Source organism: Micromonospora sp. NPDC047707 (assembly GCF_040704235.1).
GTDB lineage: Bacteria > Actinomycetota > Actinomycetes > Mycobacteriales > Micromonosporaceae > Micromonospora.
Genome location: NZ_JBEYSU010000011.1, coordinates 56,434 through 163,853, shown reverse-complemented (window position 1 = coordinate 163,853; position 107,420 = coordinate 56,434). Strand labels below are relative to the sequence as shown.

Annotated in this window: 134 protein-coding genes, 1 tRNA gene and 2 pseudogenes (2 of these 137 only partly in view); 43 read left to right on the top strand and 94 right to left on the bottom strand. The window is 73.2% G+C overall.

Annotation, left to right across the window (positions count from 1 at the left end; all coding sequences use genetic code 11):
- Nucleotides 1-1,428 carry the 3' portion of a glycoside hydrolase family 6 protein gene (locus AB0873_RS15495; RefSeq protein WP_366600391.1) on the top strand. 366 nt of this gene lie to the left of the window's left edge, so the window shows 1,428 of its 1,794 coding nt (coding positions 367-1,794); its start codon lies off the left edge, out of view; its stop codon occupies nt 1,426-1,428.
- Nucleotides 1,429-1,576: 148 nt separating this feature from the next.
- Here the strand turns inward: AB0873_RS15495 and AB0873_RS15490 are convergent, their stop codons facing one another.
- The 5 genes and pseudogenes from AB0873_RS15490 to AB0873_RS15470 all read right to left on the bottom strand — a co-directional run bounded on the left by AB0873_RS15490 (nt 1,577) and on the right by AB0873_RS15470 (nt 5,021).
- Nucleotides 1,577-1,960 carry a hypothetical protein gene (locus AB0873_RS15490; protein WP_366600389.1) on the bottom strand — a complete coding sequence of 128 codons (384 nt, stop codon included), beginning with the start codon at nt 1,958-1,960 and terminating at the stop codon, nt 1,577-1,579.
- 673 nt (nt 1,961-2,633) lie between these two features.
- Nucleotides 2,634-2,897: pseudogene (locus tag AB0873_RS15485) on the bottom strand (hypothetical protein); the annotation flags it as partial.
- Between the two features lie 259 nt (nt 2,898-3,156).
- On the bottom strand, nt 3,157-3,807 hold the full coding sequence (locus tag AB0873_RS15480) for a hypothetical protein (protein ID WP_366600387.1): 651 nt from the start codon (nt 3,805-3,807) through the stop codon (nt 3,157-3,159).
- Between the two features lie 241 nt (nt 3,808-4,048).
- Nucleotides 4,049-4,237, bottom strand: coding sequence for a DUF397 domain-containing protein (locus tag AB0873_RS15475; RefSeq protein WP_366600385.1), 189 nt, complete (start codon nt 4,235-4,237; stop codon nt 4,049-4,051).
- On the bottom strand, nt 4,224-5,021 hold the full coding sequence (locus AB0873_RS15470; RefSeq protein WP_366600383.1) for a helix-turn-helix transcriptional regulator: 798 nt from the start codon (nt 5,019-5,021) through the stop codon (nt 4,224-4,226). The genes AB0873_RS15475 and AB0873_RS15470 overlap by 14 nt, the downstream gene beginning before the upstream one ends.
- Before the next feature lie 400 nt (nt 5,022-5,421).
- Between AB0873_RS15470 and AB0873_RS15465 the strand changes: the two genes are divergently transcribed.
- The 8 genes from AB0873_RS15465 (at nt 5,422) to AB0873_RS15430 (ending at nt 14,678) form a co-directional block, all read left to right on the top strand.
- A complete protein-coding gene (locus tag AB0873_RS15465; protein WP_366600382.1) occupies nt 5,422-5,748 on the top strand; it encodes a hypothetical protein in 327 nt (108 codons plus the stop codon).
- 269 nt (nt 5,749-6,017) lie between these two features.
- A complete protein-coding gene (locus AB0873_RS15460; RefSeq protein ID WP_366600380.1) occupies nt 6,018-8,519 on the top strand; it encodes a nitrate- and nitrite sensing domain-containing protein in 2,502 nt (833 codons plus the stop codon).
- Complete coding sequence (locus AB0873_RS15455) at nt 8,516-8,941, top strand: roadblock/LC7 domain-containing protein (RefSeq protein ID WP_196255846.1); 426 nt, start codon at nt 8,516-8,518, stop codon at nt 8,939-8,941. Before AB0873_RS15460 ends, AB0873_RS15455 begins: the two co-directional genes overlap by 4 nt.
- Nucleotides 8,931-9,317 carry a DUF742 domain-containing protein gene (locus AB0873_RS15450; RefSeq protein WP_366600378.1) on the top strand — a complete coding sequence of 129 codons (387 nt, stop codon included), beginning with the start codon at nt 8,931-8,933 and terminating at the stop codon, nt 9,315-9,317. Before AB0873_RS15455 ends, AB0873_RS15450 begins: the two co-directional genes overlap by 11 nt.
- Nucleotides 9,298-9,900, top strand: a complete 603-nt coding sequence (locus AB0873_RS15445) for an ATP/GTP-binding protein (protein WP_155330567.1) — start codon at nt 9,298-9,300, stop codon at nt 9,898-9,900. The genes AB0873_RS15450 and AB0873_RS15445 overlap by 20 nt, the downstream gene beginning before the upstream one ends.
- Nucleotides 9,901-10,045: 145 nt before the next feature.
- On the top strand, nt 10,046-11,083 hold the full coding sequence (locus AB0873_RS15440) for a lactonase family protein (RefSeq protein ID WP_366600376.1): 1,038 nt from the start codon (nt 10,046-10,048) through the stop codon (nt 11,081-11,083).
- A 134-nt stretch (nt 11,084-11,217) separates the two neighbouring features.
- The gene (locus AB0873_RS15435) at nt 11,218-12,978 is read left to right on the top strand and encodes a substrate-binding domain-containing protein (protein ID WP_366600375.1); all 1,761 of its coding nucleotides are present in this window, start codon (nt 11,218-11,220) and stop codon (nt 12,976-12,978) included.
- Between the two features lie 215 nt (nt 12,979-13,193).
- Nucleotides 13,194-14,678: a sugar transferase gene (locus AB0873_RS15430; protein WP_366600373.1), complete on the top strand. Its 1,485-nt coding sequence runs from the start codon at nt 13,194-13,196 to the stop codon at nt 14,676-14,678.
- A gap of 5 nt (nt 14,679-14,683) precedes the next feature.
- Here AB0873_RS15430 and AB0873_RS15425 read toward each other — a convergent pair whose 3' ends face one another.
- Nucleotides 14,684-15,814 carry a PP2C family protein-serine/threonine phosphatase gene (locus AB0873_RS15425; RefSeq protein WP_366600372.1) on the bottom strand — a complete coding sequence of 377 codons (1,131 nt, stop codon included), beginning with the start codon at nt 15,812-15,814 and terminating at the stop codon, nt 14,684-14,686.
- Between the two features lie 98 nt (nt 15,815-15,912).
- On the opposite strand from AB0873_RS15425, the gene AB0873_RS15420 reads away from it, so the two are divergent.
- Nucleotides 15,913-16,434, top strand: a complete 522-nt coding sequence (locus AB0873_RS15420; RefSeq protein ID WP_366600370.1) for a MarR family transcriptional regulator — start codon at nt 15,913-15,915, stop codon at nt 16,432-16,434.
- A gap of 93 nt (nt 16,435-16,527) precedes the next feature.
- On the opposite strand, the gene AB0873_RS15415 is transcribed toward AB0873_RS15420, so the two are convergent.
- Entirely contained in the window at nt 16,528-18,174 is a 1,647-nt protein-coding gene (locus AB0873_RS15415) for a PP2C family protein-serine/threonine phosphatase (RefSeq protein WP_366600369.1), read from the bottom strand.
- A gap of 195 nt (nt 18,175-18,369) precedes the next feature.
- Nucleotides 18,370-19,611, bottom strand: coding sequence for an ROK family protein (locus AB0873_RS15410; RefSeq protein WP_366600368.1), 1,242 nt, complete (start codon nt 19,609-19,611; stop codon nt 18,370-18,372).
- 75 nt (nt 19,612-19,686) lie between these two features.
- On the opposite strand from AB0873_RS15410, the gene xylA reads away from it, so the two are divergent.
- From xylA to AB0873_RS15395, 3 genes are all read left to right on the top strand, one after another.
- Complete coding sequence (xylA, locus tag AB0873_RS15405) at nt 19,687-20,874, top strand: xylose isomerase (RefSeq protein WP_155330574.1); 1,188 nt, start codon at nt 19,687-19,689, stop codon at nt 20,872-20,874.
- The gene (gene xylB, locus AB0873_RS15400; RefSeq protein ID WP_366600367.1) at nt 20,874-22,349 is read left to right on the top strand and encodes a xylulokinase; all 1,476 of its coding nucleotides are present in this window, start codon (nt 20,874-20,876) and stop codon (nt 22,347-22,349) included. Before xylA ends, xylB begins: the two co-directional genes overlap by 1 nt.
- 108 nt (nt 22,350-22,457) lie before the next feature.
- Complete coding sequence (locus AB0873_RS15395) at nt 22,458-23,882, top strand: MFS transporter (protein WP_366600365.1); 1,425 nt, start codon at nt 22,458-22,460, stop codon at nt 23,880-23,882.
- A 54-nt stretch (nt 23,883-23,936) separates the two neighbouring features.
- On the opposite strand, the gene AB0873_RS15390 is transcribed toward AB0873_RS15395, so the two are convergent.
- The 9 genes from AB0873_RS15390 to AB0873_RS15350 all read right to left on the bottom strand — a co-directional run bounded on the left by AB0873_RS15390 (nt 23,937) and on the right by AB0873_RS15350 (nt 31,841).
- On the bottom strand, nt 23,937-25,700 hold the full coding sequence (locus AB0873_RS15390) for an alpha-amylase family glycosyl hydrolase (protein WP_366600364.1): 1,764 nt from the start codon (nt 25,698-25,700) through the stop codon (nt 23,937-23,939).
- Nucleotides 25,701-25,865: 165 nt separating this feature from the next.
- A complete protein-coding gene (locus AB0873_RS15385; protein WP_366600363.1) occupies nt 25,866-26,780 on the bottom strand; it encodes a carbohydrate ABC transporter permease in 915 nt (304 codons plus the stop codon).
- Complete coding sequence (locus AB0873_RS15380; RefSeq protein WP_366600410.1) at nt 26,777-27,718, bottom strand: sugar ABC transporter permease; 942 nt, start codon at nt 27,716-27,718, stop codon at nt 26,777-26,779. Before AB0873_RS15380 ends, AB0873_RS15385 begins: the two co-directional genes overlap by 4 nt.
- Nucleotides 27,719-27,818: 100 nt before the next feature.
- Nucleotides 27,819-29,171: an ABC transporter substrate-binding protein gene (locus AB0873_RS15375; protein WP_155330580.1), complete on the bottom strand. Its 1,353-nt coding sequence runs from the start codon at nt 29,169-29,171 to the stop codon at nt 27,819-27,821.
- Nucleotides 29,172-29,402: 231 nt separating this feature from the next.
- Nucleotides 29,403-29,897, bottom strand: coding sequence for a TspO/MBR family protein (locus tag AB0873_RS15370; RefSeq protein WP_366600362.1), 495 nt, complete (start codon nt 29,895-29,897; stop codon nt 29,403-29,405).
- Between the two features lie 166 nt (nt 29,898-30,063).
- Entirely contained in the window at nt 30,064-30,207 is a 144-nt protein-coding gene (locus tag AB0873_RS15365; RefSeq protein WP_168215290.1) for a GPGG-motif small membrane protein, read from the bottom strand.
- A gap of 2 nt (nt 30,208-30,209) precedes the next feature.
- On the bottom strand, nt 30,210-30,974 hold the full coding sequence (locus AB0873_RS15360; protein WP_366600360.1) for a metallophosphoesterase: 765 nt from the start codon (nt 30,972-30,974) through the stop codon (nt 30,210-30,212).
- 10 nt (nt 30,975-30,984) lie between these two features.
- Complete coding sequence (locus tag AB0873_RS15355) at nt 30,985-31,260, bottom strand: hypothetical protein (protein ID WP_155330583.1); 276 nt, start codon at nt 31,258-31,260, stop codon at nt 30,985-30,987.
- Nucleotides 31,257-31,841 (bottom strand): nucleotidyltransferase, encoded by a 585-nt coding sequence (locus tag AB0873_RS15350; RefSeq protein WP_366600358.1) that lies wholly within the window; start codon nt 31,839-31,841, stop codon nt 31,257-31,259. Before AB0873_RS15350 ends, AB0873_RS15355 begins: the two co-directional genes overlap by 4 nt.
- 157 nt (nt 31,842-31,998) lie before the next feature.
- Here AB0873_RS15350 and AB0873_RS15345 point away from each other — a divergent pair, with 157 nt between their 5' ends.
- Nucleotides 31,999-32,715 carry a dTMP kinase gene (locus AB0873_RS15345; RefSeq protein WP_155330585.1) on the top strand — a complete coding sequence of 239 codons (717 nt, stop codon included), beginning with the start codon at nt 31,999-32,001 and terminating at the stop codon, nt 32,713-32,715.
- Nucleotides 32,716-32,722: 7 nt separating this feature from the next.
- Here AB0873_RS15345 and AB0873_RS15340 read toward each other — a convergent pair whose 3' ends face one another.
- Nucleotides 32,723-33,415 carry an SDR family NAD(P)-dependent oxidoreductase gene (locus tag AB0873_RS15340; RefSeq protein WP_366600356.1) on the bottom strand — a complete coding sequence of 231 codons (693 nt, stop codon included), beginning with the start codon at nt 33,413-33,415 and terminating at the stop codon, nt 32,723-32,725.
- A gap of 333 nt (nt 33,416-33,748) precedes the next feature.
- On the opposite strand from AB0873_RS15340, the gene AB0873_RS15335 reads away from it, so the two are divergent.
- The 3 genes from AB0873_RS15335 (at nt 33,749) to AB0873_RS15325 (ending at nt 37,011) form a co-directional block, all read left to right on the top strand.
- Complete coding sequence (locus tag AB0873_RS15335) at nt 33,749-34,663, top strand: MurR/RpiR family transcriptional regulator (protein ID WP_155330587.1); 915 nt, start codon at nt 33,749-33,751, stop codon at nt 34,661-34,663.
- Nucleotides 34,660-35,604 carry an N-acetylmuramic acid 6-phosphate etherase gene (gene murQ, locus AB0873_RS15330; protein WP_366600354.1) on the top strand — a complete coding sequence of 315 codons (945 nt, stop codon included), beginning with the start codon at nt 34,660-34,662 and terminating at the stop codon, nt 35,602-35,604. Before AB0873_RS15335 ends, murQ begins: the two co-directional genes overlap by 4 nt.
- A gap of 417 nt (nt 35,605-36,021) precedes the next feature.
- Nucleotides 36,022-37,011 carry a sigma-70 family RNA polymerase sigma factor gene (locus tag AB0873_RS15325; protein WP_366600352.1) on the top strand — a complete coding sequence of 330 codons (990 nt, stop codon included), beginning with the start codon at nt 36,022-36,024 and terminating at the stop codon, nt 37,009-37,011.
- 125 nt (nt 37,012-37,136) lie between these two features.
- On the opposite strand, the gene AB0873_RS15320 is transcribed toward AB0873_RS15325, so the two are convergent.
- The gene (locus tag AB0873_RS15320; protein WP_366600409.1) at nt 37,137-38,108 is read right to left on the bottom strand and encodes an NlpC/P60 family protein; all 972 of its coding nucleotides are present in this window, start codon (nt 38,106-38,108) and stop codon (nt 37,137-37,139) included.
- A gap of 486 nt (nt 38,109-38,594) precedes the next feature.
- Between AB0873_RS15320 and AB0873_RS15315 the strand changes: the two genes are divergently transcribed.
- Nucleotides 38,595-39,122, top strand: coding sequence for a DUF6232 family protein (locus AB0873_RS15315; RefSeq protein WP_366600350.1), 528 nt, complete (start codon nt 38,595-38,597; stop codon nt 39,120-39,122).
- A gap of 6 nt (nt 39,123-39,128) precedes the next feature.
- Here AB0873_RS15315 and AB0873_RS15310 read toward each other — a convergent pair whose 3' ends face one another.
- Nucleotides 39,129-39,467, bottom strand: a complete 339-nt coding sequence (locus AB0873_RS15310; RefSeq protein WP_155330590.1) for a DUF3817 domain-containing protein — start codon at nt 39,465-39,467, stop codon at nt 39,129-39,131.
- A 25-nt stretch (nt 39,468-39,492) separates the two neighbouring features.
- Nucleotides 39,493-39,918, bottom strand: coding sequence for a hypothetical protein (locus tag AB0873_RS15305; RefSeq protein WP_366600348.1), 426 nt, complete (start codon nt 39,916-39,918; stop codon nt 39,493-39,495).
- 123 nt (nt 39,919-40,041) lie between these two features.
- Here AB0873_RS15305 and AB0873_RS15300 point away from each other — a divergent pair, with 123 nt between their 5' ends.
- Genes AB0873_RS15300 through AB0873_RS15290 form a run of 3 tightly spaced genes read left to right on the top strand, consistent with a single transcriptional unit; the run spans nt 40,042 to nt 41,247 of the window.
- On the top strand, nt 40,042-40,362 hold the full coding sequence (locus AB0873_RS15300; protein WP_155330592.1) for a DUF6158 family protein: 321 nt from the start codon (nt 40,042-40,044) through the stop codon (nt 40,360-40,362).
- Nucleotides 40,362-40,682, top strand: coding sequence for a hypothetical protein (locus AB0873_RS15295; RefSeq protein WP_155330593.1), 321 nt, complete (start codon nt 40,362-40,364; stop codon nt 40,680-40,682). Before AB0873_RS15300 ends, AB0873_RS15295 begins: the two co-directional genes overlap by 1 nt.
- Nucleotides 40,683-40,716: 34 nt before the next feature.
- Nucleotides 40,717-41,247 carry a DUF1360 domain-containing protein gene (locus tag AB0873_RS15290; RefSeq protein WP_366600346.1) on the top strand — a complete coding sequence of 177 codons (531 nt, stop codon included), beginning with the start codon at nt 40,717-40,719 and terminating at the stop codon, nt 41,245-41,247.
- Nucleotides 41,248-41,301: 54 nt separating this feature from the next.
- On the opposite strand, the gene AB0873_RS15285 is transcribed toward AB0873_RS15290, so the two are convergent.
- The 3 genes from AB0873_RS15285 to AB0873_RS15275 all read right to left on the bottom strand — a co-directional run bounded on the left by AB0873_RS15285 (nt 41,302) and on the right by AB0873_RS15275 (nt 43,056).
- The gene (locus AB0873_RS15285; protein ID WP_366600344.1) at nt 41,302-41,499 is read right to left on the bottom strand and encodes a hypothetical protein; all 198 of its coding nucleotides are present in this window, start codon (nt 41,497-41,499) and stop codon (nt 41,302-41,304) included.
- Nucleotides 41,500-41,570: 71 nt separating this feature from the next.
- Nucleotides 41,571-41,807 carry a hypothetical protein gene (locus AB0873_RS15280; protein WP_366600342.1) on the bottom strand — a complete coding sequence of 79 codons (237 nt, stop codon included), beginning with the start codon at nt 41,805-41,807 and terminating at the stop codon, nt 41,571-41,573.
- Nucleotides 41,808-41,958: 151 nt separating this feature from the next.
- Nucleotides 41,959-43,056 carry a 3-deoxy-7-phosphoheptulonate synthase gene (locus AB0873_RS15275; RefSeq protein ID WP_366600340.1) on the bottom strand — a complete coding sequence of 366 codons (1,098 nt, stop codon included), beginning with the start codon at nt 43,054-43,056 and terminating at the stop codon, nt 41,959-41,961.
- 304 nt (nt 43,057-43,360) lie between these two features.
- On the opposite strand from AB0873_RS15275, the gene AB0873_RS15270 reads away from it, so the two are divergent.
- A complete protein-coding gene (locus AB0873_RS15270) occupies nt 43,361-44,515 on the top strand; it encodes an alkaline phosphatase PhoX (RefSeq protein WP_366600338.1) in 1,155 nt (384 codons plus the stop codon).
- Between the two features lie 95 nt (nt 44,516-44,610).
- The gene (locus AB0873_RS15265; protein ID WP_366600336.1) at nt 44,611-44,826 is read left to right on the top strand and encodes a hypothetical protein; all 216 of its coding nucleotides are present in this window, start codon (nt 44,611-44,613) and stop codon (nt 44,824-44,826) included.
- On the opposite strand, the gene AB0873_RS15260 is transcribed toward AB0873_RS15265, so the two are convergent.
- A complete protein-coding gene (locus AB0873_RS15260; protein WP_366600334.1) occupies nt 44,801-45,544 on the bottom strand; it encodes a phosphodiesterase in 744 nt (247 codons plus the stop codon). The two genes, AB0873_RS15265 and AB0873_RS15260, sit on opposite strands and share 26 nt — an antisense overlap.
- A 164-nt stretch (nt 45,545-45,708) precedes the next feature.
- Here AB0873_RS15260 and AB0873_RS15255 point away from each other — a divergent pair, with 164 nt between their 5' ends.
- The 3 genes from AB0873_RS15255 (at nt 45,709) to AB0873_RS15245 (ending at nt 49,805) form a co-directional block, all read left to right on the top strand.
- Entirely contained in the window at nt 45,709-47,001 is a 1,293-nt protein-coding gene (locus AB0873_RS15255; protein WP_366600332.1) for a pitrilysin family protein, read from the top strand.
- Nucleotides 46,998-48,344, top strand: a complete 1,347-nt coding sequence (locus AB0873_RS15250) for a pitrilysin family protein (RefSeq protein WP_366600330.1) — start codon at nt 46,998-47,000, stop codon at nt 48,342-48,344. Before AB0873_RS15255 ends, AB0873_RS15250 begins: the two co-directional genes overlap by 4 nt.
- A 435-nt stretch (nt 48,345-48,779) precedes the next feature.
- Entirely contained in the window at nt 48,780-49,805 is a 1,026-nt protein-coding gene (locus AB0873_RS15245) for an aspartate-semialdehyde dehydrogenase (RefSeq protein WP_366600328.1), read from the top strand.
- Here AB0873_RS15245 and AB0873_RS15240 read toward each other — a convergent pair.
- Genes AB0873_RS15240 through AB0873_RS15230 form a run of 3 tightly spaced genes read right to left on the bottom strand, consistent with a single transcriptional unit; the run spans nt 49,802 to nt 50,842 of the window.
- The gene (locus AB0873_RS15240; protein ID WP_366600326.1) at nt 49,802-50,242 is read right to left on the bottom strand and encodes a VOC family protein; all 441 of its coding nucleotides are present in this window, start codon (nt 50,240-50,242) and stop codon (nt 49,802-49,804) included. The two genes, AB0873_RS15245 and AB0873_RS15240, sit on opposite strands and share 4 nt — an antisense overlap.
- A gap of 46 nt (nt 50,243-50,288) precedes the next feature.
- On the bottom strand, nt 50,289-50,513 hold the full coding sequence (locus AB0873_RS15235; RefSeq protein ID WP_366600324.1) for a hypothetical protein: 225 nt from the start codon (nt 50,511-50,513) through the stop codon (nt 50,289-50,291).
- Nucleotides 50,477-50,842, bottom strand: a complete 366-nt coding sequence (locus AB0873_RS15230) for a DUF6597 domain-containing transcriptional factor (RefSeq protein WP_366600322.1) — start codon at nt 50,840-50,842, stop codon at nt 50,477-50,479. The genes AB0873_RS15235 and AB0873_RS15230 overlap by 37 nt, the downstream gene beginning before the upstream one ends.
- A gap of 53 nt (nt 50,843-50,895) precedes the next feature.
- On the opposite strand from AB0873_RS15230, the gene AB0873_RS15225 reads away from it, so the two are divergent.
- Together AB0873_RS15225 and AB0873_RS15220 are read left to right on the top strand one after the other, a co-directional pair.
- A complete protein-coding gene (locus AB0873_RS15225; protein WP_155330606.1) occupies nt 50,896-51,366 on the top strand; it encodes a PPOX class F420-dependent oxidoreductase in 471 nt (156 codons plus the stop codon).
- 75 nt (nt 51,367-51,441) lie between these two features.
- On the top strand, nt 51,442-51,858 hold the full coding sequence (locus AB0873_RS15220) for a CBS domain-containing protein (RefSeq protein ID WP_155330607.1): 417 nt from the start codon (nt 51,442-51,444) through the stop codon (nt 51,856-51,858).
- 143 nt (nt 51,859-52,001) lie between these two features.
- Here AB0873_RS15220 and AB0873_RS15215 read toward each other — a convergent pair whose 3' ends face one another.
- Nucleotides 52,002-52,640, bottom strand: coding sequence for a crosslink repair DNA glycosylase YcaQ family protein (locus AB0873_RS15215; RefSeq protein WP_366600320.1), 639 nt, complete (start codon nt 52,638-52,640; stop codon nt 52,002-52,004).
- A gap of 186 nt (nt 52,641-52,826) precedes the next feature.
- Here AB0873_RS15215 and AB0873_RS15210 point away from each other — a divergent pair, with 186 nt between their 5' ends.
- From AB0873_RS15210 to AB0873_RS15190, 5 genes are all read left to right on the top strand, one after another.
- On the top strand, nt 52,827-53,198 hold the full coding sequence (locus tag AB0873_RS15210; protein WP_155330609.1) for an SCP2 sterol-binding domain-containing protein: 372 nt from the start codon (nt 52,827-52,829) through the stop codon (nt 53,196-53,198).
- The gene (locus tag AB0873_RS15205; RefSeq protein WP_366600318.1) at nt 53,198-55,258 is read left to right on the top strand and encodes a glycogen debranching N-terminal domain-containing protein; all 2,061 of its coding nucleotides are present in this window, start codon (nt 53,198-53,200) and stop codon (nt 55,256-55,258) included. The genes AB0873_RS15210 and AB0873_RS15205 overlap by 1 nt, the downstream gene beginning before the upstream one ends.
- 118 nt (nt 55,259-55,376) lie before the next feature.
- Nucleotides 55,377-56,105: a 1-acyl-sn-glycerol-3-phosphate acyltransferase gene (locus tag AB0873_RS15200; protein WP_155330611.1), complete on the top strand. Its 729-nt coding sequence runs from the start codon at nt 55,377-55,379 to the stop codon at nt 56,103-56,105.
- Between the two features lie 129 nt (nt 56,106-56,234).
- Entirely contained in the window at nt 56,235-56,903 is a 669-nt protein-coding gene (locus AB0873_RS15195) for an isochorismatase family protein (protein WP_366600316.1), read from the top strand.
- A gap of 4 nt (nt 56,904-56,907) precedes the next feature.
- Nucleotides 56,908-57,888, top strand: a complete 981-nt coding sequence (locus tag AB0873_RS15190) for a DJ-1/PfpI family protein (protein ID WP_155330613.1) — start codon at nt 56,908-56,910, stop codon at nt 57,886-57,888.
- Here the strand turns inward: AB0873_RS15190 and AB0873_RS15185 are convergent.
- The 6 genes and pseudogenes from AB0873_RS15185 to AB0873_RS15160 all read right to left on the bottom strand — a co-directional run bounded on the left by AB0873_RS15185 (nt 57,770) and on the right by AB0873_RS15160 (nt 63,046).
- Complete coding sequence (locus tag AB0873_RS15185; RefSeq protein ID WP_366600408.1) at nt 57,770-58,492, bottom strand: hypothetical protein; 723 nt, start codon at nt 58,490-58,492, stop codon at nt 57,770-57,772. The genes AB0873_RS15190 and AB0873_RS15185 overlap by 119 nt on opposite strands.
- Before the next feature lie 98 nt (nt 58,493-58,590).
- The gene (locus AB0873_RS15180) at nt 58,591-59,304 is read right to left on the bottom strand and encodes a response regulator transcription factor (protein WP_155330614.1); all 714 of its coding nucleotides are present in this window, start codon (nt 59,302-59,304) and stop codon (nt 58,591-58,593) included.
- Nucleotides 59,277-60,449 (bottom strand): hypothetical protein, encoded by a 1,173-nt coding sequence (locus tag AB0873_RS15175; protein ID WP_366600407.1) that lies wholly within the window; start codon nt 60,447-60,449, stop codon nt 59,277-59,279. Before AB0873_RS15175 ends, AB0873_RS15180 begins: the two co-directional genes overlap by 28 nt.
- 33 nt (nt 60,450-60,482) lie before the next feature.
- A pseudogene (locus AB0873_RS15170) lies at nt 60,483-61,706 on the bottom strand (ATP-binding protein); the annotation flags it as partial.
- A gap of 118 nt (nt 61,707-61,824) precedes the next feature.
- On the bottom strand, nt 61,825-62,217 hold the full coding sequence (locus AB0873_RS15165; protein WP_366600314.1) for a VOC family protein: 393 nt from the start codon (nt 62,215-62,217) through the stop codon (nt 61,825-61,827).
- A gap of 7 nt (nt 62,218-62,224) precedes the next feature.
- Nucleotides 62,225-63,046 carry a class I SAM-dependent methyltransferase gene (locus AB0873_RS15160; protein WP_366600312.1) on the bottom strand — a complete coding sequence of 274 codons (822 nt, stop codon included), beginning with the start codon at nt 63,044-63,046 and terminating at the stop codon, nt 62,225-62,227.
- Nucleotides 63,047-63,557: 511 nt separating this feature from the next.
- Between AB0873_RS15160 and AB0873_RS15155 the strand changes: the two genes are divergently transcribed.
- The 3 genes from AB0873_RS15155 to AB0873_RS15145 all read left to right on the top strand — a co-directional run bounded on the left by AB0873_RS15155 (nt 63,558) and on the right by AB0873_RS15145 (nt 65,591).
- Complete coding sequence (locus AB0873_RS15155) at nt 63,558-63,851, top strand: DUF664 domain-containing protein (RefSeq protein WP_366600310.1); 294 nt, start codon at nt 63,558-63,560, stop codon at nt 63,849-63,851.
- A 60-nt stretch (nt 63,852-63,911) separates the two neighbouring features.
- On the top strand, nt 63,912-64,472 hold the full coding sequence (locus AB0873_RS15150; RefSeq protein ID WP_366600308.1) for an isochorismatase family protein: 561 nt from the start codon (nt 63,912-63,914) through the stop codon (nt 64,470-64,472).
- Between the two features lie 624 nt (nt 64,473-65,096).
- Nucleotides 65,097-65,591: an FxLYD domain-containing protein gene (locus AB0873_RS15145; protein ID WP_366600307.1), complete on the top strand. Its 495-nt coding sequence runs from the start codon at nt 65,097-65,099 to the stop codon at nt 65,589-65,591.
- Nucleotides 65,592-65,790: 199 nt separating this feature from the next.
- Here AB0873_RS15145 and AB0873_RS15140 read toward each other — a convergent pair whose 3' ends face one another.
- A complete protein-coding gene (locus AB0873_RS15140) occupies nt 65,791-66,630 on the bottom strand; it encodes a glutamate ABC transporter substrate-binding protein (RefSeq protein ID WP_366600305.1) in 840 nt (279 codons plus the stop codon).
- A 227-nt stretch (nt 66,631-66,857) separates the two neighbouring features.
- Here AB0873_RS15140 and AB0873_RS15135 point away from each other — a divergent pair, with 227 nt between their 5' ends.
- Nucleotides 66,858-68,495: a hypothetical protein gene (locus AB0873_RS15135; protein ID WP_366600304.1), complete on the top strand. Its 1,638-nt coding sequence runs from the start codon at nt 66,858-66,860 to the stop codon at nt 68,493-68,495.
- A gap of 38 nt (nt 68,496-68,533) precedes the next feature.
- Here AB0873_RS15135 and AB0873_RS15130 read toward each other — a convergent pair.
- Nucleotides 68,534-68,606, bottom strand: a tRNA-Arg gene (locus tag AB0873_RS15130).
- A 166-nt stretch (nt 68,607-68,772) separates the two neighbouring features.
- Here AB0873_RS15130 and AB0873_RS15125 point away from each other — a divergent pair.
- Nucleotides 68,773-69,456: a hypothetical protein gene (locus AB0873_RS15125; protein ID WP_366600303.1), complete on the top strand. Its 684-nt coding sequence runs from the start codon at nt 68,773-68,775 to the stop codon at nt 69,454-69,456.
- Between the two features lie 7 nt (nt 69,457-69,463).
- On the opposite strand, the gene AB0873_RS15120 is transcribed toward AB0873_RS15125, so the two are convergent.
- The 5 genes from AB0873_RS15120 to AB0873_RS15100 form a co-directional block, all read right to left on the bottom strand.
- Nucleotides 69,464-70,507 carry an alpha/beta hydrolase gene (locus AB0873_RS15120; protein WP_366600302.1) on the bottom strand — a complete coding sequence of 348 codons (1,044 nt, stop codon included), beginning with the start codon at nt 70,505-70,507 and terminating at the stop codon, nt 69,464-69,466.
- A 74-nt stretch (nt 70,508-70,581) separates the two neighbouring features.
- Nucleotides 70,582-71,001, bottom strand: a complete 420-nt coding sequence (locus AB0873_RS15115) for an HPF/RaiA family ribosome-associated protein (RefSeq protein WP_366600301.1) — start codon at nt 70,999-71,001, stop codon at nt 70,582-70,584.
- Between the two features lie 359 nt (nt 71,002-71,360).
- Complete coding sequence (locus AB0873_RS15110) at nt 71,361-71,816, bottom strand: hypothetical protein (protein WP_366600300.1); 456 nt, start codon at nt 71,814-71,816, stop codon at nt 71,361-71,363.
- Between the two features lie 391 nt (nt 71,817-72,207).
- Nucleotides 72,208-72,612 (bottom strand): GntR family transcriptional regulator, encoded by a 405-nt coding sequence (locus AB0873_RS15105; RefSeq protein WP_366600299.1) that lies wholly within the window; start codon nt 72,610-72,612, stop codon nt 72,208-72,210.
- A 62-nt stretch (nt 72,613-72,674) separates the two neighbouring features.
- Complete coding sequence (locus AB0873_RS15100) at nt 72,675-72,899, bottom strand: winged helix-turn-helix domain-containing protein (RefSeq protein WP_366600298.1); 225 nt, start codon at nt 72,897-72,899, stop codon at nt 72,675-72,677.
- A 466-nt stretch (nt 72,900-73,365) separates the two neighbouring features.
- Between AB0873_RS15100 and AB0873_RS15095 the strand changes: the two genes are divergently transcribed.
- From AB0873_RS15095 to AB0873_RS15085, 3 genes are all read left to right on the top strand, one after another.
- Entirely contained in the window at nt 73,366-73,647 is a 282-nt protein-coding gene (locus tag AB0873_RS15095; RefSeq protein ID WP_366600297.1) for a hypothetical protein, read from the top strand.
- Nucleotides 73,644-73,970 (top strand): hypothetical protein, encoded by a 327-nt coding sequence (locus tag AB0873_RS15090; protein ID WP_366600296.1) that lies wholly within the window; start codon nt 73,644-73,646, stop codon nt 73,968-73,970. Before AB0873_RS15095 ends, AB0873_RS15090 begins: the two co-directional genes overlap by 4 nt.
- 228 nt (nt 73,971-74,198) lie before the next feature.
- Nucleotides 74,199-74,636 (top strand): hypothetical protein, encoded by a 438-nt coding sequence (locus AB0873_RS15085; RefSeq protein ID WP_366600295.1) that lies wholly within the window; start codon nt 74,199-74,201, stop codon nt 74,634-74,636.
- Nucleotides 74,637-74,732: 96 nt separating this feature from the next.
- Here the strand turns inward: AB0873_RS15085 and AB0873_RS15080 are convergent, their stop codons facing one another.
- From AB0873_RS15080 to AB0873_RS15070, 3 genes are all read right to left on the bottom strand, one after another.
- Nucleotides 74,733-75,191: a hypothetical protein gene (locus AB0873_RS15080; RefSeq protein ID WP_366600294.1), complete on the bottom strand. Its 459-nt coding sequence runs from the start codon at nt 75,189-75,191 to the stop codon at nt 74,733-74,735.
- Nucleotides 75,192-75,276: 85 nt separating this feature from the next.
- Nucleotides 75,277-75,477: a hypothetical protein gene (locus tag AB0873_RS15075; protein WP_366600293.1), complete on the bottom strand. Its 201-nt coding sequence runs from the start codon at nt 75,475-75,477 to the stop codon at nt 75,277-75,279.
- A gap of 150 nt (nt 75,478-75,627) precedes the next feature.
- Nucleotides 75,628-76,056 carry a hypothetical protein gene (locus AB0873_RS15070; protein ID WP_366600292.1) on the bottom strand — a complete coding sequence of 143 codons (429 nt, stop codon included), beginning with the start codon at nt 76,054-76,056 and terminating at the stop codon, nt 75,628-75,630.
- 32 nt (nt 76,057-76,088) lie between these two features.
- On the opposite strand from AB0873_RS15070, the gene AB0873_RS15065 reads away from it, so the two are divergent.
- Entirely contained in the window at nt 76,089-76,415 is a 327-nt protein-coding gene (locus AB0873_RS15065; RefSeq protein ID WP_366600291.1) for a hypothetical protein, read from the top strand.
- Between the two features lie 7 nt (nt 76,416-76,422).
- Here AB0873_RS15065 and AB0873_RS15060 read toward each other — a convergent pair whose 3' ends face one another.
- From AB0873_RS15060 to AB0873_RS15020, 9 genes are all read right to left on the bottom strand, one after another.
- Nucleotides 76,423-76,926: a hypothetical protein gene (locus AB0873_RS15060; protein WP_366600290.1), complete on the bottom strand. Its 504-nt coding sequence runs from the start codon at nt 76,924-76,926 to the stop codon at nt 76,423-76,425.
- Nucleotides 76,927-76,928: 2 nt separating this feature from the next.
- Nucleotides 76,929-77,765 carry a hypothetical protein gene (locus AB0873_RS15055; protein ID WP_366600289.1) on the bottom strand — a complete coding sequence of 279 codons (837 nt, stop codon included), beginning with the start codon at nt 77,763-77,765 and terminating at the stop codon, nt 76,929-76,931.
- A gap of 1 nt (nt 77,766) precedes the next feature.
- Nucleotides 77,767-77,916 carry a hypothetical protein gene (locus AB0873_RS15050; RefSeq protein ID WP_366600288.1) on the bottom strand — a complete coding sequence of 50 codons (150 nt, stop codon included), beginning with the start codon at nt 77,914-77,916 and terminating at the stop codon, nt 77,767-77,769.
- An 87-nt stretch (nt 77,917-78,003) separates the two neighbouring features.
- Nucleotides 78,004-79,149 carry a hypothetical protein gene (locus tag AB0873_RS15045; protein ID WP_366600287.1) on the bottom strand — a complete coding sequence of 382 codons (1,146 nt, stop codon included), beginning with the start codon at nt 79,147-79,149 and terminating at the stop codon, nt 78,004-78,006.
- A gap of 16 nt (nt 79,150-79,165) precedes the next feature.
- Nucleotides 79,166-80,092 carry a hypothetical protein gene (locus AB0873_RS15040; RefSeq protein WP_366600286.1) on the bottom strand — a complete coding sequence of 309 codons (927 nt, stop codon included), beginning with the start codon at nt 80,090-80,092 and terminating at the stop codon, nt 79,166-79,168.
- Nucleotides 80,093-80,097: 5 nt separating this feature from the next.
- Entirely contained in the window at nt 80,098-81,276 is a 1,179-nt protein-coding gene (locus tag AB0873_RS15035) for a siphovirus ReqiPepy6 Gp37-like family protein (RefSeq protein WP_366600284.1), read from the bottom strand.
- A 3-nt stretch (nt 81,277-81,279) separates the two neighbouring features.
- Nucleotides 81,280-82,194 carry a hypothetical protein gene (locus tag AB0873_RS15030; protein ID WP_366600283.1) on the bottom strand — a complete coding sequence of 305 codons (915 nt, stop codon included), beginning with the start codon at nt 82,192-82,194 and terminating at the stop codon, nt 81,280-81,282.
- A 1-nt stretch (nt 82,195) separates the two neighbouring features.
- Nucleotides 82,196-84,853 carry a phage tail tape measure protein gene (locus AB0873_RS15025; protein WP_366600282.1) on the bottom strand — a complete coding sequence of 886 codons (2,658 nt, stop codon included), beginning with the start codon at nt 84,851-84,853 and terminating at the stop codon, nt 82,196-82,198.
- An 85-nt stretch (nt 84,854-84,938) separates the two neighbouring features.
- Nucleotides 84,939-85,103 (bottom strand): hypothetical protein, encoded by a 165-nt coding sequence (locus AB0873_RS15020; RefSeq protein WP_366600280.1) that lies wholly within the window; start codon nt 85,101-85,103, stop codon nt 84,939-84,941.
- Nucleotides 85,104-85,106: 3 nt separating this feature from the next.
- Between AB0873_RS15020 and AB0873_RS15015 the strand changes: the two genes are divergently transcribed.
- The gene (locus AB0873_RS15015; protein ID WP_366600279.1) at nt 85,107-85,250 is read left to right on the top strand and encodes a hypothetical protein; all 144 of its coding nucleotides are present in this window, start codon (nt 85,107-85,109) and stop codon (nt 85,248-85,250) included.
- Here the strand turns inward: AB0873_RS15015 and AB0873_RS15010 are convergent.
- From AB0873_RS15010 to AB0873_RS14815, 40 genes are all read right to left on the bottom strand, one after another.
- A complete protein-coding gene (locus AB0873_RS15010) occupies nt 85,247-85,642 on the bottom strand; it encodes a hypothetical protein (RefSeq protein ID WP_366600278.1) in 396 nt (131 codons plus the stop codon). The genes AB0873_RS15015 and AB0873_RS15010 overlap by 4 nt on opposite strands.
- 31 nt (nt 85,643-85,673) lie before the next feature.
- Nucleotides 85,674-86,180, bottom strand: a complete 507-nt coding sequence (locus tag AB0873_RS15005; protein ID WP_366600277.1) for a hypothetical protein — start codon at nt 86,178-86,180, stop codon at nt 85,674-85,676.
- Nucleotides 86,177-86,590, bottom strand: a complete 414-nt coding sequence (locus AB0873_RS15000) for a phage tail tube protein (RefSeq protein ID WP_366600275.1) — start codon at nt 86,588-86,590, stop codon at nt 86,177-86,179. The genes AB0873_RS15005 and AB0873_RS15000 overlap by 4 nt, the downstream gene beginning before the upstream one ends.
- A gap of 2 nt (nt 86,591-86,592) precedes the next feature.
- The gene (locus AB0873_RS14995) at nt 86,593-87,018 is read right to left on the bottom strand and encodes a DUF3168 domain-containing protein (protein ID WP_366600274.1); all 426 of its coding nucleotides are present in this window, start codon (nt 87,016-87,018) and stop codon (nt 86,593-86,595) included.
- A complete protein-coding gene (locus AB0873_RS14990) occupies nt 87,015-87,377 on the bottom strand; it encodes a hypothetical protein (protein ID WP_366600273.1) in 363 nt (120 codons plus the stop codon). Before AB0873_RS14990 ends, AB0873_RS14995 begins: the two co-directional genes overlap by 4 nt.
- 1 nt (nt 87,378) lies before the next feature.
- Entirely contained in the window at nt 87,379-87,723 is a 345-nt protein-coding gene (locus AB0873_RS14985; RefSeq protein WP_366600272.1) for a head-tail adaptor protein, read from the bottom strand.
- Nucleotides 87,720-88,277, bottom strand: a complete 558-nt coding sequence (locus AB0873_RS14980) for a hypothetical protein (protein ID WP_366600271.1) — start codon at nt 88,275-88,277, stop codon at nt 87,720-87,722. Before AB0873_RS14980 ends, AB0873_RS14985 begins: the two co-directional genes overlap by 4 nt.
- A 71-nt stretch (nt 88,278-88,348) precedes the next feature.
- Nucleotides 88,349-88,714 (bottom strand): hypothetical protein, encoded by a 366-nt coding sequence (locus AB0873_RS14975; RefSeq protein WP_366600270.1) that lies wholly within the window; start codon nt 88,712-88,714, stop codon nt 88,349-88,351.
- A gap of 78 nt (nt 88,715-88,792) precedes the next feature.
- Entirely contained in the window at nt 88,793-89,197 is a 405-nt protein-coding gene (locus AB0873_RS14970; RefSeq protein ID WP_366600269.1) for a hypothetical protein, read from the bottom strand.
- 22 nt (nt 89,198-89,219) lie between these two features.
- The gene (locus tag AB0873_RS14965; protein WP_366600268.1) at nt 89,220-89,522 is read right to left on the bottom strand and encodes a hypothetical protein; all 303 of its coding nucleotides are present in this window, start codon (nt 89,520-89,522) and stop codon (nt 89,220-89,222) included.
- Nucleotides 89,522-90,772 (bottom strand): phage major capsid protein, encoded by a 1,251-nt coding sequence (locus AB0873_RS14960; RefSeq protein WP_366600267.1) that lies wholly within the window; start codon nt 90,770-90,772, stop codon nt 89,522-89,524. Before AB0873_RS14960 ends, AB0873_RS14965 begins: the two co-directional genes overlap by 1 nt.
- A 135-nt stretch (nt 90,773-90,907) precedes the next feature.
- Nucleotides 90,908-91,606 carry a hypothetical protein gene (locus AB0873_RS14955; protein WP_366600266.1) on the bottom strand — a complete coding sequence of 233 codons (699 nt, stop codon included), beginning with the start codon at nt 91,604-91,606 and terminating at the stop codon, nt 90,908-90,910.
- On the bottom strand, nt 91,603-91,743 hold the full coding sequence (locus AB0873_RS14950; RefSeq protein WP_366600265.1) for a hypothetical protein: 141 nt from the start codon (nt 91,741-91,743) through the stop codon (nt 91,603-91,605). The genes AB0873_RS14955 and AB0873_RS14950 overlap by 4 nt, the downstream gene beginning before the upstream one ends.
- Entirely contained in the window at nt 91,740-93,053 is a 1,314-nt protein-coding gene (locus tag AB0873_RS14945; RefSeq protein ID WP_366600264.1) for a phage portal protein, read from the bottom strand. Before AB0873_RS14945 ends, AB0873_RS14950 begins: the two co-directional genes overlap by 4 nt.
- A gap of 2 nt (nt 93,054-93,055) precedes the next feature.
- Nucleotides 93,056-93,418: a hypothetical protein gene (locus tag AB0873_RS14940; protein ID WP_366600262.1), complete on the bottom strand. Its 363-nt coding sequence runs from the start codon at nt 93,416-93,418 to the stop codon at nt 93,056-93,058.
- Between the two features lie 23 nt (nt 93,419-93,441).
- Nucleotides 93,442-95,286 (bottom strand): terminase TerL endonuclease subunit, encoded by a 1,845-nt coding sequence (locus AB0873_RS14935; protein WP_366600261.1) that lies wholly within the window; start codon nt 95,284-95,286, stop codon nt 93,442-93,444.
- A complete protein-coding gene (locus AB0873_RS14930) occupies nt 95,255-95,767 on the bottom strand; it encodes a P27 family phage terminase small subunit (protein ID WP_366600259.1) in 513 nt (170 codons plus the stop codon). Before AB0873_RS14930 ends, AB0873_RS14935 begins: the two co-directional genes overlap by 32 nt.
- A gap of 188 nt (nt 95,768-95,955) precedes the next feature.
- A complete protein-coding gene (locus AB0873_RS14925) occupies nt 95,956-96,297 on the bottom strand; it encodes an HNH endonuclease signature motif containing protein (RefSeq protein ID WP_366600258.1) in 342 nt (113 codons plus the stop codon).
- Nucleotides 96,298-96,460: 163 nt separating this feature from the next.
- On the bottom strand, nt 96,461-96,763 hold the full coding sequence (locus tag AB0873_RS14920; RefSeq protein WP_366600257.1) for a hypothetical protein: 303 nt from the start codon (nt 96,761-96,763) through the stop codon (nt 96,461-96,463).
- Between the two features lie 4 nt (nt 96,764-96,767).
- Nucleotides 96,768-97,682 carry a hypothetical protein gene (locus tag AB0873_RS14915; RefSeq protein WP_366600255.1) on the bottom strand — a complete coding sequence of 305 codons (915 nt, stop codon included), beginning with the start codon at nt 97,680-97,682 and terminating at the stop codon, nt 96,768-96,770.
- Nucleotides 97,679-97,903 carry a hypothetical protein gene (locus AB0873_RS14910; protein WP_366600253.1) on the bottom strand — a complete coding sequence of 75 codons (225 nt, stop codon included), beginning with the start codon at nt 97,901-97,903 and terminating at the stop codon, nt 97,679-97,681. Before AB0873_RS14910 ends, AB0873_RS14915 begins: the two co-directional genes overlap by 4 nt.
- Nucleotides 97,893-99,014, bottom strand: a complete 1,122-nt coding sequence (locus tag AB0873_RS14905; RefSeq protein WP_366600251.1) for a hypothetical protein — start codon at nt 99,012-99,014, stop codon at nt 97,893-97,895. Before AB0873_RS14905 ends, AB0873_RS14910 begins: the two co-directional genes overlap by 11 nt.
- 127 nt (nt 99,015-99,141) lie before the next feature.
- The gene (locus AB0873_RS14900; protein ID WP_366600250.1) at nt 99,142-99,750 is read right to left on the bottom strand and encodes a hypothetical protein; all 609 of its coding nucleotides are present in this window, start codon (nt 99,748-99,750) and stop codon (nt 99,142-99,144) included.
- Entirely contained in the window at nt 99,740-100,066 is a 327-nt protein-coding gene (locus tag AB0873_RS14895; RefSeq protein ID WP_366600249.1) for a hypothetical protein, read from the bottom strand. The genes AB0873_RS14900 and AB0873_RS14895 overlap by 11 nt, the downstream gene beginning before the upstream one ends.
- A complete protein-coding gene (locus AB0873_RS14890; protein WP_366600248.1) occupies nt 100,063-100,434 on the bottom strand; it encodes a hypothetical protein in 372 nt (123 codons plus the stop codon). Before AB0873_RS14890 ends, AB0873_RS14895 begins: the two co-directional genes overlap by 4 nt.
- 29 nt (nt 100,435-100,463) lie before the next feature.
- The gene (locus tag AB0873_RS14885) at nt 100,464-100,688 is read right to left on the bottom strand and encodes a hypothetical protein (protein WP_366600247.1); all 225 of its coding nucleotides are present in this window, start codon (nt 100,686-100,688) and stop codon (nt 100,464-100,466) included.
- Nucleotides 100,689-100,694: 6 nt separating this feature from the next.
- Entirely contained in the window at nt 100,695-100,880 is a 186-nt protein-coding gene (locus AB0873_RS14880; protein ID WP_366600246.1) for a hypothetical protein, read from the bottom strand.
- Nucleotides 100,877-101,158, bottom strand: coding sequence for a WhiB family transcriptional regulator (locus AB0873_RS14875; protein WP_366600245.1), 282 nt, complete (start codon nt 101,156-101,158; stop codon nt 100,877-100,879). Before AB0873_RS14875 ends, AB0873_RS14880 begins: the two co-directional genes overlap by 4 nt.
- Complete coding sequence (locus AB0873_RS14870; protein WP_366600243.1) at nt 101,155-102,027, bottom strand: hypothetical protein; 873 nt, start codon at nt 102,025-102,027, stop codon at nt 101,155-101,157. Before AB0873_RS14870 ends, AB0873_RS14875 begins: the two co-directional genes overlap by 4 nt.
- Nucleotides 102,020-103,399, bottom strand: coding sequence for a helix-turn-helix domain-containing protein (locus AB0873_RS14865; RefSeq protein ID WP_366600242.1), 1,380 nt, complete (start codon nt 103,397-103,399; stop codon nt 102,020-102,022). The genes AB0873_RS14870 and AB0873_RS14865 overlap by 8 nt, the downstream gene beginning before the upstream one ends.
- A complete protein-coding gene (locus AB0873_RS14860; protein WP_366600241.1) occupies nt 103,396-103,686 on the bottom strand; it encodes a hypothetical protein in 291 nt (96 codons plus the stop codon). Before AB0873_RS14860 ends, AB0873_RS14865 begins: the two co-directional genes overlap by 4 nt.
- Nucleotides 103,683-103,937 carry a hypothetical protein gene (locus tag AB0873_RS14855; protein WP_366600240.1) on the bottom strand — a complete coding sequence of 85 codons (255 nt, stop codon included), beginning with the start codon at nt 103,935-103,937 and terminating at the stop codon, nt 103,683-103,685. The genes AB0873_RS14860 and AB0873_RS14855 overlap by 4 nt, the downstream gene beginning before the upstream one ends.
- Nucleotides 103,934-104,170, bottom strand: coding sequence for a hypothetical protein (locus tag AB0873_RS14850; RefSeq protein WP_366600239.1), 237 nt, complete (start codon nt 104,168-104,170; stop codon nt 103,934-103,936). Before AB0873_RS14850 ends, AB0873_RS14855 begins: the two co-directional genes overlap by 4 nt.
- On the bottom strand, nt 104,167-104,553 hold the full coding sequence (locus tag AB0873_RS14845) for a hypothetical protein (protein ID WP_366600238.1): 387 nt from the start codon (nt 104,551-104,553) through the stop codon (nt 104,167-104,169). Before AB0873_RS14845 ends, AB0873_RS14850 begins: the two co-directional genes overlap by 4 nt.
- Nucleotides 104,550-104,855, bottom strand: a complete 306-nt coding sequence (locus tag AB0873_RS14840; protein WP_366600237.1) for a hypothetical protein — start codon at nt 104,853-104,855, stop codon at nt 104,550-104,552. The genes AB0873_RS14845 and AB0873_RS14840 overlap by 4 nt, the downstream gene beginning before the upstream one ends.
- A complete protein-coding gene (locus AB0873_RS14835; protein ID WP_366600236.1) occupies nt 104,852-105,097 on the bottom strand; it encodes a hypothetical protein in 246 nt (81 codons plus the stop codon). The genes AB0873_RS14840 and AB0873_RS14835 overlap by 4 nt, the downstream gene beginning before the upstream one ends.
- On the bottom strand, nt 105,090-105,449 hold the full coding sequence (locus AB0873_RS14830; protein ID WP_366600235.1) for a hypothetical protein: 360 nt from the start codon (nt 105,447-105,449) through the stop codon (nt 105,090-105,092). Before AB0873_RS14830 ends, AB0873_RS14835 begins: the two co-directional genes overlap by 8 nt.
- On the bottom strand, nt 105,446-106,789 hold the full coding sequence (locus AB0873_RS14825; protein WP_366600234.1) for a hypothetical protein: 1,344 nt from the start codon (nt 106,787-106,789) through the stop codon (nt 105,446-105,448). Before AB0873_RS14825 ends, AB0873_RS14830 begins: the two co-directional genes overlap by 4 nt.
- A 1-nt stretch (nt 106,790) precedes the next feature.
- Nucleotides 106,791-107,135, bottom strand: a complete 345-nt coding sequence (locus AB0873_RS14820; RefSeq protein WP_366600232.1) for a hypothetical protein — start codon at nt 107,133-107,135, stop codon at nt 106,791-106,793.
- A gap of 123 nt (nt 107,136-107,258) precedes the next feature.
- Nucleotides 107,259-107,420, bottom strand: the 3' portion of a protein-coding gene (locus AB0873_RS14815; protein ID WP_366600230.1) for a hypothetical protein. It continues 36 nt past the right edge of the window; only the last 162 of its 198 coding nucleotides appear in the window; the start codon falls outside the window, past its right edge; it ends in the stop codon at nt 107,259-107,261.

Below are 107,420 nucleotides of genomic sequence, written 5' to 3'. Positions count from 1 at the left end.
TGGAGCGGCAGCAACCCGAAGCCGACCTCGTTCACCCTCAACGGGGTCACCTGCAACGGCGGTGGCGGACCCACCACCCCGCCGCCCACCACCCCTCCGCCGACGACCCCGCCGCCCACGACGCCGCCGCCGACCACCCCACCGCCCACGACACCGCCGCCCGGTGGTCCCCGGGTCGACAACCCGTACCTGAACGCCCGGGGGTACGTGAACCCGGAGTGGAAGGCCAAGGCCGAGTCGGTGTCCGGCGGCAACCGGGTCTCGAACAACCCGACCGCCGTCTGGCTGGACCGGATCGCCGCCATCAACGGCACCCCGGACAGCAGCTCGAACGGCGCCATGGGTGTACGGGACCACCTGGACGCGGCGCTCGCGCAGGGCGCCAACTACATCCAGTTCGTCATCTACAACCTGCCCGGCCGGGACTGCGCCGCACTGGCCTCCAACGGTGAACTGGGCCCGGACGAACTGCCGCGCTACAAGGCCGAGTACATCGACCCGATCGCCGCGATCCAGGGTGACGCGAAGTACCGGAACCTGCGGATCATCAACATCATCGAGATCGACTCGCTGCCGAACCTGGTGACCAACACCTCCGGCAACCCGGGCGGCACCGCGATGTGCGACACCGTGAAGGCCAACGGCGCGTACGTCAACGGCGTCGGGTACGCCCTCGCCAAGCTGGGCGCCGTCCCCAACGTCTACAACTACATCGACGCCGCGCACCACGGCTGGATCGGCTGGGACAGCAACTTCGGCCCCACCGCCGACATGCTGAAGTCGGCGGCCGTCGCCTCCGGCAGCACCGTGGCCAACGTGCACGGTTTCATCGTCAACACCGCCAACTACTCGGCGCTGCGCGAGCCGTACGTCCGGATCACCGACACGGTGAACGGTCAGACGGTGCGGCAGTCCAAGTGGGTGGACTGGAACCAGTACGTCGACGAGCTGTCGTTCGCCCAGGCGTTCCGGAACAAGCTGGTCCAGGTCGGCTTCGACGCCAACATCGGCATGTTGATCGACACGTCCCGCAACGGCTGGGGCGGCACCGCCCGGCCGACCGGCCCCGGCCCGTCGACCAGCGTGGACGCGTACGTCGACGGTGGCCGGGTCGACCGCCGGATCCACGCCGGCAACTGGTGCAACCAGTCCGGCGCCGGACTGGGCGAGCGGCCGAAGGCCGCGCCGGAGCCGGGCATCGACGCGTACGTCTGGGTCAAGCCCCCGGGCGAGTCGGACGGCTCCAGCAAGGAGATCCCGAACAACGAGGGCAAGGGCTTCGACCGCATGTGCGACCCGACGTACGGCGGCAACCCCCGCAACGGCAACAACGCGACCGGCGCCCTGCCCGACGCGCCGATCTCCGGGGCCTGGTTCCCGGCGCAGTTCCAGCAGCTCATGCAGAACGCGTACCCGCCGCTGTCCTGACCTCCGGCGCCCACCCGCCGCTGGACTCAGGTGAGGCGCTCCAGCGGCAGGTTCCCCGGGCCCCTGGTCCGACCGTCCCGGTCGGGCCAGGGGCCCCCTCGTCCGTACCGGCCGCCGGCCGACGTCCCTACGGGTGCGGCCGGACCGCTCAGGGAACCGTACGTTCGATCGCCGCCCGGCCCAGCTCGGCCAGATCCCGGCGGGCCTTCTCGATGTTCTCCGGCGTCAGGTCCTGACCGCGCGCGGCCACCAGGTCCTCCGGCTCCCAGGGCTGCTCGGCGCCGGTGCGGATGTTGTCCGCGCCGGCGCCCGTGCCGGTGCCGGTAGCGCCGGTGCCGGCGGCGTACGGGTCGCCAATGATGTCGTCCGGCCCGCCGCCTCCGATCGGGCGGTCGCCGGGCTCGGTGAAGGCCGGATTGTCCCGATCGGCGGCGCCGCCCGTCATCAACTGGGGGACCCCCGTGTCGTCCTCGACCGCCGCGGCCACCTCGGGGCTCTCCTCCAGCGGTCGGTCCCGGTCACGATCGGTCATGGTGTCGCCCTCCTGTCCGCACGCGCGTTCGCTACCTCCTCGCGTACCCCGTGCGGCGGACGCCATGCGCGGACCGGCCCGGCCGGTCCGCGCATGCCGCGACACCTCAGCGGCCGAGCACCCGGTCCAGGAAGTCCCGGTACTGCCGTACCGCCATCCGCAGCTGCTCGGTGTCCGCCGAGCCGGCGTCCTGCCAGGCACCGAGCTTCTGCTTCTGCGCCGACAGGGCCGAGGCGAGCGCCTGGATGGCCTCGTCCACCAGCGCCTGGGCCTCGCCGGCCGCCGCGCGCGGGTCGTCGACGAAGCGCAGCTGGACGTCCCGCCAGCGGTCGCGGAAACCCTGCGCCTCGCCGGTGTCGAAGAGCGTCGCCGGCTCGGCCGCCACCGTCGACCCGGCAGGCCGGGCCGTCCCGGCCGCCCCGAGCGAGCCGGTCGTGCCGGCACCGGCGGCGTCGATGTCGGCCCTCGTACCGGCCAGCGTCGGGTCCGCGTCGGGGGAGACGGAGTCCGGGTCGACCATGCTCGGGGTCGCGCTGCCGTACCCGGTCGCGCCGGCCACGGCGGCGTCCGGGTCGCCACCCCAGGTCGTGAGGTCGGCACGCCGCTCCGGCCGGCCCTCGGTGGCGCCCGGCGGCACCACGGTCGCCGTGCCCGTCGCCCCGTCACCGTCGAACGCCGCCGCCCGCTCGTGCCGGCGCTCCTCCCAGCCCGGGCCACCGCGGAACTCGGCGGTCGGGTCCGCGCGCCAACCCTCGCGCTCGCCCCTCTCGGCGCCGTCGCCGGGCCGGGCGGTCGATTCCGTCCGCGGGTCCGGCTCGTCCTCCGGCCGGCCGCTGGCCAGGGCGGACGCGGCGACCGCACCGCCCACGGTGGTGGCGCCGAAGGCGGTCGGCACCGGACCGGGCTCGTGGAACTCCGGGCGCCTCTCGGCATCGGCCCGCCGGTCCCGGTCGCGGTCGCCGGCGTTCCGGTCGTCGTCGCCCGTGTCCCGGTCGCCGGCGACCCGCGGATCGTCGAACGTCCCGCGGTCGTCGAGGGCGTCCTCGGGCACCTCCGTCCGGTCCGCCGGGTCGGCCTTGCCGCCCGTGTCGGTCTTGCCGGCGCTGTCATCCGGCGGTGGCACCGGTACGGGTGCGGAGCGTACGGCCTCCGGGTGGTCGGTCGCCTGCTGCTCGTCCTGACGCATGGTGGTCTCCTCAGCGGCTCGTGACGTCTGGGCGCTCGGGGTCCCGCTGCTCCGGCAGGCGGTGCCCGGCCGGCTGCTCGGCGTGCGGGCGGTGTCCGTCCGGCTCGTCGGTGGTCGTGCCCTGCCCGACCGGGTCCTCGCCGAGCAGGTCGGCGAAGAGCGCCCGGTAGTGGACGACGGCCTGGCGGAGCTCCTCGGTGCTCGCCTCGCCACGCGAGTTGCGCAGGTGGATCTCGTGGGCGTCGCGGTAGTGGGTCAGCGTGCGGGCGTGCTCGACGGAGAGGTGGGCGATCTGGTCGGAGAAGTCACCGGTCGGGTAGCCCCGCTCGGCGACGAGCCGGGTGACCAGTTCGTCCGCCTCGCCGACGGTCTCCCCCGGGGAGTCGACGAAGCGGACCTGGAGTTCCTCCCAGGCGGCGGCGTACCGGGCCCGGTTCTCGGGGGAGAGGGGGACGAGGGTCAGCTCGGCGTGGCGGCGCTCCCGGTCGCGCAGCTCCCGCTCGGCGGCCGTGCGGCTGTCCTGTTCCGCGACGAGACGGTCGTACTCGGGACCGAACCGGGACCGCAAAGCCCGGCGGCGGGCGTACGTCCGGCCCGCGACGGCCAGTGCCACGATCACCAGTACGACGACGACTATGACGATTACCTGCGTGGGCGACATGGCTCCTCCTTCGCCCCCGGTATTCCCTCTTCCTGCTGATCGCCAATCCCGATCCGGGGCACTTTCCTCGCCGAGCGGTGAAACGTCCCGCTCCGGGCGTTTCCGGAGCCGGGCGCGGCCGTCTCGTGTCGAGATCTTGGAGGGAAACGGCCCCGCCAGGGCCGAAATCTTCCAAGATCTTCCGATTGGCATGGAGCGGCCCCCGAGCCTCGCGCTTGGGGGGCCTGTCCGTGCGGTTCGGTCAGTGCTGCTTGGCGAACCTGACGAACGCCTTCCAGGTCGCCGGCCCGAAGGCGAGCACGGGGCCCGCCGGGTCCTTGCTGTCGCGGACGGCCACCACGCCGGGCAGGTTGTCGGCCACCTCGACGCACTCGCCGCCCGCCGAGGTGCTCCGCGTGGACGTCCGCCACCGGGCGTTACTGAGGTCCATGCTGGCTCTCTACTTCCTTGACCAGGGCGACCGACATCGCTTCGGGAAGGGCCGCGCCGCGCACGCCTTCCCACCTGGCCAGAAGCGTAGCCACTTTTTCCTCGGTGCCAACCGCCGCACTGCCGGCCTGGTGGTCGAGACATCCGACCCAGCCGCCGTCCGGCAGCATCGCCAGAGCCAGCGGCCCGTCCAGCCCGATGTACAGGCCGGCGCCCGCCGGGACGACATGGATGTGGACGTAGGGCAGCTCAGCCATGCGCAGCAGGTGGGCGAGCTGCTCCCCCATGATGGCGTCGGCCCGGCGCAGCACGGACTCGTCGATCACGGCGACGACCTGGGGCGGGTGCTCCCTGGTCAGGATCTCCTGCCGCTCCAGCCGGGCGGCCAGGTGTTGCTCGACCTCCTGCTCCGAGCGGGTGTCGACGAGCCGGAACACCGCGCGGGCGTAGTTCTCCGTCTGGAACAGGCCCGGGATCAACAGTGGGTTGAAATACCGGAGCTGCTGGGCTTCGCGCTCGGCTTCCAGCCAGGGCTTGAACCACGTCGGGAGGCTGTCCCGTTGCGCCGAGCGCAGCAGGGACTCGAAGAGGCCGCCCGTTTCCAGGATCTCGTCGGCCCGCCGGGCGTACGGCAGGTCGATCGGCCGGGTTCCGGTCTCCACAGCGGACACCGTCGACGCCGAGTAGTTCGCGCGTTTGCCGAACTCCTCCTGGTTCATGCCGACCAGCGTCCGCTGCCTGCGGAGCTGGGCGCGGATCAGATCGGCGTTCTGCTCGCCTTCCACCGGACCTCCAGAGAGCCGTCAAGATCGCCAGCCGTCGCCAGTCGGCGCGGGTGATCCCCAGACCCCCGCCGTGACCTGCGTCGATGCCTTCCGAGGGTAGCGGTGTCCTCAACAGAATGTCACCCATGCGGACCCGCTCCGCCGAGGGGTGAGGTGGGGCGGGTCCTGCCGGGGCCGCCCCGCACCCCCGGGCGGGGCGGCCCCTTCCCACCGTCGAGGAGGTCGATGTGCGTATCAGCTGGTTCCGGTGCCGGAACGGAGAACCGCCGGAGCTGCCGCAACGGGTTCGGGGCCGGAACCTGCCGGCCTGGATGACGCAGCCCACCCAGGCGTACCCACGGCCCGGCCGCGCCGGCTGGCTGACCCCCGCCCAGCGGTGGCGGGCGAACGGAGGCCGGTGGTGATCTTCGCTCAGCTGCCGCAGCCCCGACTCGGGCCGCACCCCGAGCATCCCCGCTACCGCACCGAAACCAGACCCCCGCACACCCCGCTGCGACCGATGTGGGCGTGCCGGTCGTGCGGTCAGCCGTGGCCGTGCGCCGAAGCCCGGCTCCTGCTGAAGGCCGAGTTCGAGGGCAAGATGCCCAGCCTCTCCATCTATCTCGCCGGTCTGCTCTACGAGGCCATGCACGACCTCTACCACCTCAACCCGCACGACGGGCCGCGCCCGCGCGAGCTGTTCGACCGGTTCGTCGCGTGGGGGCCGTTCCGCAGGTCGGGCGTTTAGGGAGAGGACGCCAGCGCCTCCTCGGTCGGCGGCCGTCGGAGCTGACCCGCCGGCACCGTCCACGGCACCCAGTCGCGCGCCGGGGGAAAGCCGCGAGTCCGTACCGCTGCGGCACGATGGACGGACGGTAGTGCAACCGGCGCTGATTACGTATCCTGCCCAAGGCGTCCGTCGATGGCGTCCCGGCGCCACCGCCGGGTGCGCCGCGCCGGGCGTTGCCCGGCCGGCGCCGGCACCCCCGCAGCCACACCTTCCGGGCGAGGTCTTGAGTGAACACCCGCGACTGGCCGATCCGCTCCAAGCTGACCGCGCTGGTCGTGGTGCCGGTGACCGCCCTGCTCGCGCTCTGGATCTTCGCCGTCACGCTCACCTTCGGGCCCGCGCTGGACCTGCTCTCCGCCCGGACGCTCCTGTACGACCTCGGCCGGCCCGGTGACGCCGTCGTGGTCGAGCTGCAACGCGAGCGCCGCCTCTCGGTGATCCACCTGTCGACCGACCAGGCCCAGCCCGGCCTCGCGGAGCAGCGGCGCCGGACCGACCGGGCCGTCTCCGAGCTGCTCCGCCGGATCAACGGTGAGGAGCTGCGCGACGCCGCCGACGACCTGCTGGACGAGCGCCTGGACGATCTCGTCGTCGCCCTGGAGGCGTTGCCCGCCGGTCGTGAGTTCATCGACCGGCGGGCGGTGGACCGCACCGGCGCGCTCGGCCTCTACAGCGGCATGATCTCGTCGGCGTTCTTCGCGTACGAGGGGATGGCCGCGCTGCCGGACCCGGAACTCAACCGCCAGGCGTTGGCGATCACCGCGCTCGGCCGTGCCCGGGAACTGCTCGGCCAGACCGACGCTCTGCTGGCCGGGGCGTTCGTCTCCGGTCGACTCGCCGACGACGAGCACACCCGGCTCGTGCAGACCATCGGCAACCAGCGGCTGCTGGTGGAGGCCGCGGTGGCGGACCTGCCCGAGGCGGCTCACACGGCGTACCAGCGGTTGACCGAGCAGGCGGCGTTCTCTCGGCTGCGCGCCATGCAGGACGCGCTGGTCACCACCGACGGCCGCCGCCCCCAGGTGGCGGCGGACGCCTGGCGGACCGACTACGCCACCGTCCAGCAGTCCCTACGCGAGTTCGAGCTGACCCAGGCCGACGGCCTCGCCGAACGGTCGGTGCCCACCGCCGTGGGCATCCTGGTCCGGCTCGCGACGGCCGGGGTGCTGGGCCTGGTCGCCGTCGTGGTCTCGCTCGTCGTGGCGCTGCGGGTCGGTCGCTCCTTCGCGTACCGGCTCGTCCGGGTCCGCACCGTGCTGGAACGGGCGGAACGCCGGCTGCCCGACGTGGTGGCGCGGATGCGGCGCGGCGAGGAGGTGGACGTCGCCCGCGAGGCGCCGTCGCTGGAGTACGGCGCGGACGAGATCGGCCAGGTGGGGCGGGCGTTCACCACCGTGCAGCGGACCGCCATCCGGGCCGCCGAGGACGAGGTCAACCTGCGACGGGGCCTCAACGAGGTGTTCCTCAACATCGCGCGGCGCAGCCAGGGCCTCGTGCACCGGCAGCTCGCCCTGCTCGACCGGATGGAACGGCGTACGGAGAACCCGGACGAGCTGGCCGAGCTGTTCCGGGTCGACCACCTGGCGACGCGCCTGCGGCGGCACGCCGAGGACCTGGTGATCCTGGCCGGCGCGGCGCCCGGCCGCGGGTGGCGCAACCCGGTCGCGATGGTCGACCTGATCCGGGGGGCGATCTCCGAGGTCGAGGCGTACGACCGGGTGGACATCGCCGGCGTCCAGCCCGCGGGTGTGACCGGCCGGGTCGTGGGCGACCTGATCCACCTGCTCGCCGAACTGGTGGAGAACGCGACGGCGTTCTCCCCACCGGACACCCGGGTCCTGGTCTCCGGCCAGCGGTTGCCCAACGGCTACGCCGTGGAGGTCACCGACCGGGGGCTCGGCATGCCCACCGAGGCGTTGGAGGACGCCAACCGCCGCCTGGCGTCCTCGCCCGAGTTCGACCCGACCCGCACGGCCCGCCTCGGCCTGTTCGTGGTGGCCCGGCTGGCCGCCCGGCACGGGGTACGGGTCCGGCTCCGCCCGTCCGACGGTGCCGGCCTGACCGCCGTGGTCCTCGTCCCGAACGACCTGGTCACCGAGGAGCCGCCGCTGCTGCCCGCAGGGTCGCCGGACCCGGGGCGGGACGGGCGGCGGGAGACGCTCCCGCGTCCCCCGCGCCCGCGTGCCCCGGAGGCGGCCACGTCCCTTCCCGTCGAGGCCGAGCCCGGTGGCGGCCCGGCTCGGGCGGAGGTGGCCGGTGAGATCGACGGGCTGCCCCGCCGGGTCCGCCACCGCGGCCCGGTCACGCCACTCCGTGCCCCCGTCCGGAAACGGACGGCCGGCGACGTGACGGACCACGGCGAAGCCGGTGTGCCCGACCCGACGGTCACCACGGCCCCGCCCGGGCACGAGGGCGGCGACCCGCCGGCCGACGGCGCCCCGCGCGGCGGGGTGGCGCCGACCACCGCCGCGGACGTGACGGATCCGGGCGAGACGACCGTCGAGGTCCGCCGGCCGGCGGTGGACGGTCCCACGCTCCGGCAACCCGCCGTCGGCGGCCCCGCCTGGTGGGCGCCGGTGGCCGACCCGACCCCGCGAACCCCGGAGGAGGCGCGGCGGGTCATGTCGGCCCTGCAGGCCGGCACCGCCCGGGGACGGGCGGCCGCCGGCCCCCGGGGCGCGGCGTCGGCGGACCCTGAACACCCGACCGTGACTGAGAGGGACGCGTGATGCTGCATTCGACGAGGCAGAGTGCCGGTCTCGACTGGTTGCTCGACGAGTTGGTGGAGCGGGTGCCGTCCGCGCGCCAGGCGGTGGTCCTCTCCGCCGACGGGCTGCTGCTCGGCGCGTCCGCCGGGCAGGAGCGGGCGGACGCGGAGCACCTCTGCGCGCTGGCGTCCGGCTTCTCCAGCCTGGCCCGGGGCGCGAGCCGGCACGTCGCGGGTGGCCCGGTCCGGCAGACGGTCGTCGAGATGGAGTCGGCGTACGTCTTCGTGACCGCGGCCGGGCAGGGCGCCTGCCTGGCGGTGGTGAGCGACGCCGACGCCGACATCGGGCTGGTGGCGTACGAGATGGCGATGCTCGTCACCCGCGTCGGGGAGAACATGAGCGCTCCGGCCCGGTCCACGACGGGCACCGGCGATGCGGGCTGAGGGGGGCAGACGCCACGAGTGGCTGGACGACGACGCCGGCCCGGTGGTGCGCCCCTACACCCTGACCGGGGGGCGCGTCCGGTCCGCCGTCGACGGCTTCGACCTGGTCGCGTACGTGGTGGCCGAGCCGGACGCCGACCCGGCCGCGCACCCGGACCTGCACCCCGAGCACCGGAGGCTGGTGGCGCTGGCCGGTCGCCCGGTGCCGGTGGCGGAACTCGCGGCCGACCTCGACCTCGCGGTCGGGGTGGTCCGCGTGCTGCTCGGCGACCTCGTGGACCGGGGACTGGTGACGGTGCACCAGCCCCCGACCGCCCCGCACCTGCCCGACAACGACATCCTCAAGGCGGTGGTCAGTGGACTCCGTGCGCTCTGACCTGGCGAGAACCGGCACGCGTATCCCGGTCGCGCTGAAGATCCTCATCGCCGGGGGCTTCGGCGCCGGGAAGACCACGCTGGTGAGTGCGTTGAGCGAGGTCCGGCCGCTCCAGACGGAGGAGGTGCTGACCGGCGCCGGCATCGGCACCGACGACCTCTCCGGCGTGGAGACGAAGTCCACCACGACGGTGGCGATGGACTTCGGTCGGATCACCATCAACGAGGACCTCCAGGTCTACCTGTTCGGCACGCCGGGGCAGGACCGGTTCTGGTTCCTCTGGGACGAGTTGGCCTTCGGGGCGCTCGGCGCGGTGGTGCTCGCCGACACCCGGCGGTTGGCCGACTGCTTCCCGTCGATCGACTACTTCGAGCAGCGCGGCATCCCGTTCGTGGTGGGGGTCAACTGCTTCGACGGGGCGCGCCGGTTCGGCCTGCAGACCGTACGCCAGGCGCTGGACCTCGACCCGGACGTGCCGCTGCTGCTCTGCGACGCGCGGGACCGGCAGTCCGGCAAGCAGGCGCTGATCGCGCTCGTCGAGCACGTGGCGCGCCAGCGTGGCGAGCCGGTGCCGACCGCCTGAGGCGGCCCCCGCTTCCGCCGTCGGCCTGAGGCCGCCCCGCCGCCGGCCACCATGTCGGAAATCGAGGGTGGACTTCGGGCGTGACAAGGCGGCGGATCGGGAAGCCTCTGGTTTGATCGGGGAACAATCGGCGGAGGGCGGACCCGTGACAGGTCAGGGCGTGATCGTCCATGTCGGCGGCTACACCGCGGCGAGCGGCGGGCGGGGCACCGGCATCGTCGCCGCCCGGCGGGATCCCGCCTCGGGCGCGCTCACACCGCTCGGCACCGTCGCGGTCACGCCGTCGCCGTCGTTCCTGGCCCGGCACCCCCGGGTGCCCGTGCTGTACGCGGTCAACGAGCTGACCACCGGTGAGGTCAGCGCGTTCCGGGTCGCCCCCGACGGCGACCTGAGCCTGCTGGGTACGCGGCCCACGGGCGGTGCCGAGCCGTGCCACCTCGCGGTCGCCCCGGACGGCCGGCACCTCTTCGTGGCCAACTACGGCGGCGGGAGCGTGACGGTGTTCCCGCTCGACCAGCAGGGCATCCCCGGCGAGCGCAGCGACCTGGTCCGGCACGAGGGGCACGGCCCGGATCCGGACCGGCAGGAGCACGCCCACACCCACATGGTCAATCCGGACCGGAGCGGCGGCCCGCTGCTCGCGGTCGACCTCGGCACCGACTCGGTCTACCGGTACGACCTCGACCCGGCGACCGGACGGCTGATGCCCCGGGCGCCACGGGTGCGGACGCCCGCCGGGGCGGGTCCCCGGCACCTGGCCCGCCACCCGGACGGGCGGCGCTGCTGGCTGGTCGGGGAACTCGACGCCTCGGTCGTCGAGTACGAGCTGACCGCCGACGGCGGCATGCGCCAGCGGGGTCGCGTGGAGGCCAGCGAGCGGCCGGGCCACGTGCAGCCGTCCGAGATCGCGGTGGGGCCGGACGGACGTTTCCTCTACGTCGCCAACCGGGGGGTCGGCACGATCGCGGTCTTCGCCCTCGACGGCACGCTGCCGCGACCGGTGGCCGAGGTCGACACGGGCGGGGAGTGGCCCCGGCACTTCGCGCTCACCGGTGAGCACCTGTACGTCGCCGACGAGCGGGCGGACATGATCCGCGTCTTCCTGGTGCACCCCACGAGCGGCGTGCCGGCCCCGGTGGGCGAGCCCGTGGTGGTGCCGAGTCCGACGTGCGTCCTACCCTGAGTCGCCGTTCAGGGCAACGGCCTGAGGCTGACTGGCTACACAGTGTCACAAATCTGCGATCAACTGTTGCTTCTGCGTAACTTTCGTCCGAACGGACGTGGCGGCGCCCGCATCGGATCCGCAAGATGGTCTCCGTGTCAGCAGGCCGCCATCGTATGCGCACGAATATCCATGCCGCGGGAGCCGCAGCCGCCGTCGGCGTACTCGTCGTCACTGCCGGCGGGTACTTCGGCTATCAGCAGCTCGCGTCGCCCGACTGCTCCGGCAAGATCGAGCTCTCGGTCGCCGTGGCGACGGAGCTCGCTCCGGCGGTCGACGCCGCCGCGACCGAGTGGGAGGAGAAGGGCGCGGCGGTCGGTGGCACCTGCATCGACGTGAACGTGTCCGCGTCCGACCCGGTCGAGGTGGCCGCCACGGTGGCCGCGAAGCACGGCGCGATCCTCGCCGGCGTGGGGCAGGCCCCGGGCACGGCGGTCAGCCCGGACGTCTGGGTACCGGATTCCTCCACGTGGCTGCTGCGACTGAAGACCGGTGGCGCGACGGCGTTCGACCCGGGCAACGGGGCGTCCATCGCCCGTAGCCCGGTGGTCGTGGCGATGCCGGAGCCGATCGCCTCCCGGCTCGGTTGGCCGCAGAAGGAGCTGACCTGGGCGCAGCTCGTCGGCCAGGTCAACAACTCCAAGCCGCTGAAGGCGGGCATCGTCAACCCGACCCGTGACGCCGCCGGCCTCTCCGGCCTGCTCTCGCTGACCACGGCCGCGGCCGCCGCCAGCAAGGACGCCCAGAGGGACACGGTCGGCGCGCTGCGCGCACTGTCGACGGGCAGCTCCAACCTGCGTCAGGACCTCCTCGCCAAGTTCCCGACGGCCGCGGACCCCACCACGGTGGCCCGCAGCCTCGGTGCCGCGGCGCTGTCGGAGGAGGACGTGATCTCGTACAACAGCAAGAAGCCGGCGGTCCCGCTGGCGGCGCTCTACCTCCAGCCGGCGGCGATGCCGCTGGACTACCCGTACGCGGTACTGCCCGGCATCGAGCCGGCCAAGGCGTCGGCGGCCCGGGTGCTGTTCGAGGAAGGGCTCACCACCGCATCCTTCCGTGACCGGCTGGCGCCGCTGTCGCTGCGCGCGCCGGACGGCAACTGGGGCGCCGGGTTCAGCGCCCCGCCGGGCGCCCCGAGCCCGGAGGCCGGCGGCGCGTCGGCCCAGCAGGCCGGCGGCGGCAACGCGGCCGGCGACCTCGACCCGCAGGCGGTGGACCGGGCGGTGACGAGCTGGTCGGTGGCCACCGCGTCCGGTCGCATGCTCTGCGTCATCGACGTCTCCGGTTCGATGAAGGAGAAGGTGGCGAGCGCCAACGGCGCCACCCGCCAGCAGGTCACGATCGACGCGGCCCGGCGTGGCCTCAACCTGTTCGACGACCGCTGGGAGATCGGCCTCTGGGAGTTCTCCACCACCCTGGACGGTCCGCGCGACTACCGGAAGCTGGTCGACATCGGCCCGTTGACCACCCGGCGCGCCCCGCTGGAGCAGGCGCTGGCCCGGATGCAGTCGTCGAACGGCGACACCGGCCTGTTCGACACGGTGCTCGCCGCGTACAAGGCGGTCCAGAACGACTGGGACCCGGGCCAGGTCAACTCGTTCGTGCTGTTCACCGACGGCAAGAACGACGACGACAACGGCATCAGCCAGCAGCAGTTGCTCGCCGAGCTGGAGCGGATCAAGGACCCGGAGCGCCCGGTGCAGGTCGTGCTGATCGGCATCGGCCGGGACGTCAGCAAGGCCGAGCTGAAGTCGATCACCGACATCACCGGTGGTGGGTCGTTCGTGACCGAGGATCCGACCGGTATCAGCACGATCTTCCTGAAGGCCATCGCGCTCCGGAAGACCGGCGCCTGACCGGCCACTCAGCGACGGGGCCTGTCGTGGCGGTGAATTCCGTACGACAGGCCCCTTTCCGGCTCCTTGCGAGCCGGGAAAAGTGACGGCAATACGTCCGAAGCAATCGGCCGCCATAATTCTCGGGGCAGGATGGCGTCGTGCTCCGGACGGCGACCGGGTCGACTCCGGTCCGGCCGGTTCGCGGCCGGTGACGGTGAAGTGGGGAGGGGCCGGTGACGTCGGCGACGCTGATGACCCCCGCCCGGTCGTCGTCGGCCGCGGGCGGCCCGCCGTCCCGGCCCGCGGCACGCGCCGCTGAACGGTCCTACGTCCGCGCCCTGGTGGTGCTGGACACCACCGTGCTGATCGTCGCCGTCCTGGTGGGCTACGTGGCCCGCTTCGGCGACGAGTTGCCGCGCGGCGCCGAGATCCCGTACGTCGTGGTGGCCCCCGGCCTGGTGCTGGCCTGGCTCGTCTCGTTGAAGGCGCTGCGGTGCTACGACGACCGCGTCCTCGGGTACGGCGCCGACGAGTACCGGCGGGTGAGCTCGGCCAGCCTGCGGCTCGCCGGCGGCATCGCGATCGCCGGCTACATCTTCGACGTCGGTGTCTCGCGCGGGTTCCTCGGCATCTCGGTGGCGGTCGGCACGCTCGGGCTCGAGGTGGCCCGGTTCACCGCCCGCAAGAGCCTGCACCGGGCCCGCTCGCGGGGCAGCGGCTGGTCCCGGAAGGTGCTCGTGGTCGGCGACACCGCGCACGTGCTGGAACTGGTGCACACGCTGCGCCGCGAGCCGTACGCGGGCTACCAGGTGGTCGGCGCGTGCATCCCGGACGCGCTGCTCGCCCCGGTCCCGCAGCGGCTGGGCGACGTGCCGGTGGTCGGCTCGTTCCGGGGCATCCCCGAGGCCGCCACCGCGATCGGCGCGGACACCGTGGCCGTGACCGCCTCCGGTGAGCTGACCGCCACCCGCCTGCGCCGGCTCGGCTGGCAGTTGGAGGGCACCGGTGTCGACCTGGTGGTCGCCCCGGCGCTGACCGACGTCGCCGGCCCGCGCATCCACACCCGGCCGGTCGCGGGCCTGCCGCTGATCCACGTCGAGGCGCCCGAGTTCCGGGGCGCCCGCAAGCTCGTCAAGGGCCTCGTCGACCGGTCCGCGGCGTTCCTCGCGCTGGCGGTGCTGCTGCCGCTGCTGGCGGTCATCGCGGTCGCCATCCGGCTGGACAGCCGGGGGCCGGTCATGTTCCGGCAGACCCGGGTGGGGCAGGGAGGCCGGGAGTTCGGCGTCTGGAAGTTCCGCACCATGGTGGTGAACGCGGACGCCCTGCTGGCGGAGCTGTCGACCCGCAACGAGACCGACGGCCTGATGTTCAAGATGCGCGACGACCCGCGGGTGACCCGGATCGGCCGGCTGCTGCGCAAATGGTCGCTGGACGAGCTGCCCCAGCTCGTCAACGTCCTGCTCGGGCAGATGAGCCTGGTCGGCCCGCGCCCGCCGCTGCCGTCGGAGGTCGCCCGGTACGACGGCGACGTGGCGCGCCGCCTGCTGGTCAAGCCCGGGATGACGGGCCTGTGGCAGGTCAGCGGCCGGTCGGACCTGAGCTGGGAGGACGGGATCCGGCTCGACCTCTACTACGTGGAGAACTGGTCGCTCGCCGCCGACCTGACGATCCTGTGGAAGACCTTCGGCGCGGTGATCAACAGCCGCGGCGCGTACTGACCGGGTCAGCTCCGGGGCCCGGTCCAGTCCAGGCACACCACCACCGCGTCGTCCACCAGGTCGCCGGCGACGAACGCGCGCAGGTCGCCGATCAGTGAGCGGACCGCGTCCAGCGGCTGCATCGGCCCGGTGCGCCGCAGGAAGCGGTCCAGCGCGACGTCGCCGTACCGGGTGGCCTGGGAGGCCGCCTCGATCACGCCGTCGCTGACCACGAAGAGCCGGTCGCCGTGGCGCAGCGCGAAGTGCTGCTCCCGGTAGTCGGTGTCCTCGAACATGCCCAGCGGGAACTGCTTCTCCAGCGGCTGCTCGTGGACCTCGCCGTCGCGCAGCAGCACCAGGCGGGGCGACCCGGCGTCGACCACCGTCATCACCCCGGAGTGCAGGTCGAGTTCCATCAGGAGCACGGCCAGGTGCCGCTCGCCCCGGTGCACCTCGTACACGGCCTGGTCCGCGAGGGCCGCCTGGTCGGCCAGGGACAGGCCGGCCCGCCGCGCGTTGCGCAGGGCGAACGTGGCCAGCGAGGTCAGCAGCGACGCCGCGACCCCCGTGCCCGACCCGTTGATCGTGGCGAGCCACACCCGGTCGCCGTCGTCGGACCAGTCGAAGCTGTCGCCGCGCACCGCGTACGCCGGCTCCAACTGCCCGGCCAGGCTGAACGTGGAGCGGACGCGGCTGCGGCCCGGCAGGAGTTCCCACTGCATCTCGGCGGCGAGGGTGAGCCGCCGGCTGCGCCGGGCGACCCGGTACACGTCCGTGCCGTCGGTCACGGCGGAGATCTCGTGCGACAGCGCCGTGGCGATCTCCGCCAGCTCGGCGAGGACCGCCCCGTCGTCCGGCGCCGGGCCCACCCGCAGCACCCCGCGGCGCTCACCCCGCATGGAGACCGGCAGGTACGCGTAGCCGTCGGCGACGAGAGGGACCTGGTGGTCGAAGCAGCGCCACGCCGGGTGCCCCGGACCGCTGACCGGTTCGCCGCCGGTCAGCGGGAGCAGCACCGACAGCCGGTAGTCGACCTGGAGCAGCTCCACCTGCTCGATGCCGTACGCCCGGCCCATGACCTCGGCGACGCTGTTCAACAGGAGGTCGGCGGGTGCCTGGATGAGCGCCCTTCGTGCCCGGTCGACCGGTTCGCTCATCACCGCTCCTTGATCGCAGGTCCGCTTTCCGCCCGAGGCGGAGTACGCTCGGGCCCACCATGGTCGAAGTACAGGGTCCGCCGGGACCACAGACGAGTATGGCTGCCGAGGTCGACGCCGCGGCGAAAGCCCTGCTGACCGTCTGGGAGACGGCGCGGGAGAGCACGACCAGCCGGGTCTCCGGGGCGCAGCTCCGGGTGGTCATGGTGGTGGAGCAGCACGACGGGATCAACCTGCGCAGGTTGGCGAACCGTCTCGGCATGCTGCTCTCCTCGGCCAGCCGGCTGTGCGACCGGCTGGTGGCGGCCGGGATGCTGGAACGGGAGCCGGGCCGCCTCGACCGGCGGGAGATCTCGCTGCACCTGACGGTGGAGTCCCGCCGTCTCCTCACCGAGCTGCGCGAGCACCGGCGGCGTCGGTTGACCGAGATCCTCGCCGGGATGAGCCCGGAGGGCCGCGACGCCCTGCTGCGGGGCCTGCGCGAGTTCGACGAGGCGGCGCGCCGGCAGGACGAGTCGATCCCGTACGCCGAACCGCCCGGTCCCTGGCCGCTCGCGGACGTCGAGCCGCCACCGGCGGAGTGGACGGCGGACGAGCCGCCGGCGGCCCGGACGGCCTGAGCGGCCCCGGCGGCGCCGACCGTCGCCGGGTGGCCGACACCGTCCCGGCGGCCGTACGCCCCGCGCACGCGCGGATCGTGGCCGGTGCCCCGGTCAGCCGGGCGAAGCGGACATGGCGAGCATCGTGATGTCGTCGTCCTGGCTCTGGCCGCCCAGCCACTCGTCGACAAGTTGAAGCAGGCGATCGACCAGCGCCGCCGGAGGCAGGCCCACGGCGGAGGCGAGCGCGCGGCGCAGCCGGCCCTCGCCGAACATCTCGACGTCGCGGGGCCCGCCGCGCGCCTCGATCACCCCGTCGCTGTAGGCGAGGAGCAGTTCGCCGGGGGCCAGCCGGACGGTGGCCCGACCGAAGCGGGCGCCGGTGAGCGCACCCACCGGCATCCCGCCGACCGGGACCGGCTCGACGGTGCCGTCCGGCCGCACCAGCAGCGGGGAGGGGTGTCCGCCGCCGGCGATCGTGGCCCGTACCCCGCCGTCCGGCTCGCGGTCCAGCGTCCCGAGCAGCACCGTGGTGAACTGGCTGTGGCGGGCCGCGTCCGGGGTGTCGAGCAGCGCCCGGTCGAGCAGCCGGACGAGCTCCGCCGGGCGCTGCTCGACCAGGCGCAGGGTCTGGAGGGACTGGCGGACCCGGCCGGTGAGGACGGCGGCGCCGACACCCTTGCCGCACACGTCGCCGAGGGCGAACAGGGCGCCCCGGGCGGTGGGGAAGACCTGGTAGAAGTCGCCGCCGATCCGCAGGGTGTCCCCGGCGGCGCGGTAGCCGCCGGCGAGGGCGATGCCCGGCACGGCGGGCAGCTCGGGCGGTAGCAGGCTGGCCTGCAGGACGCGTGCCAGGTGGGCCTGTTCCCCGTACAGGTCGGCGGTGGCGAGGGCGGCGCCGGCCCGGGCGGCGAACTCCCGGGCCACCTCCACGTCGCGCGGGTCGAACGTGGTGGCCCGGCGGACCAGCACCAGCGCCCCCGCGGGTCGCCCGGCGGCGAGCACCGGGCTGACCAGCACCGCGCCGGGCCGGCCGAACCCGGCCGGGAGCAGGTCGGTCAGGTCGGCGTCGGGCCACGGGCCCGGGTCGCTGGTGTCACCGGCGAAGGCCTCCGGGAGGCCGGGCAGGGCGCTCGTCACCGCCCACGGGGCGACGCCGGCGACCGGGGCGGGGTCGCCGTCGGCGTACCGCAGCCAGTGCGGCAGGTGTTCCGTCGGTGTCGGCGGCCGGTGCACGACCAGCGCCAGGTCGGCGAGGTAGGGAACGGCGAGCGTGACCGCCGTGCGCAACGCGTGGTCCCGGTGCAGCGACATGCCGAGACGGCTGCCGGCCCGGGTGAGGAACGCCGTCCGCGACCGCTCCGCCAGCAGGGCGGTGGTCCGCGCGTACTCCTCGCTGACGTCCCGGACGTACCAGGCGTACCGGCCGCCGGTGAGGCAGCGCCGTACTCCCCTCAGCCGCCGGCCGCGGTGCTCGGCGTCGAACGTCTCCGCCGCCGCGAGGGCGGGCAGGGCGCTGGCGGACAGGTCGGTGCCGGGGACGATCTCCGGCAGCAGCTCGGCCGTCCTCGCGTTGACGAACGTCACGACACCGGTGCCGTCGGTCGTCACCACGGCGTCGGCGAGCCCGTCCAGCAGTTCCCGCGCCAGCTGGGAACCGGCCGGCTGGGGTGTCCCGGGGGAGGGCGGGGCGTCGTGGCGGGTGGTCTGCCCACGGGTGCCGACCGGCCCGGTGACGCCCCCGTGCGGGGGCCCGGTCACCGGGCGGCGCCGGGCGCCCGGGTCCGTCGACCTGTCCGCATGCTGGTCGTGCACTCCTCGGCTGGACGTCGTTGCTCGGCGACAAGGGTACCGAGGCGGGCGGCGGGACGCCCGCGCCGGAGTCCGGGCCGGTGGGCGTCAACCGCGCCGGCCCGGCCGTGGCCCGGGCCCGGGGCCCGGCGCCGGCCCGTGCGGTCAGGACCGGTGCGCCAGCCAGCCGCCCGGCCGGGCCAGGATGCGGCGGACCACCGAACCGGCCGCGCCGACGGCCGCCGCCTGGGTGCCGAGCGTCGCGGGTCGTACGGTCACCGGCGACCACGCGGCGGTGAGCACCCGGCGGGAGATCTCGGCCAGCACCGGTGGGCGCAGCCACGGCTCGAGCGGGGCGTATCCGCCCCCGAGGACCACGGTGTCCAGGTCGAGCAGGTTCACCACGCCGGCCACCGCCACGCCGAGCGCGGTCCCGGCGTCGTGCAGCGCGGCCAGGGCCGCCGGGTCGCCGGCCCGCGCCAGCTCGGCCAGGTGGTACGCCGCGGTGTCGGCCGGCAGGTCGGCCCCGGCCAGGCCGGCCGCGGCGAGGACGGCCTCCTGGCCCGCGTACCGTTCCAGGCAGCCGCGCCCCCCGCAGCGGCACGGCCGCCCGTCCGGACGGACCGGGACGTGGCCGATCTCGCCACTCCAGCCGCGCGTTCCCCGGAACAGCGTCCCGTCCAGGACGATGCCGGCGCCGATGCCCACCTCGCCGGAGATGTGCAGGAAGCTCGCCGCCCCGGACGGGGCGGCGTGCAGCTCGCCCAGGGCCGCGAGGTTGGCCTCGTTGTCGACCACCAGCGGCGGTACGCCGTCGACGTGCTCGGTCAGCGCCGGGTGCCGGGCCAGCAGCGTGGCCACCGGCACGTCCCGCCAGCCCAGGTTTGGCGCGAGGCGGACCAGGCCGGCGTCGTCCACGAGCCCGGGCACCGCGAGCGCGGCGCCGGCCGGCGTGAGGCCCTGGTCGGCCGCGTCGGCGCGGGCGGTCGCCGCCAGGGCGACGAGCCGGTCGAGCGCCTCGGCGGGCGGGACCGGACGCAGGTCGGCCCGTTCGACGGTGTGGTGCCGCACCCGGCCGGCGAGGTCGACCACGCAGACGGCGAGGTAGTCGACGTTCACCTCCAGGCCCAGCCCGGCTGGGCCGTCGCCGGCGAGGACCAGCCCGCGCGCGGGCCGCCCGGCGCCGGCGCGCGGCGCCGGCTCCACCTCCGTCACCAGCCGGCCGATCAGCAGGTCCTCGACGACCGCCGAGACCGTGGCGCGGGTCAACCCGGTGTGGGCGGCGAGGTCGGCCCGGGACGGCGGGCGGTCGGCGTCGGCGATGCGGCCGAGCACGAGCGCGAGGTTGAGCTCGCGCAGGCTGCCCTGCCGGGCGGCCCCGGCGGGTACGGCGGCGGTGCGGCTCACCCCTTGACAGTGCCATATGCCGGTCAAATAATTCAACCACTGAACAAATAGTGGACGACACCCCGGAGGTCTGTCATGGCACCCCGTCCCACCCCTGCCGACAAGTTCTCCTTCGGCCTCTGGACGGTGGGCTGGCAGGCCCGCGACCCGTTCGGCGACGCCACCCGTCCCGAGCTGGACGCCGTCGAGGCCGTGCACCGGCTCGCCGAGCTCGGCGCGTACGGCATCACGTTCCACGACGACGACCTGGTGCCCTTCGGCGCGGACGCGGCCACCCGGGACGCCCACCTGACCCGCTTCCGCAAGGCGCTGGACGAGACGGGGCTGGTGGTGCCGATGGTCACCACCAACCTCTTCACCCACCCCGTGTTCAAGGACGGCGGCTTCACCAGCAACGACCGCGACGTGCGGCGGTACGCGCTGCGCAAGGTGCTCCGCAACGTCGACCTCGCCGCCGAGCTGGGCGCCCGCACCTTCGTCATGTGGGGCGGCCGGGAGGGCGCCGAGTACGACCTGGCCAAGGACGTGCGCGCCGCCCTGGACCGGTACCGGGAGGCCGTCGACCTGCTCTGCCAGTACGTCGTCGACCGCGGCTACGACCTGCGCTTCGCCCTCGAACCCAAGCCGAACGAGCCGCGCGGCGACATCCTGCTGCCCACCGTCGGCCACGCCCTCGCCTTCATCTCCACCCTGGCGCACCCGGAGCGGGTCGGCCTCAACCCGGAGGTGGGCCACGAGCAGATGGCCGGGCTGAACTTCGCCCACGGCATCGCGCAGGCCCTCTGGCAGGGCAAGCTGTTCCACATCGACCTCAACGGCCAGCGTGGCATCAAGTACGACCAGGACCTGGTCTTCGGCCACGGCGACCTGCTCAACGCGTTCGCCCTGGTCGACCTCCTGGAGCACGGTGGCCCGAACGGTGGCCCGGCGTACGACGGTCCCCGCCACTTCGACTACAAGCCCTCCCGCACCGAGGACATGACCGGCGTGTGGGCCTCGGCCGAGGCGAACATGCGCACGTACCTCCTCCTCAAGGAGCGGGCCGCCGCCTTCCGGGCGGACCCGGAGGTGGCCGAGGCCCTCGCCGCCAGCCGGGTGGGCGACCTGGCCACGCCGACGCTGGCCGACGGCGAGAGCTACACCGACCTGCTCGCCGACCGGTCCGCCTTCGAGGAGTACGACGTCGACGCGGCCGCCGCCCGCGGCTTCGGCTTCGTCCGGCTCAACCAGCTCGCCGTCGAGCACCTGCTCGGCGCCCGCTGATGCCGCTCGTAGCCGGGGTCGACTCGTCGACCCAGTCGTGCAAGGTGGTCGTCCGGGACGCGGAGACCGGCGCCCTGGTCCGCGAGGGCCGGGCGCCGCACCCGGACGGCACGGAGGTCGACCCCGCCGCGTGGTGGTCGGCGCTCGGGGAGGCGGTGACGGCGGCCGGCGGGCTCGCCGACGTGGCGGCGATCTCGGTGGCCGGACAGCAGCACGGGATGGTCTGCCTCGACGAGACCGGCGAGGTGGTCCGCCCGGCGCTGCTCTGGAACGACACCCGGTCGGCGGGTGCCGCCGCCGGCCTGGTCGCCGAGGCCGGGGGCGGGGAGGAGGGCCGCCGCTTCTGGGCCGACGCGGTCGGCGCGGTGCCCGTGGCCAGCTTCACGGTCACCAAGCTGCGCTGGCTGGCCCGGCACGAGCCGGCGAACGCCGCCCGGGTGGCGGCGGTCTGCCTGCCGCACGACTGGCTGACCTGGCGGCTGGCCGGCGCCCCCGGCCTCGACGCGCTGCGCACCGACCGCAGCGACGCCAGCGGCACCGGCTACTGGTCCCCGGCGACCGGCGCGTACCGCCCGGACCTGCTGGAACGCGCGCTCGGCCGGGTCGTGACGGTGCCCCGGGTACTCGGCCCGGCCGAGACCGCCGGTCACCTCGACCGCGCCGTGCTCGCGGGCATGACCCCGGAGCCCGCCCCGGCGCGCCTCGCGGGGACGGCGGGTGGGACGGTGCTGCTCGGTCCCGGGGCCGGCGACAACGCCGCCGCGGCCTTCGGGGCCGGCGCCGGCCCCGGCGACGTGGTCGTCTCGATCGGCACCTCCGGCACGGTCTTCAGCGTCGCGGACACCCCGGCGGCCGACCCGAGTGGCATCGTCGCGGGCTTCGCCGACGTCACCGGCCGCTTCCTGCCGCTGGTCTGCACGCTCAACGCCGCGCGGGTGCTCGACGCCGCTGCCGCGCTGCTCCGGGTCGGCCTCGACGAACTGGCCGAGCTGGCGCTCGCCGCGCCGCCCGGGGCGGACGGGCTGGTCCTGGTGCCGTACCTGGAGGGGGAGCGGACCCCGAACCGGCCGGATGCCACCGGCTCGGTGCACGGCCTCACCCTGCGCACGTCGACGCCGGCGCACCTGGCCCGGGCGGCGGTCGAGGGGATGCTCTGCGCCCTCGCCGACGGCCTGGACGCGCTGGTCGCGCAGGGCGCCACCGTGCGCCGGGTGATCCTGGTCGGCGGCGGGTCCCGCTCGGCGGCGGTACGGCGGATCGCCCCGCAGGTCTTCGGTGTTCCGGTGGTCGTCCCGCCGCCCGGCGAGTACGTCGCCGACGGCGCCGCCCGCCAGGCCGCCTGGGTCGCCCTGGGCGGTGCGCAGCCACCGCTGTGGACGTCCGGCGACGCGGAGACGTACGAGGCCGATCCCGTCCCCGCCATCCGCGAACGGTACGCCCAGGCCCGCGAGCACGTCCTGGACCGCCGGGACTGACCGGACCCACCCGGCCGGTGTCGACGTCCCCGACCGAGGGACCGCGACACCGGCCCTGGGCCGACCCCGGTGACCGGGCCGTGATCTCGCCCTGGTTGGCTGCCGGGCATGACGGTGGCCAGGGACGGCGCGGTACGCGCCTGGGGCGGCGGCGCGGCGCACCGGATCTACAGCGTGGTGGTGTTCGTGCTGCTCGCCTCGCTGGACAACGTGGCGATCGGCCTGGTCCCCCCGCTGTACGGCTCGATCGCCGAGGCGTTCGAGGTGCCGCAGCGCCTGCTCGGTCTGGTCACCGCCGTCAGCTTCCTGGTCAGCGCGGTGGCGGCGGTCGGCTGGGCGTACGTCGGGGACCGTGCCAACCGCAAGCCGCTGCTCATGCTGGGCACCCTGATCTGGGCGGTGGGCACCGGTGGCAGCGCGGTCGCCGGGACGTACCCCGCGTTCCTGGCCGCCCAGCTGATCGGGGCGGTCGGGCTCGGCGCGGTCGGGTCGGTCGGGTTCTCCGTGGTCACCGACCTCATCTCGCCCCGCCGGCGGGGCCTGGTGATGAGCTTCTGGGGGCTGTCCCAGGGCGTCGGTACGCTCGCCGGCACGCTGGTCGGCGGGTTGCTCGGCGCGGCGGACTGGCGCCGGCCCTTCGTGGTGCTCACCGTGGTCGGCCTCGCCGCCACCGCGGCGTACCTGTTCACGTACGACATCCGGCGCGGGCAGAGCGAACCGGAACTCGCCGAGGTGCTCGCCGGCGGCGCCGAGTACGACTACCGGATCAGCCGGGCCGACCTGCCGCGGATCGTGGGCCGGCGGACGAACCGCTGGCTGATCCTGCAGGGGCTCACCGCGCAGGCCGCGTTCGGGTCGCTGGTGTGGTTGCCCGTGCTCTTCACCGAGCGGGCCGAGGCCCAGGGCTACTCGACCGCCACCGCGGTCGTGGTGGGCAGCGTCTTCGCCACCCTGTTCCAGCTCGGCGGCGTCTTCTCCATCGTCGGCGGGCTGGTCGGGGACGCGCTGCAACGGCGTACGCCCTCCGGCCGGGCACTGGTCGCGGCGGTCGGCATCCTCGCGGCGCTCCCGTTCTACCTGGTGCTCTTCTTCGTGCCGATCCGCATCGACGTGCCCGACGGCGCCGGCGCCGGCGCCGTGGTCCGTGCGGTCCTGGCCAGCGTGCTGACCGAACCGACGGTCGGGCTCAGCCTGCTCACGGCGCTGCTGGCGCTCGCGCTGACCTCCGCCAACTCGCCCAACTGGTTCGCGCTGATCGCCGACGTCAACCCGCCCGAGCACCGGGGGACCGTCTACAGCCTGGGCAACCTGGTCAACGGCGTCGGGCGGGCGGCCGGCAACGGACTGGTCGGGGTGGCCTTCCACGGCCTTCGGGTCGCGTTCCCACCGCCGCTGAACTACGCGGTCGGGCTCGCGGCCTTCCAGCTCTTCTTCGTGCCCACGGGGATCATGTACTGGCTGGCGGCGCGGACCTCACCGCGCGACATCGCCGAGGTGCGCGACCTCCTGCACACCCGCGCCGAGCGGCTGTAAGGAAGGGCCCCCTGTTAACGCCTGGCGTTGTACAAGGGGCCCCTCTCAACACTGTCAGGCGGAGCGCACCCACACCGTGACGTCGGTGGGCACCCGGCCGTCGTCGGTGAGCGGGGCGCTCGCGGCGACCACCTCGCCAGCCGGCGCCGGCACCGGGACCCCGCCGAAGTTCGTCAGCACGGTCAGCCCGTCGTTGCGGAAACTCAGCACCTCGTCCCCGGTGGCGAGCCACGCCAGCGTGCCCCGGCCCAGCCCGTGCTCGCGGCGCAGGCGCAGCGCCGTGCGGTACAGCTCGTACGTCGAACCGGGCACCCCGCGCTGCCGGTCCAGCGCGAACTCCGCCCACACCGGCGGCTGGGGCAGCCAGCTCGCGTCCGTCGGTCCGAAGCCGTACGACGGCGCGTCGGCCTCCCACGGGATCGGCACCCGGCAGCCGTCCCGGCCGCGCAGGGTGTGGCCGCTGCGCTCCCACGTCGGGTCCTGCCGGGCCTCGTCCGGCATCGTGGTGTGCTCGGGCAGGCCCAGTTCCTCGCCCTGGTAGAGGTACGCCGAGCCGGGCAGGGCCAGCATCAGCAGGCTGGCCGCCCGCGCCCGGCGCAGGCCGAGGGCGGCGTCCGGCTGCTCGTCGCCGATGCCGATCCCGTGCGGTCGGGGGGTGCCGACCGGCAGGCCGAGCCGGGAGGCGTGCCGGACCACGTCGTGGTTGGACAGCACCCAGGTCGTCGGTGCGCCGACCCCGTCGGTGGCCTCCAGCGAGCGGGTGATGACGGCGTACTGGGCCGGCGCGGTCCACGAGGCGAGCAGGTACTCGAAGTTGAACGCCTGGTGCATCTCGTCCGGGCGCACGTACCGGGCCAGCCGCTCGGCGGGCTCGACCCAGGCCTCCGCGACCAGGATCCGCTCGCCGGGATAGCTGTCGAGCAGCGCCCGCCAGTTCCGGTAGATCTCGTGTACGCCGTCCTGGTCCCACATCGGCGGTCGTGGCTTGTCGACCTCCCGGCCGGAGAGTATCTCCTGCGGCTCCTGCCAGTCGGCCAGGTCGGCCTGCTTGATCAGACCGTGCGCCACGTCCACCCGGAACCCGTCGACGCCCCGGTCCAACCAGAACCGCAGCACGTCGAGGAACTCCGCCCGCACCTCCGGGTTGTCCCAGTTCAGGTCGGGCTGACCCGGGTCGAACAGGTGCAGGTACCACTGACCGGGGCGGCCGTCGGCCCCGGTGACCCGGGTCCAGGCCGGCCCACCGAAGACGCTCTGCCAGTCGTTGGGCGGCTGGTCGCCGTCGGCGCCCTTGCCGTCCCGGAAGACGTACCGGTCGCGTTCGGGACTGCCGGGGCCGGCGGCGAGGGCGGCGGTGAACCACCGGTGCGCCGACGAGGTGTGGTTCGGGACGAGGTCGACGATGACCCGGAGGCCCCGCGAGCGCGCCTCGGTGATCAGTTTGTCCGCGTCGGCGAGCGTGCCGAACAGCGGGTCGACGCCCCGGTAGTCGGCGACGTCGTACCCGGCGTCCGCCTGGGGTGACGGGTAGAAGGGGGAGAGCCACACGGCGTCCACGCCGAGCTCCACCAGGTGGTCGAGCCGGGCGGTGATGCCGGGCAGGTCACCGATCCCGTCGCCGTTCGCGTCGGCGAAGGAGCGCGGGTAGATCTGGTAGATGACGGCCTCGGTCCACCAGCCGGTGACGGGCGCCTCGGTCGGGTCCGGGTGCGTCGGGTGCGTGTTCAGGTCTACTCCCGTGTCTCGTGCCGGTCCGGTGCGGTCCGCGGCCCGCCCGCCCCGGATCCCCGGGACGGACGGACCATCTGCGCGTTCCATTGTCCGGCCCCCGGCGACGTGCCGCCGGGTGGACAGCGGACCGGTATGCCGCGGATCACCGTCGCGCCGTCGGTGCACGCCGCCGTCGCGCCGTCGGTGCACGCCGCCGCCGCGCCGTCGGTGCACGCCCGCCGCCGAGCGGCTGCCGGGCGCGGTGCGCCGGGCTCAGCCCTTCAGGCCGCCGGCCAGCAGGCCGCGCACGAAGTAGCGCTGGAGCAGCAGGAAGACCACCACCGGCACGATGATGGAGACGAAAGCGCCCGCGGACAGCAGGTGCCAGGCGGTGCCCCGGGTGCCGCTGAGGTTGGCCAGCGCCACGGTGATCGGGGCCACCTCGTCGCCGCCACCGGCGAAGGTGAGGGCCACCAGCAGGTCGTTCCAGACCCACAGGAACTGGAAGATGCCGAACGCGGCCAGCGCCGGAGTCAGCAGCGGAAGCAGCACCCGGAAGAAGATCTGGACGTGGCCGGCCCCGTCCACCCGGGCCGCCTCCAGCAACCCGGCCGGGATCTCCCGCATGAAGTTGTGCAGCAGGAAGATCGCCAGCGGGAGCGCGAAGATCGAGTGCGAGAGCCAGATGGTCCAGAACGACCCGACCAGGCCCGCGTCCACGTAGAGCGTGAGCAGCGGGATCAGCGTGACCTGGATCGGCACGATCTGGAGCGCGAACACCGCCACGAACAGGATGTTGCGACCCGGGAAGTGGATCCAGGCGAAGGCGTACGCGGCCAGCGCGGCGAGGCAGATCGGGATGATCACCGACGGGATCGTGATGATGAACGAGTTGACGAAGAAGGCGCCCAGCCCTTCCGAGCCCTCGGCCGCCAGCACGTCCCGGTAGTTGTCGAGCGTGATCGTCGGTTCGGTGAAGAACGTCCACCAGCCGGTGGTCTTGATCTCCCGCTCCGGCCGCAGCGAGGAGATGCCCAGGCCGAAGGTGGGCAGTGTCCAGAGCACGGCGATGACCACCGCGGCGAGGGACGCCCACGGCGAGGTGAGCCGCTTGCGGGCGCGGGCGGTGCTGGTCCGGGTCGGCTGGACCGGCGGCGTGGTGGACAGTGGGGTGCTGGTCGCGGTCATGACGCCTCCGCTGCGCGCAGTTGCCGGACGTTGTAGACGACGATCGGGATGACCAGCACGAAGAGCAGCACCGCCAGGGCCGCGCCCAGCCCCTCGTTGCCGCTGCGGAAGCTCTGGCTGTAGAACTCGTTCGCCACGACGCTCGTGTTGAACTGGCCGCCGGTCATCGTCCGCACGATGTCGAAGACCTTCAGGGTGCCGATGCCGATCGTGGTGAGGACGACCACCACGGCGGGGCGGATGCTGGGCAGCGTCACGTAGCGGAACATGCCCACCGGGCTGACGCCGTCCAGTCGGGCCGCCTCGACCACGTCGTCCGGGATCGCCTTGATCGCGGCGGACAGGACCGTCATCGCGAAGCCGGCCTGGATCCAGATCATCACCGCGATGAGGAACAGCGTGTTCCACGGCGACTCCACCAGCCACTGCTGCGGCGTGCCGCCGGCCCACACGATCAGCTGGTTGAGCAGGCCGATCTGCCGTACGCCCGGCTGGTCCGGCCGGTACTCGTAGACGAACTTCCAGATGATCGACGCGCCGACGAACGAGATCGACATCGGCAGGAAGATCAGCGCCTTGGCGAACGCCTCCAGCCGCGCCTTGTCCACCAGGACGGCGTAGAGCAGGCCGACGGCGGTGGCCACGAACGGCGTCACCACCACCCAGAGCACGGTGTTGCGCAGCACCGTGAGCTGATCGGGGGACGTGAAGATCGTGTGGTAGTTGTCGATCCCCACGAACGAGGTGCCGGCGGCGTCGAAGAAGGACTGCCAGATGGTGCGGCCAGCCGGGTAGATCAGCCCGACGGCGAGCATGAGCACGACGGGCGCGAGATAGAGGTACGCGACCCAGCGGTCGCCGCGCCCGCCACCGATCCGGCCGGCGACGAAGAGGATGACGCCCACGATCGCCACGAAGAGCCCGATCGCGATGCCCATCTCGAGGAATTTCTCAGCGGTGGTCACCTGGAACTCACCTCCCTCCGACGGTGCGGGGCCGGCCGGAGCGTCCGCTCCGGCCGGCCCCGAGACCGTCAGCTCACTTCGGCCAGGCGGCTTCGATGTTGTCGACGGTCTGCTTGGTGCTCTGCCCGGTGATCCAGCTCGTGGACTGCTTCCAGAACGCGTTCGAGCCGATCGCGCCCGGCATCTGGTCCGAGCCGTCGAAGCGGAACACCGAGTTCGGGTCCTGGAGGAGTTCGGCGGCGAGCTTGTCGATCGGGTTGCTCACCTTGGCGACGTCCAGGCCCTTGTTGGCGCTCACCCAGCCCTGCGAGACCTGCGCCTTCACGTTCGCCCAGGTGTCGGTGGACAGGTACGTCTGGAACGCCTTGACCTCAGGCCGGTCGGCGAAGGCGACGTTGAACTCGCCACCACCGAGCAGCGGCTTGGAGTTGGCGTCCTTGCCCGGCAGGTAGAAGGCGAAGACGTCCCCGTCCTCGGCGACCTTCGTGTTCTCCGGGAAGTTGGCCGCGTAGAAGCTGGCCTGCCGGTGCAGCGAGCAGGTGCCCTCGAGGATCGGCTGCCCGGCGTCCTGGAACGTCGTCGTCGCGATGCTCTTGACGTCGCCGAGACCGCCGTTGACGTACTTGTCGTTCTTCAGGAACTTGCCCACCTCGTCGAGCGCGGCGGTCGACTCGGGGCCGTTGAACGGGATCTCGTGCTTGACCCACTTGTCGTAGGTCTCCGGCCCGTTGAGCCGGAGCATCATGTCCTCCATCCAGTCGGTGATCGGCCAACCGGTGGCCTCACCGCTGGAGATGCCGGCGCACCACGGCTTCTTGCCGGTCGCGGCGATCTTGTCGGAGAGCTGAACCAACTCGTTCAGGGTCTTCGGCACCTGGTAGCCGTTGTCCTTGAACTCCTTGGGGGAGTACCAGACCAGCGACTTGATGCTCGCGCCGGACGGCGCGGCGTAGAAGGTGCCGTTCACGGTGCCGTACGACTTCCAGTCGGCGCCCCAGAACTTGTCGACGTTGGCGCCCACCTCCGGCGGTGCCGCCTTGACCCGGCCGGTCTCGACCAGCTGCGCCAGCAGACCGGGCTGCGGGACGATCGCGATGTCCGGCGGGTTGCCGGCCTTGGCCCGGACGAGGATCTGCGTCTCGAAGGACTTGTCGCCCTCGTACTTGATCGTGGCCCCGGTGCACTCCTCGAACGGCTTGTACGAGTCGACGTACGCCTTGTCCTCGGGGGTGACGATGCCGGCGTAGACGGTGACGGTCTTGCCCTTCAGGTCGCCGTACTGGCTGAACTGCGCGCAGTCGACGGACGGGGCGTCCGCCGAGGTGTCGTTGTCGGAGCCGCCACCGCAGGCGGTGAGAGTGAGCGTGAGGCCGAGAACGCCGGCCGACGCAGCCGCGAGGCGCGACTTCGTGGCACGAAATGGCATGGGGCCCTTCCTTTCTCGTCAAGCGCCGCCCGGGCCGGGGGATCACCGCCGGCCTCGGACAGAGGAGTTCGAGGCCGTCAGTCAATCCGTTACAGGGTTGTGGCGCAACGGTGAAAGGTTGATCGGATCGGTAACGATTTGGCCATTGTGCAGGGGCGGAGCGTCGCCGGACGTGCCGCCGCCCGCAGTCGGCGGGCGACCGCGGGCGGCAGTGAGGTGGGGTTTCGGGCGTCAGCTGTTGAGTTGCCAGATGGCGAGGTTGAGGGCTCCGGCGAAGGTCACCCAGGCCCAGTACGGGAGCATCAGCGCCGTGGCGGCCCGGGAGACCGGCCAGAAGAGGGCGACCGTCACGCCGATCGTCAGCCACAGCAGGACGAGGTCGGCGAACGCCAGCCCGTACCGGCCCGCGCCGAAGAACAGCGGGGTCCAGATCGCGTTGAGCAGGAGTTGGGCGGTCCAGGCCCAGAGCGCCGGCCCGAAGCCGGCCCGGCGCCAGACCAGCCAGCCGGCCAGGGCGATCATCGCGTAGAGCACCGTCCAGACCGGCCCGAACAGCCCGGACGGCGGGGCCCAGGAGGGTTGGTCGAGGTTCGCGTACTCGGCGGCGGTGCCGCGGACGCCCAGACCGCCGATCGCGGCGGCGACGAACACGGCCGCGCCGAAGCCGAGCAGAACCCACCACTGCCGGGCGCCGTCTGCGCGCCGGTCGCTCCGAGAAATCTCCATCATCGAGATGTTTCCGTCCTGGAGAGGGTCGAAACCCGAACCGACGGCGCCGGGGTCGCCGCGACCGGCCAGCTCCTGTCGGGAGGACGGAGCTTCCGGTCGCGACGACCCCGGCGGGTCCCTCGGTCGGCGGCGTCGGCCGGCGCGCGCGGCGGCCGACGCCGGCTCAGCTGAAGATGCTGACACCACCCGGCCCGACCAGCAGCCCGACGATGATGAGGACGACGCCCCAGAGAATCTGCCGCCGGAACAGCGCGAGGATACCGGCGACCACAAGCACGACTGCGAGAATCCAGAGAATCAGCTCCATGGTCATCGAGTACCCGAGGCAGCGATCCGGGAAACCTCGCCCTGATCGAGATGGTCACCCAGGTGGAACACGCTGTACGCCTGCTTGATGACGGGGTGCGCCACGTTGCGGACCCGTACGCCGCCGGGCGTCGTTCCCCGCTCGGTCCCGTGGTGCGCGTGCCCGTGCATGGCCAGTGCGGTGTCTGCCGAGTCGATCGCCTGCCCCAACTGGTAGCAGCCGAGGAACGGGTAGATCTCCAGCGGTTCGCCGGCCAGCGTGTCCGGAACCGGTGAGTAGTGGGTGAGGGCCACCAGCACGTCGCAGTCGAGGGAGCGCAGGGCGGCACCGAGGGCGTCGGCGCTGTCCGTCGTGGTCCGGACGAACGCCTTCATCTCCGGTTCCCCGAAGTCGCTCGCGCAGCGTCCGGCGAACCCACCGCCGAACCCCTTCACCCCGGCGATGCCGAGCCGCCCGCCCGCGCACTCCAGGACCACGCCGGTGCCCTCCAGCACGGTGATCCCGGCGTCCTCCAGCACCTTGACCACCTGCGGCACCTGGTCGCACTGGTGGTCGTGGTTGCCGAGCACGGTCACCACCGGCACGCCCAGCCCACCGAACTCCTGTGCCACGCACCGCGCTTCGGCCTCGGTGCCGTGCCGGGTCAGGTCCCCGGCGAGCAGCAGCGCGTCGGCGCAGTCGGACAGTTCCTCCAGGGCCGGCCGGAAGCGGCCGACCACGTCCTCGTCCAGATGCACGTCTCCCACGGCGGCGATCCGGATCACCATCGTGCCTCCCTCAGGGCAGTTGCTCGATCTGCGTGGGCGCCTGCGCGCGGATCACCCCGATGTCGCTGGTGATCGGCACGTCCGGGAAGCGCTCGGCCACCCGGCGCAGGATCTCCTCGCGGCGGTGCGGGCTCTCCACCTCGCCGGACAGCACGAGACCGCGTTCCTTGCGGGCCACGGTGATCCCCTGCTCGGCGACGGCGGGGTCCTCGGTGAGCAACCGGTGGATCTCCGCCTCCACGTACTCGTCGGGTGGTCCCGTGGCGACGTCGCGATGCTCGGTCACGGTGTCCCCTCTCCCTCCGGGGTGCCGGCGTACGGCACCACCTCCAGCCGGTCCAGCAGCACCAGGAACGCCTCGGCGTACGGCGAGTGCTGTGTCTCCTTCCGTACCCGTTCCCAGTCGATCTGCTCCCGCAGGGACCGGGCCAGCGGCAGGCCGCGGGCGAAGTCGCAGTAGTGCTGGGAGAAGCTGAGCAGCTTGTGCACCATCAACTGGGTCGCCGAGAGCACCGGCATGTGGATCGCGTCGACCGGGCGGACCACGGTGTCGCCGAACGTCTCGTCGGTCACCGGGGTCTCGATGGGGCGGTGGATGAGATCCACCATGCGGCCGTCGTCGAAGACCTTGACCAGCCAGTCCTCCGGCGGGCGCTCGGCGGTGAACCCGGCCGCCACGAGGGACTCCAGGGCGCGGTCGACGTCCACCTCGCGGATGAGGAAGTCGACGTCGTGCTCACTCGAGTGGCCGCCGTGGGCGTACACGGCGAAGCTGCCGCCGAGGGCGAAGGGGATGTCTTCCTGCTTGAGCACGGCGGCGACCTTCTTCAAGGTGTGCAACAGGGTCTCGTCCCCGCGCTCGGCCATCTGGATCTCCCGTCGTGGTGGTCAGGGGGAAGGCTTCGAAGTCGGGTACCCGGCATGGCCGTCGGCCACACCTGGCAGGCGCGCGGGTAGCTAGCAACCATTCCCAAACGCGACATATCGCCGGAGCGGCGAGCGTGGGTCGGATAACCTGGGCAGGGTGGCCAGATCGAAGGTGGCGCGGCGCGGTAGGGCCCGATTGCGTGCCGTCGCCCTGATCGGCATCGACGGCTCGGGCAAGACGACCCAGGCGCACCGGCTCGCCGAGGCGCTCACCGCGGCGGGTCACCCCGCCACCTACCACCGCAACGCCGGCGGCCGCCGGTTCCTCGGCCGGGTGGCGCAGCGGCTCGGGCGGGCGGACGCCCAGCGCCTGCTCGGACGGACCGGCCTGCTGGCCGCGGAGTCCGTGCTGCGCTGGCTCGCCATCGTCACCGCGCTGCTCAGTCGCCTGCTGACCGGCCGGATCGCGGTGATGGACCGGTACGCCGTCTGCCAGTACGCGAGCATCCGGGCGCACGGCGGGCAGCGCTGGGAACGGCTGGCCCGGCTCGGCTACCGGATGTTCCCCCGACCCCAGGTGACGTTCCTGCTGTCGGTGGACCCGGCCGAGGCGTACCGGCGGATCGAGCGGCGCGGCACCGACCACGAGAGCATGGCCTACCTGAGGGCGGCCGACCGCGCGTACCGGACGCTGCCGGAGTACCCGACGTTCGTCCTGGTGGACGCGGGTCGCCCCGCCGACGAGGTGGCCCGGCAGATCCGGGGGCACCTGGACGCCTGGCTGGCCGCCGCCGGCCGGGCGAAGCCGGTCGCCCCGGCGGATCCCGTGCCGCCCCGCGCCGCCGACGGTGAGCCGGTGCCGCTGCGGGCCTGACGGCGGCTCAGGCGCCGCCGTACACCGGCACGCTCGCGCCGCTGCTCGGTGCCGACTCGGGGGAGGCGAGGAACCGGACGACGGGGGCGATCTCGGCCGGCGTGACCCAGCGGGAGTGGTCGGCGTCCGGCTGGGCGGCCCGGTTGGCCGGGGTGTCGATCACGCTCGGCAGGACGGTGTTGCACCGCACCCCGTCCGCCCGGTACTCCACCGCCACCGCGTTGGCGAACGCGAGCACGGCCGCCTTCGCGGTGGCGTACGCCGCCGCTCCGCGGAACGGGGCGACCGCCGCGCGGGACGAGACGCAGACCACGGCGCCGCCGCCGGCGGCCGTCAGGTGCGGCAGGGCGGCGCCGGTGACCAGCCAGGTCGGTCGCAGGTTGAGGGTGAGCATGCGCTCCAGTTCCGTCACCGGGGTCTCGTGCACCCGGCCACCGGCCGCGTAACCGCCGACGAGGTTGACCACGGCGCGCAGCGGCGCGGCCGCGCCGCCGGCCGCGACCTCGACCGCGTGCCGGACGTCCGCCGGGTCGGCCAGGTCCGCCGTCAGCCGGACCACGTCGCCGGCCGCCGGGGCCGGCTCCGGCGCGCTCGCCCGCGACGGTACGACCACCCGCCAGCCCGCCTCGACGAAGGCGGCGGTGACCGCTCCGCCGAGCCCGCCGGTGCCTCCGGTGATCAGCACACTCCGATCCGCCATGTGCCACACGCTAGTGCCGCGCCCGGGGTCCCGGGTGCCGGGCCTCGGCGGTACCGTCGTATCGACGCGTCCGGGGGCCCGCCGGTCGACCCGTCCGGGGGCCCGCCGGTCGACGCCTCCGGGGGGCCCGCCGGCACTGAGCAGGCCGGAGGAGGTGTCCTCCGGGCCTGGTCGCACGGCCGGTCCGGCAGCCCCGGCCGGCCGCCCGGCGGAGGCGCCGGCACCGGGCGGGTGGCAGGCTGGGCCACGAGCGACGTCCCGTGATCGGCGGTACTTCGCCCGACACGGGCGGTGGTGGTTGACGCTCACGCCTCATGAAAGTAAGTTTCATCCGTGGCGAAGAGTCCGAAGATTTCTGCGAGTCACGAGCCCGGTGGACTGATCGTCCACATCAGCGGGCTCCTGCCGTCGCTGTCCCCCGCGGAACAGCGGGTCGCCCGGCTGGTCGTGGCCGACCCGGCCGACGCCGCACGCCGGACGATCACCGACCTCGCCACCGCCGCCGAGACCTCGGAGGCGACCGTCATCCGGTTCTGCCGCTCGGTCGGCATGGACGGCTACCCGCAGCTACGGATCCGCCTCGCCGCCGAGGCCGCCCGCCGGGTCGAGCCGCCGGACGCCCGCGTCGTCGGCGGTGACATCCCGCCCGGAGCCGACCTGGCGCAGATCATCGCCACCATCGCCTTCAACGACGCCCGTGCCGTCGAGGAGACGGCGGAGCAACTGGACCCCGCGGTCTGCGAGCAGGTCGTCGAGGCGATCGCCGCCGCCGGCCGCATCGACGTCTACGGCGCCGGCGCCAGCGGCTTCGTCGCCTCCGACTTCCAGCAGAAGCTGCACCGCATCGGCCGGACCGCCTTCTACTTCCCGGACGTGCACACGGCCCTCACGTCGGCGGCGCTGCTCGGGCGGGGCGACATCGCCGTCGGCATCTCGCACACCGGCACCACGTCGGACGTGATCGAGGTGCTGGAACAGGCCCGTGCCCGCGGCGCGGCCACGGTGGCCCTGACCAACTTCCCCCGCTCGCCGATCACCGATGTCGCCGACTTCGTCCTGACCACCGCCGCGCGGGAGACCACGTACCGCTCGGGTGCCATGGCCAGCCGGCTCGCACAGCTCACCGTCGTCGACTGCCTGTTCGTCGGCGTGGCGGCGCGCAACCGGGCCCGGGCCCGCAAGGCGCTGGAGGTGACCGCCGACGCGGTCCAGTCGCACCGGGTCGGCTCGGCCCGGAGGCGGGCATGACCGCGGTGGAGCCGGACGAGGTGGCCGATACGGCACCCCCGGCGATCCGGGTCGGCGCGCCCACCGAGCGACGCAACCCGCGCAGTGTCGACCTGGACCTGATGACGACCCGGGACGTCGTCACGGTGATCAACGAGGCCGACCGGCGGGTACCGGCCGCGGTCGCCGGGGTCCTCGACCAGATCGCCGCCACCGTGGACCTGGCGGTGGTCGCGCTGCGTGCCGGCCACCGGGTGCACTACTTCGGCGCCGGCACCTCGGGCCGCCTCGGCGTCCTCGACGTGGCCGAACTCGCACCGACCTTCAACTCGCCGCGGCACTGGTTCTGCGCGCACCTCGCCGGCGGGACGGAGGCGATGTGGCGCGCCGTGGAGAACGCCGAGGACGACGACCGGGGCGGTGCGGCCGAGGTGGCCGAATGTGTCGACGCCGGTGACGTCGTGGTCGGGCTCGCCGCGAGCGGGCGCACCCCGTACGTGCTGGGTGCGCTGGCCGCGGCGCGGGCCAAGGGGGCCGCGACGGTGCTGCTCTGCGCGAACCCGGAGGCCGAGGCCGCCCGGTCGGTCGACGTGTTCATCGGGGTGGACACCGGACCCGAGGTCGTCACCGGGTCGACCCGGATGAAGGCGGGCACAGCGCAGAAGCTGGTGTTGAACACCTTCTCCACGGCGGTGATGGTCCGTCTGGGCCGGGTCTACTCGAACCTCATGATCGACATGGTGGCCACCAACGCCAAGCTGCGGGGCCGGATGATCTCGATCCTGATGGAGGCCACCGGGTGCAGCGAGGAGATCTCCCGGCGGGCGCTGCACGAGGCCGACGGTGACCTGAAGACCGCCCTGGTCTCGCTCGTGTCCGGGGCCGGCGTCAGCGCCGCACGGGCCGCTCTCGCCCGCTCGGAGCACCACGTCCGCGACGCTCTCGCGCTGCTCGCGTCCTGAGCCCACGCCGGCCCGCGCGGCGCCGGGCATAGATCCGCCCCCCGGATTGTTCATCGGGGCGTGGGGTATTTACCACGGGTGTGGATGAACCGACCGGTCCACCGACGCGTATCTGGCAGTGACCAGGATCGCAGCTCGGTGGTGACCCGGGTCGCTGTGCCCCTGGGCCGGGCAGTGCTGCCATGGACCGCAGGGGGACGGTGAACCGTCGATCCATCAGCCCGTACGTGGTACCCGCCGGAGAGCCGCCACATGGGCGCTGACAGCAAACATGGACCGTGCTCCCAGCTGATTATCAGGCATTCGTGACACTTTCGACTCACGACATGGAATCCCCGACGCGTCTCATCTGTTGTGTAGGTGTCAGCACCGATGGGCACAGCGGAAGTTACGGGGAGGGAGCTGACGGACGTGGGGATGGCAAGGAACCGGGCAACCGGCGCGAGCGAGGGGACCGTGGGCAACGTGGACAAGAACATCGGCATGCGTACCGACGAGGTCGCCGAGGAGCGCGACCTGGTCGGCGTCTACCTTCACGAGATCTCCCGGACGCCGCTGCTGGACGCCGCCATGGAGGTCGACCTCTCCAAGGCGATCGAGGCCGGTCTGTACGCCGAGCACCTGCTCGACGAGGACCGCGTCCCGGCCGGTGTCGAGCGGGAGGAGCTCGAGCGGGTGGTCGCCGAGGGTGATCGGGCCAAGGACCTGTTCATCCGGGCCAACCTGCGGCTGGTCGTGTCGATCGCCCGGCGGTACGTCCGCTCCGGGATGCCCATGCTGGACCTGATCCAGGAGGGCAACACCGGCCTGGTCCGGGCCGTCGAGAAGTTCGACTACGAGCGCGGCTTCAAGTTCTCCACCTACGCGACCTGGTGGATCCGTCAGGCCATCAGCCGGGCGATCGCCCAGCAGGAGCGCACCGTACGCCTGCCGGTGCACCTCGTGGAGGACGTCAACCGGATGCGCAACGTGGCCCGGCAGCTCACCCGCGAGCTGGGCAGCGACCCGGAGCCGGAGCAGATCGCGGCGGCGCTCGGCGTCACCGTCGAGCGGGTCAACGAGCTGGTGCGCTGGTCGCAGGACACCGTGTCGCTGGACACGCCGGTCGGCGACGACGGCGACACCAACCTCGGTGACCTGGTGGCCGACAGCGACGCGCCGTCGCCGGAGGAGATCGTCCTCACCGGGCTGGAGCGGCAGCGCATCGAGGGTCTGCTCAACCACCTCGACGACCGTTCGGCCGGCATCATGCGGGCGCGGTACGGCCTCGAGGACGGCCGGGAGCACTCGCTCACCGAGGTGGCCTCGCGGTTCTCGCTCTCCCGGGAGCGGATCCGGCAGCTGGAGATCCAGGCTCTCGGCCGGCTGCGCGAGCTGGCGCGGGCCGAGGGGCTCCAGGCCGCCTGAGGCCGGGCGGCTCCAGGCCGCCTAGCTGGGCCGACAGGCTTCTGACCAGGTGAACTGATAGGAATGACGGGGAACGGCCGGCGTCCGATAGGGGGACGCCGGCCGTTCGTCGTACCGGGACGGGATCAGCGGACCCGGCCGTAGCCCACGATCGACATGATGTTCATGTCCCGCTTGAGCACGTTTCGGCCGGCACTGGGCGCGTCGATGATCTGACCGCCGCCGACGTACAGGGCGACGTGCCCCAGGCCGCTGTAGAAGACCAGGTCGCCGGGGCGCAGGTCGCCGCGACCGATGTGGGCCACCGCACCCCACTGCATCCGGGTGTTGTGCGGCAACGACTTCCCGGCCGCGCGCCAGGCCGCCGAGGTCAGCCCCGAGCAGTCGTACCCGTCGGGGCCGTCCGCGCCCCACCGGTAGGGCTTGCCCAGGGCACCGTACGCGTAGCGGACCGCGACACCGGCGGACCCGGCGATCGCCGGCGCCTGCTGGGCGCTGTCCCGGCGTGCCGCCGGAGCCTCGGTGGCCCGTCCGTACGCCTGCCGGCGCAGCTCGTACAGCGACGCCAGGTCGCGCTCGATCCGCTTGCGGGCGTTGGTCAGCTCCCGTGCCTGTGCCGCCTGCCGTTCCAGCGTCACGTCCAGGTGGGTCTTCTCCTCGATCAGGCGGCGCTGATCTTCGGTGAACGCGGCGATCCGTTGCTGCCGCTCGCGGGTGAGGTGCCCGACGGTCGCCAACCGGTCCACCAGCGACGAGGCGTCGCCCGGCCGCAGCAGCGCCGCCGCGGTGTCGAGGTTGCCGGTCTTGTACGCGGTAACGGCGAGCTCGCTGACGTCGGCGCGGCTCCGCTCGGCCTGCTCCTGCAGGGGCCCGATCCGGTCCTGTAATCGGGCCACCGTCTTCTCGTTCGCCTTGATCTGCTCGTTGACGGCGTTGTACGCCTCCACGACGCGTTCCAGGTCCGCGGAGGCCTTCTCGATCCGCCGGGTCAACTCGGCGGGGGTCGGTTCGGCCCGGGCGGGCACGGCCGGTGCGACCAGCGCGGCCGACACCACCGCGACCGCGAGGGCGCGCAGCGTGTTCCGGATGGACGACAAGAGCGTGAGCTCCTCTCCCACCGCCACCAGGGTGTGCTGAGGCCCCGGTGGCGCCGGCCCGTGCCGTCCGGATGGACGGCGGTCGACAGGCCAACCCGGACAACCTAACCCGGGGCAGGAGTCGTCCGCAGTGGAAGCAGGGGCGAATGTTGCGAAACAGCAGCAAGTGAACATGAGTGTCGTCACGGTACGTGCTTGGCGCACGGGACGGCTGCGAGCGGCTTGTCCGGTGAGCCGGATGTGTCACCTTCGTCGTTCTCGGCGGATGCTGTCGGTGCCTGGCGCGCTATGCCGGATAAGACGGACTTGCCGGCTCGTATCCGGCGGCGGCCACCATCCGAGACGACGCCAGCCTCGGCAAATCCGATCCGGCTGCTGGCGGAGGGGCCACACAATGGGCCCCGGAGCCGGGAGTCCCGTCGACGGGCAATACCGCATACGGCGGGTGTCACCCCGACCCGGCCCCCGAGCCGCGGGAGGACAGCCGTGGACCCGAACACCAGCACCCGACCGAAGCAGTCACCCACCGGCGCCGCCCGGCCGCGCTCCACGCTGCTCTACGCCCGGCCCGGGATCGTCGTCACCGTCGACCGGTTCACCGTCGGCCGCAGCAGCTGGCCGGTGGCCGAACTCACCCACCTGCACACCACCCGCGGGCCGCACGACCGCGTCGCCGTCCGGGCCGTCGTCGTCACCGGCGGAATGGTCACCGGCGTCGGGCTGCTCGTGGGCTTCACCGGCGGCCTGCACCGGCTCACCGCCGGGGCGTACCTGATCCTGGGGGCGGTGTTCCTGCTGCCGGTGCTGCTGGCGATCGTGGGCGACCGCTGGCGGCCGCCCGCGTACGAGCTGTGGGGCCGGCGCCGTGGCACCGACGAACTGCTCTTCTCCAGCGACGACGAGCGGCAGTTCGGACAGGTGACCCGCGCGCTGCGCCGGGCCGTGGAGATGAACCGGTACGGCGGCTGGGAGGACCCGCTCGCCTCCGCCGACCCGTGGCGGCCGGTGCGCTGACCCGAGTCAGGAAGTGGGCGCGCCGGCGACCGGCTCAGGGGTCGACTCGACGCGCTCGGTCACCCAGGTGCTCACCCGTCGCTCCGCGAAGAACGAGACGAACGGCACGGTACCGGCCAGCATCACGAGGATCATGCGCTTCAGCGGCCAGCCCGCCCGCCGGGCCAGGTCGAACGTGGCCACCAGGTAGACCATGTAGAGGAAGCCGTGGGCCTGGCCCACCGTCTCCACCACGACCGGGTTGTCGAAGCCGTACTTCAGCGGCATGCCGATCACCACCAGCAGGATCAGCGCCACGCCGACGATCCAGGCGATCACTCGGTACCGGGTCAGGGCTGCGCCCACCGTCGTCCGTCCTTCCGACCCGGCCTCAACCGGGGTAGTCGCCGGGCCGGGCGCCCGGGTTGTCGTTCAACCATCGCAGGTAGCGGTTGTAGGCGGCGAGGTCGGCGTCCTCGCCCCCGGGCACGGGAACCGTGGTGCGGGGGACCCGCACGGGTCGGCGTACCGGTGGACGCGTCACGGCGGCCGGGGACTCCCCGGCCGGCCGCGGGTCGGCGGCCGCCGGCTCCTCGGACGGCCCGGTCGGGTCACGCAACGCGTGCCGGACCTCCCGCCACCACACGAAGACCACGAAGCCGGCGAAGACCGGCCACTCCACGGCGTAGCCCCAGCTGATCGCGTTGCCGCCGGCCGCGCGGCTGAGCTGCCACCAGCCCAGGGCGAGGAAGGCCCCGACCAGCACGACCATGGCCACGTGGCGCGCGATCCACGCCGGGGTCCAGAGCCGCTTCATGGCATCGAGGGTACCGGGGCCGGAGACGGTCTCCGACGCGGTGTCGTAGTCGGGGCGGGTTTGGTGGCACCCGGTGTGGGCAACCGTCTAGACGCCAGCCCAAACCAGACCAGGGGGGCGACGATGACCGGATCCGTACGACAGGACGAATTTCCGAGCCCGGAGCAGCGGATGCCCGAGTGGGACGGGGACCATGTGCACGACATGGCCAGCGGCGACGTGGACACCGACGGTGAGCTGGTCGGCATCGACCCCGCCGAACTCGGCGACGACGACCTGATCCGCGAGATGCACAGCCTGCACCGCACCCGGCTCGACACCCTGCGCCACGCCACCGACTCGGCGCTCGCGAACCACCTGCGGCGCACGGCCGAGCTGGAGACCGAGTACCTGGCCCGGCACCCGGGGCGGGAAGTCGACCCGAGCCGGCTGAGGGACGCCTGATGGCGTCCGCCGAGCGGGGCATGTCGGCGCCGCCGGAGGTGGTGTTCAACACGGCCACCGACCCGGACCGGGCGTCGGCGTGGCTGCCCGAGCCGCTGCGCGGCGACGGGACGCCGGCCGAGCACGTCAGCGAGGAGGAGCTGACGGCCCGCTGGCGGGCCGCCGGGGAGTGGACCGCCGAGCTCCGGGTCGATCCGGCCGATGCCGGTGGCGCCCGGACCCGGCTCGACGTGACCGGTGACGACACCGCCGACCGGCTCGCCGACGAGGCCCTGGAGAGCCTCGCCCGCGAGGTGGCGGACAACCTCCAGGCCGGCTGAGCCGGTGCGGGAAACCAGTACCGAGGGAGACCGGGTGACCGACCTGAACGAGAAGGTGGCGCGGCTACGCCGGGCGTACGCGCCGCACGAGCACCGACCGCTCGGTGGCTACCTCGTGGCCATGGGCACCTACGCCGGGGTGGCCGCGACGATCGCGGCGGTGGTGAAGGGCACCGGCCGGCCGGTGCCGGAGCGTCCGGCGCCCGCCGACGTGGTGCTGCTGTCCATCGCGACGCACAAGCTCAGCCGGCTGCTGTCGAAGGACGCGGTGACGAGCCCGTTGCGGGCGCCGTTCACGCGGTACGAGCGGCCGATCGGCAGCGGCGAGGTGATGGAGGAGGTCCGCGACTCGGGCAGCGGCACCCGGCACGCGGTCGGGGAGCTGCTGAGCTGCCCGTTCTGCCTCGCCGTGTGGGTGGCGACCGGGCTCACCGGCGGGCTGGTGCTGGCGCCCCGGCTGACCCGCCTCGTCGCCACCGCGCTCACCGCCGTGGCGGCGTCCGACTTCCTCCAGATGGCGTACGCGGTCGCCCAGCAGGCCGCCGAGGGCGACGACGAGGACTGAGTACGTGGAAGGGGCCCGGCGTCGGCGCGCCGGCCCCCCTTTCACGTGTATCGGTCAGCTCTCCTCGCCGGACCAGCCGCGCGGCGACTCCTCCTCGTGCTCCTCTTCGTCCTCGTCGCCGGTGATGATGTCCCGGTCGACCGCCGTGCGGTCGTGCTCGTTGGCGAAGTCCGGCTCCGGCAGCGTGTCCCGGCCGCCCGGCGGTTGGCCGAGCGCCGCCAGCTTCTCGTGCTGGTCCTCGTGGTGCGACATGTCGCTCTCCTTCGCGCCGAGCTGGGGGTGGGGGTCCGTACGGTCCCGCCGACGGGGAGCGGGCCGTGGCGTCAGGTGACCGAGCCGCCGAGGAGGTCGGCCGCCTCATCGACCGAGTACTCACCCTGAGGCAGCGCGGAGATCCGGGTGAGCAGCTCCGCCGGCAACTCGGCGGCGACGGCCCGCCGGTGGATGTCGCTCTGGCTGATCCGCTCCTGACCGCGGTAGAGGTCCTCGAGCAGGTCGTCGAGGCGCCGGACGGCCGACTCGGTCCCCGGGGCCTGGGTCACAGGTGGGTTATCGGTCACGCCGCCCACCTACCCGCCGCCGTTCCCCCCAAACGCCTCCGCCCGCCGCGCCGGCCTTTGTCGATCAAGAGGGTTTCGTGCTGAGGTCCGGCGTGTCGTGACCGGAACCTCTTGATCAACAAGGCGCGGCGCGGCGCGGGGCGGCGGGGGGTCAGGCCGCGGTTGGGGCGGGGGTGCGGCGGCGGGACCGGACCGCCACCGCCAGGTCCCGCAGGACCTCCGACGTGGTGTCCCAGCCGATGCAGGCGTCGGTGATCGACTGGCCGTAGGTCAGCTCGCGGGTCGGGTCCAGGTCCTGGCGGCCCGAAAGCAGGAAGCTCTCCAGCATCACGCCGACGATGCCGCGCTGCCCGGCCGCGAGCTGGGCGGCCACGTCGGCGGCGACCAGCGGCTGGTTGCGGTGGTCCTTGCCGCTGTTGGCGTGGCTGGCGTCGATGACCAGGCGCTCGGGCAGCCCGGCCGCGCGCAGCAGCTCCAGCGCGCCCGCCACCGACCCGGCGTCGTAGTTCGGCCGGCCGCCGCCGCCGCGCAGCACCAGGTGACCGTCCGCGTTGCCCCGGGTGTGCATGATCGCCGGGGTGCCCGAGACGTCGATGCCGGGGAACACGTGCGGCACGCCGGCCGCCCGGATGGCGTCGACCGCGGTGGAGATGCTGCCGTCCGGGCGGTTCTTCATGCCGATCGGCATGGACAGGCCGGAGGCGAGCTGCCGGTGCACCTGGCTCTCGACCGTACGCGCGCCGATCGCACCCCACGCCACCGTGTCGGCGATGTACTGCGGGGTGATCGGGTCGAGGAACTCGCAGCCCACCGGGAGCCCCAGCCGCAGCACGTCGAGCAGCAGCGCGCGGGCCTTCCTCAGGCCGGTGTTCACGTCGCCGGAACCGTCCAGCCCCGGGTCGTTGATGAGGCCCTTCCAGCCGACCGTCGACCGCGGCTTCTCGAAGTACACCCGCATCACCACGAGCAGGTCGTCGGCGAGCCGCTCGGCGGCCTCGCGGAGCCGGTGAGCGTACTCGAGGGCGGCGGCCGGGTCGTGCACCGAGCACGGGCCGACCACCACCAGCAGGCGGTCGTCGGCGCGGTCCAGCACCCGGCCGACCGCGCGTCGGCCGGTGAGCACGGCCGAGGCGAGCTCGTCGTCCAGGGGCAGGTGGTGGTGCAACAGTGCCGGGGTGGTCAGCGGCACCACGCGGTCGATCCGCTGATCGCTGACCCGGTCCGTCTCCGGGGTCGTCACGGTGGGCATCCTTCCGCCGACCGTGCCGGGGCCGGTGCCCGGGACGAGCCGGCTGCTCGTACGCGAAAGGGCAGGAACCTCAAGCTCCTGCCCGGCCGGCTCGTGTGCGGTGACGTCAGATCACGATGAGGTCACCGGCTGGCGAGCCGGCTGCCTAAACCATCGATACGACCGCGTCACGTCGGCCAGCGTACCCGATCCGACGGCGAGGGCTCACCCGGACGTCCGGAAAGCCTCGCCTCACGTTCACCTCCGTCGATGGAGTGGGCGGTAACTTCAGCGCCACCGCTCGCTGCTCCCACGGAGGTTCCCGATGGACCGTCGTACTCTCCTGCGCGCCGGCGTCGCCGGCGGCGCCGCCGCCTTCTCCGGCAGTCTCTGGGCCGGCGCCGCGATGGCCGCCCCGGCCCAGCCCGGCGCCAGCCCCTACGGCCCGCTCCAGCCGGCCGACGCCCGCGGCATCCAACTGCCCGCGGGCTTCACCAGCCGGATCATCGCCCGGTCCCGGCAGGCCGTCACCGGCACGTCGTACACCTGGCACGACGCGCCCGACGGCGGTGCCTGCTTCGCCGCCGGCACCGGCTGGATCTACGTCTCCAACTCCGAGATCAACCCGGGGGGTGGTGCGTCGGCGGTGCGGTTCAACTCCGACGGCAGCATCGCCTCGGCGTACCGGATCCTGTCCAACACCCGGCAGAACTGCGCGGGCGGTGCGACGCCGTGGGGGACCTGGCTCTCCTGCGAGGAGGTCAGCCGCGGCTACGTGTACGAGACGTACCCGCAGGGCGGCACGGCCGCGGTGCGGCGAGCCGCGATGGGCCAGTTCAAGCACGAGGCCGCCGCCTGCGACCCGGTCCGTCAGGTGATCTACCTGACCGAGGACGAGAGCAGCGGCTGCTTCTACCGGTTCCGCCCGACCACCTGGGGCAACCTCTCCAGCGGCACCCTGGAGGTGCTGGTGGCCGGCACCGCCACCAGCGGGCCGGTGACCTGGGCCCGGGTACCCGACCCGGACGGCTCACCGACGTACACGCGCAACCAGGTCTCCGGGGCGAAGAAGTTCAACGGCGGCGAGGGCTGCTGGTACGCCGACGGGACCTGCTGGTTCACCACCAAGGGCGACAACCGGGTCTGGGCGTACGACGCGGTCAACCAGCGCATCGACCTCGCGTACGACGACTCGCTCGTCTCCGGGACCGCGCCGCTGACCGGCGTGGACAACATCACCGGCTCCCGCTCCGGTGACCTCTTCGTCGCCGAGGACGGCGGCAACATGGAGATCAACATCATCACGCCCAGCGAGGTGGTGGCCCCGTTCCTGCGGATCACCGGCCAGTCCTCGTCGGAGATCTGCGGCCCGGCGTTCTCGCCCGACGGCACCCGGTTCTACTTCTCGTCGCAGCGGGGCACGTCCGGCTCGTCGTCCGGCGGCATCACGTACGAGGTGCGCGGGCCGTTCCGCTCCTGAGCTGTTAGGAAGGGTCCCTTTTGCTGCGCCAGGCGTTAACAAGGGGCCCTTCCTTTCACGCGTGCAGGGGGTGGGCGGGGGGTATGAGGGCCGGCATGAGTGACGAGCGAAGCGACCAGGAGCGGATCGAGTCCCGCGCGCACCTGCTGCCGGAGGAGGCGAGCGTCGGCAGCGACAACCCGGAGGCGCAGGCGGACGCCATCCTCGCCGAGTCGGACATCCGCGAGGCCGACCGGAACGCCGCCCCCGACACCGTGCTGGAGCAGCGCACCTCCGACCAGACGGTCACCCCGAGCGAGCCCCCGGACTGACCCGCCCCGATGTCGGCGCCGCCCCCCGCGTCCGCCGGGACGCGCGGTAGGTGACCTGGCGCAGCCAGGCGAGCGGCCCGACCGCCCGGAGCCCGGGCGGCAGGTTCCCGATCGGATCGAACGCGAGGGCGGCGTCCTCCCGGGCACCGAGCTGGGTGCCGATGCTCACCTGGCCGAACGGCCGCCACGGCCCGACCGCGGACGCCACCGCGAGCACCAGGCGGGGCGCGTCCGAGCGGGCCGCGGCGGTCACCTCGGCCAGGTCACGACCGAGGTCCACCGACTCCGGATCGGCCAGCGCCGCCAGGAACAGCCGCCGCCGACCCGCCCGGTAGGGCATGACCGTCGTGTAGGTCCCGGCGACCCGGCGTCGGGGCAGTGGGACGTGACGCAGCACCGGCGCCGCCCCGGCCGAGCTGACCAGCAGGTCGAAGGGTCGGTCGGCGCCGTGCCGCACGCGGACCGCCAGCCCCAGCACGTCCGGCCAGCCGTCCGGGGTCGGCACCCCCTTGGAGAGCCGCACCACCGCCGGGTACCGACCGGGCCGGTCGAACAGCGGCACCCCGGTCGGCGGCCCCGGCAACCCCCAGACCGTCACCTCGCCGGTGAACGAGCGGCCCCGCGGATGCAGCAACCGCGCCCGGCGCAGCCGGGTCAGGGCGGTGGTGAGCCCGTCCACGACGAGGGCGGCCCGGTCCAGGGCGGCGGCAGGCGACATGCCCCTCCGGTACCCGACGGCCGGCCGTCGATACCTGCCGCCCACCGCGCCGCCCACCGCGCCGCCCGCCGTCCCCGGCGAGACGGCCGATCCGGCGACACCGGGCCGAGCCCCCCGCACCGGCGTGTCGCGTTTCCGCCCGCGAGATCGGATAGCGTCGTGCCATGCCCGACAGCGGTTACCCCTGGCCCATCGAGACGACGCGACTGGACAACGGCCTCCGCGTGGTGGTGAGCGAGGACCGCACCGCCCCCGCCGTGGCCGTGAACCTCTGGTACGACGTCGGCTCCCGCCACGAGCCGGAGGGGCAGACCGGCTTCGCCCACCTCTTCGAGCACCTGATGTTCGAGGGCTCGGTCAACGTCGCCAAGACCGAGCACATGAAGCTGGTGCAGGGCTGCGGCGGGTCGCTCAACGCCACCACCAACCCGGACCGCACCAACTACTTCGAGACCGTCCCCGCCGAGCACCTGGAACTGGCGCTCTGGCTGGAGGCCGACCGGATGGGCGGGCTGATCCCGGCGCTCACCCAGGAGACGCTGGACAACCAGCGGGACGTGGTGAAGAACGAGCGGCGGCAGCGCTACGAGAACGTCCCGTACGGCGACGCGTGGCTGCGACTCCTGCCGCTGCTGTACCCGCCCGGGCACCCGTACCACCACGCGACGATCGGCTCGATGGCCGACCTGAACGCCGCCGACCTCGCCACGTTCCAGGCGTTCCACGCGACCTACTACGCCCCGAACAACGCGGTGCTCACCGTGGTCGGCGACGCCTCCGCCGCCGAGGTGTACGCCCTCGCCGAGAAGTACTTCGGCGCGATCCCGCCCCGGCCGGAGATCCCGTCCGCGCCGGACGGCCGGCACGTCCCGGCCACCGGCGTGCCGGCGGTGGAGAGCGTCGTCACCGACGTGCCCGCGCCCCGCGTGTACGTCGCGCACCGCACCCACCCCTTCGGCAGCCCCGGGTACGACGTCGTGACCGTGCTCGCCACCGTCCTCGGCAGCGGCCGGGGCAGCCGCCTCTACCAGCGGCTCGCCGAGGGTGAGCGGATCGCGCAGCCGGACCTGGTCGGGGCGTACGGGGTGGACCTGGCCCACGCCCCGGCTCCGCTGATCGCCACCGCCACCGCCCGGCCCGGCGTGACCGCCGAGCGGTTGACCGCCGGGCTCGCCGAGGTGGTCGACGAGCTGGCCTCCGTGCCGGTCACCGCCGCCGAGCTGGACCGCGCCAAGGCGCTGCTCAGCACGGCCTGGTGGCGGCAGATGTCCAGCGTGGAGGGCCGGGCGGACGTGCTCGGTCGGTACGCCACCCAGTTCGGCGACCCGAGGAAGGCCGCGGAGCGGCTGCCTGCCTGGCTGGCGGTGACCGGCGAGCAGATCGCGGAGGTCGCCGCCGACGTGCTCGCCGGTCCCGACCGGGTGACCCTGACCTACGTGTCCGAGGAGACCTCATGACGCTGATCACCACCCGTCCCGGCGCGGGAGCCGCCCGCCCGTACCGGTTCCCGCAGGTGGTCCGGCGCACCGTGGCCGGTGGGCAGGTGGTCGCCGCGCACCTGCCGGGGCAGACCCTCGCCGTCGCGCTGCTGCTGCTCGACGCCGGCGCCGGGCGCGAACCGGGCGGCAAGGAGGGGCTCGGCGGGGTGCTCGCCAAGGCCCTGGAGGAGGGGACGGCCCAGCGCGACGCGACCGCGTACGCCCTGGCCATCGAGGCGCTCGGCACCGAGCTGGTGACCGGGCTGGACTGGGACTCGTTCCAGGTGAGCGTGCAGGTGCCGGTGGACCGGCTGCCCGCCGCGGTGGAGCTGTTCGCCGAGGCGGTGCGGACCCCACGGCTGGACCCGGACGACGTCCGGCGGGTCCGCGACGACGAGGCCACCGCGCTGCGCATGGACTGGGCGAACCCGGGCCCGCGGGCGGACGCGGCGCTGCGGGCCGACCTGTTCGGTGCCGGGAACCGCTGGGGTCGCCCCCTCTACGGTGACCCGGACTCGGTCGCGGCGCTGGACGTCGAGGACGTACGGGTCTTCCACTCCGAGTGGTTCATCCGGCCGGGCACCCTGGTCGTCGCCGGCGACCTGGACCGGCTCGACCTGGACGTCCTCGGAGCGGCCGCCTTCGCCGGCACCGGCGGCGGGTTGGTGGACCGGGGCGGACCGATCCCGGTGACCCCGCGCGACGGGCGCCGGATCGTCCTCGTCGACCGGCCGGGCTCGGTGCAGTCGACGCTGCGGCTCGGCCACCCGTCACCGCACCGCGCCCACCCCGACCACGTGCCGACGACCCTCGCCGGCACCGTGCTCGGCGGCGCGTTCACCTCCCGGCTGAACCACCTGATCCGCGAGGTGCGCGGCTACACGTACGGCATCCGGGGGGACTTCGCCGCGTCCCGCCGGTTCGGGCGGTTCGCGGTCGCCTCCGGGGTGCAGACGGCGGTGACCGCACCCGCCCTGGTCGAGGCGGTCGGCGAGATCACCCGGACCCAGGAGACCGGGGTGACCGAGGAGGAGCTCGCGGTCGCGCGCTCCTGGCGGGCCGGGCAGCTCTCGGTCGAGTTGCAGACCCCGCGCGCGATCGCCGGGGCGCTGGCCACCCTGGTCGTCCACGACCTGCCCGACGACTACCACGCCCGCCTGCGCGAGGAGCTGCTGGCCGCCGACGTCGACCGGGTCTCGGCCGCCGCCGCCACCCACCTTCACCCCGGGTCGCTGACGCTGGTGATCGAGGGCGACGCGGCCCTCATCCGCGACGACCTACTGGCGACCGACCTGGGGGAGATCGTCACCACGACCCCGTGAGGGGACGCAGCGCCACGCCGCGGCTGCGCACGCGCCCCCAAGATCCGCGCACTTTCCCGGAAAGAGTGCTCATTCCGCGCCCCGAGGCCACTCTCTCCGTGAAAGTGCGGCCACTCCGGCGGCGCGGCGGGTGGCGGTCGCCCCCGGCGGTGGGTGGCGGTCGCTCCAGCGGCGGCCGGTGTGATGTCGGTCGCGTCCCCGGGAACGGGAGCGGTTCTGGTGGGGTGGCGTGGGCCCCGGGGCCGGTCGGCGATGCTGCGGTCAGGTGGGCCCGGTGCCCGGGATCTTCCGGTCGGAACGGCCGATCGGCGGTGGGGTTGCGGGTCGGCGGCGCCGCCCTGACCAGGCCCGGGCCCCTGGCGGGCGGTGTGACGGTGGCCCGGGCGGTGGGAAAGCGTTCCCGGTCGGCTCGTCCCGCTGGGTAGCCTCGCGGTCATGAGGATCGGCATTGTGGGGGCCACCGGCCAGGTCGGTGGCGTGATGCGGCAGGTGCTGGCGGAGCGGAAGTTCCCGGCGGAGCAGGTGCGGCTGTTCGCCTCGGTGCGGTCGGCGGGGCGCACCCTGCCCTGGCGGGGCGAAGAGGTGACCGTGGAGGACGCGGCCACCGCCGACTACTCCGGGCTGGACATCGTCCTCTTCTCGGCCGGCAAGGGCACCGCCAGGGAACTCGCCCCCCGGGTCGCCGCGACCGGCGCGGTCGTCATCGACAACTCGTCCGCGTTCCGGATGGACCCGGAGGTGCCGCTGGTCGTCGCCGAGGTCAACCCGCACGCCGCGGCGGCCCGCCCCAAGGGCATCATCGCCAACCCGAACTGCACCACGATGGCGGCCATGCCGGTGCTGCGTCCGCTGCACGCCGAGGCGGAGCTCGTCGGGCTCGTCGTGTCGACGTACCAGGCCGTCTCCGGCGCCGGCCTGTCCGGTGTCGCCGAGCTGGACGAGCAGGTCCGCAAGGTCGCCGAGCAGGCCAGCGGCCTCGCCTTCGACGGTGCCGCCGTGGAGTTCCCGGCGCCGCGCTCGTTCGCCCGGCCCATCGCGTTCAACGTGCTCCCGCTCGCCGGCTCGATCGTCGACGACGGCTCCGACGAGACCGACGAGGAGCAGAAGCTGCGCAACGAAAGCCGCAAGATCCTCGAGATTCCCGGGCTGAAGGTCTCCGGCACCTGCGTCCGGGTGCCCGTCTTCACCGGTCACTCGCTCCAGATCAACGCCCGGTTCGCCCGCCCGATCACTGCGCAGCGCGCCCGCGACCTGCTCGACGGCGCGCCCGGCGTGGCACTCTCCGACGTGCCCACGCCGCTCCAGGCCGCCGGCCAGGACCCGACGTACGTGGGGCGGATCCGGGCCGACGAGACCGTGGAACACGGGCTCGCCCTGTTCTGCTCCAACGACAACCTGCGCAAGGGAGCGGCGCTCAACGCGGTGCAGCTCGCCGAACTGGTCGCCGCCGAGCGGCGCTAGGGGACGGGCTCGGGGCGCATCTCGCTCCAGCCGTCGCGTAGCCGTACCGGGCGGTCGAGCGGCTGCCAGAAGCACCAACTGTTGCCGCCCGGGTCGCGGACCAGGTAGGTCCGCGCGGAGTAGTCCTTCGTCTCGGGTGGGTCGGCGACGGCCCCGGCGGCGACGGCGTGGGTGTGGTGGGCGTCGACGTCGTCGACGTACACGATCGTCAGCTGGCCGGTGGGGCCCGGCAGACCCTGCCGCTGCCAGTGGTCGGGGTCGAGCCCGCAGAGGTGGATCGGCACGTCGCCGACGGTCATCTCCGCCTCACGGACGACACCGTCCGGGTCGAGGTGACGGACCTGCTCGACAAAGCCGAAGACCCGCGCCAGCCAGTCGAGCGCGGCGGCGGCATCGGTGTAGTAGAGGTACGGCGAGACGCCTCGGAACGTGGTCATGCCGCCCATCCTCACCGCGCGGTCCGCACCCGGATTGGAAGAATCGTCACCCCACCACCGGGAGATGGTTCGGTTCCGTCGCTGACCGGGGCTGGTAGGCGCCCGGGGTGCCACCGGTGAACTCGCGGAAGTCGTGGATCAGGTGCGCCTGGTCGTACCACCCGCCCCCGGCGGCCACCGCGGACCAGTCCACCGGTGCGTCCGGCAGGTGCCGCAGCAGCCGTTCGCGCAGGGTCACGGCCGTGCGGCCCCAGAGCGCCGCCAGCTCCACGACCGGTTCGTCGAGCGCCGTCGCGGGCACGCCGAGCACGGGTACGCGCCGCCGGCCCGGAACGGCACGCAGATCACCATCCGTTGGTCGGCGGTGTCGATGGTGACCGGACCGGGAGTGGCCGCGCAGACGACAGCGCCGCCGCGCCGGTGTTCCCGGCCGTCGGCGTCGTACCAGCGGACCTCGTCGGCGGCGAGGTTGACCACCAGTTGCATCCCGCCGGTGGGCAGCCGCCGCTCCCGACCCGCCGGCAGGTCGGTCGCCCACCAGCCGAGCCCGGCGAGGTACGGGGCGAGCGCCCCGCCGGGCGGCACCAGTTCCCGCGGCACCACCGCATCCTCCCACCGCCGGAGGACGCCGGCGATCCGCTCGGCGTGCTTGGATGGGTGGTGACTCGACGAGGGAGGGTGCCGTGTCCGACGACCGGAGCCAGGCGGCACTGACCGATCTCGTCGCCGCCGGCCGGCTGGGCGTGCTGGCGACACTCAAGCGGGACGGGCGGCCTCAGCTGTCCAACGTGGTCTACGCGTACGACCGCGCGGCCGGCGTCGTCCGGGTGTCGGTCACCGACGGCCGGGCCAAGACGGCCAACCTGCGCCGGGACCCCCGCGCCAGCTTCCACGTCAGCAGCGAGGACGGCTGGGCGTACGCGGTGGTCGAGGCGCGCGCCGAGCTGACCCCGGTGGCGGAGCGCCCGGACGACCCGACGGTCGGGGAACTGGTCGCGCTCTACCGGGCGATCGGCGGCGAACACCCCGACTGGGACGACTACCGCCGGGCGATGGTGGCGGAGCGGCGGCTGGTGCTGCGCCTGCACGTCGAACGCGTCTACGGCGTGCCTCCGCGCGGCTGACCGCCCCTTCCGCGCCGCGTTACCTGCCGTCCGGGCGCGGGTAGACCGCGGTGCCGACACCGAGAGGGGAGCACCATGACAACGGTCGGAGAGTTCATGACGACCCGGTTGGTGACCATGGACGGCAACGACACGCTGGTCGCGGCGGCCCAGGAGATGCGGGACAGCGCGATCGGGGACGTCGTGGTGACCGACGGCGACAACGTGGTCGGCATCGTGACGGACCGCGACATCACCGTCCGGGCCGTGGCGGAGAACATGAGCCCTGCCTCGACGAAGCTGAACCAGATCACCACCAAGGACGTCATCACGGTCAGCCAGTACGACGACGCCGTGGCCGCCGCGGACCTGATGCGGACGTACGCCGTGCGCCGCCTGCCGGTGGTCGACGACGGGCGGCTGGTCGGCCTGGTGTCGATGGGCGACCTGGCGGTGGAGCGCGAACCGCAGTCCGTGCTCGCCGACATCAGCGCCGACGACCCCAACAACTGACGTCCGCCGCGGACGCGCCGGCTCCCGTACCGCGGGGGCCGGCGACACTCCGTCCGGGAGCCGCCGTGCCGCCGGTCAGGGTGGGTCCGGGCATCCCGCGGCCCGGCCGGTCGGCTCGTGCCGCCGCTCCGGGGGCCCGGGCGTCACGTCGCTGCCACCGCGACGCGGGCCTCGGCGGCGCCGCGTGCCCCGGCGACGAGGGCGGCCTCGGCGTCGAGCTGACCCCGCACCCGGGCGGACAGCCGGCCGGCGAACGGGGTCACCGTGATCTCCAGCGTCTTCCGGCCCGCCTGCCTGGCCCGCCACGTCCCGGCCACGTCACCGTCCACCAGCACCGCACCCGGGTTGCCGATGATCCGCCACACCTGCGCCTGGTGGGCCTTCTCCGGCACGAGCACCCCGCGGTCGCGGGCCGCGAGGAAGGGGCCCGCCTGCTGGAAGAGCGACCCGGAGATGTGCCGCGCGGCGCACGGCCCGCAGTCGTACGTCAGCTCGGGCGGCACCCGGTCACTGACGGACAGCGGCCAGAGGGCGGTGGCGAGCGCGGGCAGATCCGGGCGGCGGTGCAGGTGCGGCGCGCCACGCATCGACCAGACCAGCTCCAGCCGGTCGTCCTCCGGTGGCACTCCACGGGCGGCGAGCGCGAGCCGCGCCGACCCGTACGGCGTGTCCTGCACGCCCAGCCCCGCCACCGCCAGGTCGGCCGCCCGGCCGCCCGGCCGGTGCAGCTCCTGGGCGGCAGCCCGGTAGCCCAGGACCCGCCGGCGGTCGACCTCGGTCATCGCATCCCCTCCGTCGTCGGCAGGTTACCGCCGCCGTCGGGCGGTTCCGCCCGCCGGCTCACCCGATCCGGGCGAGGTTGACCGGGCCGCGGACGGGGACCCGTGTCCGGACGTCGAGTCACCGACCGGGCGGGAGCCGTCGCGCCGGTCGGTGAGGGACACGACCGACGGGGAGGAGAGGACCCGATGGCGGACGCGACCACGCGGTTCTTCGAGGATCTCGACCGGAGGGGGTACGAACCCCTGCTGGCGAAGACCTCGGGGACCCTGCGTTTCGATCTGCACGAGGGAGCGCACACGCACCACTGGATGGTCAGGATCGACCGGGGAAACCTGCGGGTGACCCAGGAGGACCGGGACGCGGACACGGTGGTGGGGACGAGTCCGGCGCTGTTCGAGGACCTCGCCTCGGGGCGCGAGCACGGGATCGCGGCGATCCTGCGCGGGGACGTGACGGTCGCCGGCGACCCGCGGCTGATCGTTCAGGTCGAGCGCCTCTTCCCCGGTGATCCCGACTCCCGAGGCCCCCGCCGGGCCTTCCACCGGGAGGTGGTCTGATGTCGAAGAGCAACCACGTCCGGATCCTGGACGGAAACACCTTCGTCGTCTCCGAGGACACCGGTGACATCGAGGCCACGCCGACCGAGCCGACGGGACTCTTCTCCCTGGACACCCGGTTCCTGTCGACCTGGGTGCTGACCGTCAACGGGGAGCGGCTCAACCCGCTCTCGTACGACGACCTGCAGTACTACGAGGCGCGGTTCTTCCTGGTGCCGGGGTTGGCGACGCACTACATCGACGCCAAGCTGTCGATCGTCCGGGAACGGGCGGTGGGCGGCAGCTTCCGGGAGACGGTCACCATCCTCAACCACGACGAGAAGCCGGTCGACCTGGAGATCCGGATGGACGCGGCGTCCGACTTCGCCGACCTGTTCCAGGTCAAGGACGAGATCCTCAACAAGAAGGGCGAGATCTACACCGAGGTCGAGCCGGACCGGCTGCGGCTGGGCTACCGGCGCGGCAGCTTCAAACGGGAGACGGTGATCTCGTCGTCGTTGCCGGCCCGGTACGACAAGGGCGGCTTCGGGTACACCGTCCATCTCGAACCCAACGAGCAGTGGACGGCCCAGGTCGACGTGCAGACGCACGCGGTCGGCCCGGGGGGCCGGGACCTGCGGATGGGTGTGCGCGCCCACGGCACGGAGCGGCTCGCCCTCCAGCAGGATCTGGAGGAGTGGATCGCGAACGCGCCGAAGGTCAACACCGAGCACGAGGACCTGGCCGCGACGTACCGGCGCTGTCTCGTGGACCTGGCGGCGCTGCGCTTCTCACCGCTGTCGCTGGGCGGGGCGACGCTGCCGGCGGCCGGTCTGCCGTGGTTCATGACGATGTTCGGGCGGGACAGCATCCTGACCTGCCTCCAGGTGCTGCCGTTCACGCCGGAGCTGTCCAAGACGACGCTCCGCATCCTCGCCGCCCTCCAGGGCACCCGGTTCGACGACTTCCGGGACGAGGACCCGGGCCGGATCCTGCACGAGATGCGGTACGGCGAGACCGCGGCCTTCGAGGAACAGCCGCACTCGCCGTACTACGGCTCGGTGGACGCGACGCCGCTGTTCATCGTGCTGCTCGACGAGTACGAGAAGTGGAGCGGCGACGCCGCGCTGGTCGTGGAACTGCAGGCCGAGTGCCGGGCGGCGCTGAAGTGGATCGACAACTACGCCGACCTGGTCGGCAACGGCTACATCTGGTACGAGCGGCGCAACACCGACACGGGCCTGGAGAACCAGTGCTGGAAGGACTCCTGGGACTCCATCTCCTACCGTGACGGCAAGCTGCCCCCGTTCCCGCGAGCGACCTGCGAGGTGCAGGGGTACGCGTACGACGCGAAGGTGCGGGCCGCCCGGCTGGCGCGCGAGTTCTGGGGCGACCCGGAGTTCGCCGACCGGCTGGAGCGGGAGGCGGCCGCGCTGAAGGAGCGGTTCAACCGGGAATGGTGGGTGGAGGACGGCGAGTACTACGCGCTCGCCCTGGACCCGGACGGCCGGCAGTGCGACGTGCTCAGCTCCAATGTCGGCCACCTGCTGTGGAGCGGCATCGTCGACGCCGACCGCGCCGGGAAGATCGCCCAGCACCTGGTCGGGCCGCGGCTCTTCTCCGGCTGGGGCGTGCGGACACTCGCCGAGGGTGAGGTCCGCTACAACCCGATCGGCTACCACAACGGCACGATCTGGCCGTTCGAGAACTCCTTCATCGCGTGGGGCCTGCGTAACTACGGCTTCGCCGACGAGGCGGCGACCATCGCCAACGGCATCCTCGACGCGGCCCGGTACTTCGACGGCCGGCTGCCGGAGGCCTTCGGCGGCTACCCGCGGGAGCTCACGAAGTTCCCGGTCGAGTACCCCACGGCGTGCAGCCCGCAGGCCTGGTCCACCGGGGCGCCGCTGCTGCTCCTGCGGACGATGCTCGGCCTGGAGCCGCACGAGGGCCACCTCGCCGTCGAGCCGCGCCTGCCGGTCGGCATGGGCCGGATCGAGGTGCTGGACATCCCGGGCCGGTGGGGCCGGGTGGACGCGTTCGCCCGCGGTCGCCTCGACCTGCACCAGCTCTCGGACTGAGCGGTGCGGGAGGGCTCCTTCCCCGACGTCGACCCTCGGGACGGGGCCCTCCCCGCAGCCGGGACTCCCCGGCGCTCCGCCCTACGGTGGCGTAATTTACTCGGGGTAAAGTCGCCGGATGCCGGAGCTCGTGTACCCGCCCGTGATCGCCGCCGCCAAGACGATGTTCCGGGTCCTCGACCTGAAGATCACGGTGGAGGGCGCCCACCACGTCCCGCGTACCGGCGGGGCGGTGCTGGCCAGCAACCACGTCAGTTACCTGGACTTCATCTTCTGCGGGCTGGGCGCGCGCCAGTCGAAGCGCCTGGTCCGGTTCATGGCGAAGAAGTCCGTCTTCACGCACAAGGTCTCCGGCCCGCTGATGCGTGGCATGCGGCACATCCCGGTGGACCGGCGGGCCGGCGCCGGCTCGTTCGCCGAGGCGGTCGGCGCGCTGAAGCGCGGTGAGGTGGTCGGCGTCTTCCCGGAGGCCACGATCAGCCGCTCGTTCACGGTCAAGGACCTCAAGAGCGGGGCCACCCGGATGGCCCGCGACGCCGGCGTGCCGGTGCTGCCGGTGGCGCTGTGGGGCACCCAGCGACTCTGGACGAAGGGCCGCCCGCGCACGCTGACCAGGCGGCACACGCCGATCACCATCCTGGTGGGGGAGCCGATGGACCCGGCCGGCTACCCGGACGCCACCACGATGGCCGACGACCTCAGGACCCGGCTGGCCGCCCTGGTCGACCGGGTGCAGCGCGAGTACCCGGACCGCCCGTCGGGCCCGGACGACACCTGGTGGCTCCCCGCCCACCTCGGCGGCACCGCCCCGACCCCGGCGGAAGCCGCCGCTCTCGACCGCGCCTGACCCTCCCCGCGACCCGGGGGGCGGCTGGGGACACGCGGCACGGGGTGGTGGCGCTCGTGGCCGGATCGGTCCGGTGTCGGGCGGGATGGTGTCTCGTGCCGGTGGGCTGCCGGACGGCAGAGTCAGGTCATGAACAGAGCAGCACTCGTCGTCATCGACGTCCAGGAGTCCTTCCGGCAGCGCGACATCTGGGCGTACGCCTCGCAGCCGGACATCGTCGGCCAGGTCGACCGGCTGGTCACCGCCGCCCGGCGCCGCGGCGACCTGGTGGTCTGGGTCCTGCACGCCGAGCCCGGCAGCGGCGGCGTCTTCGACCCGGCCAACGGCCACGTGCGGCTGATCGACGGTCTCACTCCCGTCCCCGGGGAGCCCACGCTGGTCAAGACGTCGCACAACGCGTTCACCACGACCAACCTCCAGCAACTGCTGACCCTCGCCGGCGCCCGCGAGATCACCGTCTGCGGCATCCGCACCGAGCAGTGCGTGGAGACCACCGCCCGGGTCGGCTGCGACCTCGGGTACGAGATGACGTTCGTGACCGACGCGACCGTCACCTTCCCGACGCCGCACCGGGACCTGCCGGCGACCGCCACCCTCGCCGAGATCCTCGCCGACCCGCGCACCCTGTCGGTCGAGGAGATCACCGTGCGTACCGAGTACGCCCTCGCCGGCCGCTTCGCCGCCGTCCGTACCGTCGACGAGGTCACCGGCACGGTCCCGGACCGGGCCGCCGACGCCGCCGCGGCGGCGACCGGCACGGGCGCGTCGCGGCCCGAACCCGTCGGCGTGCGAGGCTGACCGCATGGCCCGGGTCGTCTTCCTGCTCGTCCCGCAGCTGCACCTGCTGGACCTCGCCGGGCCGGCCCAGGTCTTCTCCACCGCCGCCGACCTCGGGTACGACTACCACCTGCACTACGTCGCCGACCGTGAGGTGGTGCCGACCGTGCAGGGCGTACCGCTGGTGGCCGGGCGCGAGTGGCCCGAGCTGACCCGCGACGACCTGGTGGTCGTACCCGGATGGCGGCCCCGCGCGCACGGCCCGGAGGGGCCGGTCGGCCCGGAGGACCTGCGGCGGCTGGCCGCCCACCACGCGGCCGGCGGCACCGTGGCCAGCGTGTGCGCCGGGGCGTACGCCCTGGGTCGTGCCGGGCTGCTCGACGGCCGGCGCTGCACCACCCACCACGAGGTGCAGGACGACCTGGCCCGCCGCCACCCGGCGGCGCGCGTGGTCCGCGACGTGCTGTACGTGGTGGACGACCGGGTGGTCACCTCGGCCGGCATCGCCAGCGGCATCGACGTGGCGCTGCACCTGATGGCCACCCGGCACGGGCCCGCCGCGGCCGCCCGGATCGCCCGCGTCCTGGTCGTGTACGCCCGCCGCAACGGCCACGAACAGCAGGCCAGCGCGATGATGCGGCACCGGTCGCACCTCTCCGACGCGGTGCACCGGGCGCAGGACCTGATCGACGCCCGGTACGACCGGCCGCTGCCCCTCGCCGACCTCTGCGCCGAGGTGGGGGTGGCCGAGCGGACCCTCACCCGGCTGTTCCGGCAGACCACCGGCCTGACCCCGCTCGGCTACCAGCAGCTCCTGCGGGTCGAGCGCGCGGAACACCTGATCGGGCACGGGACGACCGTCGAGTCGGCGGCCCGCGCGGTCGGGTTCACCGATGCCCGGATGCTGCGCCGGCTGCGGTCCCGGGCCACACCCCCTCGGACCCCTCCCGCCGGTAGTAGTCGTCCCGCGAACGGAACTCCACCGGCAGCGACCCGGGCAGGGTGACCCGCCCCTCGACGGTGAGCGGGCCGGCGTTGGCGCGCAGCGCCAACACGTCACGTTCCGGCGGCGACAGGTCCACCAGCTCGGGGTGGGCCAGCCGGAACGCGGCCACCGCCCGGCGGATCTGCCGGGCCAGGTCGACGACCCCCTCCGGGGCGGCGAGGGCGAGCGCCGGCTGGTGGATCGTCCGCAGCGCGTCGCAGACGACCAGCACCTGCCCCGGCCGCCCGGGACCGGGTGGCACCACCTCCAGCCGGGACGGCCACTGCCAGCGGACCTGCCCGCTGACCAGGCCCGGCACCCGCACCCCGCGCCGGTGGCGGGGCTCGCCCGCGCCGACGCCCACGACCGACAGCTGCGAGGCCGTCCCGACGTACGCGAGCCGCCGGTCGGTGACCGTCACCGCGACCGTCCCCGGCAGCGTCCAGCGCCGCCAGGCCTCGGTCGGGCCCAGCAGGTAGCCCGCCGCGGGCAACCGGTGCCGGCCGAGCACCCGCTCGCCCGGATCGGGGACCAGCTCGTGTCGCCGGTCCAGCACCGGCCCGGTGTCGTCCGGCGCGTCGAACCGGTGCGGGGCGATGAAGAAGGGGGACGCGTCATCGTGCATCGTCACGACCTCTCGTGCAGACGGCGATGGGGCGGCCGGATCACCCCTGGTTCACCGTGCAGCCTCGCCGACCCCCGGCACCACTGTCATGACGCCCGTTAGGGGGTCGGCCGGTCGTACCACGCCTGCGACCGATAGGTGCCGATCTCTTCCGGCCGGACGAGGCCGTCCTCGATCGCGCGGGCGAGCAGAGCCGCCTTCGTGGCGGCCGGCCGCCCCGCCCGGGTGTACTTGATCCGCGCCCGGTCCACGTACTGCTTGACCGTGTGTTCACTGATGCGCATCCGGCGGGCCACCGACGCCTTCGACATCGACTGGAACCACAGCAGCAACGCCTCCCGCTCCTTGTCGGACAGCACCGGCCGGTCCGGCCGGGGGTCGCCGACCATCGCGCCGGCCAGCGCCGGCGACACGTACGGCCGGTCGCTCGCGGCGGCCAGCACCGTCGCCACGCAGTGCTCCCGCCCCTCGTGCTTGGCGAGGAACGCGACCGCTCCGGCGTCGAGCGCCGCCAGCATCGTCGCCGGGTCGGAGTGTTCGGAGTAGACGACCACCCGCCGGCCCGCCGCACTCAGCTCGGCCAGCTTGTCCAGCGCCATCCGGCCGTGCAGCCGCAGGTCCAGCAGGACGACGTCGGCGTGCGGGGCCTCGCGCAGCACCTCGTCCGGGTCGTCCCCGGTGGCGACCACCTCCAGGCCCGGCTCGGGGGCGAGCCACGCCCGTACGCCGTCGATGACCACCGGATGGTCGTCGACGATCGCCACCCCGACCGGCCGGTGCGCGTTCACCGCCGCCACCGGGTCTGCGTCCATCTGATCTCCCCGTCCCGTTCGTCGAGGTGCTCCACTCGGCCGCCACCGCCGTCCGGCGCCGGAACACCGCCGCCCGGTGACCTGTCGTCGGAGGGATGGTCGGCGTGCTCGCCGTCCGGGGTGACGAGGCTGACCGCCACCTCGTCCGGCCCGGCCACGACGGTCAACCGGGCCCAGTCCCGGGCCCCGGCCAGGGTCGCGGTCGGCGGGTCGGCCAGCCGGCGGCGGATCTCCACCGGCAGCGGCGGCGGCGTGCCGATGGTCACCAGATCGATCGGGAGGCCGTTCCGCTCGGCCAGGTCGGCCGCCGCCCGCAGCTCGTGCAACAGCGGGTCGGGCACGTCGTCGGACTCGGCGATGAGCCGGCGCAGCCGCGCCGCCGCCAGCACGCACTGGCGTTGCACGTCCGCATCCGCCGGGTCGGCCCGGCCGTCGGCCAGCTCGGCGAGGACCTTCCGGGCGGCGGCGCCGGCCAGGGCGAGCCGTTCGCGCCGCTCCCGCCGGGCCAGCTCGGCCGCCTCGCGTTCGGCCACCAGGGCGTACGCCGCGGCCGCCGTCGCGGCCCGCTGCCGGGCCAGCGCGGCGATCGCCGCGCCACCGGCGAACACGGCGACCGGCAGCGAGGACGTGCCGTACACGTACATCGCGCAGCGGGCCAGGTCGGCGGGGGCGGTCGCGCCGTACCCGAGGACGGCCACCAGCGCGATCGTCGAGTGCGCGGTGAGCAGGAGCAGCAGCCCGACCAGCCGGCGCCCCCACAGGACCAGCACGAAGAACCAGGCGATGGTGCCCCACACCCAGTTCGCGGCGGTGAAGAGCTGCCGCTCGTCCGCCGCGGCGAAGACGACCGCGTCGACGGCCAGCAGCATCGCCGCCAGCGGCCAGGCCGGCAACGGGGCGCCGCGCAGCAGGCGCGTCCCCGCGATACCGCCCAGACCCGCGACCAGCAGCCAACCGCCGAGCACCGCCGCCGGTGCCGCCAGGTCCGCGCGGGCCGACAGCACCGCCGGCAGACCGATCGCCGTGTGCCACGCCAGCGCGATCACCACCACGACGATCCGCGCGCCGCGGTCGGAGGCGCGGGCCACCGCGGCCGCCGCGTCCGCGCCGGTCCGGCTCTCCCTGGTAGTACGCGGTAGGGGCACCGCCGTGACCGGTGGTGCCGTCAGCCCGGAGACGGTCCACTCCAGCCGGATCCGCGTGCCCGCCCCGGGGCAGGAGCGGACCTCGGCCCGCCCGCCGACAGCGGCCATCCGGCCGTGGACCGACTCGCGCAACCCGTACCGGTGAGCCGGGACCGTCGCCGGATCGAAGCCGGGACCGTCGTCGACCACCTCGACCACGACGGCGCGGCCGGCCCGGGCCAGGCGCAGCGTGGCCGTCGCACCCGGCGCATGCCGGACCACGTTGGACAGTGCCGCGTAGGTGCTCTCCGCGAGGGCCTCGGCGACGGCCGTCGGCACCTCGCACGCGGCCAGCTCCACTGTGACCGGCAGCTCCGCGAGCCGGGCCCGCACCTGCCGCAGCCGCTCGTCCAACCGGCCGTCACCCTCCGCCGCACGGCCGTCGGCGAGGGCGTCGAGGGTCCGCAGGTCGCCGGCGCACCGGTCGCGCAGCGCCGCCGACGACCCGGACACCGCGCCGAGGCCGACCATCGTGAGTGTGGCCAGGACGGTGTCGTGCAGGTCGCGGTTCTGCTGCCGCTCGGCCTCCCGGGTGGCCCGGGCGACCCGGCTCTCCCGCGTCAGCCGCTGATGGTCCACGAACGCCCGGTCCGCGCGGCCGATCCGGCGGCGCATGACGACGGCCATCACCACCGTGCAGCCGGTCTGCGCCAGCAGCGTCGCCGCGTGGGCGCCCGCCTCGACGGGATCACCCGCGGTGTGCGCGCCGATCGCGTACGCGGCGGTCACCAGCAGCCCCGCCGGGACCGACCAGCGGGCCGGGGCGGTCACCTGGGCGTTGATGATCGTGGTGCTCGCGAGGACCGCGATCCAGCTCCCCTCGCCGGGCAGCACCTCCGGTGCCACCAGCACGGGGATGGCCAGGCAGGCGACCGTGGTCAGGGCGACGTCACCGACCACCAGCGGGGCGGTGACCCCGTGCCGGAGCCCGCGGACCGCGTACCAGACCGACCAGGCGGTCAGTGTGGCGACGGCCGGCAGCAGCAGCGTCGGCTCGACCGGCGGCGTACGCACCCACAGCGCCACGACCGCGCCCACCACGCCGCAGCTGAGCCGGAGCAGGGCCGGAATCGTGGCGAAGATAAGGGTGAGGGCGCCGCCGGCCGGCGTGTCCAGAGTGCCGGGTGCCGCGATGATGCCGGCTTGGGTGCCGGGCAGCGCGGTCGCGGCGGCTTGTGCGGTGCCGGGTGGCGCGGTCGCGGCGGGAACGGCCGGCATCGGGCGAGACGTCCTTCCGAAACGACCGATACGGGTCCGGTCGGCAGAAATCGACGCCGGAGAATAGCATGCCCGAGGCTCCGCGATCACCCACCGTATGCGTGGTGTCGCCGGCCGGTCAGTTCCCTCGCGGCTGGATCAGGTCCCACCGGTTGCCGTACAGGTCCTCGAAGACGGCGACCGATCCGTACGCCTCGTGCCGTGGCTCCTCGAGGAACCGCACGCCGGAGGCGCTCATCCGGGCGTGGTCGGCGGCGAAGTCCTCGGTGTACAGGAACAGCCCCACCCGTCCGCCGGTCTGGTTCCCGACGCGCGTCCGCTGCTCGGGCGTTGACGCGCGGGCGAGGAGGATTGCGGTCTCTCGTGCGCCGCGCGGCCGCACCACCACCCACCGGGAGCCGTCCGGCCGGGGCGTGTCCTCGACCAGTTCGAAGCCGACACGCTCGGTGTAGAAGGCGATCGCCTCGTCGTACTCGCGCACCACCAGCGCGACCAGTCCCAGATGTGCCATCCGGCCATCATGCCGGGCGGGATTGGGGGAGCCGGGCAACGGTGAGCAGGTGTGAGCTGGCACCGAGCACCTCCGGGTCGCACTCGGTCAGCGCCGCACACCGCAGCACCTCCGCGAAGAGCGGCCCGTCCTCATCCGGCCCGCCGGTCACCGGCAGCAGCGGCCAGAGCGGGCCCTCGATCCCGTACCGTCGCGGCGCTGGCAGCCCGGCGGCGCGGAACTCGTCGACGATTTCGTCGGGGCGGTGGAAGTAGGCGGTGGTGAAGCCGCTCACCGGGTCGTTCACGCCGGTCTCGTAGGCGGCTAGCAGGGCCGGCCGGGTGCGGTCGTCCACCCGGCCCTGCCGGATCAGATCCATGAAGGGGGCGTGCCGGCTGATCGTCGCCGCCGCCACCACACCGCCGGGGCGGGTCACCCGCGCCGCCTCGCGCAGCGCCGCCACCCGGTCGGCCTGGTCCGTGAGGTGGTAGAGCGGCCCGAGCAGCAAGGTCACGTCCGCGACGGCGCCGGCCACCGGCAGCCGCCGGGCGTCACCGACCGTCGCGGTCACCTCCGGGTACGCGCGCCGCGCCGCCGCCGCATGCGCCGGCACCAGGTCGACTACGTGGACGCGGTGTCCGGCCGCCGCGAGCCATCCGGCGTGGGCGCCGGGACCGCCGCCCACGTCGAGCACCATGGCCGGTGCCGGCGGCAGCAGCCGGGACAGCAGGTCCCGGGTACGCGTCGCCTCGAGGCGGCCGTGCGGACTGCGCTCCAGCCGGTCGGCCTCGACGAACACCTCGGTGTAGTAGCGGACGACGTCAGGCTCCAGCGGGTGCGGCTGACTCATCCGTCGATGTTGCCGGCGCACCGGCGTCCGCGTCATGCCGATTTCTGACGAGGGCTGCTGGCCGGGCTCAGTCAACCAGTCCTCGCCTGGTCCATCCCACGAACCGCACATACCGGGAGTCCGCCCCGGGCATTCCATCCGGGTCAAGTCGGTACAGGTCTCCCGCGGCGTCGAACAGGCAGCCGGCCATGTACACCGCCAACCCCACCGGATCGCCGTCGTGGCTTGCCCGAAGGGCGAGCCTCGCCGTCGGGTGGCTTTCCCGATCCGATCGCCGTTCTCCGTATGGGCAAGGTCTGGCGCAAGCGGGACGTGGAGCGGTGGATCGCCGAGCACCGGCCTGCGCCCGACTGAACGCTGCGCGAAAGCTTCGCCGACGGGACGGCGTTCCTTCCGGGGCGGCGAAGCGGCGGTGGCGCCGCTAGGGTCGGCCCGTGGCCGTGCCGCAGGGGCCCCCGCCCGCCGGCGACTCCGGTTGCGGGGCCGGAACCCGGGGCCGCCGTGGAACACGGTGGACTGGGACGCCGAGCCGGACTGGGAGTGGCGATCCGCCGCCGACGACTCGGCCGCGCAGCTCCTGGCGCTCTGGCGGGACACCGTCGCCACCTCCCGGCTCATGATCGAGGAGGCGCTGGCCGAGGGCGGCCTGGACGGGTTGGCGCGGTGGACCAGCCCCGAGGGCGACACCCCCAGCCTCCGGCGGATCCTCGTCGACCTGATCGAGGAGTACGCGCGCCACGTCGGGCACGCCGACCTCATCCGGGAGTCGGTCGACGGGCTGGTCGGCGAGGATCCGCCGCACTGATTCCTGTCGGTGGGTGGGGCTAGTGTCTGCGGGGCAGGCAGCCAATCCGGGGGAGAGACCATGACCACCTTGGACAACCGTCCCAACACCGCACTCCTGGTCATCGACGTGCAGAACGGCGTCGTCGAAGGGGCACACGAGCGCGACGCCGTCGTCGCCAACATCGCCGGCCTCGTCGAGAAGGCGCGGCGGGAGCAGGTTCCCGTCGTCTGGGTCCAGCACTCCGACGAAGGGCTCACCCGGGGCAGCGACGACTGGCGGATCGTCCCGGAGTTGAAGCGGGTCGACAGCGAGCCGCTCGTCGAGAAGAACTACGGCGACTCCTTCGAGGCCACCACCCTCGAGGCGGTGCTGTCCGGGCTGGGCGTCGGGCGGCTCGTCGTCACGGGCGCGCAGACCGACGCGTGCATCCGCTCGACGCTGCACGGCGCGCTCGTCCGGGGCTACGACGCGACCCTCGTCAGCGACGCCCACACGACGGAGGACCAGTCGGCGTGGGGTGCGCCGCCGCCGGCGCAGGTCATCGCCCACACCAACCTGTACTGGACGTACCAGTCGGCGCCGGGCCGCACGGGCGGCACGGTCAAGACCGCCGACGTGGACTTCGCCGCCGCGTCCTGACGCCGGAGCATGGCGGCAACGCAGAGGCGTCGGGCTGGTCGGGCGCACGACGCCCGGTTAACCCGATCCGCCCCGTCGTGAAGTGCGGAACGGCGCGGCGTGACCTGCTTCTCCGAGCGGAGGCAGGCGAGTTCGCCGACTTCTCGGTGTCCGGTCGGTCCCGCGGGCACGAGCGGTACTGCCGAGGCTGACGGAGCGCCCGGTCGGTGTGGCGCTGCACATCGTCCGTTCGTCGCCCAAGATCACTGATCGTCTCTCGGCAACTGCCAAGCTGGTTGATCAACCTGCGTGTCGACTGTGACAGGCTCTGGCCGGTTCGCTCTACGGGGGAGCGTCACCGTGACCTGGAGACGAACACCATGACCGTCCGGCATGTCCCGGCTGTTGAGCGCACGTTCCCGGCTTCGCTGTATCGCCTGCCGCCGGCCAGCGACGAGCCGACGTCGGCGGGTTGAGCGAGAACCACCCCAGCCGTACCGCTGGCCATCGCCGCCACCTCTTCACGGACCGCCGTGGGCCGATTCGTGGGCCGGCGTCGCCAACTGGTGGGTGAGATGCAGAACCTCCGGCCTGGGGAGGCTCCCGGAGGCACTACCACCATTTCGAACCGAGAGGCACAACCACATGTCGAACGAGACCCCGGCCCCTCCGCAGGGCGCCCCGACCCCCCAGCCCGGGTTCGCCCCCGCGCCCCCGCCGAAGAAGGGGATGTCGACGGGCTTGAAGGTCTTCCTGATCATCGCCGGTCTGTCCGTCCTGCTCTGCGGGGGCGGGTTCGTCGCGTGCACCGCACTGGTCGGCAAGGCGGCCAGCGACGTCAGCAAGAACCAGGAGGCGAAGGTCGGGCACGTCAAGCTGACCTCGTGCGAGGCAGAGGCGGCGGGCAACGCGCTCCTGGCGAACGTGAAGTTCGATGTCGAGGTCAACAACTCCAGCGACGAGCAGAACACCTACTTCATCGACGTGTTCGTGCTCGACAGCAAGGGCACCCGGGTGGGTAACACCACGACCATCGTCTCGGACGTGCGGCCTGGGCAGAAGGCCGTCGAGGAGGGCATGGTCGTACTGAGCCAGCAGGTGTCCGGCAAGATCACCTGCAAGGTCGACAAGGTTTCCTGACCCGATCGAGCCGCCTGCGAGCGGCAGGCGAAGCCCCGGCGGGGACGTGTCCCGCCGGGGCTTTCCCTTGTCCTGATCTGCTGCCGGGGCTGCCCCGCCCGGTTACGACTCGGCTGGTGGTGCGCTGAGGTGGATAACGCCGTAGCCGATGAAGAGTGGGCCGGATCGCGGCGGTTGCCGCCGGCGGCCTTGGTGTCACTTACGCCCTGCAGTGGGTCATCCTGCTGACCTCCAGCGTCGGTGCCGGCCTGCCACCCCTACCCAACGTGGCCTCCCAGGCCGCCTCGTACGACCCGTCCCGCGCGGCGGCCTTCAGAATCTCGTTGATCCTCTCGCAGCCGGCTCTGTCCTCCTTCTCCAACCCGATGCCGTAGGGCTCCTCGGAGAAGGTCTTGCCCACCAGCTTGAACTTGCCCACGTTCTCCGGCCGCATGGAGTAGCCGAGGAGAACGACATCGTCGGTGCTCACGGCGTCGACCGCGCCCGACTCGAGGTCCGCCAGGCACCTGACGTCCTGGTCGTACTGCTGCAAGCGGGTGTTCGGGTACTGCGACCGGATCCGCCTGGCCGACGTCGAGCCGGCGTTCGAGCAGACGACCTTGCCCTCGAGATCCTCCGGCCCGCTGATGGTCGAGTCGGCCCTGACCAACAGGTCCTGGCCGGCGACGTAGTACGGACCGGCGAATATGATCTCCTTCTTGCGCGCCGCGTTGATCGTGTAGGCGGCCACGACAAAGTCGACCACACCCTCCTTGATAGCCTGTTCGCGGTCCGGCAGGCTGATGTCCTTCCACTGGATGTTGGCTGGGTCGACGCCGAGTCCCCTGGCGACGATCTTCCCGATCTCGACGTCGAAGCCCTCGTAGGTGCCATCGGTCTTCAGGCTGAGGCCCGGCTGGTCGGGAATCACGCCGATGGCGAGCGTCCCGGTCTCCGCGGCCTTTTCGATGACACCGGGGCCGCTGTCGCCTCCACCGCAGGCGCCGGTGGCGAAGGAGAGTGCCGCGACCACGACGACCGCTGCCCGCGTGACACGCATTCCGCTCTCCCTCTTTCGACGGCACACCGCCCCGGGAAACCCTACTGTCCCGCTTCGACCATTACGGCTGGTTGCGCCCATTCGGTGAGCGCCGCCCAGGGGTGACCCGACGTGCTGTGCCGCAGCCTGACCCGGGCTCGTCTATTTGGTCCGTGGATAGTCACAAAACGGTAAGTTGATCCCAACCGGTCTCGTGCCCTCCGCCCGGCCGACGGAAGGGAGGAACGGTGCGCCCTGAGCGAGTACGTCTGCTGTGGCTACTCGTCCTGACCGCCGCGCCGGCGGCGGCCGTGGCGGCCGTGTTGTACGCCGTCAACTTCACCTCGGCGTTCGGCCTGGCGCCCCAGGCCAGTGCGATCACGCCGTACGGGGCGTTCTTCGACCTGCGCTGGGTGCTGGTCTATCACAACTCCTGGGCCATGTTCGCCGGACTGCTGCTGGGCGCCATCGTGTTCCGCGGACTGTTCTCGGCCGTACTGGTCGCGCTCGCCTGGCCGGCCGAGCGGCCGCGCCCGTCGTTTCGCCGGCTGGCCAGGCGCAACCTGACCTTCGCGGCCGTCGTCGTCGTGATTCTCTCGCCGTGGACCGCGCTTGCCGTGGTCGCCTCGGACGTCTCGCTGGCCTACTTCCAGTTCCTCGTGCTGGTGCCGGTGATGATCCTGGCCCCGCTGCTACAGCGGGGCGGGATCGTGCCGGACTGGTGGCGCGGCCTGCCGTCGGCCGCCACGGTCGGCTGGTCGCTGCTCAACTTCGTGACCCTCACCGCGGGCGCCGCGCTCGTCTGGTCCGTCCCGGACTGGTTGACGGTACCGGCAGCCGCCCTGGCCGGATCGGTCAACGGCCTGCTGTGGCAGCGAAAGGTGCGCGCCACGGTGCTCCAGCAACGGGTGCGGTGGTCCCGGGTGCCCGTAACGCCGGTGGTCGTCGCCCTGGTGGTGAGCAGCTTGCTGTTGGTCGAGTACGTCGAGGACCTCGGGGCTCGCGGCGCCGGCCAGTCGCTGCAACCCATCGACGCCCTGCCACAGTTCGGGGACATCGGCCACCCGGTGATCTTCCTCGGCGGCTACAACTCGGCCCACCACGGCGACCCGTCGGAATCCCAACCTCCCATCGTGCGCTTCTCGTACCGGGGCACCGACCACCACGGGAAGCCGGTGTTCTACTCACCGGTCGACACCCACCAGTCGCTGTCCACCAGTGCTCAACTGCTCGCCATGCAGGTGGATCAGCTTCACTCGCGTAGCGGTAAGCCGGTCTCGCTGGTCGGACAGAGCGAAGGCGCCCTCGTCGTCCGCTACTACCTGGAACGCTACCCGCACCCCGCAGTCGACACGGTGGTCCTGGACAGCCCGATCCTGCTGGCCGGGCGTTCCTACTATCCGCCGCCGCAGGCTGATTCGGGCTGGGGCATCGCCACCGGTTGGCTGCTGCGCGGCATGTTCAAGCTGATGGAAGCCACCAGCGAGGCACCGGACACTCCCGACTCTCCGTTCATCCGCTCCCTGCTGGACCACGCGCCGTTCTACCGCAACCACCTGCTCTGCCCGGTGCCGGGCGTGCGGATGATCGCGCTACTGCCAATCGTCGACGCCATCACGGTCCCGGCGGAACTCAACGCCCAGATACCCGTGATCCAGATGCCCGGCTTCCACGGCCACCTGATCGACCGGCCAGCCGGACTGCGCCACCTGGCCGACCACCTCACCGGCAAGCCGCCGAGCAACCTGCTCCGTTGGGAATACTCGGCCCTCCAGCGGGTTGCCGGGGCATGGCAGGCGCCAGCCCTGCCGTTGGCACTCAACCCGGCATGGGATGCCGCCGACGAGCCGGATGCGGCATTGCGACGGGAACCCTGCCCGCCCTGAGCCGCACCGCCAGGGAGGTCAAAGCTGCTCTGAAAGAGCGCGCCCGGCAGGATTCGAACCTGCGGCCTTGGGATTAGAAGTCCCCTGCTCTATCCGCTGAGCTACGGGCGCGTGTCGTGGATCTCGCGCGAGAAGGGTACCGCCGCGCCCCCGGTCAGCGGGGGAACGGGTGGCGCCAGCCACGTCGACGGCCCAGCCTGCCACGGGCCAGCGCCGCAGGTCACCCGGATTGTCCCGGCCGCCCGCCGCGGCGTCGCCCCGTCGTACGCTCGGCGTCGTGCTGCTTGATCCGGACACCGAGAGTGACGTCGCCTACGAGTTGTGCCAGCTCGTCGGGCGTGCGGTCCTGCCGGTCCGCTCGGGCGACGGCCTCGGGACGGCGTTCTTCTTCGCGACGGCCGACGGCGGGGAGTACCTGCTGACGGCGGACGCGCTCACGCGGTCCGCGACCGGCGAGGTCGGGTTGCGACCCAGCCTGACCGAGACGGCGGACGTCGCCGGGGACGCGCTCACCGTGCCGGACTTCGTCAAGCGGTGGAGCCGGCCGGGCGCCGGTGCGGCGGTCATGCCGACCGCCGGGCTGCACGAGCTGGCGGAGGGCGCGGGCTGGCGGTGGCGTACCCAACAGGTGCCGGAGGTGATCGCCGCCGACAGCGACGCGATCGCCGGTATCGGCGCGGAGCCGGGCTCCGCCATCGTCCTTGCGCTGGGCGTCGGCGAGGGCGGCGCGCGGCCGCTGGAGGTGGCCATCGAACGGTACGCGCGGGAGGGCGACACCGTCCGGCTCACCGCCGACCTGCCCGACGGGTACGTGGGCGCGCCCGTCTTCGCGGTGCTCGCCGGCAGCGCCGGCGAGGTCGAGCTGAGCTGCCTCGGCCTGGTGCTCCCCGCCGACGGGAGCGGCCACCCGCTGGCCACGTTCGACACCATCCGGGCGGCCGTCGCCGACCTCGCCGGCTGAACCCGGCTCAGCCCTGCGGTACGGCGGCCTCCGCCTCCGGCCGGCGGGGCGCCGGTGGTGCGCCCTCCGCCGCCGCCGCGCGCTCCTCCGCCGTGACCGTCGGCCCGGCGCCGAGGAAGGCGTCGGCCCAGCGCCCCACCTCGGCGAGGACCTTCTCGCGTACGGCGGGGCCGGAGAGCGTGAGGTCGTGCAGGCCGCCGTCGAAGCGGGCCAGGGTGACGTGCCGGCCCAGCCGGGGCGCCCAGCGGACCATGTGCTCCACGTCCAGCACGGCGTCGGCGAGGGAGGCCCCGTCCTGCCACTTGAGCCCTTTGAAGCTCCGCGTGGACGCGGCGACCAGCACCGGCACCGGGATGTCGAGACCGGCCCGGAGCCGCTGCTGGCCCCGGCGGATCGCGGCCAGCCAACCGGCCCGCACCGGGAACCCGGCGAGCGGTTTCCAGGCCAGGTCGTACCTCCACTCGCCGCGGTGGTCGGCGTGGAGGCTCTCGCCGTACACCGTGCCGAGGCCGGCGCGGATGACGCGCTTGGGCGCGCTGCCGGCCAGGCGCGCGACGGCGGCCGCGCCGGGTCGCCGCAGCACCCACGGAAGGTTGAGGTCGAAGAAGGGGCTGTTGAGGAAGAGCCCGTCGAGCAGGCCGGCGTCGCGTCGGGCGTGCGCCCAGAGCGAGATGATCAGGCCGCCGGTGGAGTGGCCCATGCCGAGCACGATGTCGTGCCCGTCGTCCTCGCGGATGATCTCGGCGGCCGCGTCCAGCTCGGGAAGGTACTCGTCGAGGTCGAGGCAGAAGTTCGGCGTCTGGTGCGGGAGCAGGCTGCGCCCGTACTTCCGCAGGTCCAGCGCGTAGAAGTCCCAGCCCCGCTCGACGAAGAAGTCGGCCAGGTGGGTCTGGAAGAAGTAGTCGACGAAGCCGTGGACGTAGAGCACGGCCCGCCGGGTGGGCCGGTCGGCGCGGCGGCGGACCAGGGTGGCCACCACCGGGCCCTCGTCGTCGGTGCCCAGGTCGATCGTGTGCCGCTCGTACGGCGGCCCCAGCACGTCCGGTTCCACGACAGCGACGGTACGCCCGCAAGCTACCCGGCGGTAGCCCTCCTCCGCGTGGCGGGCGGAGGAGGGCGTACGCCTCAGGCCGTCTCGGCGTCGGCGCGGGCCGGCTCGGTGTCGCCGACCTGCTGGTCGTCCGGTTGCGGCCCGGTGTCGCGCAGGTGCTTGTTGTGCCGGGGCTCCTGGCGGGTCTTCGCGTCGTTCAGCCGGCGCCGCAGGTCGTCGCGCACGTCGTTCAGCGCGGCGTGCAGGTCCTCCTCGGTGGAGGTGGTGACGATCTTCTGCCGGCCGGCGATCCAGCACTCCAGGGTGACCTTCTGGCCCTTGGCCGCGCGGTCCTTGACCGACACCTCCAGTTCGGTGGCGTCGGCGTGGAAGCCGGCCAGCCGGGCGTCGAGGGTGGCGAACTGTTCCGCGATCCAGGCCCGGTCGCTCTGCGAGAAGCCCGCTCCGACGCGCAGGCACTCCGCGACGGTGGCCGGATTGGTCACGGCGCTCATCGCTGGCTCCGCCGGGTGCCGGTGGTGGTCGTCGTCATGATCGCTGACCTTTCGTTCGGGGTGCAGTGCCGTTGATCAAAGCCATACCCAACGGCTTCCGGTCCGGAACGTGATCGACCCCCGCGGCCGGCCCGCGTGACTCGACACCGGCCTTAGCACACCGGGGCCTTGATCAGGTTGTTGTCCACAGGCGGCCTCGCTGTCCACAGATCGGTGCTCCCGGATCGCGGTGTACGTCCGCGGCGGCCAGGCTCGACGCCGAGTCGACTCGCTGATGGCAAGCCCGATCTCCCCTGGAGGGACGATGTTCGACACCTACGTCACGATCGTGAGGATTGAATAACAGCTATCATGCGGCGTCAGTTGTCTGCCCCGCCGTGCAGCAGCCGCATATGGATTCGCCGCAGCGCCAACTCCGCCTGGTGCTGCTCGACCAGCCGCTGCCGTTCGGCCTGCGCCTGTAGGTTGGCCTCGGCGGCACCCTGCTTGTGTGCCCGCTCAATTGCTCGCTCGTTTCGCGCGGCCGCCGCCTCCATGTCGGCGGCCATCATCTCGACCACCTCGGCGTAGTGGCGCAGTTCGCCGCGCAGCTCCCGCAGCTCGCTCCTCCGAGCCTCATCCGACACCTCTGCTCGCCAGCCGAGGATGCCGATCGCCACGGCTACGACCAGCAGGGCGGTGGCGATGGTGTGCTGGTAACCAGACGCCCACATCACCCCCGTTGCGGTTAGCGCCACGGCAGCGACCAGCAGGTACACAACCTGCCAGCCGGTGATGGAGCGCCCGGCGGTCGATGACGACTGCTCCTGAGACACAGATGGCCTCCGCATTCTTAACGGAACCTTTAGGGAAGGCCAGATGGAACAACAGTTCGACCCATCGGCGAAAGTCCGCCGTACGGGGGATATGGGTAACCCAGCGTGATCCGCTGGCGGCTGCTCATTCCCGCATGCTATGGGCAACTGAGCGTAAGTGCCTGGAGGCCGATGGCACCTTATCGATCACCGACCGTTCGACCCTGGGGTGGGCCAGTCTTGTTTTTTGGCCGATCGTCTGGTCGCTGGCGCTCTGTGCCCCGCTACGTACCGCAGCAGACCGGCTGGCTGATCTCGCTGATGCCGCCAGCACTCGCCTTTTCCGCGTTTTGCTGCCTATCGGCCCTGTTCAGGCATGCGGATGTCAGAGGTGTGATGTAGAGGTACCCGCTCAAACGATCCGGAGCACGTACTCGTCGCCCGGATACGCCTCCTGAAGGCCGTCGGATCTCGTGACCACTAGCACGGGAACGCCGTCCGCGAGTCCGAATGTCGCCCGTTCGATGGGGGTGGGCATGCGTACCGACACGACCGATCCCGGCTCGCCGGTGAGTTCTTGGCGCTCAATAGATTCGCGGACACGGATGCCGATTCCGTGCTCCAGGTCGACCAGACCCTCTGACCGCAGTGCGGCGACGGCGGCCTTCACTGTCGCCTTGCCGACCGCGTATTCGTGTCGCAGCCGCGGTTGGGGCGGCAGCAGGGCCCCGGGCGGCCACTCGCCCGAGTCGATCCGGGCCCGCAGCGCGTCGGCGAGCTGCCGCCACGCCGGCACGCCGGAGTGAGGGTCGATCACACGGCGGACGGTAGGCCGGGCCTGAAGGGTGGTCCGGTGGACAGGTCCACCGGTCGACCGGTCTACCCTTCCGGGTGGGCCACGAAGACACCGACGCCGGACACGGACTCGACCAGGCCCCGGTCGCGCAAGATCGTGACAGCGGTCCGCACCGTCATATGAGAGGTCTTGTACTGCTCCTGCAGTTCTCGCGACGAGGGCAACTTGTCTCCGGGCGACAGCTCTCCGGACGTGATGCGAGCAACGATGTCGTCAACGATGCGCTGATAGGCGTGCTTGTACGTCATGGCGGATCTCCCCTGGCAGGTGCCGTCATCCGACCACGACGGGCGCTCTCGGTCAAGATCTGTACGCATCAGGTCCCATCATAGGCTTGACCTATGCTGCGTGCGCATCATAGGTTGCGAGAGTGGCGGTCCCTGGCAGGCTCCGTCACGGCCGATGCGGGTTCCCCGTGGCCCCGCATCGGTCCCTCAACCCATGCCTGGAGGCGTACATGCACAGGCACTGGAGTCGGCTCTTCAGCCGACCCGCCGCGCACATCGACGCGACCGGCCCCGCCACCACCTATCCTGCCCGAGCCGGGGCACTCAGCCCCGCCGCCGTCGAAGAATTGGAAGTCCACCGGCGCTCGGGCAGGCACTGGTCGGGACCGGCCACTGAGGTGGACCGGCTGATCGACCCATGGACCGCCCAGGACGGCAAGCGGCGACCCGCCGGCAGCCCGGCACCCAGCGAGCATGCCCGATCGCGATGACCGGGCCGCTGACCGCGCACGCCGTGCGCGCCGTCGACCAGCTGCCCGTCCGGCTCGGCGGCGAGCACATGCCACGCCGGCCGGAGTGGACGTGTGATACCTGCCCGGACACGGACACGCCATGGCCCTGCCCGCCGGCGCTGGTGCGCATGGCCGAGTACCACGGCGGCGATGACGCCGCTCTAGCCGCGTACCTCGGCGCGCTGGACATCGCCGCCTACGCCGACCAGCCCGACGCGCTACGGCACGAGCTGCGCCGCATTGGGCCAGCCCGATGACCGCGCTGCGGGCTGGCGTCGTCGTCGAGCTCAACGCCCGCGCCTCCGTCCAGTTCGCCGGCAGCCGCGCGCTGCGGCTGCGGATCGTCCGCGTCGACCCGCAGCCCACCTACCACGGGTGGGTGTGGCTGACCGGATACGTCATCGACCAGCGCGGCACCGCAACGGCGCGGCGCGAGGTGTACGTGCAGCGCGCCGGCGTCGTCGTGGTGAACCCGGCCGCCGCGGCCCTGCGGCCGGCGGCCGAAGGCACCGGCCGCAATGGGCGGGAATGTTTGACCGGCGGAGCAACAATCGACGTTCGTCAGGTGCCGATCAGGTGAGGGGGCGTGCCGTGAGGGCGCGGTTCTGGTGGGACGCCATCACTGCGATGATCGCCGCCGCGCGCAGGCGTAGCCCGCAGCAGGAGGCGGCGCTGCAGGCCGAGCGGTCTCGGGGCGTTGATCGGCTCGGTGAGCACGTGGTCGACCGCCACCAGTCGACGAATGGCCCTGCCGCCTCCGCGTCGAGGAGACGACGGGGCCCCTCGCGTCAGGACTAGGTTGGCGAGCATGAGCGTTCCCCGTAATCCGTTGCGCCTGCCCGACGGGCGAGTGCTGTACGGTCGCTGGCCACAGAGCATGCCGGCATCGGGGGAAGGGCCCTACATAGCCGCCCTGGCCCGCCAGATCGGAGGCGTGTGCGAGGTGGTGCTGCCAGTCGGTCGAGCGGACGTCGCCACGCCCACCACGGTGTACGAGGTCGAGCCGGCCCATCAGTGGCGAACCGCGGTGCGTCAGGCCCTCGCGTACGCAGGACAGACCGGCTTGTCGCCAGCGATAGCGCTGTTCGGCCCAGAGGACTACCTCCGCATCTACCTGTTCGTGCGGGATCGGCTGCCGAGCCTCGGCCTCTGGGCCTACCGGGGACGGTGGGAGCAGCTCACCAGTCGGAGGAGCGCCGCGCTCAGGTGGCACGATCGCTACTCGATAGCGTCGGACATCGGTTGATGCCGAGGAATGCCGTCGATCACCCGGGGGAACGTGTGCGTGGGTGTGGCGAGGCCCCGCAGAACGCCAGTAGCTGCGGGGCCTCGACCGGCAAGGTTACGCCTCCGGTGGCGCCGCCTTGCGGGGCCGGCCGGGGATGCGGGACCACTCCCGGTCGAAGGCGTCGATGTCCGAGGCCCGGTAGATCCGTCCGCCGGCGAGGGTCAGCACCGGCTCGGGGAAGTCGGGCCGCTGCTCCAGCTGGCGCACGCGGGCCGTCGACACCCCGAGTCGGGCCGCAACCTCGGCGCTTCCGAGCAGGTCCAGACCCCGCACCCGGGACTCTTCCGACTCGACGGTCACCAGCCGCGGCTCACCCGTGACCGCGGCGACCTCGCCGACCCACGCCCGCGCGGCGTCCAGGGCCGCGGCGTAGTCGTCGGCGTCGACGGTGCGCTGAACGGTGAGGATGCGCGCTTCCTCGTTGTAGCGGGTGACGCTGGCCAGCTGGGCCACCGTGATGAGCTGCTCCTGGGTGACCTGCCCGACCAGTTCTGCCTCTGCGTGCCACTTCACCTGTTTGATCTCCTCTCGGCGTCCGGGGCGGCGGGGATGGGTCGGAGGTGGCCGGGGCCGGCGGGTGCCGGCCCCGGCGCCCCGGCTAGTCCTTGAAGGACCAGTCGAGGCCGGCGCTGATCAGCAGCCGCAGGACCTCCAGCACGTCACCGGCGTCCTTGGGGGCCACGAGCCAGTTGTCGTTGCCCTTGCGGAAGTGCCACATGCTGCTACGGGTCTGCCGAACGAGGAAGCCCTGGCGCTCGGCTTCCTCGGCGATCAGCTGCATCGCCTCTCCGATTTCCATCTCTCACCTCCCTTCGTTGTGACTCCATTCTAGCACAAACACTTGCGGACACGTAAGGGTTTTATCGAGGGGTTCGCGAGTTACTCACGAAGACAGCGCCCCGCCGCCTCCATCGAGGAGACGACGGGGACCGTCGCGGCAGGGGCGGAGTCAGGGCCGGCCGCGCTCGCGTCTGGCCGCTGCCCGGATTTCGCGCAGGACCTGCTCGTCGCGGGGCAGGTAGGTCGTCACGGACCGGATCTCGCGGATCTCCCCGTCGGGGTAGTGCTGGGCGGTGATCTCGTTGTGCGCGGGCGGTAGGCCGTAGATCGGCTGGCCGGTGTCCAGGCCGAGGGACAGCAGCCACCGGGCGAGCGCCCGGGCGGCCACGGCGAACACGCTGTCGCCGGTGCGGTCCTCGAGCCACCGGCCGGCCGCGTACACCACACCGGTCAGGACCACGGCGAGGATCTCGTAGACGATCAGCGAGTCGATGGTGATTCCCCACCGGGCGGCGACGTAGGCGACGGCCAGGGCGGTGAGGTGGCCGATCAGCAGCGGCCAGCAGGTCCGCACGTAGGCGGCGAGACGGTCGGACATCAGGAGGTACCTCCTCGGGTACGGTCGTGGGCGTGGTGCATGTGCCGTCCCTGCCGGTGGCGGAGCGGCTGGTGTTGGCCGAGCTACTTGGCATCGCCGGCCGCTACGGCACGGGGATGGACCGGGACGCGCCCCGCGGTGACGCCCTGGCCGCGGTGTGCGCGGTGTCGACGGACCCGTGGCTGCTGGGCATCGCGGCCGGCACCGTGGCCGCCAGCCCGCACGGCCTCGGCGGGCCGACCATCGCGCTGCTGGCCGCCGCCGGCGCCGACATGTCGGTGGCCACCGAGCACGCGGCGGACACCCAGGCCCGCCTCGAGGCGATGGGCATCCGCTACGACCACCCGCCGGCGGCGTAGCCGGCGGTCAGTGTTTGGCCGAGGTGGTGCCGGGTTGCAGGGCGGCCAATTGGGCCTTGAGGTCGCCGATCTGTCCGGTCAGCGCGGTGATGGTGGCTTCCTTGCCGGCCAGCTGGATGCGCAGCTGATCCCGCTCGGCCTGTACCGAGCGCACCTCGCCGCCGAGCTGCGCGATACGCGACTCGAGCTCGACGACGCGCTGGCGTAGCCGCTCGGCCTCGGCCGACGTCGCCGCCAGGGACTGCCGGGCGTCGTGCAGCGCGGCCTTGACCTGCTGGAGCTCGGTCCGCAGGTCACGCGTCAGGTCCTGATAGATGCTCTGGCGGATGCGGTCTTCCTCCGCCTGCAGCTGCTCGGCCGCGGCCTCGGCCTGTTTGGCCTGCGCCTCGGCCAGCCGCTGCTGGGCGGCGCGGGTCTGCCGGCCGAGCACGTGCGCCACCACCGTGCCGGTGAGGCCGGCGCCGACCGCTCCCGCTGCGCCGACCAGCGCGACGACGACGCCGGGCTCCACACTCAGGCCCGGGCGAGCGCGGTCAGCGCGGCCGCCAGCTCGGCCGGGTTCTGGCCGGCGGCGACCAGGGCGCGGGCGACGTCGGCCGCCGGGCGGCCACCGAGTGCCGCCACCACCGCCTCGTCGACGTCGTCGAGGCGGACGCCGAGCGCGGTGAGCTGGTCGGCGAGCAGCCGCCCGGCGCCGGCGACGGGCTTGCCGTCGCGGCCGAGCTGGGTGGCTTCGAAGATGTACTCGAGCAGGTCCCGCATCGACAGGTTGGCCCACCCGGCGGCGGTCAGCCGCGCACGGGGCCCGCTCGCCTGGTAGGGGGTGTTCTCGGTCAGCACCTCACGTAGTGCCTGCTTGACGTCGTCCTTCGTCGCCATGACGAACTCCTCCTTGATGAGTGACGCCAGCCCGAACGGGCGCGCATCGTTGTCGCCGTCCGGGTGCCCGGACAGGTGGATGTGCTCGGTGTGCGGGTTGCTGCCGGTGTAGCGGCGGGCCACCCAGCCGGAGGCGGCGGACCAGATGGTGCGGTTCCAGATGATGTAGATGAGCCGCCGTTCGAGGCCGGCGCGGCAGCGTCCGACCAGATAGGCGACGAGCATCTGCGCGGTCAGCCCGGGGACCCGGAAGTCTTTGTCGATGTCGATCGCGCGGACCTCCGGCACGCGGTCACCGTCGTTGCGTTCGGCCCGCACGCCGGGGGTGTCGTCGGGGTTGTGGCCGGACACGGACTGCTGGTGCGCGGTGTCGCCGATCGATCCGTCCGAGGCGGTGTCCCGGGCCGGGGCGATCGCGGCGAGCTCGGTGCGCAGCTGCCGCGCCCAGGCGACCAGCATCCAGCGGGCCATCTCAGCTCACCTCTTGATGGGCGGCCGGGTCGGCGAGGGCCGCGGCGTCGCCGAGGACATCGCGCTCGTCGACGGCCTCTCCGCTCACCTGCAGGGGGTCCTCGTCGACGCCGGGGGTGATGACGACGGTCGGCTCGGGGTCCTCGGACATGGGGCAGCTCCTCCTCGGGCGTGGGCAGGGTTGAGCGCCCCCAAGCCGGCGGGCCGGGGGCGTGGGAGGTTCCAGCGGGGGCGGGGGTCAGCGGTGGTAGGTCAGGTCGTCCAGGCTGATGTCGAACGGCGCGCCGGTGTTCGCCCGGCGGACCACGACCGCCCCGGTGGTGAGGATCTCGATGGTCGACGCGGCGCCGTTGGAGACGGCCGCGATCAGCATCCGGTCCTTGGTCGGGGCGTAGCCGGCGGCCAGGGTGCACATCGTTTCGCCGTTGACGGTGCTCGCCGAGCAGGCGATGCGGCCGCGCAGCCGGACGACGTCGTTGGCGTCGAACCGGGCGGCCAGCGGGTCGATCGACGCGCCCACCTTCTCGGTGTACTTGCCGGTGGCGCCGGGGTCGATGTTCGCCATCGCCGCCCACGTCTGGTCGGTCAGGACCACCCGGCCGTCCTTGTCGATGCCGCCGACGGCGCGGCGGATGTTGTCCAGGCCGCGCTGCTCGACCATCACCGCGCGGCCGGTGCTGTTGGCGTTCATGATCGCCACGATCAGGTTGTCGTAGTAGGAGCCGGACACGGACTCGGCGCGGTAGTAGCCGCGTTCGTTGTCCCAGCGCACGAGCCGGCGGACGGTGTTGTGGGTGACGTACACCTGACGCAGGTCTGGCTCCGTGGAGTCCGGCGTGCTGAGGAACTCGACGACCTCGATCGGGTCCGGGAGGCCGGCGTCGGCGGCCGGGTCGTAGTGGGGCGGCCGGCGCCGCACGTAGCGGGCGTCGCCGCGGGCGTCGTTGTGGTAGGTCGGGTGCGGGTCGGGCGCGGCCTCATGCCCGTCGATGCTCGACGATTCGGCGAGTTCGGCGGCCGAGGCGGCGGCGGCCTCGGCCGCGGTGACGGCGTCCTGCACGCTGACCGCGAGTTGGTCGGTGATGTCCGGCAGGTCGGTGGTGATGGCGAGCACCCGCGGCTGCCCGTCCTGGCCGACCCACATCGCCTTCAGGGGCCCCTTGAAGCGGGGCAGACCGCCGAGCGGGTACCCGTTGGTGCCGTCGGAGGCGACGACTTCGGTGATCGGGTTGCCGTTGGCGTCGGCGAGGTCGGTGATCCGGACGCCGCCGGTCTGGGCGTTCCACGCCTGGATGACCGCGCCCGGGGCGAACACCGCGGCGTTGGCGGCGCCGACCGTGACCACATACGACGCGATGTCGCCGCCGTACCAATACACCGTCACAGCGATTGACCGCCTTTCAGCCGAGCGGGAAGGAGTGCGCGACCGAGATCGCGTTGCCGGTGTCGATCGGGGTGAACCGTTCGATGAGGATCGACCGGTCCGGGTTGAACAGGAACCGGGTGGTGCCGCCCACCTCGTTGATCGAGCCGGGGAGGATCTCGGTCTCCGACGGGGCCATGCCCGACGGCAGGTCGGCGACCTTGACGGCGCCGCTGGTGATGCGGCCGCCGGTGCGGAACAGGTCCAGCCGCACGTGGATCTGCCCGTTGCGGCGGCGGGCCTTCACCCGGCCGCTGGGCTGCACCGACCAGCCGGACGCGACGGTGCAGTTGAGCCAGCCGGAGTCGTCGTGCAGCACGCGCCACGGGTCGACGCCGGTGGACAGCTGCCACCGGCCGGTGTCCGCCTCCCAGATCCGCCGCCCCGGTGAGTGCGGGGGGCGGCTGTCGGACCAGCACAGCAGCTGCCCGTCGGGGCCGATGTACCAGCGCTGCCGGGTGAGGGTGGCGTTGGTGAGGCTGCCGCCGGCGGGGATGTTGACCTGCCCGACGGAGATCTCGTAGGAGCCGCTGCCGCGCTGCTGGGTGAGGCCGGGCAGGGTGCCGCCGGGAACGCCGGTGAGCACCGCGGCGCGGACCAGCATCGTCGACCAGTTCAGCCGCAGCACGACCCGGTCGGGCCGGGTCGCAGCACCACCGTTGGACCCGATGCCGCCGATGGCCAGGTCGGTGTCCTTGTTGAGGTAGGCCATGCCGATCAGCCGGGCCGCCGTGCCGGCGCGCAGGTACAGCACCCCGCCGGACAGCAGCAGCGGGCTGGGGTCGCTGGTGGAGCCGATCAGCCCGGACGGGCTCGCCCAACCGATCCCTTCGGCGTACTCGGCCTCGGTGACCGCCCCGGCCCCGACGGTGGGGTAGTCCTCGTACGGGTAGGAGATCTCCACGCGCGTCAGATCCTCTCCATGCTGGCGATACGGCGGGCGAGGGTGCGGTTGCCGGCGACCCAGGCCGGGTCGGTGATCGCGGCCTGGGTGCCGATCAGCGCGATGCGCTGCCGGCCCTCGCGGGGGGTGACCTGCAGCCGCACCGCCCGCACGACGTCGGTGATCGGGGCGGCACCGCCGGGAATGACCAACGCGAGGTCGCCGACGTCGTAGGCGTCGCCGTAGACGACCTGCGGGGTGTCGACGGTGTCGGTGGTGACGGTGAGCTGCTCGCGGCCGGCGTCGAGGGCCTCGTCGCCTGACTGCTCGAGCTTGGCGGTGTCGCCGGCCTCGGCCTGGCGCTGGTCGACGAACTCCTCCGAGCGCCACCAAGTGGCCACGGCGGCCGCGTCAACGCGCTCGACGATGTTGCGGTCGGTGCCCTGCCCGGCGCCGGCGACGATCGCCACGGTGCAGGTGGGTGCCTGGTTGGCGACGTGCACTGAGCGCAGGTTGCCCAGCCCGAAGGAGAAGCGGGCGAGGTGGGTGCGGTCGCGGGGCGCGTACACCTCGGCGACGATGTCCCGGCCGACCTGGCGGGTGCGCACGCCGAGCCGGCCGCCGGGCACGCCGGCGCCGCCGAGTAGCGCCAGGGCTCGCAGCTCGTCGTAGAGGTCGATCCACCGGCTGGTGTAGGTGAGTGTCGCGCCGAGGCCCGCGCCGGCGCCGATGACCAACTGCGGTACCCGCCGCGCCGTCAGCGCTCTGGGTCCGGCGTTGGCGTCGATCAGGGTGAGCATGAGGGTGCCGGCGGGGCCGGTCCCCGACCAGTGGGAGTCGGCGGTCTGCGCGGTCGCGGTGGCCGTCGGGTCGGGGTAGGTGATGCGGTTGGCGATGTGGGCGGCGTCGTCGCCGAAGTCGACGACCCACTTGCCTCCGGCGTCCTCGCCCTTAGCGGTGCGCTTGAAGTCCAGGCCCTCGATCGGCCCGGACTTGAAGTAGCGGCCCTGGTCGCGCACGACGACCCGGTTGCCGGGTGCCAGGGCCTCGGTCAGCTCCGGGTACGCCGGCGCGACGAAGGACCCGGCGACGATCTCGTTGAAGCGGACCTCCGCGTCGACCTCGGTCCACCGGATCGGGTTGGAGACGGGCACGCAGTTGCGGTCGGTGATAGTGACCTCGGTGTCCAGCCATGCAGGGGTCACCGCTCACACCGTCTCTCGGAGCCGGCGGTAGGTCATGACGAACCCGGCCCCCGTTCCGGCGCCGGAGAGCACGAGCTCGACGTCGTTGTCGCCCTCGACGAGTGGCCACAGGTCACCGGTGATCGCGCCCCACCACACCTGCCCGCCCGGCCCGGTCACCGTCGGCGGGTCGGAGGTGATGACGACCTCCTCACCGGCCCTCAGCGGCCCGTCACCGTCCCAGTCCGGGTCGAGGGTCCACGTCTGCCCGGTCGTGTGGTTCGTCGCCGTGAAGCCGGATGCGGGGCCCCGGACGACCAGGTCCGGCCAGGCCGGCGCGTCACCGTCGTTGCGGACGGTCTCCCGCCCAGGGATGCGCGAGGAGGACACCGACATGAACGGGGCCAGGAACTTGCGGGTGGGCCGCTGGTCGCGTTCGACCGTGGCCGGGTCGACGTCGCGGAAGTACCCGTCCGGGCACCAGAACTGCACCGTGGGCTGCTCGTGGCGGCCGATCCGCTCGGGGTGCACGTCGTAGGAGCCGGGCTCCAGCTCTACGGCGATCTCCCGCACGGTGCCGTCGGCCTGGGCGATGCGCAGCACCCCGCCGCCAACCAAGGCTCGCGCGAGCTCCCGCCACCGGGGCAACATCTGCAGCCGCGAGCTGCCGCGGAAGAACATGTCGAAGGTGATCAGCCGGCCGGCCACCCACACATGCCGGGTGGTGGTGCCACCGCGCGGACGGTCGTCGCGCTGCACCTCGCGCGGGGTGACGCCGAGGCCGGTGACGGTGCCGTGCAGGATCCAGTAGCCCAGCTCCCGGCGGGTCAGCGGCCAGTCCCGGCCGTGCCGATCGATGAACGTCCAGACCTCGACATCCTGCGACGGCGCCGGCGGGGTGACCGGCGGGGCCGCGACCGGCCGGACCACGATGGGCATGTCAGCGCTTCCTTCCCGCCCGGGCGCGGCGGGCCCGGCGGGCCTCGATCGCGGCGATCTGCTGATCGGTCGGCGCCGACCCGGCGAAGTGGTAGTGCGTGTCCCCACCACCGGCGGCGGCCGCCGGCGCCGGCGGGTCGTACGGCGGCGGCGCCGGCGGCGCCCACCGCGGCCCATCCGACGGCGGCCGGCCCGGCCACCATCCGCTGCCGTCGCCGCCGCCGGCCGGGCCACCCGTGGCCGCCACCCGCAGCCCCGCCGGCGACCACCGGGCACCGGCCGGGGTGAACGCCGCGGCGGCGAGCTTCGCCACCGACTTGGCGGCCTTGGCCACCTTGCGGGCCCGGTCGTACAGGCCCAGCGCCACGCCGTCACCGGTGAACCAGCCCAGCCGCCTGGTCACCTTCGACGGGGAACGGATGCCGAGCAGCTCGCGGATCTTCGCGGGGATGAGGTTGGTCAGCTCGCGGACCTTGCCGGTCACCAGGTGCCAGGCGCCGGCAATGCCGTCACGCAGGCCTGCGGCAAGGTCGCGGCCGATGCCGAGCATCCGGTCCTTGATGCCCCTCAGCCCGTTGGTGATCTTGGCTCCGAGGCCGCCGACGAACGTGACCACGGCGGTCAGCCCGGCGATCGCCTTGTCCTTCGCCCACGCGACCGCGTTGGACAGCAGCCCGAAGACCGCCTTCCAGACGCCGAAGTAGGCGCGGACCCGGTCGACCAGCCAGCCGGCGATCGCCGCGACCGCGCGGAACGCCGGCGTGACGATGTTCTGCCACCACCAGATCACGACCTGGGCGACCAGCTTGTACCCGCCCACGATCCAGTTGAAGGCCGGTTTCAGGGCGTTGTTCCACAGCCACAGCCCAGCGGCCGCGACGCCGCGGAAGGCGGCGTCGACGATGTTCCGGAACGTCTCGGACTTCTGGTAGGCGATGACCAGGCCGGCGACCAGGGCGACGATGGCCAGGATGACCAAGCCGATCGGGTTCGCGGTCATCGCGGCGTTGAGCAGCCACTGGGCGGCCGCCCACGCCTGGGTCGCCACGGTGGTGGCCACCATCGCCACCCGCGACGCGACCGTGGACAGGATCGAGCGTTTCTGGGCGGCGTCGCCGGCGGTGGTCGCCGCGGTCGACAGGCCCTGGCTCACCGCTTGGGCGCGCATCGCGGTGGTCGACGCGGTCAGCGCCGCGGCGAGCTCGGCGTTGCTGGCGGCGAGCCGCCGGTTGGCCATCGCCGAGGCGAGGGTCAGCGCCGGTGAGACGGCCTGGGCGACGTTCGCCGCGAGCTGCGCCGTCTTCACCAGGACGAACCCGGCGGCGAGGTAGGGCAGTGCCTTGGCGAGCAGGTCGGCGTGGTCGGCGGCGAAGCGCATCACCTCCCCGCCGACCTTGAGGGTGTCGGTGAAGCCAGGGCCCGCGTCGGCCGACACCTGCTCGAACACCGGCCCGAGGGACTGCAGCGCGGCGGCGCCGTCGGCGAACAGGCCCTCCCAGTCCACCGACTCGAGGCGGGACAGCAGCCCTTCCAGGGCGGGCAGCGCCGCGGCGGCCGCGTCGACGAAGGCGCCCTCGAGGCGGCGCTTGAAGGCGTCGACCTTCGCGCCGGCGGAGTTCTGCAGCGTCTCGCCGGCGGCCGCGGCGGCGCCCTCCAGCTCGCCGAGACCCTTGGCGGCGGTAGACGGATCCATCGCCAGCAGCGCGCCCTTGAGGTCCTCGGACTGGGTGCCGAGCAGACCGAACGCGATCTCCGCGTGGTTGGCCTGACCCTCGGTGGCCTTCAGCTTCGCCAGGACCTGGTCGAAGGCCGCGGCCGCCCCGGGGCCGCCCTTGGCGAAAGTGCGGATCATCTTGTCCGCGTCGAACCCGAGGGCCTTGAAGCTGTCCCGGGCCTCCTTCGACCCGTCGACCGCCCGGATGCTGAATTCCTTCAGCGCGTCGGCGGCTTTGTCGGCGTTGTAGCCGCCCTTGTTGATGGCCTGGGACATCAGGCCCATTGACGTGGCGGCGTCGAGGCCGATCGCGTCGAAGTGGACGCTGTACTGCTCGAAGACGTCGAGCAGGTCTTGGCCCTTGTTGACGCCGAGCTGCGTGCCGCGCAGCAGCACGTCGAAGGCGTCCTCGGCGTTCTTCGCGATGCCGGTCTTGAGCATGGTGCCGACCGCGGCGCCGACCCGGTCGTACTCCTCGCCCATGACCTTGCCGAGGGTGATCGCCTGCCCGGCAACCTTCTCGATGTCGGCGGTGGCCGCGTCCGGGTCGATCAGACCACCTTGGAACATGGCCTTGACCGCGTCGGCGACCCCGGCCGCGGAGTCACCGAACCCCTTGCGGTAGAGGTCGCCGGCGATCTGCCCGGCCCGGGCGGCCGCCTCGGGGCTGGCCGATATCTGCGTGGTGAGCAGGGCGTTGACCTTGCTCTGCTCCAGCGCCTGGGTGAGCCCTTGGGCCATCAGCCCGCCGGCGGCAACCCCGCCCGCGAGGGCCGCGGTGGCGGCGATCCGGCCGACCATCTGCGCGGTCTTGCGGAACCCGTCGGCGAAGGACCGGCCGGTCTTCTGGCCCGCCTGCTCGGCCACGGGGGCCGCCTGCTCGGCCTTGCCGACGTCGCGGACGTCGACCCCGAGCTTGATCAGGAGGTTCGCGATCGTGGACACGGGGGTCACCTCCTCGACGTCGGGGTGCGGCAAGAGCCGGCAGGCGTGCAGGGCCTGCCGGCTCTTCGCGGGGCGTGTTCGGTTGTCAGCTGGCCGGGCGCAAGTCGGCGCCGCCGAGCGCCCTGTTGATCGCGACGACCGCGGCGAGCATCTCGTCGGGCGACTGTTCCCGCCGCCGGTTCCCGCCCCAGCCGGGCAGGAACTGATCGAACGGGTACGGGGCCTTGCGGCGGCGGTTGGCGTTGGCCACGGTGTGGGCGACCAGCGCGGCGAGGTGGTCGTGGCGGTCGCCGCCGAGGGGCCCGTACAGCTGCTCGTAGACCTGCCACTCGGTCAGCTCCCGGGAGGAGATCCGGGTGAGCAGCTCGCCGACGGTGTACCCGAGGTGGCCTGCTAGTCGGAAGTAGAAGGCGCGCTCGGGTCGTCGGGAAAACCCTCGGTGAGCTCCTCCACGTCCTCGTCGGTGAGCCCGGCCAGGCGCTGGGCGACGTCGTAGACCCGGCCGAGCGCGGCCGCCGATTTCTTGCCCAGCGTCTCGACGTCGTACGGCTTGAAGACCAGCTGTCCCGCCTCGTCAATGACGGACGCGGCGACCAGCCGGGCCCGCAGGTTGGCCAGGTTGACGTCCCGGTTCTTGCCCTTGCCCTTGATCGAGCCGGCCTCGAAGCGGTCGCGTTCGGCGCCGGACATGCCCTTGACGCGGACGGTGCCGCCCCACTCGGGCACCTCCACGTCCTCGAAGGTGTAGTCGTCGACGGCCAGGATCTGGTCGCGGGTGAGCAGGGTCATGGCGAAGGGTTCCTTCCGGGGTGCGGGCGCGTCAGGCGGACGCGCCGATGATCACGATGTCGTAGGTGACGGGGGTGCCGGCGCCGCCGTTGGCCACGGACAGCAGATCGCCGGTGCCGGCGGTGACCGGGTAGGCGGTGGCGTCGCCGGCGGCGAGGACCAGCAGCCCGCCCGGGCGGACGGACACGACGTCGTCGGCGCCGCCCGCCCACGTGGTCCAGCCGTTGGCGGCCGCGCCCCCGACGCGGACCGCGTTGGTGTTCGCGGCCGCCGCGGCGACGATCAGCGCCTTGACGCGGGCGAAGGTCAGCGCGGCGCCCAGGGCGTCGACGAGCCCTCCGGCGAGGTCGAGGCTTTCGCTGGCGGACGCGCCCAAGGTGCGCCGGTCGTGGAAGACCCGGTCGGCCTGCCCGGCGGCGGTGCCGTTGGCCAGGTCGACCCGGCGCAGCAGCGACAGCGGCACCGACGCCGCGGCCAGGTCCAGATCATTGCGTAGCTCGGCGGTGAGGCTGACGGCCAGCTTCGTGCGCAGGGTCATGACAGCACCGGCTTCCCGGACACCTTGAAGGTCAGGGTGGCCGTGAGCTTGTCGTCGTACGGGGCGGACGGCTCGAAGCCGGTCATCACCGCGCCGAACGCCCACTGCGCGGCCGCGGTGGTGGGGAAGACGAGCCGGTAGTTGCGGGGCTCGTCGTCGTCGAGGTCGGCGACCAGGGCGTCGTGCTTGTCCGGGTCGTAGTTGACGTCCAGGCTGACCTCGCCGCCGTCCTTGAGGGAGCCGACGAACTCCATCCAGGCGTCCGGGCTGTCGTGGGCGGTGACGTCGAGGGTCTCCCGGGACAGGCCGGGACCGGAGATGTTCGTGCAGTTACCGATCGCGGTGAACACCTCCGGGTCGGCGCCGTCGCCGCGCTGGAACTGGGTACCGAAGCCGTCGATGCCGGCCATAGCTATGCCTCCTGCTGGGTGTTGACCCGGAATCGGACCGGGACGTGTCGGATACGCGGATCGGGATCGCGCAACATGCGGGCGTCGAGGAACCGGATGGACACCACCTGGTGGCCGTCGATGGCCAGGGCGTCGCGCTGGTGGTCGAGCAGCCGCACGACCGCGTCGACCACGTCGGCGGGGCGCAGGAACCCGTCAACCTCGTCCCACAGGTGCACGGCGATGTCAGCCTGACGGCCGAACGTGTCGTGGGTGTTGTCCGCCTCCTCGACCGCCGCACCGATCACCAGGTACGGGTACTCGGCGGGCTCGGGCACGTCGTCGTACACGCGGCCGTCGACGAGCGCGGTCACGCCCTCATCGGCGCGCAGCGCCGCGTAGAGGGCCTTCTGCAGCGGGCCGGCGACCAGCCGGGCCGGGCCGGTCATCGGTACCTGCGCGAGATCCGGCGGGCGATGCGCCCGGCGGTGCGCTGGCGTTCCCGCTCGATCGCCTCCGCCAGGGCCGGCTGGGCCGTCTGGCTCTCGGTGCCCTCCTCGGGGAACACCATGTAGTACAGCTGCGGGTCGAAGATGCCGACCTCCACGGCCACCTCGCGCGGGTGCTCGCGGACCTCGATGCCCTCGCGGCCGGCGCCGGTGTCCACGGCGGCGCCGGTGTACCAGTCCTCGCGCAGGTCCTGCGCGGACTCGCGCAGCCCGGCCATCGACTCGGCGGCGACGTCGGCCGGCAGCCGCTTCAGCGCCCGGCGCAGCTCGGGCATGCCCTCGATGCGGACCTTGGACACGTCAGCTCGCCTCCTCCTCGATCAGCTCGGCCGCCGCCCGCCGGTAGACGGCCACCGAGGGGCTGACCGTGGACATCACCCGCCAGTACGGGCGGGAGTCCGCCGGGGCGCCGGCGGGGCGCAGCTCGTCACCGCGGCGCACGTCCGCCCGCGGCAGCAGGTACACGTCGCTGGTGTGGCGGGCGCCGGCCCGGTCGGCCTCGACCTGCTCGCCGGCGCGCGGCTGGGTGATCCGGGCGCGGACCTGGCCGACCCTGGCGCGGGCCGTCGTCGCGCCGCCGGCGCCGTCCGGTTCCCGCTGGGCCCGCCACACATCCAGCCGCTGGTTGAGCCAGTGCCCGATCACGGCCGGCTCGCATACTTCGCGAGGGTGGCCTTCTCGGCGGTGGTCAGCTCCATCCCCGGGGTGTGCCACCGGACCCGGGTGTCAGCGATGTCCTCGCTGTCCGCGCCGCCCGGGTTACGGCGCCCGGCCACGGCCAGGCGCAGGCAGATCCGCCGCACCCGGCTGCCCAGCTCCGCCTCCTCGTAGCCGGGGGTATAGAGCACCCGCACCGCACGGTCGTGGGCCGGCCAGCAGCCCCCCAGGCGCGTCAGCACACCGGAGGTCGACCACAGGTAACCCTCCCGGTGCGCGAGGGCCGTCTCGGTGCCGTCGACGGCGATGAGGGTCACCTCGTCGACGGCGTGCACCGGCCAGCGCGGCAGGATCAGCGACGCGGCGCCGCTGCCGTCGAGGGTGACCGTGTCGGTCGAGCGCAGCAGCGGCTGACCGACCTCGTCATCGATCACCTGACCGGCGTCCTCCAGCAGCTCGGTCAGCGCCGCCGTGTCGTCCTCGGTGAGGTCGTCGACGTCGAGCTGCAGCCGATGGGCCAGCTGCGCGACGGTCGCGTACATGAGCACCTCCCCGCCGGCGGGTGGGGGCGGGGCCCGGGGCGCTCCGCCTGTACGCCCCGGGCCGGCTTTCCCTACTCGGGCTGCTCGGACTCGAGCAGCTTGGTGAGGTCCTCGACGAGCTTGACCCGGGCCCGGTCGCCCTTGGTGGCGCGCTCGACGTCGAGCGCCTTGGCGGCGCGGTCGCGGTCCTCACCGACCCACGCCAGCACCACGGCGATCGAGCCGTCGGGCACCTCGTCGCCGTCCGGCGGTGCCGGCGGGCTCTTGCGCGCCGCGCCGGGACGCGGGGCCTGCCCGTCGGCCTCGTCGGCGCCGGCCGGCACGGCGAAGCCCCGGTCGATCAGGTCCTGGGCTTCGTCGTCCGGCACGTCCGCGGTCGCGCCGGCGGCGATCGACCGCTCCGGCGAGGCGTACAGGGTCTTCATCGTGATCCGCATGGCGGCGGTCCCTTCATCCACGAGGGCCCCGGCGGCGCGCCGGGGCCCTTTGACGGGTCAGCAGGAGATGGGCGGGTGTCAGGCCGGGCGCACGCGCGGCTTGCCGCGCACCACCGAGGCGGCGCACGGCATCGTCGGGGTGGTGCCGGCCTTCGCGGTGATGGACACCCGCAGGTACCGCTTGATGCCCTTGTAGCCGACCTTGTGGATCTGGTCGTCGTTCGCCGCGGTGATGACCGGCTCGGCGCCGTCCAGCTCGGAGTCCGGCACCGCCGCGAACGACACGTTGTCGTCGGAGTGCTGCACCTCGAAGGTCAGCGACGCGCCCGCGCCGGTGATGGCACCCGCGTCGATGCACACCACCGCCGCGTCGTAGTTGGCCAGGTCCACGCCCGTGCCGTGGACCGGGACGGCCGGGTCGGCCTGGTTGGTCGCCTTCAGCGACTGCGCCGGGGCGAGGTCGTTCTTCAGGTCACTGCGCATGATCTCGTTGTCCTTCCTCGCCTTATGCGCTGGCGATGGTGGCGGTGACCGTCGGCGAAGTACCGCCGGTCAGGGCGCTGAGCCTGGCCCGCACGAACCGGACCACCCGCGGTGCGTGCACCAGGGTTCCCGAGGCGCTTCCACCGCTGCCCAGCCAGAACCAGGTCAGCCCGTCGTGTGAGCCCTCGAGGTCGACGGCCCACGACGACGGGCTGCCCGTCACGGTCAGGGCCATGGTGTGGTTCGCCACCGAGTCCTCGAGGTCCTTGGCCACGCCCACCTGCGGGGCGGACGTGGCCGCGGACAGCGACGTGAACGGCAGCATCAGGCGGCGGCCTTGACCTTCAGCCGCACGAACGGCTCGGCCAGCACCGGCATGCCATCGACCTCCATCCGGCCGATGAAGCCGACCTGGTTGGCCTCGGCGTACAGCTCCACCAGGCGCTGCACCTCCATCATCAGGGCCTCGGCGATGTGGTAGAAGCTGAAGTCGCCGATCATGCCGACGTACTGGTTCGCGGCGATGGTGTTCGGCACGAACTCCGACACCACGAACGGCACCTCGAGGATGGTGTCCGGCTGGTCGGACAGGCCGGCCTTCCAGATGTACTTGCCGTCGCTGTCCTTCAGCTTCCGGACCGTCTTGACCAGGTCGCGGTGGAACAGCCACCGGGCCCGCCGCCAGTACGCCGCCTTGAGCGTGTACTTGGCGTCGATCAGCTGGTCCGCCGCGGTGAAGCTGCCCGCAGCGGTGGGAATGGCACCACTGGAGCCGATCTCCACATCGCGGGAGGTGGGGATGCCGTTGGGGCTGGCGGTGAACAGGCCCAGCGGCTTCTTGTTGCCGTCGCCGACCATGTAGCCCTTCTCCTGCGACACGCCGAACTTGTAGGCCAGGCGCTCCCGGACCAGGTCCTCCGCGCCGCCAGCGGTCAGCCGCAGCAGCTTGCGGGACACCTTCGTCCGCTTCGCCAGGGGGTTGGGGGTCAGCTCCCGCTTGCCCAGGCGCAGCGCGTCGTCCTGACTGCCGGTGCCCACCTCGGAGGTCCACTCCGCGTCGTTCATGTCGGTGTCCAGCGTCGGAATGCCCAGGCTCGCGGCGTCGGTGAGCTGGTGCACGGTGGCCAGCCCGCGGAACGGCACCTCGTCGTCGACGTTCTTGATCAGTTCGGTGACGAACTTCTGCGGCGCGACCAGGTAGCCGCCCTCCGGGTCGGAGCCGGCGACCAGGGTGCGAGCCTGCTCCGGCGTCAGCGACGACCGCCCACCGACCAGGAACTGCCGCCACGCGGCCAGCTGCGCGTCGCCGCCGTCCGGGCCGTTGCGCTCCTCCCGGTCGTCGCCGCGGCCCGGCCGGTCGCCGGGCTCGTCGTCGATGCGCCGTTCCTTCGCGCGCAGCTTCTCCTCGCGCTCGATCTGCTTGTCGCAGCTGTCGACCTCGGCCATGAGCCGGTCGAACTTCTGCTCCTCCTCGGCGGTCAGGTTGCGGCCGCCGTCCTTCTCCGCGGCGTCGAGGATGTCGCGGGCCTGCTTCGCGAGGCCCGCGCGCTCCTGCCGCTTGGCGTTGATGTCCACGCCTGGGTTCCTTTCTCGGGTGTGGTGACTGCCGCCCGGCAGGGGCGGAGGTGGTACGCACCGGGGCCGCGCAACCCTCCCCGGGCGGGGAAGGCGCCGACGGGGGCTCCTACGTCCCCACGGCCGCCGGCGGGTCTACAGCACGCCGGCGAGCTGGGCGCGGCGGCGGGCGGTGTCGAGGCTGCGGCCGCCCGCCGGCGGCGCCGGGTCGACGTCGCGGGCCGGGTCGCCGGCGGCCGGGCGACCGGCGCGGTCGAGCAGGTGGCGCAGCGCGGTGATGCCGTCGGCGTCCAGGCGGTGCAGCAGACCGCGCACGGCGTCGAGCAGCTCGCCGTCGACGGCCAGGCCGCCGGCGCGGCCGGACTCGACCACGGCGTTGGCGTCCATCGGCAGCGGCACGCTCGACAGCTCGTAGAGCTCCCAGTCGACCGCGACGCCGCCGCGCCAGTAGTCCTGCGTCTTCGGGTCCTCCCACTCGTGCACTCCGAACCCGATCGACACGGCGTTGAGGAAGTGCCGGCGGTACTTGCCCTCGACCTTGACCGCGAAGTCGTCCTCACGGTCGAACTCGATGTCGAACATGAGCCGCTTCTTGTCGTCGATCTCCGTCTTCACAGACCGGCCGATCGGCAGCGAGTCGCGCCCGTAGTAGCGGTGGCCGTAGCCGAACACCGGGTTGGCGCGGTAACGGTCGAGTCGGGCGCCGTCCATCCGCAGCGAGATCCCGTCGCCCTTCTCGCCTTCGGTCGCCCCGACGAACCGCAGCGGCGCGTCCGGGTCGGCCGCGCTGTCACGGACCATGAAGGCCCGGTGGAACGCCATCGCCTTGCTCACCGGTTCACCCCCGGCTGGGCCTGGCGATCGCGCGGCATGCGGGCCTGCCGGTCCGCCGGTGCCCGGGTCTGGCCGCGGCGGCCGGCGTCGTCGTCGCGGTCCTGCTCGTCGTCGCGGTCGCGGTGCTGGTCGCTCACTGGTGGCCTCCCTTGCAGGTGCAGCCCGGGTGCACCGGGCAGGTTCGTTCCGGATCCGGCTTCTCGCCCGGCGCGAGCGCGGGGCCCATCTGCAGCGGCATCCAGTAGGTCTCGCCGACCCCGCCGGGCAGCGGGTTCTCGTTCTCCTTCTCGCGGATGTCGTCGCCGTTGAGCACACCCATCTGCCGGCCGAGGTTGTACGCCTCGTAGCGGCTCTTGATGTCGCCGCGAGTCAAGGCGTCGACCAGGTGCTCGCAGAAGTAGCGGCCCCGCTCGGCGCCGACGAACAGCCGCATGTTGATCATCTGGTCCCAGGTGACCAGCCAGCCCATCAGGGTGTCGGTCACGTACTCCAGGCCCTGGTGCTCGATGTTGGAGAACGTCGACCGCTCCAGGTCGCCGATCTTGTGCGGGGGCAGGCGCAGCCAGCGGGCCATCTCGTTGACCTGCAGCTTGCGGGTCTCCAAGAACTGGGCGTCCTCCGGCGGGATCCCGATGTCTTTCCACTCGAGGCCTTCCTCGAGGATCGCCACGCGCTGGGCGCGGTCGAGGCCCCGGTGCAGGTTGTCCCAGTCGGCCTGCAGCCGCTTGTGCCCCTCCGGGCTCAGCTTCTTCGGGTGCTTGAGCACGCCGCCCGGGCGGGCCCCGTTGGAGAAGAACGCCGACCCGAAGCGCTCCAGCGCCATGCCCAGCCCGATGGACTGGCGGGCCATCGCCACCACGCTGTACCCGCGGACGCCGTCGTAGCCCAGGCCACCGATCGGCAGCACCTCGTCCGGGAACAGCCGGGTGTAGATGCCGTTGACGTCGTCGGCGTACTTGTAGGTGACGGTCAGCCGCCCTGGCCCGGTCCGCTTGATCTCCGGGGTCATCCGGTCCGGTCGCAGCGGCCACAGCTCGACAACCTCCCCGCGGTTGTTCCACACCACGTTGAGGTAGCCGGTGCCCCAGGTCAGCGCGTGGCCCTGCACGGTACGGCGCAGCGCGATCGGCGGCATGACCGGGTTCGGCTCGTCGTGCAGCACCCGGTACACCGGGTGCTCACGGGCCCGCCGCTTGCCCCGGTCGAGCCGCTCGTACACCAGGTGCGGCAGCTTCCCCACGTCCGTCGAGATCACGTTCACGCCGGCGAAGAACGGGCTGTAGTGCAGCGCGGTCTCCTCGGACACCCACACGCCGGCGTTCGTCGCCGCGCCACCGGAGAACCAGTCCTCGACCCACTTCTCCGGCGTCGCGACCCCGGATCCCGGGCCGGCCGACGCCCGCCGGCCTGGGGTGGCCACCGTGCGGCCGATCAGTCCGCGGCCCACCGCTACCGCTCCTCGACGACGGCCGGACGGCGGCGCGGTTCGTCGTCCTGGTGCTCGTCGACGCCCTCGGCGGCCGCCGCGGAGGCGGCGCGGGCCTCGGCGCGGCCGCCGGCGATGCCCATCCACACCACCAGCGCGCCCACAGCCGCGAGCGCGGGCCCGGCGCCGACCGAGGCCCACAGCCCGGCCAGCAGCATGACCACGCCGAGCGTGGTGATCCAGTCGAACACGCTGAACGCGTCGACCAGGCCGCGCCAGGCGACGCCGGCGGCCGCCGCCACCCGCTCGGCCCGGGTCCGCGGCCCCGCCGGCGCGGCGTCGTCGTTGGCCGGCTCGTCGACGTCGGGGGTGACCGCTGCGTCCACGTCGATCACCTCCCTTGGTGTTGTCAGCCGGCGTCACCGCCGACCGTGGCCAGGCCGCGGTAGTCGTAGACCGAGTCGCCGTCGGAGACCCGCATGCGGCCGTCGATGGCGAAGAACAGGGCGGGCATGCCGTCGATCCGCACGTGCTCGGTAGCCCGGTCGGGCTTCACCGGCCGGAACCGGTCCGGGTCATCGCTCGGGCTCTTGGCCTTGAGGTGCTCGGCCATCCACCGGGCCACCGGGTTACCGCCGTGCGCGTACTCCCGGGCGGCCAGGGCCCGGGTGAACTCCGTCATCGGGCCGGTCATCCGCTCGTACGTGGTGCCCGACTCGATCAGCTCCAGGCCGGTCCGCTCGACGATCTCCTGCCGCACCGGCTCACCCGACCACCGGTCGTAGGTCACATCCACGATCGCGAACCGGCCCCAGTCCTCGACGATGGCGTCGTAGATCGACTGGTAGTCGATCGTGTTGCCCTCGGTCGCGGTGATCCACCCCTGGTCGACCCACCGTTGAAACGCCCCGTCGGTGTGCTCGGACAGGGCCGGCACGACCGCCTCGGGCACCCAGAACCGCCAGCGGACCTGACCGTCCTCGAAGAGCAGACACCACGCCGTCAGGTCGAGCTTCGACGACAGGTCGAGGCCGCCCCAGCAGCGCAGGCCCTCCTGCTTGGGCAGCAGCCAGTCCGGGTCGAGCGCGAGCTCACCGCGGTTGTCGTCCCACAGGTCCATCGGCACGTACCGGTACAGCGCCTGCACCCTTTGGTTCAGCTGGTACTGCCGGAACGCCTTCTCCCGGGCCGCGTTCTGCTTGGCGGCCAGGGCGTGCCGCCGCAGCGCCTCGCGGCTCTTGAACTGGTCGAGGGCCGGGTTGGCCCACTTCCAGTTCCGCTCGTCGTAGATGTCCGTCGACACCGGCAGGTGCGGGTGCCCGGGGTGGGCCCGGCGGATCCGCTCCAGCTCCTCGTTCGTGCGGGGCAACTTCCGCACGAAGGCGAAGGTGTGCGGCGACCTGGTCGGGTCCTCCATGATCCGCTCGGCCTCGTCGATCATCTGCGCGCCGAACGACAGCGGCTCGTCGGTCTCCGTCGTGGTGGTGAACAGCAGCTCCTGCTCGCGGGCGCCGTCGGCGGTGTCCATCGCCTCCCACAGCGACCCGTCCGGCTGTGACAGCACCTCGTCGAGGTTGAAGCCGTGCGGGTTGTGGCCGAGCTCGCCCTTGGCGTCGGCGGTGATGACCTCGTAGATCGAGCCGGAGCGCTCGTCGACGAGGCGCCGCTCGTTCTTGTAGTACTTCAACCGCCGGGACAGCACCGGCGACAGCTGCACCATGCGCAGCGCCGGCCCGAACACCTTCTCGGCTTGCTTGGTGTCCGCCGCGGCGTTGTAAACCTCGGCGGCTTCCTCGTCGTCGCCGACGAACAGCAGCAGCTGGATGGCCGCGGCGATCTCGCTCTTGCCGTTCTTGCGGCCCATCACGATGTGCGCCCGGCGGTAGCGTCGGACGTAGCGCTGCCACTCGGTGGACCAGATCACCTCGCCGAACAGCGGCCGGATGATCTCGTGCTCCTGCCAGTCCCGCAGGACGAAGGGGCGGCGCCGGTACGGGCCCTTGATGTGCCGCAGCAGCTCGGCCGGGAAGGCGACGGCCCGGTCGGCGCGGGGCTCGCAGTAGTGCGCGCCCCGCCTCGCGCAGGTCTTGTCGCGGAAGGTGTAGCCGCAGGTCGGGCCCTTACGGTCTCGCGGCCGCCACCGCTTGTGGTGGTCCGGGATCCAGTCGCCCGGCACCCGGCCGGCCCGGGCGCGCGGCCGGGCCGGACGCCGCGGCGGCGGCTTAGCCGGTGAGGAGGTCCTCGGCGGGGTCACGGCGGCCATCTCCCCCGGTCAGCTGGGCCCGGTCCGACGGGGTCATGCCGAAGCGCGCAGCCCAGGTCTGCAGCTGACGGTCGGCCTGGCCCAACACGACCAGCCACGGGTTGCGTGAGGTCCGGAAGCCGGTCGGCTTGCCGTTCTTGTCGAACACCGGCAGCTGCACGACCTCGCCCTCCTTGGCCAGGGCGATGGCGGCGGCGCGCCGGCGGGCCGCGGCGTCGCACACCACGGCGAAGGCTTCGACGTCCCAGGCGGTCAGCACGCCCTTGCGGATCAGATCCGGCGCGTAGACGTCCCAGATGGCCACCGCGGCGTCGGTCAGCCAGTCCGGGGGCTCGATATCGACCGTTGACGGCACCGGCTCGGCCGTGTTGACCCGGTCCGAGCGCGTCCCGCGCACCAGTTTCAGCGCCGTCGGCGCCGGCTTTGGGCCACGTTTGCCCATTGTGGACACCCCCTCACCCGGATACGGCAAGTGCGAAAACTCGTCAGCGAGAGAGCGCCCTTACCGCGGCGTTTCGGACCCCCTGACCTGCAGAGATTCGACCCGCCCCTCCCCTTCGATACAGGAGGCGTCACGGTCGATCAGGCCGGGGCCATCAGCACTCGGAGTGCCGGTGTCGTTGGTCAGGCACTCTACCGCGCGGGCCGCAGCGCGACCAGCTACTCATCGTCGACATCAGCGCCGAGTCTTGGCGTGCGGGGCCGGCCGAACCCGCCGTCGTGGGCGACGGTCTTGGCGCCGTGGCACTTGCGGCACAGAGCCTGGAGGTTCCACTCCTCGCGGTTGCTGGTGTCCCCGTCGATGTGGTCGGTGTGCTTGGAGCTGCGCTTCTTGCAGCCCTGGCACCAGGGATGCTCAGCCAGGAACTCGGCCGAGATCCGCAGCCACTCCTCGTCGTAGCCCAGCTCCTGCCTGGTGGGCCGGCGCCGGCGGTGCCGGGCGCAGGCCTCGCCTCCGGGGCAGCCGGGGCGGGTGCAGCGTCGGGGGGCTCGGGTCGGCATCGGGAGTCCCCTCGCGGTCGAGGGTGGATGTACCGAGCGCCCCGCACCGGTGTGTGCGGGGCGCTCGACCCGGAGCCGATCCCGGGACCCTGGCGCGGTAGCTCGGTGGCGCTGGGCAGACTCCTGGCGCTGCGCACATGGTGATATGCCCGGGGCGATCTTGTCAAACGTCCGTTCGAACCACCCCGCCTCGTGTCCCCTCCGAGGTCCGCGCCTCGGCGGCCAGCAGCTGCTCGCCGACGTACCCGTAGACGCCGGCACGCCGCACCGGCGGGTCGACGTGCGGGAAGCCGCCCGGGTGGTCCCGGCAGCGCGGGCAGTCCGCCGGCGCGGCGCCCGGGACGTGGCCGGCCCGGCGGGACCGCAGCACCCACTGGTTGATGAGCTTGCGGTCGACGCGCAGCTGCGCGACCGCGTAGGCGGTCGTCCACCACTGGATGCCGTCGACCACCACCACGCCGCTCATCGCGTTACCCGGCCCGGCGGTCTGGCCAGCCGCCGTGCCCGGCCACGCCGCTGTGGACGGCTGGCCGCGGCCGGCCCTGCTCGTTGAGTCGCCTGGCGATCGCCACGGCGTTCGCCAGCCCGTACGGGCCCTCCATCTCCGCCCGGGTCCACACGTGGGCCAGGCCCGGCCGCCGGTCGCGTTTGAGGCAGCCGCAGCCGACGCCGACGCACAGGCAGGTGCGGCGGACGCAGCGGACGGTCCACCGGCGTTTGTCCCGGCCGTCGTGGTGCAGTTGCAGGGACCGGTTGCGGCAGGCCGGGCAGCGGTGCTCGATCGGGCGGACCGGCTCGGCCACCACGCCGGCGGCCTGCCGGGCGACCTGGTCCGCGGCGGCCAGGGTGCGGGCGATGTCGCCGAGCAGGTAGGCGTCCCGGTTGTCGTGCAGGTCGTCGAGCACCCCTGCGCGCCACGCCTCGCCGGCGGAGTCGACCACCCACCGTCGGCCGGGACCGCCGACGGTCAGCCAGTCGAGCACGTCCGCGATCGCGGCGCTGACGCCGATCCGGCCGCCGACATACGACGCGCTGCGGTAGTGGGCGACGCGTCGGGCGAGCCGGGTGAGCACCTGGTGCACGACGGCCTGGGCGTCGACGACGTCGAGACGCGCGGCCGCCGGCGACGGCGCCAGGGCACCCGTGCCGTGGCGCAGGTTCCACTCCCGGTACGCCCGGTCGCTGCGCCCGCGTGCCTCGAGCACCTCGGCCTGTTCCTCGTCGACGGGCCGGCCGGGCCGCCGCTCGCGGCCGGGCACCATCAGCAGCCACAGCCAGGCGCACGACTCGCGGAGCCGCTCGACCGCCTGCCGGATGTCCGGCACCGACGCAGGCGGGCCGTCCCGTCCGGCCGGGACGGGCGGCGGCAGCCCGGCCAGGCTCACGACGACTCCTCACCGCCAGCCGGCTCGCCGGCGGCCAGGGCGTGCAGCGACTCGGCGATCGACACCAGCGCCGCGGTGCGGGCGACGTCGGCGAGCTGAGGCATCTCCTCGCGGACCTCCCGCTCTTCCCGGGGCGAGAGGTTGCCGGCGGCGAGCATGGCCGCGGCGGTCTGGAGCGAGGTGAGGCCTCGGCGGGCAGTGGTCAGCGGGTCAGGGTGCATGGTCGTCCTTCGGCGGTCGGGGTCGGCCTCTGCGTCCTCTGGGTCGCCCGTTGCGGGATGGAGTGGCAGGGCTAGGAGGCTGGGCTCCCGTCCCTTGCCCTTCCCGTCCCGGGGATCCGAATCCCGCAGTCAGGCGATTGGACGGTTTGGCCAATCCGTGTTGATCTTGGCGTGTGGGCTGGCGCGGGGTCCCGCTGGGCGCGGGGTCGCGGGGCGCGGTAGCCGGCGGTGGGCCGGGTCGCGGGGCGCGGGGTCCCGCCGGCGGCGGGGTCGCGGGGGTGGGCGTGGTCCGACCGGGTGCCGGGTCGCGGTGCGCGGGGTCCCGCTGGCGGCGGGGTCGCGGGGCGGTGCGGGGCGCGGGGTCCGGCTGGCGGCCGGGTCGCGGCGTGGTGGGCGCGGGGGCCGCCTGGGTGGCGGGTCGCGGGGTCTTGCTGCGGCGCACGTGGTGGCCGTGCTCGGCGAGCAGGGCGACGGTCTTCGCGCCGTAGTGCGGTTCGGTCGGCGCCGGCAGCGGCGGGATCCGCTCGTCGGCGTCGGGGTGGTCCTTGCGGGCGGCGTTGCACTGCCGGCAGGACACCCGGAGGTCGTCCGGGGTGGCGGCCGGCCTGCCGGGGGTCACGTGGTCGTAGGTGCCGCCGCGGCCGCCTTTCTGGTCGCCCCAGGTGACGATGCGGCCGCAGTAGCGGCAGCCGTCGCCGTCGCGCAACCTGACGGGCACGATCAGGGCGGTGTTGCCGTTGTCGGCGCGGCGTTGCTTCTCCCACTCGATCTCGTCCTTGAGGCGGATGTGGACCAGGTGGGTGGAGTCGTTGTGCAGTGCCCAGGCCTGCTCGCCGCCGATCGGGTCGATCGGGATGAGGTACCCGGCGCGGACCATCAGCGGCACCCAGTGCAGCCAGTTGTCGCCGAGGGTGGTGGCGACGGTGCCGGCTTTGACCACGTAGTCGGTGGTGTAGCCGGCGGACTGCACGGCGAGCCGGGCGAACGCGCCGGCGAGGAGGTTGACCAGGTCGGTTTGGGTGAACCGGGGCGGTTGCCAGTCGGTGAACGCGGCGGGCGCGAGCACCACGGGGTGGGCGTGGCTGGTGTCGGAGAACTTGGCCCACGGCATCAGCCCACCCCCATCCCGTCAATGATCAACATCGATTGGTCTCCCGGTAGCACTCGGCGCGGCCACCATCGGGGACGGTGGCCGCGCCGGGCGCGTTGTGCGGACGGGTATCGCGGCGCGGGGCCGCTCAGGTGTCGGGCGGATCGCCGGTGCGGCGCTGGTCGTGCTCGGCGCGGCGGCCGTGGGCGGCCCATCCGGCGCACAGCAGCCCGGCCTGACCGTCGGTACGGAACGGCACCCCGGCCACGATGGGCGGCTGGTAGTCGGCCGCGTCGCCGTCGACGCGCCGGCCGTCCGGGTGCTCCCACCGGGTCGGGCGGCGCATGTCCTGGTGGCACCAGAACGGCTGGCCGTCTTCGGGCAGCGACAGCAGCGCCTCCCGGGTGTAGGCCTCGGCCTGTTCCGGGGAGTCGGGCCGGAACGCGCAGTCGGCGAACATCCGTGGCCGCACCTGGATGTCGCCGGGCTGCACGGGCAGCCGCGGGTCGGCCTGGGCGACCGGGTAGCGCGGCACCCAGCACGTGCAGCCCTCCGGGCCGTTCATCGCGTCGCCCCAGCAGCAGCCGGCGCCGTCGGCGTCGGGGTTGGCGCGGGCCCACAGGATCGCGCCGCCGTTGCCCTGTCCGCAGCCGCGGCCGGCGGCGAGGCCGGTCAACTCGGGCGGCACCGGGACGCCGAGCGCGGTCGCCTTGTCGACCAGGCGGCTGATCGCCCGCCGCTCGAAGTCACTGGGCATGGCGGCCTCCGGTCAGGTGGGCGATGAACGCGTCGACGCGGGCCCGCTCGGCCATGTAGTCCTTGCGCAGCGTCAGCACGTCGCTGGTGCCGCCGAAGTGCTTGGCGAGGGCGTCGAGCAGGGCGCGGGCCATCGGCTCGGGCAGCCGCAGCGTGGGCTCGTGCCAGCCGGCGTGCTGCTCGTCGTCGCCGAGCGTGCGCATCACGATCTCGACTGGCTGGCCGAGGGCGGTGGTGCCGTCGGCGCGTTCGTCGACCAGGTACACGGCCACGCCGCGGCAGGCGATGTCGAGCGTGACGTGCGCGCGGGCGGTCACCGCGGCCGCCGGCGCAGGTTCGTGCGGGTCCGGGAGCCGGCGCCGCCGACGGGTGGGCTGGCGGCCCGCTCGACGGTGGCCTCGGCCTGCGCCTGGCGGGCCTCGGCCAGGACCGCCTCACCGTGGGCGGTGAGCCGGTACGGGTGGATGGTGGCCGGGCCGGGCGGCCGGTCGGGATCGTCGAAGAGCTCGACCAGGCCGGCGCGCCGCAGCGGGAACAGCCGCGGGCCCACCGGCCGCATTCGGGGGGACGGCTCGGCGGGCACCGTTTCCCAGTCGGCGGGGATGAGCGTCGGGTCCATGTGCACGCGGCCCTGCTCGACGGCGGCGAGCAGCTGCACGTCGTCCAGGTCCAAGGTGATGCGCATCGGGTCTCCGTTCGGTGCGGTCGCGGCGGTCATGCCGCCTCGGTGCTGCTGTTGGGGCCGCCGTCGAGCACCACCAGGTGCCGACGCCGGCGGACAGGAGGGGCGGGCGGGTCGGCGCGGTCGGCCAGGGCCCGCTGCACGGGATGCGGCGGCCGCGGCGGCGGCAGCGGCGGCGGCCCGTACCGCTCCGCGAGCAGCTCGGCGTACAGCCGCTCGTGGGTCGAGCCGGCGGGCCCGCTCGTGTGCTCGTCCATGGCCGCTCACCCCGGCCGGCCCACGAGCTGGGGGCAGGCCGCGCATTCCTTCGCCCGTAGGCGCACCGGCCGGTGCGGTGGCACCCAGCCCGGGGCGACGGTCCCGCAGACGTGCGGGTACCGCTCGGAGACCGGCGCCGGCCGGCCGAGCGCGAGGCTGGCCAGCAGCCACACCCCGACGACGGCGGTCACGACCGCTCCCACAGGCGCCGTCGGCGGATGTCGCGGCGCTGGTTACGGGTCAGCCCGCCCCACACCCCGTAGAGGGACTCCGGGGACTGCGCCAGAGCCCACTCCCGGCACGCCGGGCGGATCTCGCACGGCGTGCAGTAGACGGCGATCACGCCGGCCTGCGCGTGGTCGGACCCGAAGAACCTCGCGGTGTCCGCGCCGCGGCACGCCGGCCGCACGTCCGGGTCGTCGAGGAAGTCCGGCGCGGCGGAGCGGGTGCCGATACCGCGTTCCGTCACAGCCCCTCCGGCGGCTCGGTGGCGGCCATCCGGCGCACCAGCAGCAGCATCCGCTCGGCGCTGCCCGGGTGGATCGCGGTGCGCCGGGCGAAGGGATAGCTGTCCGGGTCGACGTCGCCGCGCCAGTAGGTGGCCCGCCAGCTCAGGTCGTTGCGGTTGCTGGGCAGACGAAGGGGATCCGCGCCGTAGAGCAGGCGCAGCGGCGCGTCCTCACGCGAGCCCCAGGTGACCACCACCGGGGCGGCGAGCAGGGCGCGGATCTGCTCGGCCACGGTGTCCGGGTCGACCGCGTCGGCGGGCACCCCGCGTACCCGCGGCCCGGCCACCCGGACGGTCGCGTCGACCAGGCGGCGGCCGGCGGTGTCGACCGCGTCGACCCGCAGCGCGATCGCCTCCGGGTTCTGCCGCCCGGACCGGGCCGGCGGCCGGCGGACCGGCGTGACGCGCAGCAGGTACGGGGTCAGCAGGTCGGGGGTGAGGATGCCGCGCGCCCACTGCACGACGTGGGCGCGGTCGGCGGCGGCCTTGTCGAGGTGCTCCCGCAGCTGCCGGATCCGGGCGCACACCCGGCACAAGCCCTCGTAGGGCAGGGGCCGGTCCGGGCGGGCGCCGCAGCCGCCGCACACCCGGGACGCGCCGGCCCGGGCGCGGGCCGCCTCCAACTGGCCGAGCGTCGCCGGCGACGGCTCCGACTCCGCCAGCGAGTACAGGTCGACGGTGGTCTTGCGGTCGCGCCAGTCCCGCGTTGCCACCCGGGCCCGGACCGGGCCGCCCGGCACGCGCGGCAGGTCCAGGGCGGCCAGCTGCGACCGGGAGAACAGGCCGGCGGGCACGGTCCGCCAGCCCTGATGGACGGGAATCTCAGGCACCGGCGGGCACCTCCTCGAGGAGTTCGCCGTCGATCGCGTCGCCGGCGCGCATCCCGTCCCGCGCGCCGGCGGCGTACTGGCTCGACAGTCGGGCGGGCAGGATGCCCAGCGCGCAGAGCACGTCAATGGCCTGGTCAACGCTGGCCACCGGGACGTCGAGGTTGTGGACGATGTACCGGGCGGAGCGGTAGACGATGCACAGCTCGCCGTCCTCCCACCACACCTCCACGTGCTCGACCGGCCCGTCGACGTGCTGGGGCACTGGTGGAGTCGGCTCGCTCGGCCCGAACTCCATCCCGAGCACGCTGCGCTTCCCGCGGCCGAGCACGTCCCTGGGATGGCAGGCCAGGCCAGCGCGCGCCCACTCGAAGACGGCGTGGAGCCGGCCGATCTGGGCGAGGGTCAGCTCACCGACCGGTGAGGTCGGATCGGGGGTTACCCCCGCCCCGCCGGCCGAGGAAGCAGGCGGCGGGGCGGGAGCTGGGCCGGCCGGGGAAGTCTGGTCGACGCCCTGGAGGGTGGCGTCGCCAGCGGCTGGCCCATCCGCCGGGTGGGTCGCGGTCCCGGCGGCCGACTCGGGGGCGCTTGCCGGGGCGGAGCCGCGAATCTCCGCCCCGGCTTCACCCGACACCCGGGGGTCGTGGGTGTCGGCGTCCGGCCCCGCGTGGACCGGTTCACCCGCCGCGAAACGGGTGGTCTCGTGATCGGCCGGGTTGGGCCAGCACCGGCGGCACCAGGTCGCCTCGTGCTGCTCGGCGGCCTGCCGGGCCGGCAGGGTCAGGCCGGTGCGGGTCGACCGGCCGCAGTAGGTCGACGTCGCGTTGCGCGGTCCGTGCGCCTCGATACCTTGTCGGGCGGTCGCGATCCACACCCGATCGTGCGGCGCCGGACCACGCTCACCGGCCGCGGTGGCCGCCGGCGGCGGGGTGGGGCGGGTGGAGGCGTAGGTCTTGCCGTCGGCGCCGGTGACCGTGTCGGGCAGGTGTTCGGGTCCCGAACACCTGGCGATGTCGTCGTGCACCGTACTGACGGAGGCGCGGACCACCGCGGCGATGTCGCGCACCGACATGCCCTTGGCGCGCAGCTCCGCCACGGCCTCGCGGCGTTCCTTCGTGACCGCCCGGTCGAGCAGCTCCCCGAACTCGGCGTCGCGGTACTGCTTCCACGAGCCGTAGCCGAGGGCCTGCCAGTCGCGGCAGGCGTACGCGTCGGAGATCTTCCGCAGCGCCCGCACGAACGTCGGCGCCATTTTCTTGATCTCCTTGAGGCGTTCCTTCGCCTCGTCGCGGGTCGCCGGCGGCCGGGTGATGTCGGCGGCGATCAGGTCAGCCGGGGCGGTGCCGAGCAGGTCCGGCAGCAGCGACGTGGTCACCGCGACCACCTGCGCACCGCACGTGCGGCCCGCCGGCGGGCGCCGGCCTTCGTGTACGCGTAGCCGGACACGCGGTCGCCGGCGACGGTGCGCACCCGCCACTGCCAGCACGGCCGCCACCACCCCCACCGCAGCACCTGGCGGGGCGGCAACACGATCGGCCGGTCCGGCCGGAACGTGGCGTACGTGGCGAAGCCGGGACGGGTCGCGGCGGCGGCCCGCATCTCGTCATCGGTCAGGCGCTTCACACGCGCCGGGTCTACCGGTACGGGGGTCGGGTCGGTCACCGGTACTCCTCACGGTCGTCGCGCTCGCCGAGGATCGCGGCGTCGCGGTCCAAAGCGGCGGCCACCATCTCGGGCGAGAGCCGCTGGGTCGGGGCAGGTGGCGCCGGCGGCGGGGTGTGGTTGGCGTCGCCGTCTTCGCCGACGCGCAGGCAGGTGCGGCAGGTGAGCCGGTTGCGGTGGTCCGCGCCGATGTCCGGGTCCGGGTCCCAGCGGGGGCAGATCCGCCGGGCCGGCTGCTTGCGGCCGGTCATCGGGGGCCGTCCTCGCCGGCGGGGTCGACGTCTTCGAGGAGGTCGGGTCCCGCCTGGGTGGCCGCGGCGGGTCGGTCGAGTCCGGGCAGGGCGACCGGCACGCGTCGGGCGCGGGCGTCCGCGCGGAGGATCCGCCAGCAGCCGGAGCCGACGCGGCGGGCCCGCGACAGCGGCGTCTTCACGGGCCGCTCGCAGCGCAGGCACACCACGTCGGCCGGCTTGTCGGTGCTCACGGCGCGTCCCTGCGGGGCAGGTCCCGGTGGTGGTGCGCCGAGGACTCGTGCGCGGCGCGGATCTGCGCGGTGCTCTGCCCGGGCCGACCGGACACGACCAGCCGGCAGCGGGAGCCCACGCACCGGTACGTGAGTGGCTCGGGCAGGCCGCCGTGGTACACCGGGTCGTCCTGGGTGGCGGCGAACCAGCGTTCGCGGGTGGAGCCATGCCGGTCAGAGACGTAGCGCACCCGCACGCGCACCCGGGCCAGGCCGACGACCTCGCCGCGCCGCCACCGGCCGAACGCCGCCACCCACACCGGATCCCCGACGGTCAGGTCGGCGGCGGTGAGCGGCCGGTTCGGCGGCTCCGGCGCGGCGAGGGCGGTGCGGGTCCCGGTCACCGCGCCACCGCCGGGGGTCGGGCGTCCGCCAGGGGCGCGCCCATGACGTGCCGGCCGGCGCGCACCGCGGCGGCGAACCGGGCCGACTCGGCGGCGATGTGCGCCGCGAACCGGGGATTGACCAGCGGTCGGTCCGGGCCGAGCAGCGGCGGCTCGGGTCGCGGGTAGGTGATCACCGCGACGACCCGCACCCAGTGGTCGTGGCGGTCGGCGCGCAGCAGCAGCACGATCCAGCCGAGCAGCCCCACGGTGACGGCGGATAGCAGCACCGCGGCGAGCGTGGCGGCAGTCGCGGCGCTCACCGTGGCCTCCGGGTCAGGATCGGCCAGCGTCGCCGCCGGCGGGGCGCGGTGGCGTAGAACGCCTGCCACACCTCGCACATCGGCGGCAGCTCCTGGGTGACCTCACCGTCACCGTCACAGGCGGCGGCTGCAGGGACGGCGGCGGCCGGCGGGCGGGTCAGCACCCACACCGTGATCGCAAGGAGCAGGACCGCCACGGCGAGCAGCAGGGTGATCGCGTCCTGAACGTCGAGGTCACGCACCGGCGCTCACCGCCTCCGCCGGCCGCCGGGTGGCGGCCTGATCCGGGAGGATCCGCCACAGGTCGAGGGTGACGAGCACGACCTGCGGGTCGGTGTCCGGCACGCAGCGCAGCAGCAGCCGCTCATGCCCGTTGCAGCCCTCCACCACGAACCCGGACGCGCCGCGGAACAGCTCGTCGACGCGCACCGAGCGGGGCTCCCGCTGCCCGGGCGGTAGGGCCGGCTCCATCCACTCCTCACGGCCGTTGAGCGGGTCCCGCCGGTGCTGCCAGCCGGCGTCGGCCATCCGGTCGCGCAGCGCGGACAGCATCGACCGCGACGGCGGCCGCGCGACGCTCAGCGGGCCGGTCACCGGACACCCGCCGGCGGCGTGTGCTGCGGGTGCGGCGCGGCGGCCTCCACCTGCACGGCCGGGTTGAGCTCCGTACCGCCGTAGCACCAGCGGGCGCGCAGGCCGTAACCGTCCTCGGTGACCGGGATGTCGAGCGCCGACGCGAACCGACGCACCGCCTCCGGCGACTCGAGGCCGGCGTCCACCTGGAGAGTGAAGCGGGGCAGCGGGAAGAACTCGTCCGCCTCCGCGAGCGCGGCCAGGCGGCGCAGGGCCTCGATCTGCTGGGCGCGGTGCGCCCGCGCGCGGGCCCGCGCCGCCGCCTGCTCCACCACGTCCCGGTCGACCAGCTCCACCACCTGGTCGACGTCGTACTCGCTGTAGGCGGGGCCGGCGTACACCACGCCGACGAAGCGCTCGCCTTCGTCGCTGGGCTCGACGTGGCGCACCTCGGCTCCCGGCCACTCCGGGTCACCGGTGGCCACGAACATGCCCGCCACCAGCTCGGCGGCCTTGACCCGCCGCGGCTCCGGGCCCGCCGGCCCGGCCGGCTCGCCGGCGCCGTCCGAGTCGGCGATGTGCTGGTCCAGCAGCGAGACGGCCTCGGCGATCGTGTCGAACCCGGCGAACGTCACCCCGCACGCGCACGTCGCGGAGGACTGGCCGGGCCCGTCGCCCACCGACGCGCTGAGGTGGAAGTGCTCCACCTGCCCGGGGTCGTCATCGGCCGGAGTCCGCTGGCAGACGGCCATGTTGGCGCACTTGCGCGGCGACGCGCAGCGCCCGCACACGTCCAGGCCCTCGCCGTCCGGTGCCGGATCCGCCGGGGACACGGCGGCCGGCTGACCCGGCGCGTCACCCGCCGCGGCCGGCTCCGCGCCGGCCGGCACCGCCGCGGCGTCGGCCGGCCACTGGTCACGGCGCAGCCGCATCAGTCCCAGCCGCTGCACACCGGCCTCCTCGGCCGAGGCGAACTGCCCCGCGAACACGTGACCGAAGTGGCCGAGCAGCTCCTCGCGGGCCGCGTCGCGCACACCGAACGTCACCGCGTACCGGCCGCCGAACGGGCCATCCTGCGGGAACGTGAACCACCACGTACGCGGCTCGTCCGGCAGGCAGTCGCACGACTGGGTCCCGCCGCCGGCGGCCTCGTCGGCGGCCGCCTGACGCCGCCCCTCCTCGTCGACGTCCCACTCCGCCAGGTCGGCCGGGCTGGCCGCGGCGCCGGGGTGATCGACGGCCGGCATGACCAACGTCGACGCGTCGGCGGCCGCGGGCCGCGCGGAGGGGTCGGGGTCAACGGCGATCGCGCCGGCCGCGGTCGCGGCCCTCAGGCCGGGACGGGTAGTCTTCGTGGACATCTCACTCGGTCCTTTCGCTGGGTGCGGGGTGGGAGATTCGGGGGTCACGAGCCGGGGAGGGGTCGTGACCCCCATCCATGTCCTGGGAGGCGGCGACGCCGCCGAGGCCCATCCGGTTCGTCACGGTCGACTCGTCGACGTGCGCGAGCAGCACGTACGCCACGGCGAAGAGCACGCCCAGGGCGACCGCCCACACGGCGATCGCGACGAGCGTCAGCGCGAACCGGCGGCCGCCGGCAGCCCTGCTCGGGCCGCGCGTACCGGGCACCGGTTCCGGGCCCCAGATGTCGGCGTTGTCGTACCAGCGCGCGGCCTGCTCGCCGGCGACGGAAGACGGATCACTCATCACTGCTCCTCAGCAGGAGGAAGGGGAAGGGGCGAGACGCGGCGACAGAGCCGCAGCACGAACAGCCGGTGCACCAGTAGTGCCGGCCGGCGATGCAGGCCCAGCACACGTAGGCGAGCACCGTCAGGCCGCCTCTCGCGCCTGGCGGGCAGCGCGCCGCTGGGCGACGGCCACGTAGATCTCGGCGAGGGCCTGGCTGAGGGCCTCGGCCGCAGCGCGGCCGGCCGGGCTGTCCGGGTCGAGCGGCTTCACCTTGGGGTGCTCGTGCTTCGGTCCGGACGGCGG

Excerpts from the sequence above, each read along its gene's own strand:
- AB0873_RS15490 (WP_366600389.1), bottom strand. The coding sequence starts at position 1,960 with ATGACCGATCGTGACCGGGACCGACCGCTGGAGGAGAGCCCCGAGGTG.
- AB0873_RS15480 (WP_366600387.1), bottom strand. The coding sequence starts at position 3,807 with ATGTCGCCCACGCAGGTAATCGTCATAGTCGTCGTCGTACTGGTGATC.
- AB0873_RS15475 (WP_366600385.1), bottom strand. The coding sequence starts at position 4,237 with ATGGACCTCAGTAACGCCCGGTGGCGGACGTCCACGCGGAGCACCTCG.
- AB0873_RS15450 (WP_366600378.1), top strand. The coding sequence starts at position 8,931 with ATGCGGGCTGAGGGGGGCAGACGCCACGAGTGGCTGGACGACGACGCC.
- AB0873_RS15425 (WP_366600372.1), bottom strand. The coding sequence starts at position 15,814 with ATGAGCGAACCGGTCGACCGGGCACGAAGGGCGCTCATCCAGGCACCC.
- AB0873_RS15420 (WP_366600370.1), top strand. The coding sequence starts at position 15,913 with ATGGCTGCCGAGGTCGACGCCGCGGCGAAAGCCCTGCTGACCGTCTGG.
- xylA (WP_155330574.1), top strand. The coding sequence starts at position 19,687 with ATGGCACCCCGTCCCACCCCTGCCGACAAGTTCTCCTTCGGCCTCTGG.
- xylB (WP_366600367.1), top strand. The coding sequence starts at position 20,874 with ATGCCGCTCGTAGCCGGGGTCGACTCGTCGACCCAGTCGTGCAAGGTG.
- AB0873_RS15395 (WP_366600365.1), top strand. The coding sequence starts at position 22,458 with ATGACGGTGGCCAGGGACGGCGCGGTACGCGCCTGGGGCGGCGGCGCG.
- AB0873_RS15390 (WP_366600364.1), bottom strand. The coding sequence starts at position 25,700 with ATGGAACGCGCAGATGGTCCGTCCGTCCCGGGGATCCGGGGCGGGCGG.
- AB0873_RS15385 (WP_366600363.1), bottom strand. The coding sequence starts at position 26,780 with ATGACCGCGACCAGCACCCCACTGTCCACCACGCCGCCGGTCCAGCCG.
- AB0873_RS15380 (WP_366600410.1), bottom strand. The coding sequence starts at position 27,718 with ATGGGCATCGCGATCGGGCTCTTCGTGGCGATCGTGGGCGTCATCCTC.
- AB0873_RS15375 (WP_155330580.1), bottom strand. The coding sequence starts at position 29,171 with ATGCCATTTCGTGCCACGAAGTCGCGCCTCGCGGCTGCGTCGGCCGGC.
- AB0873_RS15370 (WP_366600362.1), bottom strand. The coding sequence starts at position 29,897 with ATGGAGATTTCTCGGAGCGACCGGCGCGCAGACGGCGCCCGGCAGTGG.
- AB0873_RS15365 (WP_168215290.1), bottom strand. The coding sequence starts at position 30,207 with ATGGAGCTGATTCTCTGGATTCTCGCAGTCGTGCTTGTGGTCGCCGGT.
- AB0873_RS15360 (WP_366600360.1), bottom strand. The coding sequence starts at position 30,974 with ATGGTGATCCGGATCGCCGCCGTGGGAGACGTGCATCTGGACGAGGAC.
- AB0873_RS15350 (WP_366600358.1), bottom strand. The coding sequence starts at position 31,841 with ATGGCCGAGCGCGGGGACGAGACCCTGTTGCACACCTTGAAGAAGGTC.
- AB0873_RS15340 (WP_366600356.1), bottom strand. The coding sequence starts at position 33,415 with ATGGCGGATCGGAGTGTGCTGATCACCGGAGGCACCGGCGGGCTCGGC.
- murQ (WP_366600354.1), top strand. The coding sequence starts at position 34,660 with ATGACCGCGGTGGAGCCGGACGAGGTGGCCGATACGGCACCCCCGGCG.
- AB0873_RS15325 (WP_366600352.1), top strand. The coding sequence starts at position 36,022 with ATGGCAAGGAACCGGGCAACCGGCGCGAGCGAGGGGACCGTGGGCAAC.
- AB0873_RS15305 (WP_366600348.1), bottom strand. The coding sequence starts at position 39,918 with ATGAAGCGGCTCTGGACCCCGGCGTGGATCGCGCGCCACGTGGCCATG.
- AB0873_RS15300 (WP_155330592.1), top strand. The coding sequence starts at position 40,042 with ATGACCGGATCCGTACGACAGGACGAATTTCCGAGCCCGGAGCAGCGG.
- AB0873_RS15295 (WP_155330593.1), top strand. The coding sequence starts at position 40,362 with ATGGCGTCCGCCGAGCGGGGCATGTCGGCGCCGCCGGAGGTGGTGTTC.
- AB0873_RS15285 (WP_366600344.1), bottom strand. The coding sequence starts at position 41,499 with ATGTCGCACCACGAGGACCAGCACGAGAAGCTGGCGGCGCTCGGCCAA.
- AB0873_RS15275 (WP_366600340.1), bottom strand. The coding sequence starts at position 43,056 with ATGCCCACCGTGACGACCCCGGAGACGGACCGGGTCAGCGATCAGCGG.
- AB0873_RS15270 (WP_366600338.1), top strand. The coding sequence starts at position 43,361 with ATGGACCGTCGTACTCTCCTGCGCGCCGGCGTCGCCGGCGGCGCCGCC.
- AB0873_RS15265 (WP_366600336.1), top strand. The coding sequence starts at position 44,611 with ATGAGTGACGAGCGAAGCGACCAGGAGCGGATCGAGTCCCGCGCGCAC.
- AB0873_RS15260 (WP_366600334.1), bottom strand. The coding sequence starts at position 45,544 with ATGTCGCCTGCCGCCGCCCTGGACCGGGCCGCCCTCGTCGTGGACGGG.
- AB0873_RS15255 (WP_366600332.1), top strand. The coding sequence starts at position 45,709 with ATGCCCGACAGCGGTTACCCCTGGCCCATCGAGACGACGCGACTGGAC.
- AB0873_RS15250 (WP_366600330.1), top strand. The coding sequence starts at position 46,998 with ATGACGCTGATCACCACCCGTCCCGGCGCGGGAGCCGCCCGCCCGTAC.
- AB0873_RS15245 (WP_366600328.1), top strand. The coding sequence starts at position 48,780 with ATGAGGATCGGCATTGTGGGGGCCACCGGCCAGGTCGGTGGCGTGATG.
- AB0873_RS15240 (WP_366600326.1), bottom strand. The coding sequence starts at position 50,242 with ATGACCACGTTCCGAGGCGTCTCGCCGTACCTCTACTACACCGATGCC.
- AB0873_RS15225 (WP_155330606.1), top strand. The coding sequence starts at position 50,896 with ATGGGTGGTGACTCGACGAGGGAGGGTGCCGTGTCCGACGACCGGAGC.
- AB0873_RS15220 (WP_155330607.1), top strand. The coding sequence starts at position 51,442 with ATGACAACGGTCGGAGAGTTCATGACGACCCGGTTGGTGACCATGGAC.
- AB0873_RS15215 (WP_366600320.1), bottom strand. The coding sequence starts at position 52,640 with ATGACCGAGGTCGACCGCCGGCGGGTCCTGGGCTACCGGGCTGCCGCC.
- AB0873_RS15210 (WP_155330609.1), top strand. The coding sequence starts at position 52,827 with ATGGCGGACGCGACCACGCGGTTCTTCGAGGATCTCGACCGGAGGGGG.
- AB0873_RS15205 (WP_366600318.1), top strand. The coding sequence starts at position 53,198 with ATGTCGAAGAGCAACCACGTCCGGATCCTGGACGGAAACACCTTCGTC.
- AB0873_RS15200 (WP_155330611.1), top strand. The coding sequence starts at position 55,377 with ATGCCGGAGCTCGTGTACCCGCCCGTGATCGCCGCCGCCAAGACGATG.
- AB0873_RS15195 (WP_366600316.1), top strand. The coding sequence starts at position 56,235 with ATGAACAGAGCAGCACTCGTCGTCATCGACGTCCAGGAGTCCTTCCGG.
- AB0873_RS15190 (WP_155330613.1), top strand. The coding sequence starts at position 56,908 with ATGGCCCGGGTCGTCTTCCTGCTCGTCCCGCAGCTGCACCTGCTGGAC.
- AB0873_RS15185 (WP_366600408.1), bottom strand. The coding sequence starts at position 58,492 with ATGCACGATGACGCGTCCCCCTTCTTCATCGCCCCGCACCGGTTCGAC.
- AB0873_RS15180 (WP_155330614.1), bottom strand. The coding sequence starts at position 59,304 with ATGGACGCAGACCCGGTGGCGGCGGTGAACGCGCACCGGCCGGTCGGG.
- AB0873_RS15165 (WP_366600314.1), bottom strand. The coding sequence starts at position 62,217 with ATGGCACATCTGGGACTGGTCGCGCTGGTGGTGCGCGAGTACGACGAG.
- AB0873_RS15160 (WP_366600312.1), bottom strand. The coding sequence starts at position 63,046 with ATGAGTCAGCCGCACCCGCTGGAGCCTGACGTCGTCCGCTACTACACC.
- AB0873_RS15150 (WP_366600308.1), top strand. The coding sequence starts at position 63,912 with ATGACCACCTTGGACAACCGTCCCAACACCGCACTCCTGGTCATCGAC.
- AB0873_RS15145 (WP_366600307.1), top strand. The coding sequence starts at position 65,097 with ATGTCGAACGAGACCCCGGCCCCTCCGCAGGGCGCCCCGACCCCCCAG.
- AB0873_RS15140 (WP_366600305.1), bottom strand. The coding sequence starts at position 66,630 with ATGCGTGTCACGCGGGCAGCGGTCGTCGTGGTCGCGGCACTCTCCTTC.
- AB0873_RS15115 (WP_366600301.1), bottom strand. The coding sequence starts at position 71,001 with ATGAGCGCCGTGACCAATCCGGCCACCGTCGCGGAGTGCCTGCGCGTC.
- AB0873_RS15100 (WP_366600298.1), bottom strand. The coding sequence starts at position 72,899 with ATGACGTACAAGCACGCCTATCAGCGCATCGTTGACGACATCGTTGCT.
- AB0873_RS15095 (WP_366600297.1), top strand. The coding sequence starts at position 73,366 with ATGACCGGGCCGCTGACCGCGCACGCCGTGCGCGCCGTCGACCAGCTG.
- AB0873_RS15090 (WP_366600296.1), top strand. The coding sequence starts at position 73,644 with ATGACCGCGCTGCGGGCTGGCGTCGTCGTCGAGCTCAACGCCCGCGCC.
- AB0873_RS15085 (WP_366600295.1), top strand. The coding sequence starts at position 74,199 with ATGAGCGTTCCCCGTAATCCGTTGCGCCTGCCCGACGGGCGAGTGCTG.
- AB0873_RS15075 (WP_366600293.1), bottom strand. The coding sequence starts at position 75,477 with ATGGAAATCGGAGAGGCGATGCAGCTGATCGCCGAGGAAGCCGAGCGC.
- AB0873_RS15070 (WP_366600292.1), bottom strand. The coding sequence starts at position 76,056 with ATGTCCGACCGTCTCGCCGCCTACGTGCGGACCTGCTGGCCGCTGCTG.
- AB0873_RS15055 (WP_366600289.1), bottom strand. The coding sequence starts at position 77,765 with ATGGCCCGCTGGATGCTGGTCGCCTGGGCGCGGCAGCTGCGCACCGAG.
- AB0873_RS15050 (WP_366600288.1), bottom strand. The coding sequence starts at position 77,916 with ATGTCCGAGGACCCCGAGCCGACCGTCGTCATCACCCCCGGCGTCGAC.
- AB0873_RS15030 (WP_366600283.1), bottom strand. The coding sequence starts at position 82,194 with ATGCCCATCGTGGTCCGGCCGGTCGCGGCCCCGCCGGTCACCCCGCCG.
- AB0873_RS15010 (WP_366600278.1), bottom strand. The coding sequence starts at position 85,642 with ATGACCCTGCTCACCCGCGACCAGATCCTGGCCGTCGACGACTACACC.
- AB0873_RS15005 (WP_366600277.1), bottom strand. The coding sequence starts at position 86,180 with ATGACCCTGCGCACGAAGCTGGCCGTCAGCCTCACCGCCGAGCTACGC.
- AB0873_RS15000 (WP_366600275.1), bottom strand. The coding sequence starts at position 86,590 with ATGGCCGGCATCGACGGCTTCGGTACCCAGTTCCAGCGCGGCGACGGC.
- AB0873_RS14995 (WP_366600274.1), bottom strand. The coding sequence starts at position 87,018 with ATGACCGGCCCGGCCCGGCTGGTCGCCGGCCCGCTGCAGAAGGCCCTC.
- AB0873_RS14980 (WP_366600271.1), bottom strand. The coding sequence starts at position 88,277 with ATGTACGCGACCGTCGCGCAGCTGGCCCATCGGCTGCAGCTCGACGTC.
- AB0873_RS14975 (WP_366600270.1), bottom strand. The coding sequence starts at position 88,714 with ATGCGGATCACGATGAAGACCCTGTACGCCTCGCCGGAGCGGTCGATC.
- AB0873_RS14970 (WP_366600269.1), bottom strand. The coding sequence starts at position 89,197 with ATGCGCAGTGACCTGAAGAACGACCTCGCCCCGGCGCAGTCGCTGAAG.
- AB0873_RS14965 (WP_366600268.1), bottom strand. The coding sequence starts at position 89,522 with ATGCTGCCGTTCACGTCGCTGTCCGCGGCCACGTCCGCCCCGCAGGTG.
- AB0873_RS14925 (WP_366600258.1), bottom strand. The coding sequence starts at position 96,297 with ATGCCGACCCGAGCCCCCCGACGCTGCACCCGCCCCGGCTGCCCCGGA.
- AB0873_RS14920 (WP_366600257.1), bottom strand. The coding sequence starts at position 96,763 with ATGAGCGGCGTGGTGGTGGTCGACGGCATCCAGTGGTGGACGACCGCC.
- AB0873_RS14910 (WP_366600253.1), bottom strand. The coding sequence starts at position 97,903 with ATGCACCCTGACCCGCTGACCACTGCCCGCCGAGGCCTCACCTCGCTC.
- AB0873_RS14905 (WP_366600251.1), bottom strand. The coding sequence starts at position 99,014 with ATGCCGTGGGCCAAGTTCTCCGACACCAGCCACGCCCACCCCGTGGTG.
- AB0873_RS14900 (WP_366600250.1), bottom strand. The coding sequence starts at position 99,750 with ATGCCCAGTGACTTCGAGCGGCGGGCGATCAGCCGCCTGGTCGACAAG.
- AB0873_RS14890 (WP_366600248.1), bottom strand. The coding sequence starts at position 100,434 with ATGCGCATCACCTTGGACCTGGACGACGTGCAGCTGCTCGCCGCCGTC.
- AB0873_RS14885 (WP_366600247.1), bottom strand. The coding sequence starts at position 100,688 with ATGGACGAGCACACGAGCGGGCCCGCCGGCTCGACCCACGAGCGGCTG.
- AB0873_RS14855 (WP_366600240.1), bottom strand. The coding sequence starts at position 103,937 with ATGACCGGCCGCAAGCAGCCGGCCCGGCGGATCTGCCCCCGCTGGGAC.
- AB0873_RS14825 (WP_366600234.1), bottom strand. The coding sequence starts at position 106,789 with ATGTCCACGAAGACTACCCGTCCCGGCCTGAGGGCCGCGACCGCGGCC.
- AB0873_RS14820 (WP_366600232.1), bottom strand. The coding sequence starts at position 107,135 with ATGAGTGATCCGTCTTCCGTCGCCGGCGAGCAGGCCGCGCGCTGGTAC.